72 protein-coding genes, 4 pseudogenes and 2 riboswitches are annotated in these 92745 nt (G+C 39.3%); of the genes and pseudogenes, 41 read left to right on the forward strand and 35 right to left on the reverse strand.

Features of this window, described 5'->3' with window-relative positions:
• Positions 1 to 584: transposase (locus I6F44_RS12200; RefSeq protein ID WP_197173851.1), on the forward strand; the 584-nt coding region annotated here is incomplete at its 5' end.
• A gap of 38 nt (positions 585 to 622) precedes the next feature.
• Here the strand turns inward: I6F44_RS12200 and I6F44_RS12205 are convergent.
• Complete coding sequence (locus I6F44_RS12205; RefSeq protein ID WP_197173852.1) at positions 623 to 1159, reverse strand: hypothetical protein; 537 nt, start codon at positions 1157 to 1159, stop codon at positions 623 to 625.
• 266 nt (positions 1160 to 1425) lie between these two features.
• Between I6F44_RS12205 and I6F44_RS12210 the strand changes: the two genes are divergently transcribed.
• Complete coding sequence (locus I6F44_RS12210) at positions 1426 to 2448, forward strand: GGDEF domain-containing protein (RefSeq protein WP_331459070.1); 1023 nt, start codon at positions 1426 to 1428, stop codon at positions 2446 to 2448.
• Between the two features lie 371 nt (positions 2449 to 2819).
• Here the strand turns inward: I6F44_RS12210 and recN are convergent, their stop codons facing one another.
• The 3 genes from recN to nadK all read right to left on the reverse strand — a co-directional run bounded on the left by recN (position 2820) and on the right by nadK (position 6088).
• The gene (recN, locus tag I6F44_RS12215) at positions 2820 to 4493 is read right to left on the reverse strand and encodes a DNA repair protein RecN (RefSeq protein ID WP_197173853.1); all 1674 of its coding nucleotides are present in this window, start codon (positions 4491 to 4493) and stop codon (positions 2820 to 2822) included.
• Positions 4494 to 4568: 75 nt separating this feature from the next.
• Entirely contained in the window at positions 4569 to 5126 is a 558-nt protein-coding gene (locus I6F44_RS12220; protein WP_165734952.1) for a hypothetical protein, read from the reverse strand.
• Between the two features lie 77 nt (positions 5127 to 5203).
• Complete coding sequence (nadK, locus tag I6F44_RS12225; RefSeq protein ID WP_004335384.1) at positions 5204 to 6088, reverse strand: NAD(+) kinase; 885 nt, start codon at positions 6086 to 6088, stop codon at positions 5204 to 5206.
• A 154-nt stretch (positions 6089 to 6242) separates the two neighbouring features.
• Here nadK and I6F44_RS12230 point away from each other — a divergent pair, with 154 nt between their 5' ends.
• On the forward strand, positions 6243 to 7208 hold the full coding sequence (locus I6F44_RS12230) for an HrcA family transcriptional regulator (protein ID WP_024590838.1): 966 nt from the start codon (positions 6243 to 6245) through the stop codon (positions 7206 to 7208).
• 58 nt (positions 7209 to 7266) lie between these two features.
• A complete protein-coding gene (grpE, locus tag I6F44_RS12235; RefSeq protein WP_007375833.1) occupies positions 7267 to 7878 on the forward strand; it encodes a nucleotide exchange factor GrpE in 612 nt (203 codons plus the stop codon).
• Between the two features lie 33 nt (positions 7879 to 7911).
• Here grpE and I6F44_RS12240 read toward each other — a convergent pair whose 3' ends face one another.
• Positions 7912 to 9114: a Bcr/CflA family efflux MFS transporter gene (locus I6F44_RS12240; RefSeq protein WP_010553412.1), complete on the reverse strand. Its 1203-nt coding sequence runs from the start codon at positions 9112 to 9114 to the stop codon at positions 7912 to 7914.
• 197 nt (positions 9115 to 9311) lie between these two features.
• Here I6F44_RS12240 and I6F44_RS12245 point away from each other — a divergent pair, with 197 nt between their 5' ends.
• Positions 9312 to 10109, forward strand: a complete 798-nt coding sequence (locus I6F44_RS12245) for a M48 family metallopeptidase (RefSeq protein WP_197173854.1) — start codon at positions 9312 to 9314, stop codon at positions 10107 to 10109.
• Between the two features lie 72 nt (positions 10110 to 10181).
• Here the strand turns inward: I6F44_RS12245 and I6F44_RS12250 are convergent, their stop codons facing one another.
• From I6F44_RS12250 to I6F44_RS12260, 3 genes are all read right to left on the reverse strand, one after another.
• Positions 10182 to 11198, reverse strand: a complete 1017-nt coding sequence (locus I6F44_RS12250) for an alpha/beta fold hydrolase (protein ID WP_024592677.1) — start codon at positions 11196 to 11198, stop codon at positions 10182 to 10184.
• A gap of 161 nt (positions 11199 to 11359) precedes the next feature.
• Positions 11360 to 12148: a hypothetical protein gene (locus tag I6F44_RS12255; protein ID WP_010553415.1), complete on the reverse strand. Its 789-nt coding sequence runs from the start codon at positions 12146 to 12148 to the stop codon at positions 11360 to 11362.
• A gap of 133 nt (positions 12149 to 12281) precedes the next feature.
• Positions 12282 to 13595 carry a Na+/H+ antiporter NhaC family protein gene (locus tag I6F44_RS12260; RefSeq protein WP_197173855.1) on the reverse strand — a complete coding sequence of 438 codons (1314 nt, stop codon included), beginning with the start codon at positions 13593 to 13595 and terminating at the stop codon, positions 12282 to 12284.
• A 372-nt stretch (positions 13596 to 13967) separates the two neighbouring features.
• On the opposite strand from I6F44_RS12260, the gene dapB reads away from it, so the two are divergent.
• The 6 genes from dapB (at position 13968) to ribB (ending at position 22478) form a co-directional block, all read left to right on the forward strand.
• Positions 13968 to 14771, forward strand: a complete 804-nt coding sequence (gene dapB / locus I6F44_RS12265; RefSeq protein WP_197173856.1) for a 4-hydroxy-tetrahydrodipicolinate reductase — start codon at positions 13968 to 13970, stop codon at positions 14769 to 14771.
• Between the two features lie 362 nt (positions 14772 to 15133).
• Positions 15134 to 16270, forward strand: coding sequence for a glutamine-hydrolyzing carbamoyl-phosphate synthase small subunit (gene carA / locus I6F44_RS12270; protein ID WP_197173857.1), 1137 nt, complete (start codon positions 15134 to 15136; stop codon positions 16268 to 16270).
• A 16-nt stretch (positions 16271 to 16286) separates the two neighbouring features.
• Complete coding sequence (gene carB / locus I6F44_RS12275; protein WP_121955296.1) at positions 16287 to 19505, forward strand: carbamoyl-phosphate synthase large subunit; 3219 nt, start codon at positions 16287 to 16289, stop codon at positions 19503 to 19505.
• 48 nt (positions 19506 to 19553) lie between these two features.
• Positions 19554 to 20030, forward strand: a complete 477-nt coding sequence (greA, locus tag I6F44_RS12280) for a transcription elongation factor GreA (protein WP_010553419.1) — start codon at positions 19554 to 19556, stop codon at positions 20028 to 20030.
• Between the two features lie 241 nt (positions 20031 to 20271).
• Positions 20272 to 21330, forward strand: a complete 1059-nt coding sequence (locus tag I6F44_RS12285; protein ID WP_197103248.1) for a S66 family peptidase — start codon at positions 20272 to 20274, stop codon at positions 21328 to 21330.
• A gap of 80 nt (positions 21331 to 21410) precedes the next feature.
• Positions 21411 to 21577, forward strand: a riboswitch (FMN riboswitch).
• Positions 21578 to 21824: 247 nt separating this feature from the next.
• Positions 21825 to 22478: a 3,4-dihydroxy-2-butanone-4-phosphate synthase gene (gene ribB / locus I6F44_RS12290; RefSeq protein ID WP_197173889.1), complete on the forward strand. Its 654-nt coding sequence runs from the start codon at positions 21825 to 21827 to the stop codon at positions 22476 to 22478.
• 79 nt (positions 22479 to 22557) lie between these two features.
• Here ribB and I6F44_RS12295 read toward each other — a convergent pair whose 3' ends face one another.
• Together I6F44_RS12295 and I6F44_RS12300 are read right to left on the reverse strand one after the other, a co-directional pair.
• On the reverse strand, positions 22558 to 23214 hold the full coding sequence (locus tag I6F44_RS12295; RefSeq protein ID WP_197173858.1) for a nitroreductase family protein: 657 nt from the start codon (positions 23212 to 23214) through the stop codon (positions 22558 to 22560).
• A 368-nt stretch (positions 23215 to 23582) separates the two neighbouring features.
• Complete coding sequence (locus I6F44_RS12300; protein WP_197173859.1) at positions 23583 to 24608, reverse strand: zinc-binding alcohol dehydrogenase family protein; 1026 nt, start codon at positions 24606 to 24608, stop codon at positions 23583 to 23585.
• Positions 24609 to 24741: 133 nt separating this feature from the next.
• On the opposite strand from I6F44_RS12300, the gene I6F44_RS12305 reads away from it, so the two are divergent.
• The 3 genes from I6F44_RS12305 to rhlP all read left to right on the forward strand — a co-directional run bounded on the left by I6F44_RS12305 (position 24742) and on the right by rhlP (position 27144).
• The gene (locus I6F44_RS12305; protein ID WP_197173860.1) at positions 24742 to 25677 is read left to right on the forward strand and encodes a LysR family transcriptional regulator; all 936 of its coding nucleotides are present in this window, start codon (positions 24742 to 24744) and stop codon (positions 25675 to 25677) included.
• A gap of 13 nt (positions 25678 to 25690) precedes the next feature.
• On the forward strand, positions 25691 to 26035 hold the full coding sequence (locus I6F44_RS12310) for a lactoylglutathione lyase (RefSeq protein ID WP_231612836.1): 345 nt from the start codon (positions 25691 to 25693) through the stop codon (positions 26033 to 26035).
• A gap of 314 nt (positions 26036 to 26349) precedes the next feature.
• The gene (gene rhlP, locus I6F44_RS12315) at positions 26350 to 27144 is read left to right on the forward strand and encodes a rhombotarget lipoprotein (protein WP_197173890.1); all 795 of its coding nucleotides are present in this window, start codon (positions 26350 to 26352) and stop codon (positions 27142 to 27144) included.
• A 69-nt stretch (positions 27145 to 27213) separates the two neighbouring features.
• On the opposite strand, the gene I6F44_RS12320 is transcribed toward rhlP, so the two are convergent.
• The 3 genes from I6F44_RS12320 to I6F44_RS12330 form a co-directional block, all read right to left on the reverse strand.
• Positions 27214 to 28104, reverse strand: coding sequence for a dienelactone hydrolase family protein (locus I6F44_RS12320; protein WP_197150790.1), 891 nt, complete (start codon positions 28102 to 28104; stop codon positions 27214 to 27216).
• Between the two features lie 228 nt (positions 28105 to 28332).
• On the reverse strand, positions 28333 to 31482 hold the full coding sequence (locus I6F44_RS12325) for an efflux RND transporter permease subunit (protein WP_197173861.1): 3150 nt from the start codon (positions 31480 to 31482) through the stop codon (positions 28333 to 28335).
• 2 nt (positions 31483 to 31484) lie between these two features.
• A complete protein-coding gene (locus I6F44_RS12330) occupies positions 31485 to 32663 on the reverse strand; it encodes an efflux RND transporter periplasmic adaptor subunit (RefSeq protein WP_007581894.1) in 1179 nt (392 codons plus the stop codon).
• Between the two features lie 169 nt (positions 32664 to 32832).
• On the opposite strand from I6F44_RS12330, the gene I6F44_RS12335 reads away from it, so the two are divergent.
• Entirely contained in the window at positions 32833 to 33096 is a 264-nt protein-coding gene (locus I6F44_RS12335; RefSeq protein ID WP_024612699.1) for a YkgJ family cysteine cluster protein, read from the forward strand.
• A gap of 352 nt (positions 33097 to 33448) precedes the next feature.
• On the forward strand, positions 33449 to 33772 hold the full coding sequence (locus tag I6F44_RS12340) for a hypothetical protein (RefSeq protein WP_231612837.1): 324 nt from the start codon (positions 33449 to 33451) through the stop codon (positions 33770 to 33772).
• Positions 33773 to 33880: 108 nt separating this feature from the next.
• On the opposite strand, the gene I6F44_RS12345 is transcribed toward I6F44_RS12340, so the two are convergent.
• Positions 33881 to 35746: a TonB-dependent receptor plug domain-containing protein gene (locus I6F44_RS12345; protein WP_197173862.1), complete on the reverse strand. Its 1866-nt coding sequence runs from the start codon at positions 35744 to 35746 to the stop codon at positions 33881 to 33883.
• 187 nt (positions 35747 to 35933) lie between these two features.
• On the opposite strand from I6F44_RS12345, the gene I6F44_RS12350 reads away from it, so the two are divergent.
• Complete coding sequence (locus tag I6F44_RS12350) at positions 35934 to 36422, forward strand: peptide-methionine (S)-S-oxide reductase (RefSeq protein ID WP_024607556.1); 489 nt, start codon at positions 35934 to 35936, stop codon at positions 36420 to 36422.
• 434 nt (positions 36423 to 36856) lie between these two features.
• Here the strand turns inward: I6F44_RS12350 and I6F44_RS12355 are convergent, their stop codons facing one another.
• The 4 genes from I6F44_RS12355 to I6F44_RS12370 all read right to left on the reverse strand — a co-directional run bounded on the left by I6F44_RS12355 (position 36857) and on the right by I6F44_RS12370 (position 42114).
• On the reverse strand, positions 36857 to 37408 hold the full coding sequence (locus I6F44_RS12355) for a DUF4136 domain-containing protein (RefSeq protein WP_024607557.1): 552 nt from the start codon (positions 37406 to 37408) through the stop codon (positions 36857 to 36859).
• 108 nt (positions 37409 to 37516) lie between these two features.
• Positions 37517 to 40294: an ATPase gene (locus I6F44_RS12360; protein ID WP_197173863.1), complete on the reverse strand. Its 2778-nt coding sequence runs from the start codon at positions 40292 to 40294 to the stop codon at positions 37517 to 37519.
• On the reverse strand, positions 40291 to 40839 hold the full coding sequence (locus I6F44_RS12365) for a condensin complex protein MksE (protein ID WP_010553432.1): 549 nt from the start codon (positions 40837 to 40839) through the stop codon (positions 40291 to 40293). The genes I6F44_RS12360 and I6F44_RS12365 overlap by 4 nt, the downstream gene beginning before the upstream one ends.
• 3 nt (positions 40840 to 40842) lie before the next feature.
• Positions 40843 to 42114, reverse strand: a complete 1272-nt coding sequence (locus tag I6F44_RS12370) for a hypothetical protein (protein ID WP_165728259.1) — start codon at positions 42112 to 42114, stop codon at positions 40843 to 40845.
• Positions 42115 to 42336: 222 nt separating this feature from the next.
• Here I6F44_RS12370 and nhaD point away from each other — a divergent pair, with 222 nt between their 5' ends.
• Positions 42337 to 43584 (forward strand): sodium:proton antiporter NhaD, encoded by a 1248-nt coding sequence (gene nhaD / locus I6F44_RS12375; RefSeq protein ID WP_197173864.1) that lies wholly within the window; start codon positions 42337 to 42339, stop codon positions 43582 to 43584.
• 101 nt (positions 43585 to 43685) lie between these two features.
• Positions 43686 to 43858, forward strand: a riboswitch (Lysine riboswitch).
• Positions 43859 to 43933: 75 nt separating this feature from the next.
• Positions 43934 to 45337, forward strand: a complete 1404-nt coding sequence (gene lysC / locus I6F44_RS12380) for a lysine-sensitive aspartokinase 3 (protein WP_169060332.1) — start codon at positions 43934 to 43936, stop codon at positions 45335 to 45337.
• 72 nt (positions 45338 to 45409) lie between these two features.
• Here the strand turns inward: lysC and I6F44_RS12385 are convergent, their stop codons facing one another.
• On the reverse strand, positions 45410 to 46168 hold the full coding sequence (locus I6F44_RS12385) for a 4'-phosphopantetheinyl transferase family protein (protein ID WP_197173865.1): 759 nt from the start codon (positions 46166 to 46168) through the stop codon (positions 45410 to 45412).
• A gap of 141 nt (positions 46169 to 46309) precedes the next feature.
• Here I6F44_RS12385 and I6F44_RS12390 point away from each other — a divergent pair, with 141 nt between their 5' ends.
• Entirely contained in the window at positions 46310 to 47632 is a 1323-nt protein-coding gene (locus tag I6F44_RS12390) for a sodium-dependent transporter (protein WP_170070698.1), read from the forward strand.
• Between the two features lie 94 nt (positions 47633 to 47726).
• On the opposite strand, the gene I6F44_RS12395 is transcribed toward I6F44_RS12390, so the two are convergent.
• Together I6F44_RS12395 and I6F44_RS12400 are read right to left on the reverse strand one after the other, a co-directional pair.
• Positions 47727 to 48707 carry a 2-hydroxyacid dehydrogenase gene (locus I6F44_RS12395; protein ID WP_197173866.1) on the reverse strand — a complete coding sequence of 327 codons (981 nt, stop codon included), beginning with the start codon at positions 48705 to 48707 and terminating at the stop codon, positions 47727 to 47729.
• 110 nt (positions 48708 to 48817) lie between these two features.
• Complete coding sequence (locus I6F44_RS12400) at positions 48818 to 49378, reverse strand: glutathione peroxidase (RefSeq protein WP_007581908.1); 561 nt, start codon at positions 49376 to 49378, stop codon at positions 48818 to 48820.
• Between the two features lie 121 nt (positions 49379 to 49499).
• Here I6F44_RS12400 and I6F44_RS12405 point away from each other — a divergent pair, with 121 nt between their 5' ends.
• Entirely contained in the window at positions 49500 to 50381 is an 882-nt protein-coding gene (locus I6F44_RS12405) for an NAD(P)-dependent oxidoreductase (RefSeq protein ID WP_197173867.1), read from the forward strand.
• Positions 50382 to 51500: 1119 nt separating this feature from the next.
• Here the strand turns inward: I6F44_RS12405 and sbcB are convergent.
• On the reverse strand, positions 51501 to 52946 hold the full coding sequence (sbcB, locus tag I6F44_RS12410; protein WP_197173868.1) for an exodeoxyribonuclease I: 1446 nt from the start codon (positions 52944 to 52946) through the stop codon (positions 51501 to 51503).
• Between the two features lie 60 nt (positions 52947 to 53006).
• Between sbcB and I6F44_RS12415 the strand changes: the two genes are divergently transcribed.
• The 3 genes from I6F44_RS12415 (at position 53007) to I6F44_RS12425 (ending at position 58237) form a co-directional block, all read left to right on the forward strand.
• Entirely contained in the window at positions 53007 to 56120 is a 3114-nt protein-coding gene (locus I6F44_RS12415; RefSeq protein WP_197173869.1) for a COR domain-containing protein, read from the forward strand.
• A 177-nt stretch (positions 56121 to 56297) separates the two neighbouring features.
• Entirely contained in the window at positions 56298 to 56705 is a 408-nt protein-coding gene (locus I6F44_RS12420) for a hypothetical protein (protein ID WP_197173870.1), read from the forward strand.
• Positions 56706 to 56986: 281 nt separating this feature from the next.
• A complete protein-coding gene (locus tag I6F44_RS12425) occupies positions 56987 to 58237 on the forward strand; it encodes a cation:proton antiporter (protein ID WP_024590868.1) in 1251 nt (416 codons plus the stop codon).
• 105 nt (positions 58238 to 58342) lie between these two features.
• Here I6F44_RS12425 and I6F44_RS12430 read toward each other — a convergent pair whose 3' ends face one another.
• Complete coding sequence (locus tag I6F44_RS12430) at positions 58343 to 58891, reverse strand: hypothetical protein (protein ID WP_024600635.1); 549 nt, start codon at positions 58889 to 58891, stop codon at positions 58343 to 58345.
• A gap of 379 nt (positions 58892 to 59270) precedes the next feature.
• Here I6F44_RS12430 and I6F44_RS12435 point away from each other — a divergent pair, with 379 nt between their 5' ends.
• The 7 genes and pseudogenes from I6F44_RS12435 (at position 59271) to I6F44_RS12465 (ending at position 65600) form a co-directional block, all read left to right on the forward strand.
• Positions 59271 to 59675, forward strand: coding sequence for a hypothetical protein (locus I6F44_RS12435; RefSeq protein WP_024600636.1), 405 nt, complete (start codon positions 59271 to 59273; stop codon positions 59673 to 59675).
• 528 nt (positions 59676 to 60203) lie between these two features.
• On the forward strand, positions 60204 to 60614 hold the full coding sequence (locus I6F44_RS12440) for a hypothetical protein (RefSeq protein WP_197173871.1): 411 nt from the start codon (positions 60204 to 60206) through the stop codon (positions 60612 to 60614).
• A gap of 560 nt (positions 60615 to 61174) precedes the next feature.
• Positions 61175 to 62667: pseudogene (locus I6F44_RS12445) on the forward strand (hypothetical protein).
• 236 nt (positions 62668 to 62903) lie between these two features.
• Positions 62904 to 63242: a hypothetical protein gene (locus I6F44_RS12450; RefSeq protein WP_024595217.1), complete on the forward strand. Its 339-nt coding sequence runs from the start codon at positions 62904 to 62906 to the stop codon at positions 63240 to 63242.
• Positions 63235 to 64575: an SPFH domain-containing protein gene (locus tag I6F44_RS12455; protein WP_197173872.1), complete on the forward strand. Its 1341-nt coding sequence runs from the start codon at positions 63235 to 63237 to the stop codon at positions 64573 to 64575. The genes I6F44_RS12450 and I6F44_RS12455 overlap by 8 nt, the downstream gene beginning before the upstream one ends.
• Before the next feature lie 150 nt (positions 64576 to 64725).
• Entirely contained in the window at positions 64726 to 64995 is a 270-nt protein-coding gene (locus tag I6F44_RS12460; RefSeq protein WP_024600642.1) for a YrhK family protein, read from the forward strand.
• Positions 64996 to 65084: 89 nt separating this feature from the next.
• The gene (locus I6F44_RS12465; protein ID WP_197173873.1) at positions 65085 to 65600 is read left to right on the forward strand and encodes a M23 family metallopeptidase; all 516 of its coding nucleotides are present in this window, start codon (positions 65085 to 65087) and stop codon (positions 65598 to 65600) included.
• Here the strand turns inward: I6F44_RS12465 and I6F44_RS12470 are convergent.
• A pseudogene (locus I6F44_RS12470) lies at positions 65597 to 66286 on the reverse strand (MFS transporter); the annotation flags it as partial. The gene I6F44_RS12465 and the pseudogene I6F44_RS12470 overlap by 4 nt on opposite strands.
• Positions 66287 to 66832: 546 nt before the next feature.
• Here I6F44_RS12470 and ltrA point away from each other — a divergent pair.
• On the forward strand, positions 66833 to 68122 hold the full coding sequence (gene ltrA / locus I6F44_RS12475; protein WP_197173874.1) for a group II intron reverse transcriptase/maturase: 1290 nt from the start codon (positions 66833 to 66835) through the stop codon (positions 68120 to 68122).
• A gap of 108 nt (positions 68123 to 68230) precedes the next feature.
• Here ltrA and I6F44_RS12480 read toward each other — a convergent pair.
• Both I6F44_RS12480 and I6F44_RS12485 read right to left on the reverse strand, forming a co-directional pair.
• Positions 68231 to 68716: pseudogene (locus I6F44_RS12480) on the reverse strand (MFS transporter); the annotation flags it as partial.
• A gap of 611 nt (positions 68717 to 69327) precedes the next feature.
• A complete protein-coding gene (locus I6F44_RS12485) occupies positions 69328 to 70275 on the reverse strand; it encodes a sodium-dependent bicarbonate transport family permease (RefSeq protein ID WP_197173875.1) in 948 nt (315 codons plus the stop codon).
• A 146-nt stretch (positions 70276 to 70421) separates the two neighbouring features.
• Here I6F44_RS12485 and I6F44_RS12490 point away from each other — a divergent pair, with 146 nt between their 5' ends.
• A complete protein-coding gene (locus I6F44_RS12490; RefSeq protein WP_197173876.1) occupies positions 70422 to 71366 on the forward strand; it encodes a LysR family transcriptional regulator in 945 nt (314 codons plus the stop codon).
• 12 nt (positions 71367 to 71378) lie between these two features.
• Here I6F44_RS12490 and I6F44_RS12495 read toward each other — a convergent pair whose 3' ends face one another.
• The 3 genes from I6F44_RS12495 to I6F44_RS12505 form a co-directional block, all read right to left on the reverse strand.
• Complete coding sequence (locus I6F44_RS12495; protein WP_197173877.1) at positions 71379 to 72380, reverse strand: LacI family DNA-binding transcriptional regulator; 1002 nt, start codon at positions 72378 to 72380, stop codon at positions 71379 to 71381.
• Between the two features lie 75 nt (positions 72381 to 72455).
• Complete coding sequence (locus I6F44_RS12500) at positions 72456 to 73982, reverse strand: MFS transporter (RefSeq protein ID WP_197173878.1); 1527 nt, start codon at positions 73980 to 73982, stop codon at positions 72456 to 72458.
• A 32-nt stretch (positions 73983 to 74014) separates the two neighbouring features.
• The gene (locus tag I6F44_RS12505) at positions 74015 to 75343 is read right to left on the reverse strand and encodes a GH1 family beta-glucosidase (RefSeq protein WP_197173879.1); all 1329 of its coding nucleotides are present in this window, start codon (positions 75341 to 75343) and stop codon (positions 74015 to 74017) included.
• A gap of 238 nt (positions 75344 to 75581) precedes the next feature.
• Between I6F44_RS12505 and I6F44_RS12510 the strand changes: the two genes are divergently transcribed.
• Positions 75582 to 78158 carry a glycoside hydrolase family 3 protein gene (locus I6F44_RS12510; RefSeq protein WP_197173880.1) on the forward strand — a complete coding sequence of 859 codons (2577 nt, stop codon included), beginning with the start codon at positions 75582 to 75584 and terminating at the stop codon, positions 78156 to 78158.
• 54 nt (positions 78159 to 78212) lie between these two features.
• Here I6F44_RS12510 and I6F44_RS12515 read toward each other — a convergent pair whose 3' ends face one another.
• The 3 genes from I6F44_RS12515 to I6F44_RS12525 all read right to left on the reverse strand — a co-directional run bounded on the left by I6F44_RS12515 (position 78213) and on the right by I6F44_RS12525 (position 84312).
• Positions 78213 to 79700, reverse strand: a complete 1488-nt coding sequence (locus tag I6F44_RS12515) for a tryptophan halogenase family protein (protein WP_197173881.1) — start codon at positions 79698 to 79700, stop codon at positions 78213 to 78215.
• Positions 79693 to 81243 (reverse strand): tryptophan halogenase family protein, encoded by a 1551-nt coding sequence (locus tag I6F44_RS12520; protein WP_197173882.1) that lies wholly within the window; start codon positions 81241 to 81243, stop codon positions 79693 to 79695. The genes I6F44_RS12515 and I6F44_RS12520 overlap by 8 nt, the downstream gene beginning before the upstream one ends.
• A 102-nt stretch (positions 81244 to 81345) precedes the next feature.
• Positions 81346 to 84312, reverse strand: coding sequence for a TonB-dependent receptor (locus I6F44_RS12525; RefSeq protein ID WP_197173883.1), 2967 nt, complete (start codon positions 84310 to 84312; stop codon positions 81346 to 81348).
• 654 nt (positions 84313 to 84966) lie between these two features.
• On the opposite strand from I6F44_RS12525, the gene I6F44_RS12535 reads away from it, so the two are divergent.
• The 7 genes from I6F44_RS12535 (at position 84967) to I6F44_RS12565 (ending at position 89393) form a co-directional block, all read left to right on the forward strand.
• Complete coding sequence (locus I6F44_RS12535) at positions 84967 to 85638, forward strand: hypothetical protein (RefSeq protein ID WP_007583329.1); 672 nt, start codon at positions 84967 to 84969, stop codon at positions 85636 to 85638.
• 3 nt (positions 85639 to 85641) lie between these two features.
• On the forward strand, positions 85642 to 86316 hold the full coding sequence (locus I6F44_RS12540; protein ID WP_010553509.1) for a Crp/Fnr family transcriptional regulator: 675 nt from the start codon (positions 85642 to 85644) through the stop codon (positions 86314 to 86316).
• A gap of 71 nt (positions 86317 to 86387) precedes the next feature.
• Positions 86388 to 86795 (forward strand): hypothetical protein, encoded by a 408-nt coding sequence (locus tag I6F44_RS12545; RefSeq protein ID WP_197173884.1) that lies wholly within the window; start codon positions 86388 to 86390, stop codon positions 86793 to 86795.
• Positions 86796 to 86878: 83 nt separating this feature from the next.
• Positions 86879 to 87382 carry an Mpo1 family 2-hydroxy fatty acid dioxygenase gene (locus I6F44_RS12550; RefSeq protein ID WP_007583335.1) on the forward strand — a complete coding sequence of 168 codons (504 nt, stop codon included), beginning with the start codon at positions 86879 to 86881 and terminating at the stop codon, positions 87380 to 87382.
• A gap of 60 nt (positions 87383 to 87442) precedes the next feature.
• On the forward strand, positions 87443 to 88234 hold the full coding sequence (locus I6F44_RS12555; RefSeq protein ID WP_197173885.1) for an SDR family oxidoreductase: 792 nt from the start codon (positions 87443 to 87445) through the stop codon (positions 88232 to 88234).
• A 61-nt stretch (positions 88235 to 88295) separates the two neighbouring features.
• The gene (locus tag I6F44_RS12560; RefSeq protein ID WP_007375475.1) at positions 88296 to 88889 is read left to right on the forward strand and encodes a DUF2238 domain-containing protein; all 594 of its coding nucleotides are present in this window, start codon (positions 88296 to 88298) and stop codon (positions 88887 to 88889) included.
• 60 nt (positions 88890 to 88949) lie between these two features.
• Complete coding sequence (locus I6F44_RS12565; protein WP_197173886.1) at positions 88950 to 89393, forward strand: GNAT family N-acetyltransferase; 444 nt, start codon at positions 88950 to 88952, stop codon at positions 89391 to 89393.
• Positions 89394 to 89881: 488 nt separating this feature from the next.
• On the opposite strand, the gene I6F44_RS12570 is transcribed toward I6F44_RS12565, so the two are convergent.
• From I6F44_RS12570 to I6F44_RS12580, 3 genes and pseudogenes are all read right to left on the reverse strand, one after another.
• Positions 89882 to 90277 carry a DUF3465 domain-containing protein gene (locus I6F44_RS12570; RefSeq protein ID WP_197173887.1) on the reverse strand — a complete coding sequence of 132 codons (396 nt, stop codon included), beginning with the start codon at positions 90275 to 90277 and terminating at the stop codon, positions 89882 to 89884.
• 153 nt (positions 90278 to 90430) lie between these two features.
• A protein-coding gene (locus tag I6F44_RS12575; RefSeq protein WP_197173888.1) for an IS3 family transposase occupies positions 90431 to 91578 on the reverse strand; the annotation gives its coding sequence in 2 pieces (ribosomal slippage) (positions 90431 to 91341 and positions 91341 to 91578; 1149 coding nt in all).
• Positions 91579 to 91897: 319 nt separating this feature from the next.
• Positions 91898 to 92559, reverse strand: a pseudogene (locus I6F44_RS12580) (hypothetical protein).
• Between the last annotated feature and the right edge of the window lie 186 nt (positions 92560 to 92745).

Below are 92745 nucleotides of genomic sequence, written 5' to 3' on the forward strand. Positions count from 1 at the left end.
ATGATAAATTAGTCCAACTTAGCAGCAACCCAAGAGCAAGAAAGATGTGGCCAACGCTGCCTGACACCTTAATAGCGAGGTTAGTGACTCGAAAAATAAAGGGTAAATCATACAGTGTGATAACATCGATGACAGCTCCGATGCAATATCCGTCAGCCGGTATAGGCGATTTATATAGTCACCGCTGGGAGATAGAGCTTGGTTATCGCGAACAAAAGCAATATATGCTGGGTAATCGATTAACATTAAGAAGTCGCTTACCTGCGCTTGTAAAGCAAGAGCTGTGGGGAGTGTTGCTTACTTATAATATGGTGCGATATCAGATGGTAAAAATGTGCCACACATTAAAAGGTGATTATTTACCATGCCAACTCAGTTTCAATGGTAGTTTAGCTCAAATAATGAGGTTGCTTGTTGGATTACCTTATTCAACACCTGGAGCCATACCACGTCAATTAAAATACTTTTATGCGATGGCAGAAAGCCTCATTCTAGAGCCACGAAGGGGGCGAAGTTTTCCTCGTTCAGTCAACCCAAGACCACAGCGGTACGCTAGAAATAAAAAAGCCGTTCACCTTAAGTGAACGGCATTAAAGCCAAGAGGCTTGCTTTTTTATTTGTTTTATTCGAATGTAATGTCAACGTAATTAGTGACAAACGGGACTATATTAATATTACCTGTTGCATAGCTTTCTTTAGCAACGCCTTCCGTTCTTACCTTCATATAGTAACTACCAGAAGGAACTACCTTGTCATAGTGGGTTGTTCTTGTTTCGAGCCAAATACGATTACTTTGGGCATCTATTAACCAGCCTTGGGGGCTAATCTCGTACATATAAGCTTTACATTTCACTTCACCAACACGAGGATGCAAACATTTATTTATAGCAACTCGAGTTTGCTTTTTTGGATTTTCAGCTGTACTTACTAACATGATCTGACCAAAATCTCTAGATTCTTTTGTTGCTTTATACGCTAAAACTTTTGTTTGCGTCGTTGTATAAGTACTTTGATTTGAGGAACTAATTGACTGGTTGCTAGAGCTAGATACACCATTTACTGCACCGTTAATACCGTCTTTAACTGCGCGAGTTATATCATTACTTTTACAGCCACTCAGTACTATTAGTGCGGGAACAATAAGAGCGAACTTATTCATTTTTTGATCCTTAATGTTATTGTTTTATCCTGTGCTTTATTACTTTTAATAAAGCGTATTAGCATCATGGAATCCTACATTGCAATAACCGTGTTCATCCCTGATAAAGGTAAATAATGACTAAAATATACACTTTTATCAACCCCAAGTAACGAATCTTAATAGTTGATTTAAATATAAAGTAGGTTCATTATTGCACCTGTTTACGGTTTGCTTACTTTATATCTATAAGTTTGCTTTTATACATTAATAAATAAATAGAAATTATGTACGAATATTCAAACAATTTAGAAAGGAAGCTCATTGTTCGGTTCTTTTCTTCAATAGGTTTTATAGCAACGTTTTCGATGGCTAGCTTAGCATTTATTAACAGCAGCTATTTATTAGCATTTACTTTGGTTGTTTCTTCTTTTGTTTACTTATCGGCGTTTAATATAGGTAGAGGTGTAGAGAAGTCTGCAACTGTAATTTTATATAACCTGTATGCACTGATGTTTTATCTGGTACTTACAGGAGGAGCACAAGGTACAGGGCCTATATGGATATTTATAGTGTCTCCTGTTACTTATTCAATTCGAGGGCTTAAACGAGGGACGTTTGATATTGTTTTATTTTTATCTGCGATTGTTCTCGGTTTCTATTGCGCTGATACATTTAATATATATGACTATAATCCTGAGCAGTTTCCAGTCAGAATCATACTCGCTTTTATAATTGTTGCATCGTTGAGTGGTTATTACGAATTTTCAAGAGAAAAATACAGCAGTAAATTAATTGCTTTAAGCCAAAAAAATGAATTTTTAGCAACTATAGATCCACTCACTAATCTGCCAAACCGTCGTTTCACTATGAATAAGCTTATAGCTTTTAAAAATGAGCTTAAAAATAATAATATTCCGTTTGTAATATTATTAGCTGATGTAGATAATTTTAAAAAAATTAATGATCAATTCGGCCATGATTTTGGCGATGAAGCTCTTATCCATTTAGCCAAAACATTTGAAAATAATATTCCGCAAAATGCGATTGCTTCACGTTGGGGCGGTGAGGAGTTTTTAATTGTGATTCCAAATGTAACCGTTGATGAGGGCGAGCTCGTTGCAGAAAAAATCCATAATGCCCTTAAAGCTTCAGCTGTAAGCTTATTTTCAGATAGTGTAAATATAACGCTAAGTATTGGCATCACAGCTGCAAACGCTGAGCGCTCAATTGACCTAGATATTAAGCATGCTGATGAACTACTTTATAAAGCAAAAGAGCAAGGTAAAAACAGAACGTGCTCTTTTTAAATGTTTATTTACTTTAGTCCATTGAAAACGAATCAAGGGATGGCCTTATTTTAGCCTTTCTGCGTTTTAAGCTCATGTAGCATATTACAATACACGCAATCTGCATTGTAATTAAAACCCAATAACTAACACCTAAATCACTTAGTCCATTTATTTTTTCGCTAGTAAAGTAATAGGCCACAACGATTAGTTGAAAAACTAAAAAGCTATTTAAAAACTTAAATAAACGTTGTTTAAAACAAGTATGTTTATATTTACTAAATATAATTAAACAGGTGCTTAGTACTAATAACAACCAACTTAAAATTATACAAAAATCAACTAAAGTACTGTGCATTATTTAATCCTTGAAGACGTTATTTACTAACACATTAGGCGTGAGCCATTATTAGTTCTTTAGCATTTGCTTTAGCTGTTTTGCTTATGTTATCGCCGCCAAGTAAACGGGCTATTTCATTAATACGGCCATCTTTATTTAAAGGCAGCATATGAGTAAACGTTTCGCCTTGTGCTATTTCTTTAGCTACAAAAAATTGCTGATGTGCACTACTGGCAACTTGCGGTAAATGAGTAACACAAATTACTTGAGTTGATTTACCTAATTGGCGTAATAACTTACCTACAGCAGATGCCGTTGGGCCAGAAATACCTACATCAACTTCATCAAAAATAAGCGTTGGGGTTGTTACTTTTTGGGCAATAATTACCTGTATAGCAAGACTTATACGAGAAAGCTCACCACCTGATGCTACTTTAGCTAATGGCTGAAGTGGTTGCCCCGGATTAGTTGATACTAAAAACGAGACATTATCAAAGCCTAGGCTGTTTGGTGTACGATTACTCTCTTGAGTTAAGGCTATTTCAAAAACACCGTTTTCCATTGATAAGTTAGCCATGCTTTCACTTATTAGTGTGTTAAGTGTATTAGCATATTCGCAGCGGCTTTTACTTAATTCATCAGCAGTTTGCTTGTAACTAAGTAACGCGCTTTCTATTTCTGACTCAAGCTGCTCCAGACGATTACTATTATTACTTATTGACTCAAGTTCTTGAGCAATCGATTGATGAAACTCAACTAACTGCTGTGGTTTTATATGATGCTTACGCGCTAAATCGATAGCGCCACTTAGCCTATTTTCTACTTCAACTAAGCGTGCCGGGTCTAAATCTGCTTGCTCAGTGTAATTGCGCACTTCGCGGCTTGCTTCTTCAACTTGTACAGCGGCTTCGCTAAGCATAGCAGCTACGCTTGCTAAACTTTCGTCATATTGAGCCAGTTCGGTAAATTGTTGAGCGCTGTGCTGTAGTAATGAGCAAGCGTTTTGCTCATCACTTTCATATAAGTGTTGTAACTCACGTTGGCACGATTCTAATATTGTTTGGCTATTGCTTAGTTTGTAATGCTCAGCCTCAATTAAATCAAACTCATTTTCTTGTAATGCAAATTCATCAAGCTCAGCAACTTGATACTCTAACAATTGTTTTTGCGCTGCTTGTTGCTGCTGTTGTTGTTCTAAGTGTTTAAATTCTTTTTGTAAGTTAGCAAACTGTTTATAATTTTTATTTACTGAGTTTACTAAGTGGTGATGCCCTGCATAGGCATCTAAAAGCTGTAACTGATGCTCAGCTTTTAATAAATATTGGTGGGCATGTTGTCCATGAATAGATATTAAATATTGACCAAGTTCTTTTAATTGTGATGCGGTAACTGCACTACCATTAATATAGCTTTTACTACGGCCATTTTTACAAACAACACGACGTAATAAGCACTCGTTGTCAGAAGTGCTTAGCATATGTTGCTCTAAAAATGCTTGAGCAAGCGGTAGATCTGTTAAGTCAAATTGTGCACATACTTCTGCTTTATCAGAGCTTGGGCGAACTGCTGATGCTTCAGCGCGCTCACCTAAGCATAGCGATAGGGCATCAATAGCAATAGATTTACCAGCACCTGTCTCACCTGTGATCGCAGTCATACCGCTGCGCCATTCGGTGCTTAAATTACTTACGATTGCAAAATTTTTAACTTCTAAACCAATTAACATACTGTTTATCCATCCAGTCAATTAACTGTTAATTTATACAGTGTTTTGGTTTTTTGCAAATTAATTTTTTATTATTTAAGCAACACTTACATCTTGAGTAAACTGTGTATCGGAAGTTTGGGAAGATGCATCAATTTGATCATCAACAATATCAGTAGGTTGTATACTCTCTTCGGTTTTAAGCAGAGCAATGAGGGGAGGTAATGTATTAATATAAAAACTCTTATTGTACAAAATTCCTTGCTGGGGCAACTCAGATACAAAGTACTGTACATTATCGATCAATGGTTGAATTATATTTGTTTGATTGGTTTTAATTAACTCGTTGGACAACGTATTAATTAGTAGGTCGGCGGTATCTTCAAGCTGTTGCAAGTTCTCGTCTGTATGTGATTGAACAACAAAAAAATTATTTACAATAGCTTGAATACGAGGAACGTATTTTGGGCGAATTATTTTAGCATCAAGTAGATCATTAAGCTTTGCTTTAAGGCGCGTATTTACATGCGAAACACGTTCATTAAATAGCTTTTTTCTAGCTTCTATCGCTTTTTTACGGTTACTCTCAATTTTGAGGTAACTGTATAAAAGTGTAATTAATAGCAGTAAAGCAAAGAATACTACATAAGTCATTGCTACTCGTTCCTAAATTAGTTGATTATTATTTTAAGTCGCCATTTTGCTTTATAGTACTAAATTTGGCAATAAAATTAGTACAAACGACTACCCCAATTCAGTTTTGTACGTAAAACGTTGTAGTAAGAGTAATTTTTTGGATGAATTAAGCGCAATTGTTTATCGGCTTTTTTAATTACTACCTCATCGCCGGGTAATACGGCTAGCACTACGTGGCTGTCGCAGCTTACCTGTAGGCTATCTGTATTTTCTAGGCTTAGCTTTAAACGAACTTCATTATCGGCATCTACCACTAAAGGTCTGCTAGATAAGGTATGAGGAAACATAGGTACTAACGATATAGCATTTAGTTCTGGCGTTAATATTGGACCGCCACCTGAAAGTGAATACGCCGTAGAGCCTGTCGGGGTTGATACTATTAAACCATCGGAGCGCTGAGAAAACACAAAGTCATTATTTATAAAAGCTTCAAATTCAATCATGTGCGCTACTTTATCGGCATGAAGTACCGCTTCGTTAACGGCTGAGTTTGCACTTTTTAATTCGTTGTGGCGATATACTTCTACTTCTAATAAAAAACGTTTTTCTTCAAGATACTCACCACTGAGTACTTGCTCTAAGCTCGCTTCAAACCCTTCGGGGTTTAAATCAGTTAAAAAGCCAAGGTTGCCTCTATTTACACCAATTACAGCAATGTTAAAGCGCGCAAGTACGCGAGCTGCGCCAAGCATGTTACCGTCACCGCCTACAACAATGGCTAAATCGGCTTGTTCACCTAAGTCGACTAACTTAACAAGTTTGTCATGCGGAATATCGTCTAACTGACTCCCTGTGCGTTTTTCTACTATTACCTCAAAGCCAAGCGCAAGTAAAAAGGTATGTAAACGCTGAAGGGTAGCAGCGGCTCCCGGGTGATTAGGTTTGCCAATTAGGCCTATGGTGTTAAAAGGAGAGTCCATAATGTACGCACAAAGAGATTTAATAATAGTAGAGTAACTCAAAACAGAAGTGTTTGAAAATACAGATTATAGCAATATTATAAACCTTCAATTTTATTCGCAGTGAGTTAGCTGCACGACTTGAAAAAGTACTAAACGCCCCGATATCTCTTTCATGCAACAAGATGTAGATACCATGAAACTAAACCCACGAGATCAGCAAATTTTTTCAGCTGTTATGAACATGTACTGTAATGGTGAAGGCTTGCCTGTTCCATCAACAAAAATTGCCAAGCTCAAAGGCATGGCAGTGTGTTCGGCTACGGTTCGTAATGCTATGGCTCGCTTAGAAAAAGTGGGCTTATTGTATTCACCTCATACATCCGCAGGGCGAGTGCCGACAAATGAAGGGTTTGATTATTGGTTTGACGAATTTTTTGTGCTTGCTGATATTGCTAATTATTGGCAACCACAGCAGTCACAACTCGTTGAGCTAGCGCATGGTTTGAGCCAAAAATACCAAGTATGTTGTTGTGTTGGTTTACCTCAAGCCAGTTCACAGCAAGTGTTTAGAGTAGAAGTGCTTGATTTTGATTCTACCGACTGGCTTATTTTATTAATAGATAGGGCAGGGCAGAGCCACAATATTTGTATTGATAAACCTCATGATTCGTCAGACTCTGTTCGTTATCAATTTGCCACGTGGTTGAATACTGTATTTAGCCAACAAACCTTAATGGAAGGTTTGTACCGTATGCAAGCTATGGCAAATACAGCGCCTCGAAATTGTCATGATTCGCTTAATCAATGGACGCGACAACTAAGCCAAAAATTAGGCTCAGATAATAGTATTGTTGTTGGTGAAAATTACCTCTACAAACAAATAGACTGCGAACAAAGTTTAAATATTGGTGTTTCGTTTTTAAATTATGTAGAAGATAAGCTTGCTTTTAAAAATGGTGTATCGGTACTTAATAGCGAAAAATTACCTTTTACTGAGTGCGATGAATTAATTGTAATAAGCGTGCCGTACTTTAAAAATCAAGAATATCAAAGCCGTTTTTGTATCATTTGTCCTAAATCAGCGCAGATTGAAGAAATAATTCAAGAATTTAAATTAATTGAGGCATCTAACTCTTGAATCTTTTTATTCAATCCCCATAATTACCGCAGTTGTAAAGAATTGGAGCACGTATTTTATGTCTGAGCAGACACAAAACCCTGAGCAAGAAGTAGAATTAAACGAAGAAATTTCTAAAATGCAGGCTGATGTAGAAGCAGCAGTAGAAGCCGCTGATCAGCATGCAGAACAAGAACAAAGCCCTGAAGCAGAAATTGCGATGTTATATGCAGAGCTTGAAGCTGCAAAGCAAACAATTGCTGATCAAAAAGACGGTGTTGTTCGTGCCGCAGCAGATGTAGATAATATTCGTCGTCGTGCAGCACAAGATGTAGAAAAAGCGCATAAATTTGCACTAGAAAAATTTGCTAACGAATTACTACCTGTAATTGATAACCTTGAGCGTGCTATTGAATTTTCTGATAAAGAAAATGAGACACTAAAGCCGTTGCTTGAAGGTATCGATATGACGGTTAAGAGCTTTAATGACGCTGTTTCTAAATTTGGTGTTGAAATTGTAAACCCACAAGGTGAGCAGTTTAATCCAGATTTTCATCAAGCAATGTCAATTCAACCAAGTAACGATGTAACACCTAATACAGTACTTGCTGTTATGCAAAAAGGTTACACATTGAATGGTCGTTTATTACGCCCTGCAATGGTTATGGTTTCTAAAGCTGCTGACGCTTAATTAATTTAAGGTTATTAGCTTTGATAAAATGCCTCATATTGAGGCATTTTTTTTGTCTTTTTTATAGTGAATTAGCTGTACGAGCATAGTGAGTAACACAGCACTAAACATTAAACTTGAAAATGGTACTGCGCTTTTTGCATGCATAATGGCGAGTAACGGGCCAACTAATGCACCACTACCAAAACGAAGTGTGCCAATTACGGCCGTTGCTGTACCTGTGTTTCTTTCAAACTTCATCAATATTAGCGAATCAGCATTACTTGCAGTGACACCTAAACTCATCATTAATGGCGCAATAGCAGCCACAATATAATAAAGTGATAAGTGCAATAAGCTAAATGTTAACAGCGCAAGCCCCGATACAAACCCACATACAAGCCCAATATAGAGCATTTTTCGAGAGCCCAGCCTTGGTACAATTCGCGTATTTAAAAAGTTACCAAACATAAGCGCCATTACATTAAACGCAAATAACACACCAAATAACTGTTCTGACACTTCATATAAATCTAAATAAATAAATGGTACTGAGGTTAAAAAGCAAAAAAATCCAAACGATACAAACATAGAACTGAGTATATCCGCACGTGCGTCTTTATTGCTCAGTACAGTTTTATAGCTATCAAAAAATAGAGCGAGGCCTTTTTTCTCATTTTTATGAATAGGTATATCTATTAAATACACTTGTACAAACGCTAATATTAAAAAGCTATATCCAGCAAGAACCAAAAATATGGTTGACCAAACAGAAAATCCTAAAATAAACGAACCAACAGAGGGGGCTACTAACGGTGCTACCATCATGATCATCGACACATACGACATTCCCTTAGCTGTATTTTGCTGATAAATATGACGAATAATACCCGGTACGACTACGGTTGCTGCAGCTCCCGTAAATGCTTGCACTGCTCTAAGAGTCCAAAACGCATGGATTTCGGTTGTAAATGCGAGTGCAAGTGAGCTTGCGCCAAATAGGGTTAAGCCAATACGTGCGAGCTTACGGCGGCCAATTTGATCGGCAATAGGGCCAAAAAATAACATCCCCAATGAATAACCCGCTAAGTAAATACTCAACGATATTTGTACATTTGGCATATTAGTTTGTAAATCGCTTGCAATTACCAGCATGGCGGGCAAATACATATCAATAGCCAAAGGAGTAATCGCCACGATACTGGCTAATAAAGGCAATAAAATACGGGTATTAAAAGACGAGGCTGAGGCGTCCATGTGTAAACTCAACAATCACTAAAAACAAGGGCTATAGTGTAACAGGGCATTGTATTTGGATAAACTTAGTTTGCCTGCTAAGTTTATCGTCTCATCGTATCTTTTTAATATAAAGGTATATAAAGCAAATATTTTAAATTGATACTGTGTTTGCTATTCTACAAGCAATAAAAAATTCATTACTTAAGAGAATTATCATGAAAAAACTAGTACTTGCAGTATTAGCGACAGCCGTTTTAGCCGGTTGTAAAACGTCACCAACAGGACGCACTCAAATAGCGCTTTACTCAGATCAACAAATGAGTGAAATGGGCACTGCTAGTTTTGCAGATATGAAAAAAAGCCAACCAATTAATAAAGATGCAAAAACAAATGCATATGTAAATTGCATTGCTGAAAAAGTAGTGGCTGTATTACCAAAAGAATACGCGTCGCAAAATTGGGAAGTAGTTGTATTTGAAGATGAATCTGCTAATGCTTTTGCACTACCTGGTGGTTACATTGGGGTCCATACGGGCTTATTAAAAATAGCCACCAATCAAGACCAACTAGCAACAGTGCTAGGGCACGAAGTAGGGCACGTAATTGCTGAGCATTCTAATGAACGTGTTTCACAAAGCTCTATTTTAGATACCGGTATGCAACTTGGTAGTGCAGCACTTGAAATGGGTAACATTCAATACCGTAATGAAATTATGCAGGGTCTAGGCTTAGGCGCACAGTATGGTGTTGTTTTGCCATTTAGCCGTTCGCACGAGTCAGAAGCTGATGAAATTGGCTTGGATTTAATGGCTGAAGCAGGCTTTAATCCACAAGAATCAGTAACCCTTTGGCAAAATATGAGTGCAGCAGGTAGTGGTACAACACCTGAGTTTTTATCAACTCACCCAGCGCCAAGCAGTCGTATTAAAGACTTACAAGCACAAATGAGTAAAGCACTTAGTGAGCAAAGTACAGCTAAAGCACAGGGTAAAAACCCACAATGTAAACTGTAATCTAGTTTAATTACTAAATAAAAACCCCTGTGAGTAATTACTTACAGGGGTTTTTGTATTCAGTACTCACCTTTATTTAGTTGTAAGCGCTTTTTGTAATACATTTTTAAAGCGTTCAAAATCTTCAATGTGCGGCAGGTGCCCTAAGTTATCTAGTTCGAATAATTGTGCGTCAGGGATAAGTGTTGCAGCGTGTTTGCCTAATTTATCGTATCGGCCAAGCTCGTAATCAACATCCTCTTTTTTCCAGTTACGGCCAGGACCGGTTCTATCGCGTGTACCAATAATTAATTTAACTGGCACAGTTAAATCTTTAAATTCGGTTATTACAGGTTGAGTGAAAATCATATCGTATGTTTTTGCATTCACCCATGCCATTTGTTCTTTATCTGGGCCTTGTATTTGCCCTGTTATAAAGTCAGTTAAGGCTGAATATGTTGTATTCCACTTACCATCGTAGTAATTTTTTTGCTGATAACGTTTAACGCCTTCCGGTGTTTTTGAAAGCTCGTTTTTATAGAAAAAATTAGTATCTTTGTAATCAACATACTGCAAGTAGTTTTCAAGCCCAATAGGGTTTAATAAAATTAGCTTTTTAGTGGCGTTTGGGTACATTAATGCAAAACGACTCGCTAGCATCCCGCCCATAGAGTGCCCAAGTACAATCGACTCTTTAATATTAAGTGAATCTATTAACGCGTGAGTGTGATGAGCAAGCGTCGCAAACGAATACTGGTAATTAGTTGGCTTAGACGACTTGCCAAAACCAATTTGATCAGGGATTAATACCCCATAACCTAAAGATTGCAGGTATTGCGCAGTGGTAGTCCAGTAGTCGGCGTTAAAATTTTTGCCATGCATAAGTGTAACTGTAGGCATATCGGCTTTAGTTGGCTTTAAGTAAATATAAGCCATTTTTAATGATTGTTTTTGCGACTCAAGTGCAAAATAATTTACCTTAAAATCGTATTCGTAATTGCTTAATAGTGCATCATAAGAAAGGGCGGATGTATCTTGAGAAGGGCCAGCTAAGGCATTGTTTGTTAGTACTAATAAAGTAGAGAAACAAATAACTTTAATCGACGACATTCAGTTACTCCTATTAAAGGCGAGCGCTTGGCTTAAAAAGAAGTACAACAATAACTAAGTATTTAAACCTGTTCAATTAAATGTTTTACGTGGACGAAAAAAAGCGAAGCTAAAATAGTGCTTCGCTTATTATTACTGAGTAAAGAGCTGATTGTTGAAGCTTAAAATGTCCACTCAATATGGATTTGTGGTACCGATTCAGTGACTTCAGTACCTAATTTGTTGTGCCAGTATTGTAATTCCATTCCCAGCAGTAGTGTGTTTTCTTTCATTTGAAGGGCGTGACCCATATCCCACACTAAAATAGGCTGTGCTAGTATCCAAGCTTGTACATCGTTACCAAATTCATCTTCACGCTCTGCGATGTATTCAGCGTGGCCTTTAAAGCTAAACTTTTGTGAGCCAATAGTGAAAGGATATTCAAAAGCTACATCAAGCATCCAACTATTAGTTTCAATAGGTGCGCCGCCTTTTGCTACACCTTCACTATCGTCAATGTAGGCTGTGAACAGCGTTTGAAAAAAGTTAAACCCAGGTACATCCCAGCTTAATTTAACACCTGGTAGATACTTCATTACTTTTGCATCACCAGCAACGTTAATACCGCCCGTTAGGCCAACATCTAATAATGCGCCAGAGCCAATTTGCTTACCAGTGATGGCAGATAAGCTAACCGTTGAGTACCACTCACCATAAAAATCAGCATCTTGGTAACCGTCATCTATATCGTCTTTACTGTAATCAATAAAAAAGAAATTATCGCCGTAGTCATAGCCCGATGCATGTTGAAGCGAGTAAACAGTGGTGTCTGACTCTTGCTTAGAAAATGGATTTTTTTGGCTGCCATTATTTATATGTACTGCTGTACTGCTCCAATTAGCAGCGAAAGCCGACGATGATAAAGCGAGAGAAGTAAGGGTAATAAAAGGGAGTAATTTTTTAAATTTCATAACTGTTTAATAACTATAATTTTAGTGACACGCGGAAGCGGCAATTATAGCAGAAGAGATTGATTTGTTGATCGCTAATTTAACACATGTTGCAGCCTACTTAATAAGCTGCAACATGTAATGACTCAATTTATTACGCTTTATTACGGCGTAAACAAATAATAGTAATCGCCGTAAATGCTAAAATAAAACAGTAATAAGAAGACGTTGATACTTCCCACGGGCTAATTTTAAACGTAGCGCCTAACAGTAGCGCTTGTGCGCCATAAGGAAGTGAGCCTTGCGTTACACAAGCAAATATATCAAGCAAACTTGCAGAGCGTTTACCGCTTATTTCACCGTCATCTGCTAGTTTTTTAGCAATAGGGCCAGCAACAATAATAGATACGGTATTATTGGCAATACAAATGTTACTTGTCATAACCAATGCTGCAATACCTAATTGATCGGCCACTTTACGGTGCCATTTTGCGATGATTTTAGTTATGGCTTGAATTTTTTGAGCAATGAAATCAAGGCCACCGTTAATACGAATAAATTCAGATAAGCCACCTATAAACATTGATAGTAAAAATATTTCCTGCATATCGGTAAAGCCTTTGTAAATGTCTTTTACAAAGCTTGCGCCTTCATAACTTCCTGTAAAGCCCATTAATGCAGCAAAAATAATACCGCTAAACAACACGACAAATACGTTCAAGCCAGCAACTGCTAACACTAAAATAAAGGCATAAGGAAGTACTAACCAAATATCGTAATCTTTGGTCTCAACTACTTGTGCTGCAGGTGTTAAGTAAAACAACAAGCCAATAGTTAGTATTGCAGCAGGGACTGCAATTTTAAGATTCTCTTTAAACTTATCTTTCATCTCACAGCCCTGCGTTCGCGTAGCTGCGATAGTGGTATCGGAAATAATTGATAAGTTATCGCCAAACATAGCGCCAGATACAATCGTACCGGCCATTAACGCAGGGTCGATACCTGTTTTAATTGATACCGCATAAGCAATAGGACCAATCGCACCAATCGTTCCCATTGACGTACCCATTGCAGTAGATACAACCGCTGCAATTAAAAATAAGCCAGGGAGCAATAACGCAGGTGGAATAAGAGATAAGCCTGCATTTACTACCGCATCTACACCACCGGTTGCACTGGCAACAGCAGAAAACGCACCTGCAAGTAAGTAGATTAAACACATGGTAATAATATTGTTGTGTCCGGCACCTTTAATAAAGGTCTCTACACACTCGTTTACTGTGCCTTTATTTAAAATAAACGCAAGCATAATGGCGGGTAATATAGCCACTGGAGCAGGAAGTTGATAAAAAGCGTAGTCAACCCCTTGCGATTGTAAATATAAACCAGAGCCCAAAAATAGTGCTACAAAGGTTAAAAGGGGTAGTAAAGAAAGTATTGCTTTATTTTTGTTAAATGATGGCTGCATCATAATCCTCGAAACCAGTTAATTTACAACAGCCAAAAATTCCTCTTTTAGCTGAATTTAGCAAATCTACCTACTATGTTAATCATTAACAAAATTAGGAGAGTGCAGCGCCCGCAAGCCAAAGACCAAATCGACGCGAAAGAGAAGTTTAAATGTATAGATGGCTAAAGTAAACTGGTATTGTTATTATTATTAAATTAAAAGGTCACCTGACTATTGCATGACTTTTAGATAATATCTACAAAGTAACGCTATTTTCAGCGATTAATATTTGTCCAACTGCATAAAAATGCCCAAGCGCGTATTTGTAATGCACCGGATATATACTCAGATTAGTAAAAAACGGATCCAAATTTAAATTAGGTAAAAACAATGACTACAAATCGAATAGGCGTTTTTGGTGCTAATGGCAGAATGGGCTTAGCTCTATTAGAAGCCGCGACAATTAAAGAACAAACACAACTTACAGGTGCATACGTTCGTAGCAGTTCAGCGTTATTAGGTATTAATGTAAATCAAGTAAATAGCGCAGCCGATAACAGTGTTAGCTTTAGCGAAGAAATCACAATAGATAATGTAGATGTTTTAATCGACTTTACGCTTCCCGCTGGTATGAAAAACCATTTAAAAACCGCTGTAGCACAAAAAATTCCTATGGTTATTGGCACAACGGGCTTAACAAGCGACGATATGGCACTTTTACACGATGCCGCTAAACATATTCCTATTGTATTTGCGCGAAACTACAGTGTAGGAGTCAACGTATTACTGAACCTTGTGCAAACCGCAGCGACCAAATTTGGTGACGATTTAGATATTGAAATATTTGAAGCGCATCATCGTCATAAAATCGATGCGCCATCGGGCACAGCATTAGCCATTGGCGAATCAATTGCACAGGCTAAAGGCTGGGACCACGACGAGGTTGCTATATATGACCGCAGCCAAGTGGAGACAGCTAAATCGCAAAATGAAATTGGTTATTCGGTACTAAGAGGGGGCGATATAGTAGGTGAACACACCGCATACTTCGCCACAATGGGCGAAAGACTCGAATTAACCCATAAAGCAAGTTCAAGAATGACATTCGCTCTAGGTGCTATAAGGGCTGCAAGCTGGTTGAAAAATAAACCTGTAGGACTTTATGATATGCAAGATGTACTAGATCTGAAGTAGTTTAGTTACTTTTTTAACTGTTTGGGTCTAATTTTGCCTACAGTGACTTGTTTGTAACAATTTACTAAATAATATTAGACCTAAAAGCTAACTTAATGTAATATGCAGCCAATTTGCCAAAAATTACTAAATGCGTGTTTCCAATTATACCCAAGTGGCTAGTAAATCCGGGGTTTCAGTGGGAATAAAAATAGTTTTAGGCAAGAAAAAATGATTGAAGGTTGAATGCTTTACATCTGCATCATTTAAGACTGCGTAAAACAATTTAAGCTCACAGAAATCTGGTTTTGACGATCCCTCTGGGTATTGGCGGGGTGTTAAGCAATTGCTTACTCCCGTTTTTTACTGTTAGGAGGTTTAACTTGACTAAATCCGCTCTGTTAGTCCTAGAAGACGGCACAGTGTTTCGCGGTACTGCAATCGGCGCTGACGGCATGTCAGTCGGTGAAGTAGTATTCAATACGTCTATGACTGGTTATCAAGAAATTTTGACTGATCCATCATACGCGGAACAAATCGTAACTTTGACGTACCCACATATCGGTAATACGGGTACCAACAGCGAAGACGAAGAAGCGAATCAAATTTGGGCTAAAGGCCTAGTGATCCGTGATTTGCCACTGCTAGCAAGTAATTTTCGTAACGAGCAATCGTTAGATGATTACTTAAAAGAACGTAATATTTTAGGTATTGCGGACATCGACACCAGAAAGTTAACTCGAATTTTGCGTGATAAAGGCGCACAAAACGGGTGTATTATTGCTGGCGACGAGCTAGACGAGAATAAAGCGCTACAAGCCGCGCAAGCCTTCCCAGGTTTAAAAGGTATGGATTTAGCAAAAGTTGTCTCAACCAAGGAAAATTTTGAGTGGCGCGAATCAAGCTGGACATTAGGCGAAGGATTTAAAACCCTTGATGCTGCTGATGAAAAGTTTCATGTTGTTGCCTACGACTTCGGTGTAAAGCGTAATATTTTACGTATGCTTGTAGACCGTGGTTGTAAACTTACAGTAGTACCAGCGCAAACCTCTGCCGCTGACGTACTGACTTTAAACCCTGATGGTATCTTCCTATCTAATGGCCCTGGCGATCCTGAGCCATGTACTTACGCTATTGATGCAATTAAAACCTTTTTAGAAACCGACACACCAATTTTTGGTATCTGTTTAGGTCATCAGTTATTAGCCCTTGCCTCAGGTGCTAAAACAGAAAAAATGAAATTTGGCCACCACGGCGCTAACCACCCAGTTAAAGACCTAGACCGCGATGTAGTTATGATCACAGCTCAAAACCATGGTTTTGCAGCTCAAGAGTCAAGCCTGCCAAGTACGCTTCGTGCTACGCACAAATCGTTATTTGACGGAACGCTTCAAGGTATTCATCGTACAGATAAACCTGCGTTTAGCTTCCAGGGTCACCCTGAAGCAAGCCCTGGTCCGCACGATGCAGCCCCATTATTTGACCACTTCATCGATTTGATGCAAGCGCGTAAACACTAATTTAACTGGAGTAATAATGCCAAAACGTACCGACATAAAAAGCATTCTTATCTTAGGCGCAGGCCCAATTGTAATTGGTCAAGCTTGTGAATTTGACTACTCTGGTGCTCAAGCGTGTAAAGCACTTAGAGAAGAAGGCTACAGAGTTATATTAGTTAACTCAAACCCTGCAACTATCATGACCGACCCTGATATGGCTGATGCAACATACATCGAACCAATTCACTGGGAAGTGGTAGAAAAAATTATTGAAAAAGAAAAGCCAGATGCAGTACTGCCTACAATGGGTGGTCAAACGGCATTAAACTGTGCGCTTGAACTAGACAAGCACGGTGTATTGGCTAAACATGGTGTTGAACTAATTGGTGCAACGGCTGATGCAATCGACAAAGCAGAAAACCGTGAACGCTTTGACGTAGCAATGAAAAATATTGGTCTTGAATGTCCTCGTGCTGAGATTGCTCACTCTATGGATGAAGCCAAAGACATCATAACGCGCATTGGTTTACCATGTATTATCAGGCCTTCTTTTACTATGGGCGGCACCGGCGGCGGTGTAGCGTATAACTTAGAAGAGTTTGAAGAAATTTGTGAACGTGGCTTAGATTTATCGCCAACGAACGAATTACTAATTGATGAATCACTGATTGGTTGGAAAGAGTACGAAACAGAAGTTGTACGTGATAAAAACGACAACTGTATTATTGTTTGTACCATTGAAAACTTTGACCCTATGGGTGTTCACACTGGCGATTCAATCACCGTTGCACCAGCGCAAACGCTAACCGACAAAGAATACCAAATTATGCGTAACGCCTCTATGGCAGTATTACGTGAAATTGGTGTAGAAACTGGCGGTTCTAACGTGCAGTTTGGTATTAATCCTGAAGATGGCCGTATGGTTATCATTGAGATGAACCCACGTGTATCACGTTCATCTGCATTAGCATCAAAAGCAACGGGTTTCCCAATTGCTAAAATTGCAGCAAAACTAGCAGTAGGTTATACGCTTGACGAGCTTCAAAACGACATTACTGGTGGCAAAACTCCCGCGTCTTTTGAGCCTTCAATCGATTACGTTGTTACAAAAATTCCTCGCTTTAACTTTGAAAAATTTGCCGGTGCAAACGACCGTTTAACTACGCAAATGAAATCAGTTGGCGAAGTAATGGCAATTGGTCGTAACCAACAAGAATCATTACACAAAGCATTACGTGGTCTTGAAGTGGGTGCAACGGGATTTAACCCGATAGTTGCGCTTGATGATCCTAAAGCAAAAGAAAAAATAATTCGTGAACTACGCGAGCCAGGCGCTGAGCGTATTTGGTACATTGCCGATGCAATGCGCCATGGCATGAGTGTTGATGATGTTTACGAACTGACTAAAGTTAACCGCTGGTTCTTAGTACAAATAGAAGACATTTTAAAAGACGAAGCAAAAATAGCGAAAGTAGGCATGGCGGGTTTAAATGCTGACTTCCTACGTAAACTAAAACGCAAAGGCTTTGCAGATCCGCGTATAGCAGAAATTGCAGGTGTATCTGAAGCTGAAATTCGTAAAAAACGTCATTTATTAAACATCGTGCCAGTATACAAACGTGTTGATACGTGTGCAGCAGAATTTAGCTCAGACACTGCTTACATGTACTCAACTTACGATGAAGAGTGTGAAGCTAACCCAACAGATCGTGATAAAATCATGGTTATTGGTGGTGGTCCAAACCGTATCGGTCAAGGTATTGAGTTTGATTACTGTTGTGTACATGCCTCGCTTGCGCTTCGCGAAGACGGTTACGAAACTATTATGGTTAACTGTAACCCAGAAACGGTATCTACCGATTACGATACATCTGACAGGTTATACTTTGAACCAATTACGCTTGAAGACGTACTCGAAATCGTACGTGTTGAAAAGCCAAAAGGCGTTATCGTACAGTACGGTGGTCAAACACCACTTAAGCTAGCGCGTGAGCTTGAAGCCAATGGCGTACCAGTGATTGGTACTTCACCTGATGCGATTGACCGTGCAGAAGACCGCGAACGTTTCCAACAACTTGTTGAGCGTTTAAACTTACTTCAGCCAGAAAATGCAACAGTAACTTCAACCGAAGAAGCCTTACTTAAATCAGTTGAAATTGGCTTCCCGTTAGTAGTACGCCCGTCGTATGTACTAGGTGGTCGTGCAATGGAAATTGTATACGACGAAGATGATTTACGTCGCTACATGACCGAAGCTGTACAAGCATCAAACGAAGCACCTGTATTACTGGACCGTTTCTTAGATAACGCGATTGAAGTTGACGTTGACGCAATTTGTGACGGCGAGCAAGTAATTATCGGCGGTATTATGGAGCACATTGAGCAAGCGGGTGTTCACTCGGGTGACTCAGCCTGTTCATTACCAGCACATTCTTTATCACAAGAAGTGCAAGATGTAATGCGCAAGCAAGTAACCGACATGGCGCTTGAACTTGGTGTTGTTGGCTTGATGAATACACAGTTTGCAGTAAAAGAAGACAAAGTGTACTTAATCGAAGTTAACCCGCGTGCTGCACGTACTGTACCGTTTGTATCAAAAGCAACCGGTGTGGCGCTTGCAAAAGTAGCTGCACGTTGTATGGCTGGTCAGTCTTTAGCAAGCCAAGGTATTACTAAAGAAGTGATCCCTCCTTACTACAGCGTTAAAGAAGTTGTTTTACCATTTGCTAAGTTTCAGGGTGTGGATCCAATCCGTGGTCCTGAGATGCGTTCAACAGGTGAAGTGATGGGTGTTGGTGATACTTTCGCCGAAGCATTCGCAAAAGCACAATTAGGTGCAAGCAACACTTTACCACGCGGTGGTCGCGCGCTATTATCTGTTCGTAATAGCGATAAGCCACGTATTGTTGAATTAGCCAAAATCATGACCGACTTAGGTTTTGAACTTGACGCAACTGGTGGCACGGCACAAGCTCTTGAAGAAGCTGGCATTGAAGTACGACGTGTAAACAAAGTATATGAAGGCCGCCCGCATATTCTTGATTATATCAAGAATAAAGAGTACAGCTATATCGTTAATACCACCGAAGGTCGCCAAGCGATCGAAGATTCGAAGGTGTTACGTCGTGGTGCATTGCAAAATAAAACCAACTATACGACAACCTTGAACGCGGCATTCGCTAACTGTACTGCTAATAAAGCAGATGACCGCAGCAAAGTGACGTCAGTTCAAGAGCTACATCTGCGATTGAACTAAGGAAATGTGCCAAGGCCAACTAGGGCCTTGGTGTTAAGTGAGAAAAGTATGCAATCAATTCCGATGACAGTTCGTGGCGCAGATTTACTGCGTAAAGAGCTTAACGAATTAAAAACAGTTACCCGTCCTAAAATCGTAAGTGATATTGCGGTTGCACGTGAACATGGTGACTTAAAAGAAAACGCTGAATACCACGCTGCGCGTGAGCAACAGGGTTTTTGTGAAGGGCGTATTCAAGAAATTGAAGCTAAACTTTCAAATGTTCAAATTATCGACGTAACTAAAATGCCAAATACCGGTAGAGTTATTTTTGGCACTACGGTAACTATTGTAAATATAGAAACCGATGCTGAAGTAAAATACCGTATTGTGGGCGATGACGAAGCAAATATTAAAAACAACTTAATATCTGTTAACTCACCGATTGCACGTGGCTTAATTGGTAAACAAATGGACGACGCAGTGTCTATTCAAACGCCAAAAGGTATTGTTGAGTTCGAAATCATTGAAGTTGAGTATCTTTAACGCATAACTCACTTTAACGTTTTTAAATAAAAACCGATGTAATTACATCGGTTTTTTTATGTCTGTAATTTAACCTTTAATGGTAGGCGCGTTTGTACAGTATTCATATTCTATAAATATGGTCTATGTTGGTATAGTAGGTACTTATATCAATTTATTAAAAACATGAGCATTTAGCGCATCAAATAACTCGCTGATTTAATGTAATTGGTATTAACGTATTCTCTAAAAAGGAAAATATATGCCTAATATACTTTACCCAGCGCCTTTAAAAGTAGGATCAAAAATAGCAATTTGTTCACTTTCATCAGGCCTTAAAGAAAAGTACCATGCACGGTTAGACATTGTTATTAATGGATTAAAACATCGAGGGTATGATGTTGTTGAAGGAGAGTTTTTACGTCAAAGCAAACCGCATGGACAGCTTAACGCTAAAGCGCACGCTCAGCAGTTAATGGGTTTTTTATTAGATGATGAGATAGATGCAATTATGCCTCCATTTGGTGGCGAGCTTGCAATGGAAATACTGCCCCTACTTGATTTTAATGCAATTAAAGAAGCAAAGCCTAAATGGTTAGTTGGGTTCTCTGATGTAAGCACCATTGCATGCGCACTCACGGCAAAATGCCAATGGGCAACACTACACAGCGCTAATCTTATGCAGTTACATCCTGACGAAAAAAGTCCTTATTGCCTGCAAATATTTGAAACACTAAGTTATGAAGCAGGTAGCAAATTTGAGCAAGCCCCGTCATCGCATTATCAAAAAAATAGACCTGATTACGTACAAAACCCAAATGCATTGTTTGAACACACAGAAGTTACTCAGTGGCAGTGTTTAAATTACTTTGATGCACGCACTATTGAAATGTCGGGTCGCTTATTTGGTGGCTGTTTAGACACAGTTGGCTTATTACTCGACTCTCCATTTTTGGCACTACATGAATTTAAAAAACACAGTGCACCCGAAGGGCTTATTTTATACCTAGAAAACTCAGAGCTGACGCCAACAACCGTTGCACGGTTTTTACTTTCATTAAAATTAGCAGGTATATTTGACGATATAAACGGTATTATTATTGGTCGCAGCGTGATCACTCAAGGTCAAGATGCTTCTTTTGATTACCGCCACGCGCTTGATGTTGCACTAGGTGGGTGTTTATTTCCTGTGATTATTGATGCCGATATTGGTCATGCTCCACCTAACTTAAATTTAGTAAACGGCGCTACTTGTACAATCACCGCTGATATAAATGAAGGTAAAGTAGTCAAAGCCTCATTAAATACCGAGCTTTGTTAGAAGTTTATTCACTTACCTTTGATAAGTAATTAAGTTAAAGGGTATAATAAGCCCGCTTTTATAGCGCTTTAGTTATAAAAGTACATTCTCAGGGCGGGGCGAAATTCCCCACCGGCGGTATGTTTAATGTTATTTATAACTTAAACGAGCCCGCGAGCGCTTTATTTAACTTAGGTTCAGTAAAGGTCAAGCAGATCTGGTGAGATGCCAGAGCCGACGGTTACAGTCCGGATGAAAGAGAATATGGCTTATTATACTAATACCAATTTTATTAAAGACACGATCATTGTATCGCGTTAAGTGAGCTATTTTTCTAGCGTTATAATAGGTCACTAATTTAATGCCGTTGGTATAACAGTGTGTGCTGCTTTTTGCTGCGTGCTTTTTGTTATTTTATTTAAGCTATTTTGGTAGTGATCGTTTTAAATTTAAAGCGATATATTACTGATCCTTTCACAGTCCTGAATCTATTATTTTTTATTTGGAATATAATGATGATTCAGTCTCTACTTACTCAATTCGGCGAAAGCCATATCCGCGTACAAAGCGCAATTGCTGCACTACAGCAAGGGCAAGGCGTACTTGTTGTTGATGATGAAAACCGTGAAAATGAAGGCGACTTTGTATTTTCAGCTGAGCATTTAACGACTTCTCAAATGGCCGAAATGATCCGCGAAGGCAGCGGTATTGTTTGCTTATGCATAGGGGAGGAGCGCATTAAACAGCTCGACTTACCGCAAATGGTAACCCACAACACAAGTCAAAATAACACCGCTTATACAGTCACTATTGAAGCTAAGCATGGCGTTACAACAGGCGTGTCTGCTGCTGATAGAGTAACTACTATAAAAGCAGCGACAGGCGATAACGCTAAACCAAGTGATTTATCGCGCCCTGGGCATGTATTTGGTTTAAAAGCACAAACGGGCGGAGTATTAGTTCGTCGTGGTCATACCGAAGCATCCGTTGATTTAATGCAGCTTGCCGGCTTAAAGCCATTTGGCGTAATTTGCGAACTAACAAATCCAGATGGTTCAATGGCGCGCTTACCTGAGGTGAGTGATTATGCTAATAAACATAATATGACTGTGGTTTCTATTGAGGATTTAGTGCAATACATTCAGGCTGCGCAGCTTCAAGTAAGTTAAACTGCTTTAAAGCAAAAAACCACTTATTTAAATAAGTGGTTTTTTAATATTGTTATCATTTAAGTTTATAACGTATTACTTATAAAACCTGAATAACTTGCTCTTTTGCCAAGCGAGATTTAGGTAATTTAGCATTATAATCTTCTGCGCTATCGTGATAGCCAAGTACTAATGCTACGTCGCACACGTAACCATCGAGTTCTTTTTCAAAAACTTCGCCAATCAACTCGGCATCTACGCCTTCCATTGGAGTAGAGTCAATGCCTAAACGTGCAGCTGCATGCATAGTGTTACCCAGTGCAATGTAAGTTTGTGCTTTAGTCCACTCTTCATTATTGCCTTGCTCATCAGTATTCATATCAACAAACGCGTAAGCACCAAAAGCTTGTTCGCGATTTTCTGCTTTAGTACGACCATTTTTAATATCTGCATCAATGATTTGTGCGTAATCATCGCGGGTATATTTAGGGTTGTGAGCAAATAATATTATATGCGAAGCTGTTTTAATGTGTGGCTGGTTAAACGCAAATTTATTAGCAAATGTACTATGCATACGCTCTTTAGCCTCATCTGATTCAATTACGATGAATTTCCAAGGCTGCGAGTTAATAGATGAAGGAGACAGGCGCATAGCTTCGTAAATAACGGCTAAATTGTCTTGAGATACACGTTTCGTTGCATCATAACGTTTTGCTGTGTAGCGCTTTTCTAAGTCATTAATAATAGGGTGAGTCATTAGTTTTTCCATTGAGTAGGTGTCTTACCAGTATTTACTATGTTGAGTCAGTTTTAGTAAAAACAAACCCTTTTAAAAATTTATTACAAAAATAATATCGTGCTTTTAAATCACTCTACTTACTTAATACAATCGATATATCTACGTAACGTAAGGCTTATCAATATAGCTATGTGCGGATAGTAGAGGATTATTACAATATGATAAACAGGTATATGGTTGAATCATTATCAAATATTATTAGGTAATAGTTTCTTTAATAAATATAAATACAGCAAAAGCCACCCCGAAATATTGGCTGGAGACGCCAATTGCATTGGCGCCTTTAATCAATTCAGGTATAAATAAGGCGTGTAATATTTATAGAATTAAAAACCTTCCAACACTATTTTGCCAATAGAGCGACCTTCTTCAAGTTCTGTGTGTGCAATACGCAGGTTAGCCGCATTTATAGTGCCTAAGTTTTTACCAATCGTGGTTTGAATGTAGCCTTGGTCAATCAAATCGGCAACATGATTTAATAACTTACTTTGCTCAATTAAATCTTTGGCATTAAACATTGAGCGGGCAAACATAAATTCCCAATGTAGAGATAAACTCTTCATTTTTAATTTGCTAACATCTAATGACTCAGGATCGTCAATCATTGCAATTTTACCAAATGGTGCAAGTACCTCTGTATACGCTTCAAAGTAAGTATCAGTACTGTGCAGGCTTGCTACATGTGTTACCGAGCCAATATTTAATGCATCAATTTGAGCGGGTAATGGTTTTGTATGGTCAACGACATAATCTGCACCGAGTTTTTTAACCCATGCTTGTGAGCTTTCACGCGATGCAGTGGCAATAACCGTTGCGCCAGTAATCGCTTTAGCGAGTTGAATAAAAATAGAGCCAACGCCGCCTGCGGCACCTGTTACTAAAATAACCTCGTCTGATTTTGTTGTTGCATCAGCAGCTTGTTTTACAATGTTTAAATGCTCAAATAATAATTCGTACGCTGTTATTGCAGTAAGGGGTAATGCAGCAGCTTCAGCATCGTTTAAGCTCTGCGGTTTAAATCCTACAATGCGCTCATCCACTAATTGAAATTCTGCATTACTACCTGCGCGAGTAATGTCACCTGCGTAATAAACCGCATCACCGAGTTTAAATGCCGTTACAGCATCGCCGATTGCAACAACTTCACCAACTGCATCCCAACCAATAACTTTTACTTCACCCTCAGCAGGGGGCATAGATGCACGCACTTTGTAATCTGCTGGGTTAACTGCAATTGCTTTAACTTTAATTAATAAGTCGCGACCTGTTGCAACTGGCTGTGGTAATTCAACATCAATTAACGATTCAGGATTAGAAACAGGAAGAGATTTTTTATAACCAATGGCTTTCATAATAAATGTCCTAATTTGTTTACGTATAAGGTGCAAGCCATGCTTTGGCTAGCTGATGGATATATAGTAGACCTTGCTTTAATGTAGATAAACCGCATAATCGTTGAATCATTATCAAATATAAATAGATAATATGAACATAGAAGATTTAAAACTTATTTTAAAAGTAGCTGAGTTTAGAAGTATTACGCTAGCAGCTGCTAAGTTAGATATGCGTACAGCCACAGCAAGCGCCGCTATTAAACGCGTGGAGTCAGCGCTTGGTAGCGAGCTGTTTGTTCGTACCACACGTCATTTAAGGTTGTCTGCTGCTGGGGAGCGCTACATACCACAATGTGAGCAGGCTTTAGCAGTGCTTGAGCTCGCAAAACAAAACCTTAAAGGTGAACACGACGAAATAGAAGGCGAATTGCGTGTTGCACTTTCATCTGACTTAGGGCGTAACTTGGTGATCCCATGGATTGATGAACTCATGGACACTTATCCAAAGCTAAGTTTAAGAACCCATATAAGTGATAGTAATATCGACTTTTATCGTGATTCAGTTGATATAGCACTTCGTTATGGCTCGCCTAATGATGCTAGCGTTTATGGTTTTAAAATTTGTAACGTACCGCGCTTATTATGTGCAACTCACGAATACCTCTTACAAAACGGGACTCCCGTGCATCCTGATGATTTAGCGTCGCATCAAGGTTTGTTTTATCAGTTGCAGGATATTATAAATAATACGTGGGAATTCACCGATGGTGAATCAAAATATAAAGTTAAAATGGATGGCAGGCGCGCCTCAAACGATGGCGATTTAGTCAGGCGCTGGTGCGTTGCGGGTAAGGGCTTAGCTGTAAAGTCGGCACTTGATATAGCCGACGATTTACTCAATGACAGGGTGGTTACTGTTATGCCAAATTATCAACATGTTAATGGTGAACTTTGGCTTATTTGCCCAAGTAGGCAGTCAATAACCCCTGCGGTGCGTTTACTACGTGATGTATGCAGAGCAAAATCCCAAGCTATTCTTCAGCAGTTGGTAAATAAAGGAATTATTGATAAAAGCGTACTGAGCTAATTAAGGAAGAGTTATGCAAGTTGATGATATTAGAATTTTTATTCCCTGTAAAAATTATGAGCAATCTCAGCGCTTTTATAAAGCGCTTGGATTTAAGATTGAAGATGCCTCAAATGATTTATGCGTGTGTACTTTTGGCGAATGTACGTTCTTTTTACAGCGTTATTATAATAAAACGTTTGCTGAAAACTTAATGCTGCAACTTTGTGTGTTAAATATAGATGAAGCATACGAACTCATTAGTAATTTAAACGGTTTTGATATCCGCTTTGAGGGTATAAAACGAGGGCGTGTTGAACTTTATGGATTGAAATTTGTTCAATCTAGGGGCGGTTTAATCGCGGCGCAGGGTTTGTAACCTAGTGGGCTAAGTAAAAACCGAGCAACAAAGAGTCAATCGCCCCTAGAAAGAACCCAAAGGGCAGCGTATGTTTGGTCTTTATGCTACGTTATCGCCTATGTATGGGGAACAACCACATATCATAGGCTCTGCCTTGCCTAAATACCAAACACACAGCTGCAAATTCAACCACCAAAGGTCAACACGCCCTAGACCCTTGGGGTAGCGTTATTTACTTATGGGGACCATCGGGTGAGCTTTGGCACGTAACTGAATTAAATTAAAAATAAAAAGGAATAAATGTGAGATTTAATAAATATATAATCATTTTTATGGCGACCTTACTTGCTTCTTGTAGTTCGTTTGTGAGCAACAATACAGGTAAAAATACGCAATCTAGTAGCTTAATGGATTTCTTATATCCTGATCAACAAAGTCGCTCTACCTATAAACCTGAAATACCTGTTTTAAAACTCCCTGTTACTGTTGGAATTGCATTTGTACCGTCTAAAAACTGGCAGCCAGACGGGTTAGAGACCCAAAATCAAGTTGAGTTACTCGAAAAAGTAAAAAAGTCATTTCTACAATATGATTACATTGACCGCATTGAAGTTATACCAAGTACCTATTTAAAAGGAGGTGAAGGCTTTGCAACACTCGAGCAAGTCGGGAGACTTTACGATGTAGATGTAATGGCACTGGTTTCATATGATCAAGTTACGCAATCGTATGAAAATAATGCAGCCTTACTTTATTGGACAATAGTGGGTATGTACGTTATTCCTGGTAATGAAAATACAATTCAAACCTTTGTGGATACAGCTGTTTTTGATATTAAAAGTAGAAAAATGCTATTTAGAGCACCTGGTATAAGTAAGCTTGAAAAAAGAACAACAGCAATAGGTATTGATGAAACGTTATCTGAAAAGTCGGCTGAAGGTTTTAATCTAGCGGTTAGTGATATGAGTACTAATTTAGATGCAGAACTAGCAAGGTTTAAAACACGTGTTAAAGAAGAAAAAATTGCAAAAGTTGAAAATAAAGATGGCTCTAGCAGCGGAGGCTCTTTGAGTATTTATTTACTCGTTTTGGTGTCGTTATTAGTTATGCGTAGAAAAAAAAATTAAAGTTGATAAAAAACCAAGTATTTTTAATAGTGCCACCGGCTTAGAGCTGGTGGCATTATTCTTTATTAGCTAACTTAGCTTTTTATTAAAAAACTCAACGGTACGTTGCCATGCAAGCTCGGCATTGTCTTTATCATAACGACCTGTAGAGTCGTTATGAAATCCATGATTTGCCCCTTTATACATATGCATAGTGTATTCAACATTATTGGCTTTTAAGTCTTGTTCGTACTGTGGCCACGACGCATTTACACGTTTATCTAGCTCGCCCAATTGAATCATTAATGGTGCTTTAATATTTTTACGTAAACTTTCGCTGGCTGGAGTACCGTAAAAAGGCACTCCGGCGCTGATTAAATTGCTATCTACTGCCGCTAAATAATTAACAATGTAGCCGCCAAAACAAAAACCGACAGCGCCTAACTTACCGTTACTGTTAGCATGCGATTTTAAAAAGTGTGCTGCGGCTACAAAATCGTTTTGAATTTTAGCGCGATCCATGGTTTTTTGCATAGCGCGTCCTTCATCATCATTACCAGGGTAGCCACCCAGTGGAAATAGCGCATCGGGTGCAAATGCAATAAAGCCTATCTTCGCTAAGCGTCTTGCTACATCCTTTACGTATGGGTTTAATCCACGGTTTTCGTGTATCACAAGAACAACAGGGAGCTTACCTTCTACATTTTTAGGGGTTGCTAAGTAACCTTTGCCTTTACCGTGCCCGTCTGGCGAATCAAATTCTTCGTATGTTGCTTTAATATCATCGTCATTAAACGATACTTGTTCAGCAAGTGCATAGTTAGGTAATAATGCTGATGTAAGTACAGCCATCGAAAAGCCAAGTGCAGCAAGGCCACCGAGTTTTTTCATAAAAGTACGTCGGTCCATTAAACCGTGGGCGTATTCGTCATACCAATCAAAGGCTTCTTGAGGAATGTGATCAGAGGGAGATGTATTCATGGCTGTTCCTTAACTTTATTATGTCTATTTATTATTTAAATACCATAACGTATTAGGGATAAAAAACGAGCAATATTTCTATCAATTATTAGGACTGTTAATTAATCCTGCGTGTTAAAAAATAAGTAATAGAAGTAATGTTAGCAAATAGGTGAATATCATTTTTAAGCTAAAAATAAAAAGCTCGGCATAATATGCCGAGCTTTTTTGGTTGGGATGTTACTTAATTTAGCTGTGAGTAGGCGCTGGTTGGGCATCTACTAGCGGCGGCTTGCCACGCATTTTACGTACTAATCGTTTAGCATCTTCTAGTGCAACATACTGGCACGGTATAAGTATTAGTGTAATTACTGTGGCAAATAACACACCAAAAGCAAGTGATACAGCCATCGGGATAACAATTTTAGCTTGTAAACTCGTTTCAAAAATAATTGGCATTACACCAATAAAGGTAGTGATTGAGGTGAGTAATATCGCTCTAAAGCGACGAGCACCGGCTTGTACTACTGCATCTTTAATTGCGACACCTTCGGCGCGGGCTTTGTTTACAAAATCAACCATAACGAGGGAATCATTTACGACCACACCCGCTACAGCAATAATGCCAAACATCGATAAGCTACTCATGGTCATGCCTAAAATCATATGCCCAAACATCGCGCCAACTACACCAAACGGAATAACCGACATTATAATAAGTGGCTGCGAGTAAGAGCGAAGCGGAATCGCTAACAAGGCAAATATAATCATCATTGATATACCAAAGTCACGAAGCTGCTCTGAAGCACTATCCATCTCTTCTTGAATGCGCCCAGCTACATCACTTGTAACGCCAGGGTAGCTTTTAAGTAATGTTGGTAAGTATTCATCACGAATTTCTTCTGCAATCGCAAATGGTTCGGCTTGGTCGGTATTTACCGCAGCCCATACGTTTACAGTACGTTTAGAGTTTTCGCGGCGAATACGGTTTACACCGTCAACCAACTTAACTTCGGCTATTTCACTTAGCGGTACTTCAGCGCCTGTAGGCGTAATAATACGCACACTTGCTATGTCACTTATTGAGTTACGTTCGTCTTCTGGATAGCGAATCATGACTTTAATTTCTTCGCCTTCACGCAATATTCGCTGCGCTTCTAAGCCGTAGTAACTAAAGCTAACTTGCGATGCGACATCAGCAAGCGTTAAACCCATGCTGTAAGCGAGTGGTTTTAAATCAAGTTGCACTTCGTCGGTAGCGCTTTGCATTGAATCGTTTACGTCGCCAACGCCTTCCATTGTTTGTAATTTGGCTTTTAATTTACCAGCCACTTCTTTTAGTTCGTCAGCATTTTTGCCTTCAAGTTTAAAGCTAACGTCGCCATCATCTCGACCGCCATTCATTATACTGTCTTGAATGGTCATGGTTTTAATGCCTGGTAGGGCGGGCATTTGCTCACGCCATAATGCACTTAGGGCAAAGGTGTCGATAGGGCGTAAATCAGGCTCTACCAAAATGGCCATAATATTTGCTTCAGTTCGTCCGCGCAGGCTTACCGATAAATCGCGGATCATCGGTTTACCGTATTGCTCTTGTAGTTGCTGATCGACCTTTAACAACACGCTTTCTATTTTACGTGCAGTTTCAAGCGTTGCTTGCTCAGATGAAGCAAGGTTCATCTCTATATCAATACGCGGAAAGTCGTGCGGTATTTTAGGGTTTGGTACAAACTTAACTAAACCACCTGCAAACATACCTGCGCTTACAATAAGCAAACACATAAAGCCAACAATTACGGTATAGCGGTAGTGAATACAGCGGCTAACAAAAGGAAGGTAGTAGTTATTCACAAAGCCTTTTAAACCACTATCAATCACCATACGTAAGCGATGTAATAGGTTTTTAGGATTTGGTTTACGCGGGTTCATTGCTGCAATATGCGCAGGTAAAATAAGTTTTGATTCAATGAGTGAAAAAATCAAACATAAAATAATCACGCCACCAATTGCCTTAGAAAAAGCAGCACCAGGGCCGGTTGCGAGTGTTTGTGGTAAAAATGCCGCAATAGTTGTTAGTACACCAAAGGTTGCTGGCATCGCAACACGTTTTACGCCGCGTACTACGTTATCAAGTGTATGGCCGTATTTTTCTATTTCGGCACTGGCTGACTCGCCCACAACAATGGCGTCATCAACAACAATTCCGAGCACAAGTATAAAGGCAAAAAGAGAGGCTAGGTTAATTGTTACGTCTAAAAAGCCAATGGGCATAAACAAAAAGGCACCTAGAAAAGACACCGGTAAGCCCATCATTACCCAAAATGCCAAGCGTAACGGTAAAAATAGTGCCAGCACTATCATTACTAACAAGCCACCCCAAATCATGTTATCGACCATCATATCGAGTCGACCTTCAAGGTAGTAAGTTAAATCAACAATAGGAGATAGCTTAACACCTGCAGGTAAAAGTGGCTCTTTAGCCGCCATGTAGCTTTTAAGGACTTTTGCTACATCGGTAATATCTTGATCTTTTGATGCGTTAACTTCAAACGAGAGTGAATTTTTACCATTGTATTTTGAATACTGCAGACCTTCTTCAAAGCCATCATTAATAGTTGCAACATCGCCTAAATAAATTTGTGCGCCATCAGCAAGGGTAATAAGGGGGAGTTTTTCAAACTCAAAACCACGGTAGGCTTGTTTTTCAACACGCATCGAAATATAACCGTTTTCAGAGCGTATTTGCCCCGCCGACATATTGGCCGAAAAGTTTTGCACAGCGCCTGCAATATCTCTAAATGTTAAGCCGTACTCGCGCAGTTTATCAGGGCTGACTTCTATACCAATTTCGTATTCTAAGCCGCCGTTAAAATTAACAAGATTCACGTGAGGCAGTGCTTGTAACTCGTCTTTTATATCGTTGCCAAGCTCTTTTAACTGGTAGTTACTCATGTCGCCATAAAGCGCGAGTATCATTACTTCTTGCTCAAACTTATCGCGGCGAACAACAGGGCGCTCCATTCCCGCAGGAAAGGTGTTTATTGAATCAACTTGTACTTTAATTTCATCAAGTACTTCTTGTGGATTGTATTGTTCTTCTATTTCAATCCACGCTTGTGAAAAACCACGGTTAGAGTAAGTAATTAGGCGTTTAATGCCTTCAATACCTTCGAGGTTTTCCTCAACTTTTATGGTTATTCCTTCTTCAACTTCTTGCGGGGCTGCACCTGGGTAAACCGCTTGTACGCTTATCCAGTTACTTTCAAACTGTGGGAACATTTGTTTGCGAATGGTCATCGCCATTAAAATACCGCCCACTAATATAAATATCATTAGTAGGTTGGCAGCAACGGGATTTCGGGCAAACCATGCTATTAACCCTGTTTCACGAGTGTTCATGATTATTCCTCTTTCAGCGCAAGTTGAGTTACATCAGTTTTATCAGGCGCAATATCTTCAACTTTTACTGCCATACCTTCAGTTGGATACTCAAGCGCTGAGGTAACAATTTGCTCGCCATTTTTTAGCCCTTGGCTGGCTATAATCATGCCGTTTTGTTCGCGTATAATATTGAGAGTTTTAAACGATAATGTTAAATCGTCATTTAAAATTACAATTTTATTATCTTTAACTAAATGATGCGCAACAATAATTGCGTTATCAAGCGGGCGACCTTCAATGGTAGCGTTAATGTATGAACCAAAACGAAGAGGGCGTGTTTTATCGCCATAAGGTGTTGCAAGTTGTGCAACCAAGTAGCTCATACGGCTTGTTTGATCAACCACACCTTCGGTGCGAATTACTTTGGCTTGCCACATTGTTTGCTTACCCGCGTATTCTGCGTTAAATGTAACATTTGAGCCTACGCCGCCATTTTTTAAATATTGTAGTTCTTGGTCGGCAACGGGTAAACGTACCTCTGCAACTGAGGTTGCACTCAATGCACCAAAACTATTACCTGGGTTTACTACTGAACCCAAGCTAATTGTGCGTTCATTAATAATGGCATCGTATGGGGCTTTAATATAAGTACGTTCAAGATTGCGGCTAGCACGTTTAACACTTGCTTGAGCAGAGCGGTAACGCGCTAGTTTTTCGGCCAGTTGTGGTTTACGTAAATAAAGTTCTGAGGCAATAGCTTCGCTTGAGTCCGATTTAATACGCTCCCATTCAGCTTTTGCTACATGTGCTTGTGCGCGTTCTATTTCAAGTGCTGAGCTTGCTTGTGCTAAACCTGCTTGCGCTTCAATAAAGTCTGCCTCGTAATCATTTGCATCAATTCGTGCTAAAATATCGCCTTGCTTTACAAACGCGCCTTCAACAAATTGATCTGATACCGAAATAACTTGCCCACTAACTTGTGCTATCAGCTCGGTACGGTCCTTTGGTTTAACAATGCCGTACGATTTAACATCGAGCGTTATAGAATCTAAAAGTATGCTTTGTGTTGCAACTAAAGGGCGTAAATCTTGCTCTGGCTTTTCTTCGGGTGGTTTTTTCATTGCCATAAAGGCGAAAGCTAAAGCAATACCGCCTGCTAAAACAGCAATTGGGAGTATTATTTGTTTTGTAGTAGCCACAAGGCATTCCTTCATAATTGGTGGTGACAGAGCAATAATACGCAATAAAGTGTTTACAAGGCGTTTTAAGATGTAACAAAGCATTACATATGTACATTACAACTGAACATGCGGCTAATTACGTTCCTAAAAAGGAATTAAAGTAAGTGTGTTTTATTCAGAGGATATTATGAAAACCGAATCGATGAGTTGCAGGCTAGGCTGCGGCGCATGTTGTATCGCGCCAAGTATTAGTTCGCCTATACCAGGTATGCCAAATGGTAAAAAGGCCGGAGAGCGCTGTATTCAGCTGGACGAACGTAATTTATGTAAGTTATTTGGTGATTCAAGCCGACCTAAAGTATGTAGTGATTTTAGCGCCACATTTGATGTGTGCGGGTCAACAAATGCACAAGCTTTAGCGCTTATTACAGAGCTTGAAGAGCTAACTTAATCCTCGTTTTTAATACACATCTATTTACAATATATTATTAATAAAAATCTTCACAAGGTTATTAAAAGCAGTCGTTAATTTATTTAATGGCGAAATATTAGACATATTTAACTTTGTTGCTAATATAGGAAATTGTAAGATACTTTTTATAAATCTAATTTATAGGTGATTTCGTTCAATCTTAATTTTTAAAAGGAAAGAAAAATGAAAAATTTACTTACAGCATTTACATTAGGTGTGACTTTATTAGGTTGTTCAAACTTACCCTATTAAAACCGATATTAAAGAAGACCACTTTAGACTCGAAAACTTTAAAAGAGAGCAGGGAGTAGATCTAGAATATGTCTACTTGATGTGCTTTAACAAAAAACCTACACAATGGGCTGAACCAAAGCAGTATATCAGTGGTGAGCATGATTTATGGGTAAAGGCGAGTGTTTCAAACCCTGATGTTTTAAATAGTCAAAAAGAAGCTTTTGTTAATTTTAACGTTAATTTAGATTCTGATAAAAGCTACATGCTAAATAGAAAAAGGGAAGGGGATAAAATATCAATCTGGATACAAGAAGTTGAAACCGGTACGGTTGTTTCGCAGGTTCTTACAGATGAGCTTAGTCGCCCTTTACAAATTGATAATGAGCTAAGAAAAAGACAATGTCGTTCTGGTTCAATATAAGCTGAGTAATCAAAGCTCTTAATATTTAGTATGCCGTTTATTTTTTGCTAAATATTTATTCAAAGACCTGTTTTAAATAAACAGGTCTTTGAATGTGATAGCTCAATTCTACCAACTATACGTTGCGCTTAACGTATATTGCTCACCTCGCCCTGGTGTACCAGGTATCTCTTCAAACGATTCACCCCATAGGTTATCTGCTGCTAAAGTAATAAATAAGTTTTTTAGCATTGGCGGCGTAATTTTTAACGTTAAATGAGTAAATAAAGCATCGTCGTCACTACCGCGCAGCGCATTTTCGTGCTGTTTGCGCCACTCGTTATCTATTCTAAACTGCAATATATCAGTAGGATTCCACACTGCGCCGAGTGTTAGGCGGTGATCAGGGAAGTTTAATGCGTAAAAACTAGCGTCAATATCTGCCGCACCGTAATTTTCTGATTTATGAAGGTAGGTGTAACTCGCTACAATTTCGGTGGTTTCAAAGTGTTTAGTTGCTAAGAACTCAATGCCCGTCGTATTTATATCTACAGGGTTTGCAAAGCGCGCAGAGCTTGAATCAAAATTAAACGTCCAATCGGTTAAGTTGTCATCTTTGCGATAAAAAATAGCCGAATTAAGTTGCCAAGTTTGCTCATCAACTAATAAACCTAGCTCTAGGCTTTTAGTCGTTTCGCGCTCAAGATTGTAATTACTTCTAAATAACCCGCCTGAATCACTTCCGCCAATGGCGGTATAGCCTGCTACTTGGCTTGCCTCTGCGTACGATAAATAAAACGTGCGCTCAAAACCTTTGCTGTTTTGTGTATTAAGCGTTATATCACCAATAAGTGACAGTTCAGAGTCGTCTCTATTTGTATCGTCAAACGCAGCGCCTAAACGAAATGTAAGTTGTTTATTATCCTCAAGCGCCATTTTGTATTCAGGCAATACGCTTAATTTATAATACTTACGAGAGGTAAAGTTGTTTTCAAGCGTGGTAGATTCAATTGAGTCGTCAATAAACTGTGCTGAATAATTTACAGCAAATACATCGCTTTGAGCATGATGCCCCGATAGCGCTAACGACTTCACTTCACTTTTGTGAAACGCTTCAAAAGAGCTTGGATTTTCGCGAGAATAAATGTAATGATCGTCGTGTGTGCGGTAATAAGCCGACACTTCAAAGTTACTACCCTGCGCATAATTTTGCTTATGGTTTAGCATTAATAAGCGCGTTTCTAACTCTTCAGTTTCGTTAACGCCAAATGGAGTGTACAAATTTGGCCAGCCAAAAAACTTATCTTGTGAGCCAAAAAACAAATCGGTTTGAGAATCAGCGCCAGCTAATTGAACGCGACCCGATGCACGCGTAAAGTCGTGATCGCCGTTATCAATAGTGCCATCGCTTTGTGAGTGAGAAATCTCACCTTCAAAGCCAAGCTTCCAATCCTTTGCACCTTCTAGGGGCATACTTACACCCGCATGTAAGCTTTGTAAGTTAAAATCATTTTTGCCAGTACCTACCGATACACTGCCGCCCGTGCTAATTGGTTTCCAGCCAAACGATACAGTGCCTACAGAGCTATTAGCACCATTAAGCGCGTTGTCTGCGCCTGTTAAAATATAAGGGCCGGTTAGCATTTGCGGTGCAATAGGAATTTCAGCAAAATAATGGCCAGACTGTGGGTCAAGTAAAGTAGCACTACCAACTCTAAAGCCGGTATTTTCAAAAATACCGCCACGTATAGTTACATCGGCTTGCGCTTCAGCAATATTACGTGATTGCAAATCAACACGTGGGTCATACTCTAAATTAGATACTGGAGAGTCAAATGTACCTACAGGTAATGTGTTTGCAGTGGGCGATGCCTCAACCGTTATTTTTTCGATTGCCGGTGATGCTTCAGTTTTATCAGTTACAGCTTCGCCGTAGGCAAAACTGCTCGCGCTGCATAGCAGTGCAGGGAGTATAAAGTGCGGTGACCATTTCATGTTGTGTGTCTCATTTTTTATATGCAATTACGGTAACAATTAAATTCAGAACACACTTTTAAGGCGTGATAAAATAATTCAATTAAACAACTGCGATTTTGGCGCGATTGTACATTAATTCATTAAAAACTGCATTTGATAATCATTTGCAAAGTTAATGCATTTAACAAATTTGGTCACATTTATTATGAATATAAAACAGCAAGATACTATTTACTTTGCAGGTGGCTGCCTGTGGGGCGTGCAAGAGTTTTTAAAGCACTTACCTGGTGTAATAAGTACTGAAGCAGGGCGGGCTAATGGAAAAAATGATAATACACAAGGCGAATACGACGGTTATGCTGAGTGTGTAAAAGTAATATTTAGTACAAAAGAGGTTAGCTTAAACGAGCTGTTTGGCTTCTTTTTTGAGATTATTGATCCGTATAGCGTTAACAAACAAGGGGATGACGTAGGCCCTAAATATCGCACTGCCATTTATAGCAAAAGCCAAGATCATTTAAAGGTCGCTAGCAATTATATAAGCCAGCGAAGTGATGCTGATAAAATTGTGGTAGGGGTCGAGCTGCTAACTAACTACGTGCCAAGCGATCCTGAGCATCAAGACCGCTTAACTAATCACCCTGATGATTACTGTCATATACCGCTTGAGTTACTGCATAAGTATAAATCGTAACTTTAACGCGGTGTTTTTGTAGACGTGCAGCTTGCTGACGTGACGAGCGCAGCTCGTAATTTAAGATGGAATATAGCGCTATAAAGTAATTAGAAGCTATCGCTTCTCGCGCAAGCAAGCTTAGCGCCTACAGGTAAAGTTTAATCCGGTGTTTTTTGTAGACGTGCAGCTTGCTGACGTGACGAGCGTAGCTCGTAATTTAAGGTTGAATATAGCCCTATAAAAGTAAGTAATTAGAAGCTATCGCTTCTCGCGCAAGCAAGCTTAGCGCCTACAGGTAAAGTTTGACGCGGTGTTTTTTGTAGACGTGCAGCTTGCTGACGTGACGAGCGCAGCTCGTAATAACTTTATTTTAAAAGTTCCAAAAATACACACCCACAAAAAAGCTCACGTACTGTGAGCTCTTTTAAAACTTACTTATAGCTAATTTTAACTTACTGCTGCTTTTGCGGCGGGAAGTTACTTAAAATTTCGCTCACTGTTTTATTAATTGATGTTTCACGTTGTTCTGGCGATTGATTTTTCTTTAATCGACCTTCTTTTGCGCCGCGCCATACTAGCTGGTTAGATTCACGGTCTACAATATCAATAATCAGTGTACCCACTTCGTATTCACGCGCAGTTGTATCGCGTTGAAAACCAGTACCCCAATAACCCCAATGCGGGCGGTAGTTTATATTGAAGTTATCTACTTCAAGCTCTTTATCTACCGATGCATGATAGTTAACAAGTACATCAGCTTGCGCTGCATCAACTAAGCTCATACCTAGTGTTTGGCTCAATTCTGCATTAACGGCAGTGCGAACACGCTTTTCCATTAGGCCATTAATTTGATAGTTATTTGTGTCTTTAGTTAGGCTGGCGTTTTCTACCCAAGCAAATGTTTTAAAATTACTAAAGTTAGCTGATTTATCGTAATCCCAATCTGGGGTTTGTGTACAGGCTGTAAGAAGTGCTAGCGCTGCAACAATAAGTATATTTTTCATTACGTTTGCTCCAATAAAATGCATTAATTTAAAATAACACACATAGTTTAAATGTGTATTATTTAAACGTCCTATATTTTAGTTTAGTTGGTTTGCCTTAACGGCCAATTAATTGTGTTCAACTTCAATCCAATCTTTTTCATCTACCCAGTTTTGTGCACCGTCTTTTACCGAGCGAATAGGCACAATGTAGTCACAACTTATTTGTGGTTTAACTGAGGCAAATATAGGCACAAAACCAAAGCTTAGTGCGGTTTCTATAATTGCTTTTTGATTTTGTGGGTCAATGTCGGCCGCTTCATCTATGTAAATAGGTATACGGTATAGGTTTTGTTCCTGGTCACTCAATAAGTAACGAATAAACAACATGCCACACAATAACTTAATCGTAATACGTGTGCCGTTTGAACCCGCCGAATCTATTTTTTCAAAGTGCTCTGTTTCACCTGCGCGGTTAACTACTTCAAATCGAATATCAAATAAATCGGTAAGCGTTAAACCCGCTTTATCTGAGGCGAGTTTAATTAAGTGATCTTTCGCTTCGTTTACCGCACTTTCGCTGTACGGTTCTTGGCTCAGTAAATCAAGTGTGTCACCTTGCTCAAACTGATGCGACGTGCTGATAATGGTATCTATACTATCAACCAGCATTTTACGCGGTATGACGTTAATTTTAAACGCTTGCAGGTTTGAAATACGGTGCTGGCTTATGCCTTTATTAAAGCTATTCATTTCGCGGCGAAGGCGGTCTAAGTCTTCTCGCAAGCCTTTAATAGTTGCGGCCACTTCGGTAAGCGCAACGCGTGCTTGGCGTTCAACAGCGTCGCGTTCGTTATCAATATTATGAAAGGCGCTTATTAGCTTTTGGTATTTAGTGTATTCGTCATTTTCGTTGTCGAATTTAGTAATACCCGCGTTATATACATGCAAATAAGTGTTGCGTACGTTTATGTCAAAATTACGCAGCTCTTGGCAGTCTTTATTAAAGTGATGAACAAGATCGCTTAAGTTATCAAAGTCGACCGCAATATCAATCATGTACGGGGTCACTTTGCCGCTGTACAAATCAAGCGTGTGGTCAATTCGCTCGCTTTTAACTTGGCGTAAGCGCTCAGTTTGGCGATTAATTTGCTCTTGTTTTGATTTAATTAACGAGCGACGATCGGCAATTGAGCCACTATTTTTTTGAATATCTTGCAGGTAGTCGTCAACTTGTTCGCGCTCAGCTAATAACTGCTCTTTTAGCATGGCTTGCGCTTCAACCGACTGTTGCATTATATCAAACTGCTCTAAGCGTTTTAGGGCGCTCTCTGCGCTCATAAGCTCATCGTATAGCGCGTCTTTTTCTTTTTGCTTGTCGGCAACGTTTGCTGCAACATCGCGTTGTTGCTTAAACTCTTTAAGTGAATGCTCAAGTGCATTTAGCTGAGCGGTTAATTGCTCCTTGTTTTCGCCGCTTTGCATTTGCACAGGCGAGAGCTTTTTGAGATTAATGCTCGCACCTGGTAGCGTTAATACACCGCCTTTAACGTTTTCACTTAATAGCGATAAAAACTCCCCAAACGCGTCTTCGTCATCAATGGTTATATCGCCATTAGTGGTGGTCGCAAACGAGAGAATATCTGGGTTTAAAATGCGCGATATTTCTTCTACTTCTTTTAACGAGAGGTCTTCGCGCATACGGGTAAACAAATTAAACTCAAGGTTTTTAAGTTGCAGCTTTAAGCTCTTAATTTGTTTTTGTGTTTCGCTAATGCGGTAGTCAAGCGTGTGCAGGCTTTGCCCTTGTGCGCTGGTTATAGAGTGCGAAAGCGACTCGTAATCTTGCTTTAACTGAGTCAGGCTGGTTTTAAGAGTGGCTTTATTTACCAGTTCAAATTCGCTTTTAAGCGCATCGTAATCTAAAAACCACTGCTCAATTTGTGTTTGTCTGCGCTCTATGTCGCGCGATTGCTGTACGTATAGGCTTTGCTTTTGCTCAAACTCGTGTTTTTCGTGCTCAATATCTTCAAGCGCAATGCCCAACTCATTAAGTTGCGATTCTTGATAGGTATCAAAATCAATCAGTGCTTGGTCAATTTTAGGTGCGTATGCGGCTAATTTACCTTTAAGCACGGTTTGGTTTTCAAGCATTGATTCAAGCGCGGCTATTGGCTCTTGCATTGACTCAAGGGCTTTTAATTCGCGTTTTGAGCGATTTACTTTATCAAACGAGCGGCGCCATACTTCATAAAAGTCGACCTTAGAGTTTGACATATGGCGTTCAAACACGCGTAGCATAAAGCGTTTTACGTCGCTTGCGCCTAATTTGTGTAAGTTAAGAATACGTCTAAATATTTCTTTATAAATAGAAGAGTCTTGCACATTGTTAAGCGGGATCATTTTTAAGTTAATGTCGCCGTCAAAAGGCGTTGCACCGCCAGTCAGTAGCGCGTTTAGCTCTTGTGCTTTAAGCTCAATAGGGTTGTAGTTAAGCGATTTTAAATGGTTGAACAGCTTGGTAAATTTAATAATAGTTTTACCTTGCGTGTACTGCTCTAAATCAAGCTTTCCTTGATAACAAAAGTACTGATGCGCGTAACCGGCAATTTTACCAAGTCCCGCAACGCCTATTACTACCGAGCCATGAGGCAAGTTAGCTTCGAGCAAAATGTACGACTGATCGGATGAAAAATAAAACTTACGGGTTTCATCTAAATCGTGTCCGTCCCATTCTGTTAAGCGCAAATCGTTAATAAGCGGAAACTGCAGGGCGTTAATAACTGAGCTTTTACCTGTGTTATTGGGCGCGCAAATAGAGCTGCTTTTATCAAGCGGAATCACACATTTTGCATAGCCTGCAGTGTTAAGTAGGGCGAGTTTACTTAGTCCATATAGATTTTTCATTCCTCGTCCTCTGTAATGTAGGTTTCTTCGTTTACTTCCATGAGTGCATCTATGTAGCGGTGAATTGGCGCTTGTAGCATAAAGCCGCCTTCTACTTCACGGGCTAAACCTAAGCGCACCATGCGCAGGTAAACGTCTTTGCGCAAATCAGATCCCGAAAATATCTCAAGCTGATCAAACAAATGTTTGTTAATTTGCACCAGCGTTTGCATAAGCTCTAAATCGTTTACGTCGTCAAACAATGCGCGCATTGGGTCTTTACCCGTATTGGCGTAGTGCTCAATTAAAATGTAAATAGTGAGCGCGATAGCGCGAGATATTTTGCCCATATTGGGTGTGCTTTCGTCGCTACCAAAATAATAAAAGCCACGGCTGTCGCGTTTTAAATCGTTACCTAAAGCGGTAAATAGGGCGGTGTAGTCTTCTATGTGTTGGTCAAGCTCTTGCCACATTACGTTGTCTTGCTCGCAAATGTGATAACCCGCTACTAATTTTTTATTAATGGCTTGTAGGTGGGTTAGCTCGTCTAAGTTTATGTGTGTCATGGTTTATTTACCTGCCTTTGAATCTGGCTGAGGCTCTGAATTAAATGGATATAAAGAAAAGTGCTGACCGGCAATTTTTACGCGGGCTTTTTCATCGCTTTGAATTATTTTAATATCGCTGTCGCTGACTAATTTTTGATACAAAAATAGCATTTCGTCGGCATCGAGATTTGGGTAGCTTTCGTCTAAAAATTGCAGCAAGGGCTGCGGCTTTTTGCGTTTTTTATTAAAGCGCTTAGCAAAGCTGGTTTTAACATCGTTGTAGTCAGGAATATTAGGCGTAACAAATGCAGGCACGTCTTGCTGGTCAGGCAATTGGTATTCTTCGTGTTCAAATTCAACCAAGCTTGCCATGTAAGCCACAATATGACGTTGCTGACCAAGCGAATATCGCTGCGCGTCGCTCACAAAATGTGGCTGTACAGCACTTAGCATGTTGTCTACGCCATTTTTGCGCACAAGCCCAAGTACTTTGGCTGCTTGGCGAGTAATTAAGTTATTACGGCGTAACTCTTCGCGTAGCGGCATAAGCATGTCGGCACTTTTACGTAAGCTTTCTCGACCCACTAAATGCATTTCGAGTATACGGGTACGTAATTGCTCAAGCATGCGTTTGTCGTTGTACGCTTTACCTGAGCGCTCAATGTGCAGTATTTGCTTACTTATTTGCTCTTCAATGAGGGTAAAACATGCATGAAATTCACCGCGAATATCAACCATTTCAAGCATTGGCTCTATGTATTCGTCAAACGCTTCTATTACCGCTTTATAACGCTTTTGCAGCGATTGCACCGCATTATTAGATTTAGCTTGTTCAACAATATTTAAAATAGCGTTTTCGTTGTGTGCGTATAGCTTCATTATTTTACGCACCCGATCATCCATAATGCGGCTGTAGCGGCGTAAATCGTCAAAGTCTTCTATTTCGCCAGCGTTATCTAGGCGATTACCTAAACGTGCAAGGTCGTCGACTAATACGCTAATTTCTTGCGCTAAACCTAAATGCTCTTCTTGCAGTAAAAACGTAGCAAAGTCGGCAATGGCACGATTTATTTCAAGCTGAGAGGATTTAGCCAGTGGAATTAAAATATCTTGGTTTAACAAACGATTTGTTTCTTTATAAATGCGTTCGTTTGACCACGTGGGCTGCTTTTGCTTAATCGCATTTTGTACGTCTTTTAGGCTAAAGTCAGCCATTTTAAAACGTTTAAATAATAGCTCTAATACACCCCAATGTTCGGTTATGGTGTTTAGCAGCTTTTTAGCTGGGATCATAAGAGGTTACAACATCCTAGTATTTTATTATTGAGTTCTTTTAGAAGACTCATTATTACGTATTTTTAATTAACCTTGTCTGTATATAGTATTCGTTTTTAAGACCATTTAATAATAGTTTTTGCATAGAGGCAGTGCTAAAATTCGCGCCGAAAATAGGCACATGAAATGGAATGTTATTTGTGTGTTCTTTAAAACTATATCAAAGGTTGTTTAACTACCATGGTTTCCTCGATTATTCTAACCCTGATAGCGATTGCATTTTTACTGATCGTTATAGAAGATATAATCCATGTCAATAAAGCTAAAACCACGCTGTTTTTTGGTACGCTTTGCTGGATTCTTCTTTTTATATACCCTCTACACGGGCAAAGGCCCGATACGATTCAACACCTTTTAAATGAAAATATTTTAGAAATTGCCTCGTTATGGTTATTTTTAATGGCTGCAATGACCTTTGTAGCGTATTTAAATTCAAAGGGGTTTATAGAAAACATTGTTCACCGCGTTATGCCAAAAAGTATTAGCGAAAAAAAGCTCATGTTTTTAGTGGGTGGTTTTGCATTTTTGTTTTCGTCGATTTCAGACAACGTAACAGCTACGCTTATATCGCTTGCGGTTGTTATGTCGTTAAAACTTGAACCTAAAAAGCTCATTAAATACGCCACGCTTATTGTGTTTGGGGTTAACTCAGGTGGGGTATCGCTAATAACAGGTGACGTAACCACACTAATGATATTTTTAGATGGCAAAGTAACCATTGCTCATTTATTACTACTTATAGCGCCAGCACTTGCAAGCGTTATGCTGCTAGCCGCGTTACTATCTATCGGTATGAAAGGGCGTGTTGAGTTTGCTGGTGCAGGTAAAACCCGCATTGAAAAAACCGACATTACCATCGCTGTTATATTTTTATCTACCGTAGTGAGCACACTTATGCTGAGTGTAGTTTACAGCGTACCGCCTTTATTAACCTTCTTGTTTGGCTTATCAGTGATGTTTTTAGTAGCGCAATTTTTAATGCGCAAAAAAGACATAAACAAAGACATAATCGATTTTGTTCGCGATATAGAATACGACACATTATTGTTTTTTGTAGGTGTACTTTTACTTGTAGGCGCACTTAAAGAAATTGGTATGCTAAGTAAATTTACCGACCTATACACGGTAATGGCACCTGAGTACGCAAACTACTTAATGGGCATATTATCAGCAGGGGTCGATAACGTACCGCTTACTGCTGCTTTATTAAAAGCCGATATAGTAATGAGCCAACAACACTGGTTGTCGTTTACTTATGCAACGGGCGTGGGCGGTTCAATGCTTATCATTGGGTCGGCTGCGGGTATTATTGCCATGAGCAAAGTTAAAGCGCTTACCTTTATGAGCTACTTGCGTTTATCGCTGCATTTATTAATTTGCTACACCGTAGGTTATGCAGGCTCTTATTACATGGGCAGTTTTATTTAACTCATAAATTATTAAATGCTTGACAGCTAGACGTCTAAACGATAACTTTCAAAGCCCCGCTACTTAGTGGGGTTTTGTTTTATTAGCCACTGGTTAATAAAGCATTCAGAAGAGGTGCGATACTTAGGTACTTAATGTTAGGCGACGAAAGCCAATGATCATTAAGGAGGGAAGTACTCGCCGAGGAAAATAATGATACGTCGTCATTGTTTTTCGGTTTATGGGGCTGAATCCTCAAAACTGTCACCAATATAGGTGGAGAGCTTCTGGCAGTGGACTTATCTTTAAGCATTCCTTTGCCAAGTTCTTCTTGTTTTATTGCGGTTTGGATACCGCGAAAGGAGACTAAATGACTACCCAATCAGCGCCACAAACAGTACTTCAAACAGAGTTAAGCGCAAAATCAGATTACATCGTTGCCAAATTTGGCGGAACCAGTGTTGCCAACTTTGAAGCGATGAGTCGCTGTAGCGAAATTATTGTTGCAGATAAAAGCGTACGTATTGTTGCCGTGAGCGCTAGTGCCGGCGTAACTAACCACTTAGTTGCACTGTGCAAACCAAGTATTACCTCAAGTGAGCGCCAAGAACACATAAACGGTGTGCTTGCTATTCAACAAACTATTTTAGATGAGTTATCGCTAGATGCCGATTTAGCGGTTGGCTTTAACGAAACCCTAAAAGCATTTCAAACATTGGCTCAAGAGTCACTAACAACCGATCAGCAACACGACGAGCTACTTAGCTTTGGTGAGCGTTTGTCGTCGTATTTGTTTGCACAAGTGCTGCGTTTACAAGGTTTAAACGCCGATCGCTTTGATGTGCGCAAGGTGCTTAAAACCGACAGCCAATTTGGTAAAGCAACGCCAAATGTTGCAGCCACAGCGCAAGCCGCTAAAGAACATTTAATCCCGTTATTAGACGCTCAAGTAATTGTGACTCAGGGCTTTATTGGCAGTGACGAATACGGTCAAACAACAACGCTTGGACGTGGTGGTTCTGACTATAGCGCTGCATTATTAGCTGAAGCAATCAACGCTAAAAGCGTGCATATTTGGACCGACGTAGTGGGTATTTTTAGCACCGACCCGCGTTTATGCGCAAAAGCGACACCCATTGCTCGTTTAAGTTTTGACGAAGCCGCTGAAATGGCGACCTTTGGCGCAAAAGTATTGCACCCAGCAACTATTTTACCAGCGAGCCGTAGCCACATTAATGTATTTGTAGGCTCTAGCCGCGAGCCAGAGCGTGGCGGTACATGGATTGAGCGCGAAAAATCGCAGCAACCAGGTATACGCGCAGTAACGCAACGTAAAAACCAAATATTGCTTACGCTTAAAAGCCCAGAAATGCTCCTAGCAAGCGGCTTTTTAGCACGCGTATTTACACTATTAAGCGAATATAATATATCGGTAGATTTGGTAACTACATCAGAAATCAGCGTAGCTATAACCCTTGATAACGCGCAGAACGCATCGCGCCCAGAGCTCGATCAAGAATGCCTAGATAAGCTTGCAGAGTTTTGCCATGTTTCGGTAGAAAACAACCTAACACTGGTGGCACTTATTGGCTCTGAGATTCAATTACGCCAACACGAAATGAACTTAATGAGTGTACTAAAAGACTTTAACATTCGATTAATTTGTCACGGTGCTAGTAAGCACAACCTGTGCTTTTTAGTAGAGCAAACTGAGTCAGATAACGTAGTACAGTCTATTCATAGCCGTTTATTAGAAAATGATTTTGCTGCGTAAGTAATCGTTATTCAGGAAAATCACCTAGTAAAGTTACCTAGTAAAATCACCTAGTAAAGTTACTTAACAAAATTACTTAACAAAGTCGGTTAATAAAAAGCATCGCCAGTCGATGCTTTTTTTATGCACCACACTCACATCAAAACAAACATTGCTGTTACTACTATCAACTACAGTAACGTTATTACTGCTAGCACTCAGCTTTGCACTATGTAATTCGTCAAACACATTAGGGCTAAGTAATTTTGCAATAGGGCGGCTGGTGGCTTTAGCAAGTGACTCTTTTAATGTCCAAATTCTAAAAAACGTATCTGCTTGGGCTTGGGTATTAGTGGGCTCGGTAATAAGTGTAATTTCATCATTATGGTAAAAATGCTTAGCGAGCTTTTCAAACGGGCGCTTTAGGCTTACTTTTTCAATATCAAAACCAAACTCACTTTTATCAAGATTTAGCGCTACCCCAACTAAACCATGCGAGTGCGAAATACAGGTATTAATAACATCATCACTTACATGTATTTGCAGCTTTGAGCTTGCCTCGTCAAATTCGGTACTCATTTTATTAAGCGCCACGTGCGCATGTTGCGGCTGCGCTACTTTAATAAGGTGTTTTAACAATAACCGCGTCGCTAAATACTCTTGCTTAGCTGGCGGGCTTTTACGGCGGTTTATAATAGTTAATTCAAATGGGCTTAAGCAATCGGGCAAATTAAAGTCACTAAGCTCAAGTGTTTTAGCATTAAATAATAAAATACTGTTACTCGCTAAAGACAAGTTTGCCAATTGAGTTGAAGTAATACTCAAGGCGTTTTTAAAATAGTGTCCAGTCATAAAAGCCCTAAAGCAAAAGAAGTCGCTGATATTGTGAGCGGTTAACGCCACTAATAAAGGCTGGGTACAATTTTATTACTCAGCTGGCATGAAATATGGTTTAATTCACAATAATCAAAATAATAACAGATTTGTAGATGTATGGCACAAGTGCGTGATGGGTTTCAAAGCCGACTTGGTTTTGTTTTAGCCGCTGCTGGCGCAGCAGTGGGTTTAGGTAATATTTGGGGTTTTCCTACGCAAGCGGCCAACCATGGCGGCGGCGCTTTTTTACTGGTTTATTTTATTGTTATATTTTTACTTGCGCTCCCTGCGCTGTATACCGAACTTTATTTAGGTCACAAAGCACAAGCTAACCCGGTAAAAGCATTGGGCGATGCATGGCAAAGCACTAACCGCAAAGTAGGCGCAACAGCAGGTTATATTGGTCTTGCGGGCGCGGTTGTTATGCTAAGTTTTTACTCAATAGTAGCAGGGTGGATGCTCTCCTACGCTATTGAACCCATAACGACCTTTTTAGGTTTCACAGGCGCAAGCGAATTTTTACATAGCGACTCAGTGCTGCGTAATTTTGTATTTACGCCGCTTATGCTTATTTTAACCGCCAGTATTATTTTAAAAGGGGTTAAATCAGGAATCGAAACCTGGTCGCGCCGTTTAATGCCACTGCTACTCGTATTGCTTGTTGGTTTAATTGCCTACATTGCAACACTCGATGGCGCAAGTGAAGGCTTTGCCGCGTATTTAATTCCTGATTTTAGCCAAATACTCGACCCTAATTTGATTATTGCCGCAATGGGGCAAGCGTTCTTTTCGCTCTCGTTAGGTGTGGGTTGTATGATGATTTACGGATCGTATTTACAGCCAGATGCTAATTTACCAAAGCTCACAGCCGGTGTTGCCTTACTCGATACCAGCGTTGCTTTTTTAGCGGGGTTACTTATTATTCCTGCTATTTATGTGGCGCAGCATAACGGTGTAGAGGTATTTAGTGGCGGTAAACTGATTGGCGAAGGGCAACTTATTTTTGCTATTTTACCTGCGCTATTTAGCACCATGGGCGAAATTGGTTTATTAGTGGGTTTACTGTTTTTTGTATTAATGTCTATCGCATCGGTTACGTCAACTATATCGACAACTGAGATTCCGGTGGCGTTTTTAGTCGAAAACCACAACGTTAGCCGCACCAAAGCAACGTGGGCGGTAAGCGCCGTTGTACTTGTGTGTGCAAGCGCGATTATACTAAATTTTGATTGGTTATTTGGCTTAGTTATTATGCTATTTACTCAATACCAATTGCCGCTTATGGGCTTGTTTTACTTTATTACAGTAGGGTGGATGTGGCAGCGTGGTAATAAATTACACCAAGCAACAACCGGCGTACATTACTGGTTTGCTCAGTATATTCGTTTTGTTTGCCCAATATTAATGACCTTGGTATTTGCAAATGTTGCGTTTGGTTAAGCTCTATTTAAAGTGAATTTTTAAACAAAAAAAGCGAATAGGGCTCACCTTATTCGCTTTTTTTGTGCCTGTTATCTAGGTATAGCTTAGGTCTTTATAAAACCTCATTAGTTAGAGGCCTACCTTCACTTACTTCAAGCGCGTTAAATACGGTTGTGTTTGCTATTTCGGTAAGTGCTTCTTGCGTAAAAAAGCCCTGATGACCCGTCACTAAAACATTTTTAAAACTCACTAAGCGCGAGAATATATCGTCTTGATTTATTTCGTCGCTGTGGTTTTTAAAAAATAGCTCCGACTCTTGCTCGTAAACGTCAAGTCCCAGGTAACCTAGCTTTTTAGTTTTAAGCGCGCTAATACACGCGCTACTATCAAGTAATGCACCGCGTGAAGTATTAATTAACATAACGCCGGTTTTCATTTTACTAAATGCCTCATCATTTATTAAATGATGAGTTTGCTCGTTCAGTGGGCAATGTAAAGAGATCACATCGCTTTGGCTAAGTAAGGTGTCTATATCGGTAATTGTATAATTGCCAGGTTGCGCGTATGGGTCGCACACTAATACTTTAGCGCCAAAGCCATTTAAAATGCTGCACAGCGCAAGGCCAATTTTACCGCAACCTACAATACCCACGGTTTTGTTGTGCAAGTTAAAACCTAGTAATCCGTTTAAATCAAAGTTGTCTTCGCGTACACGGTTATACGCTTTATGCGTTTTGCGGCTAAGCGTTAGCATAAGTGCAATACAATGCTCGGCTACGGCCTCAGGGCTGTAAGCAGGAACACGTAATACTTTAATTTTATGTGCTTTTGCTGCAGGTAAATCAACATTATTAAATCCTGCACAACGTAGCAAAATAGTATTTATGCCTTGGCTTGCCAATTGTTCAATAACAGTGGCGTTTACAGTGTCGTTAACAAATACGCATATGGCATCAAACCCGTTTGCTAAAATAGCCGTTTGTTCGCTCAGGGCTTGTTCAAAATACGTTATTTTTATATCGCGGTGACCGCGTGTACTTTGTTCAAAAAAAGGCAGTTCGTACTTTTGAGTACTAAAAAAAGCAATGTTCATGGTAATAGCCTCGACGCTTAAGGAGTATTATTTATTACTAATACAATAAACTACTTTATAAACCTGTGCTTTAGTAACACGCATTTTATTGATTTAAATTAAGCCCTAATTTATGCCTTAGCCGACGTAAACAAAGGTATTTTTGACGATACTTTTTTACCACCTCTAGCAGCGCTTAACTTTGCGGCTTGCAGTAGGTTGCTTTCTATTACTTGTTTAAGTGTTTCAGGCTTAGTACGTGGTGCATAGCGTGCAACAAGTTGCCCTTGCGAGTTAATTAAAAACTTAGTGAAATTCCACTTAATTGCACGATTTTGCGAAATACCCCGCGTATGCGACTTTAAATAATTAAACAACGGATGTGTTTCTGGCCCGTTTACCATTACCTTACCAAACACCTCAAACGAGACATTAAATTGCTCTTGGTAAAAGTCTTTAATGGCTAAATTATCAAGCGGCTCATTTTGGCCAAACTGGTTACAGGGAAACGCAAGTACAGTAAAACCATTGCTTTTGTATTGCTGATAGAGCTTTTCGAGCGCGTTTAATTGCACCGAAAAATTACACTTACTCGCTGTATTAACAATAAGAACGGTTTTGCCCTGTAACTGGCTAAGAGAAAAATTTTCGCTGTTAAAAAGTGGTGCATTAAATTGATAAATACTGTCCATAGGTTACCTACTTACCTTTCCCGCTAAGGAAATTTTATAAAGACTTTCATTCGCTTTTTTATCGACCGGTTGACATAATTGAGGTCTAGTTTCTAAGTTATCAGTTTAATAGGTCATTTTTATGTCAATGAAAGTCGCATTTATAGGTTTAGGCGTAATGGGTTACCCAATGGCGGGGCATTTAGCAAAAGCAGGATACAGCGTATGCGTTTATAACCGCACTCAAGCTAAAGCACAAGCGTGGACTGCAGAACATTCAGGAAGCTTTGCACCAACCCCGCGCGAAGCTGCCAATAATGCCGACATCGTATTTATGTGTGTTGGTAATGATGACGATTTACGCTCAGTAGTGTATGGCGACGATGGCGTGTTAGCGGGCATGTTACCGCACACTATTTTGGTAGATCACACCACAACCTCTGCCGAAGTAGCCCGCGAAGTGGCTGCAAAAGCGGCTCTGCAAAATATCGACTTTATAGATGCGCCTGTATCGGGCGGACAAGCTGGCGCCGAAAACGGCGTATTAACAGTTATGGCGGGTGGTAGCGAAGCCGTATTTGCTAAAGTGCAGCCAGTTATGGCGGCATTTAGTCGTTTTAGCCAATTACTAGGCGGCGTTGGCTCGGGACAACTTTGTAAAATGGTTAATCAAATTTGTATTGCTGGCGCAGTGCAAGGTTTAGCTGAAGGCTTACATTTTGCCAAGCAAGCTGGGCTTGATGGTGAAAAAGTAATAGAAACAATATCTAAAGGTGCTGCCGGTTCGTGGCAAATGGAAAACCGTTATAAAACAATGTGGGCGGGTGAATACGAGTTTGGTTTTGCCGTAGATTGGATGCGTAAAGATTTAGGCATTGCACTCGATGAAGCTAAAAACAACGGCGCTACTTTACCAATGACCGCAACAGTCGATCAATACTACGCCGACGTACAAGCTCTCGGCGGCGGCAGATACGACACCTCAAGCTTACTAGCACGCATTGAAGCACTGCATAAAAAATAACGTTTACGTTGAGTATGTCGATGTAGACTGCAAGCTTGCTTGCGTGACGAGCAAAGCCCGTAAAGTGATTTATTCACAAAGAGGTTATGAGTCGCTGCGCTTTTAGAGGCAGTGATAGATAAAAAAGATTATTGTTGGTTTTATGTTTGCTCATTTACTCCTTATTCGCTTCTCTTTGTGAATGGAGTTTTATTTAAGCAATTAAAAGCCGCGCTTTTCACGTGAGCAAGCTCTACGTTTACCCCAAAATATAGATTTATGGTTGTTTTTATAGACGTGAAGCTGCTTGCGTGACGGGCAAAGCCCGTAAAGTAATTTATTCACAAAGAGGTTATGAGGCGCTGCGCTTTTAGAGGCCGTAATAAGTCTAAAACGGTTGTTGCTTTTATGTTTACTTATTTATTTCTCATTCGCTTCTCTTTGTGAATAGAGTTTTATTTAAGTAATTAAAAGCTGTGCTTTTCACGTGAGCAAGCTCTACGTCAAAGTGTAGATATCAGTTTTACTTTGTAGACGCGAAGCTTGCTTGCGTGACGGGAAAAGCCCGTAAGATTTATTCACAATGAGGTTATGAGGCGCTGCGCTTTTAGAGGCAGTGATAGATCAAAAGATTATTGTTTTTATGTCTTCTCATTTACTCCTCATTCGCTTCTCTTTGTGAATAGAGTTTTATTTAAGCAATTAAAAGCTGCGCTTTTCACGTGAGCAAGCTCGACGTCTACCGCCAAAGTGTCGATATGAGTTTTACTTTGTAGACGCGAAGCTTGCTTGCGTGACGGGCAAAGCCCGTAAAAGTGACTTACTCACAAAGAGGTTTAGAGGCGCTGCGCTTTTAGAGGCAGTGATAGATCTAAAAAATTATTGTTTTTATGTTTACTTATTTACTCCTCATTCGCTTCTCTTTGTGAATAGAGTTTTATTTAAGTAATTAAAAGCTGTGCTTTTCACGTGAGCAAGCTCTACGTTTACCGCCGGAGTATAAATTTACGCCTGTTTTGTAGACGCTAAGCTTGCTTGCGTGATGGGCGAAGCCCATAAAAATTCAAACAAAAAACGCGGCGCTTAAATTACTATAGCGTCGCGCTTTTATATGCGTTGTATAAGTACGTCTAAACCAAATTACATGCTTTGAGCGTAGTTATATAGCGCCTTTAAAATTGTAAGATTTTTTTCGCTGTCGTCATGCTCATGCGCTAAGTTTTCAAGGGTGATCATAAAATCTTGCGCGTTAATCGATGGTTGATCTTCCCCGTGCATTAACTTGTTTTGGCAATACTGGCGCCATTGGTCAAGCTCTTGCTGGTTTAGCGTTTCAGGCCAGTTACGGGCGCGGTATCTAAACAACAAGGTATTAAACTTTTTATCTTCAAAGTCTAACTTCAACCCAGCCAATTCATCTGGTTTTGCATCACGAATAATCGCAAATTTAGCTTTATCAGCATGGCTTGTAAACCCATCGTAAAGTAAGTAGTCAACGTTAGTGGTTGCGCTGTAATCGCCTTGCTCGTTAAACACTTCGGTTACTTTATCGCGAAGGTCGGTATTGGCTTTTAAAATAGCTAAATTAGCTAAGCACTGCTCGCGGTCAATCCCAAGGCGGGCGGCGTTTTCAGGCAATAATGTTTTAGCTGGGGCTAAAATAGGGCACTTGTTTAAATGCACTAGTTTTAAGCCAACAGGTAAATCGTCCTCGGCTAAATCTACACGTTTGGTGTATAAACGTTTGCGTAACTCTTCTACGTTTAAATCAATGAGTACTTGCGGGTTTTGGGTTAAATCAAAACAAATAACCGCGTTTTTATTAACCGGATGAAAGCTCATTGGTGCAACCCAGCTTGTACAGCCTTGTGTTGCAGGTATGCGCGACGTGGTATGCACCAGCGGCGTCATGTTAAAAACATCAACCAATTCTGCAAGGGCTTTTTTGCCACGCAAACCAAAAAAGAAGTTATACAGCTTTGGTTGCTTTTCTTTTATTAGCTTAGCCAGTGCAATAGTGGCGGTTACATCGCTTAGCGCATCGTGCGCCGCGGCGTGTTCAATACCATTGGCTACGGTTAAATGCTCTAGCTTAAAGCTTGGGCTGCCATCTTCTTTTAACGGCCATTCAATCCCTTCAGGGCGTAGCGCATAACAAGCACGTACTAAATCAATAATATCCCATCGGCTATTGTTATTTTTGTATTCGCGCTCGTATGGGTCGTAAAAATTACGGTAAAAGCTATAACGGCTTACTTCGTCATCAAACCGAATACTGTTGTAACCGGCAACACAGGTGTTTGGTACGCTAAATTCGGCATGAATTTTTGCTATAAACTCAGCCTCAACCAAGCCTTTTTTCATCGCCACTTGTGGCGTAATACCCGTAATTAAACACGCCTCAGGGTGAGGTAAGTAATCCGCTTGCGGCTTACAATATTCAATAAGCGGCTCGCCAATAATATTTAAATCAAGATCGGTACGAACACCGGCAAATTGGCTCGGCTTATCCTTTTGAGGGCTCGCCCCCCACGTCTCATAGTCGTGCCAATAGATTGTTGCTTGATTTTGCTCTTGATATGCCATGCTGATAACCCTGAGTAGTTAACTTAAAAACGCCTAAATGCGCGCCAAGTTACTAAAATAATGAATTATTTAGATTATGGCATATGGGCGAGGGAGTTTATAGGTTTGGCTGAGAAATGTGTTGGCTTATGGGTACGTCGTAAGCAAAAGATTAACCTATTAGTTTCTTTTTTCATGTTCTGGTATATTCAAAATACGAAAACTAAGGACAGCAAAAATATGACCGATGAATTAAATACTAAAGATAATTTACCAAAAATTAAAAAAGATTTTTTACCTTTGGTGCAAAGTTTATTTCAATTAAGCGATTCTACAAAAGCCTATGATTATGAGTACACAAATTTTCCCATTGACGATAAGGACGGTGCTTTTTCAGTTAATAATAAAGGTGAGCTTACTGGTTTAATATTAAAGTCTAATGAAGAATCCAATTTAGACTGGGATTTAATATTGAAGTGTAAATATTTAAAGGTTTTACATTTAGAAGGTTTTAATCTTAAGGATGTTCCAGACGAAGTTTTTTCAATTACAGGGTTAACAATTTTAAGGCTCATTAATCTACAGCTAAAAGAAATTTCAGAAAATATTTGTAATTTAGGTTTATTAGAACATTTAGATATTTCAAATAATCAAATATGTGAATTACCGAAGAATATATCAAATCTAATAAATTTAAAAAGCCTAACGTTAGAAAAAAATAAGTTTTCTATTTTTCCTAAAATAATTTTCAACTTGATAAATTTGGAGCATTTAGATTTAAATACTAATTGTATTGAAGTAATCCCCCCTGATATAGCTGTACTGAAAAAAATTACTGTACTGGATATAAGCTTTAATCGTTTATCAGCATTACCCACTGAAATTCTCGAACTAAAAAGCTTAGCTATTTTAGTGGCTAACAATAACAGTATAAATGCTATACCTGAGGTAATCGGATATTCTGAGGGGTTAGAGTTTTTAAAACTTTCAAGTAATAGAATTAAAAAGTTACCAGATAGTTTATTAAAATTAGAAAGTCTGTTTATGTTTGATATTGAAGATAATTTGTTACCTATACCAGATCTTTCTTTTCACGAGCTTAACCCTAAAGAGAAGATACAAACATTACTAGCAATTCAAAACAGTAAATCCTCCCCATTGAAACAGGCAAAGGTCTTAGTTGTTGGTGATGAGAGAGTTGGCAAAACATCAATTATAAATAGGCTGCTTGGTAATCAACATAATGAGAACCAGACTTCTACACAGGGAATTGATATATCGAGTTTAGATTTTAATGAATACAAAGCTCATATTTGGGATTTTGCAGGGCAAGAGCTTACTCATCAAACTCATCAGTTTTTTTTGACCGAACGCAGCCTATACCTTTACGTTATAGATGCTCAAAAAGAAGATAACCAAGCCAGAGATTTACATTGGTTTAATACAATTAAGAGTTATAGTGAAAATTCTCCTATAATTGTAGTAGTAAATCATTGCGACCAAAATTTGAACTATCAGTTTGATCTGCAAAGGTATCAAAATACTTTTCAGGTGGTTAATGTAATTTATACAAGTGCGTGCAATTTAAATTCTCTATCTGAGGATGTTAAGTTCAAAATAGGTGATTCAATAGATAAGTTAAATCAGTCTATTTCAAGACAGCTACCAAAACTACCTGGTATTGAGAGGCAGATACCTGAAAGTTGGCACATTGTAAAAAGTGCCATGGAGACATTTAAAGAAACACATAATGTTATTGAAAAAAACATTTATGAGAATGAGTGTCAAAAAGCAGGTGTACTGGGTTCTCCTTTGCAAACTGCATTACTTAAAATTTTAAACAGTATAGGAACTGTTATTGCTTACCCAAATGACTTTAGGTTAAAACTTACGCAGATATTGAAGCCTGAATGGGTGACAAACGCAGTTTATAAAATAGTCAGAAGCCCCGCCAAAAATCCCGGGCTATATACCGAGGAAGCCATAAGTGAAATTTTAAAAGAAGGTTATTCACATCCCCAGCAGCAATGGCTTATTGATTTATTAATTAAGTTCGAATTAGGCTTTCGTTTATCATCAAGCTCTGACTTGTTAATACCAATGAGACTTCCTTCTGTAATGCCTGAATTTGACAAAACGCGTTATAAACAAGGATTAAATATAAGGTTTAATTATCATAGGGTTGGTTTATTAAAATCAAATGTATTACCTCAACTTATAGTCCGAATGCATTCATATGTTGACGAGAACACAACTAAGTATTGGAGGCATGGACTATTTTTGGCCCACGGTGAATGCCAAGGTGTAATTATTTCGGATGAACCCAATCAATGTATCGATGTTTATTTATCAACAAGAGATGAAGATGCGAGAGCATTATTGCAATGGCTGCGATCAAATTTAAAAAAGATAGAACATTCACAAGTACAAGCAAATGAGAATAATGCACTCCCTTACAAAGAAGAGATAACGATCTATGGTAATAACTTTATAACGCCTATAGGTTATGTGGCTTACGAAAAAGTTGAACGTGCTCATAAAAAAGGAAAAAAGACTATTGAAGTTGAAGTCAATTATCCTGAAACTGGGGAGGTTGATGATATTGATGTTGAAGTAGATCAACTTCTTGGGTTATATAAAACACCTGAGCTTTCTTACAGTATCCAGAGCTTAAGTCATGTCATTATAAACGTTCTTCTTAGACTTACTGACTTTAGCTCTAAAATAATGAATGAAAAAGAAGACGATATAAATGATAGGTTGAGAGAATCTCTTACTTCGAGTGGCTATTCTATAAAAGATCAGTCAAGGGGTGGTTTCAGTGGTAGTGGAGTGGGTGTGGGTGAACGTGATTTAGTCATGATGAATCAATTTGGTCAACAAGCTACACTTATAGAAGCCATGTGCTTGAACAGTGTAGTAAAAAAGACAATTAAAACTCACTATGACAAGCTTATAAATAACTATAATACACAAGGTAACCCATTCGACTTTTTAATCACCTATGCAAAAGTTAATAATTTCGATAGTTTTTGGGACAAATATCAGAAAAATTTTGATGCCTTTAGAGATCTAACTCGTATGTACACAGATAAATCAGTACTTAAAGTGGGGCACAATTATGTTGAGATAGATGGAAGTACGGAAGGTAGAATAATCGTCCATATTGTAATCAACTTTTGTGTTAAACCATAGATATTTGAATTGTGTTGCGTAAAGCGAGCATCAGCTTTATGCAATGCATTAGACTAAAGTCTATAGATTAGATTTATTCACTTATTAGGTTTGTTTTAATCGTTTGTCGTTTTTGTGTTAATTCTCTAAAGTTCAGTTGTCGGCAACAAGCACGGCTTAACCAACAGGACTACGACCATGAAACTTACTCTTATCAAAACTATCGCTCTTAGCTCACTACTTACATGTTCAGCTGCTGCAATGGCTGAGCAAAGTGATTACAAATTAATGGTTATTGAAACTGCAACAGCGCCACAGCCACTTGAGCAATCATTTAATAGCTGCGCACTGAATGTTAAGTCAAAAAATTACGCTGAAGCTGAAGCAATTTGTACTAAAGCAATCGCGCTTTTAAAAGACGCAGATGGCCCTAAATTTAAAGTACGCCAACTTACATCGTTTGCATTAAGCAACCGTGGTGTTGCACGTTTAAAAGCGAATAACGACACTGCAGGCCTTGCTGATTTATACGAAGCAAATGAAATGTCTACAAGTACAATGGTATCGCACAACTTAACTCGCGCTAAAGAAGAGCTTTCTTTATAAACACTTTATAAAGTGCTTACCAAAAGCATGTTATAAAATAGCGAGAGTAAAAAAGCCCATGTTAGGTTAATTCCTAACATGGGCTTTTTTGTTTTATTTAACGCGTGAGTTAATACTTTAAATACGTTAATAGAGTAGGGTGTGTATTTATAATTAATATTTTGGGTATGCTTGTTTAGGCTACACGAATATAATATGAGATAACCGTATAAAAAATAATAACCTTTCTGCTTTGCTTATTATGAGCAAGGCATCATTAAATAAATATTGAGATTTAAACCATGGCACCAGGAACCAGCCTAAGCGTACTTGAAATAAGTGCGATATTTTTATCAATTACCGCGTTACTCACCTATGTAAACCATCGCTTTATTGGGTTGCCAACAACCATTGGCGTAATGGTTATTTCGATGCTTTTATCTATCGGCGCTATATTTTTGGGCTTTTTAGGGTTTGATGATCTTATAGATTACGAAGTGAGCTTGCTCGATCAGTTAGATTTTACTGAAGTTTTGCTTGATGGCATGCTCTCTATGCTGCTTTTTGCAGGGGCGCTGCACGTAAATGTTAGCGATTTAAGACGCTATAAATTACCAATAGGTATTTTGGCCTGCGTTGGTACGTTGCTATCTACGGTTATTATTGCAGGCGCGCTTTATTTAGTACTTCCTTTGCTTGGTTTTGATTTAGCGTTTATTTGGTGTTTACTGTTTGGCGCATTAATTTCGCCAACCGATCCGATTGCGGTAATGGGTATTTTACAATCTGCGGGTGCGCCTAAAAGTATTGAAACCGTGATTGCGGGTGAATCGTTGTTTAACGATGGTATAGGCGTGGTTATTTTTGTGCTTTTATTGGGTGTTTTATCAAGTGGTGATATTCCTACAACTTATTATGTAGCGCACACGCTGGCGGTTGAAGCCGGTGGCGGTATTGTTTTTGGTTTGGTATTAGGTGGTATTTTATATTACTTACTCAAAAGTATTGATAGTTACCAAGAAGAAGTACTACTTACTTTAGCGGGCGTTATTGGTGGCTATGCACTTGCTAGCCATTGGCATTTGTCGGGCCCACTTGCAATGGTAATGATGGGGTTAATGGTGGGCAATCATGGTCGTAGTATGGCTATGAGCGACAAAACACGCCATTACGTTGATTTGTTTTGGGAGCTAATTGACGAAATTTTAAATGCCATTTTATTTGTACTCATAGGGCTTGAAGTAGTTATGATTGCATTTTCGAGTAATTTGTTTATTGCTGGTGGCTTAACTATTTTAATAGCATTACTCGCACGTTTAATCGTTGTGGGTATAACAACCACTACATTTAATAAGCAATTAGAGTTGCCATCTGGCGCATGGAAAGTTTTAACCTGGGGTGGCTTGCGTGGTGGTATTTCGGTTGCTCTGGTATTGCAATTACCTGATGGGAACGAGCGCGATATTTTGTTGGCTCTGACTTATGCGGTTGTGGTGTTTTCTATTTTAATTCAGGGTTTGAGTATTGGTAAAGTAGCCAAAACTATCCGTTAAATATAAATCGGTTAGACTAAACCTGTTAAATGTAATTTTTAAAAAAGCGTGTGAAATAGCTGTATTTCACACGCTTTTTATTTTTCTTATAAAACAAAAGGGCAATTAAAAGGTAAAGCTGAGTTGCACACCGCTGTAAATATGTTCTTGTGCTTCCCAGTAGTCGCCATCTATTTGGCGTGCTCGAGTAAATACTTCTATTTTAAATGGCTTAAAATGATAACCCGCTCCTATACCTGCGTAGCCGTCTATGTCGTTGTTCGATTTTTCTATTTGGTAGGTGTTATCGCCTCTATCGTTTTTAAAGGCGAGTTCGAACAGATCTAAGCCAAGCTCGGCGTATATAAAAAAGTCATTAAAATAACCAAGCTTCATTCCGTTGTCCCAAGTTATAAACTCTTCTTGCTCGCCTTGTTTATTATCGATTACTGCCGCGCCAATTGCGCTTGTAAAAACAACACCAAAGTTACTGTAATTTTGCTTAACCATCATTTCTACACCCGCAGATGTAATGCTGCTATCGCCATTAAATTCTGACTTTATAAACATACCGGTGTTAGGCATGTTGTTACCGAGCAAAAGCCTTGCGTTAGCATTTTGGCTAAATGATAAAAGCGTGCTTAATAAAACAAAAAGAGGAAGTGTGTGTTTCAAAAAAGTTAATCCGTTAATGATGAAAAGTTACCAGAGCTGCAATTATAAATACATAACTTAGTATTGCATGTAATTAAATGTATAAATTTGTTTGATTGTTACTCAGCTATGCCAAAGTAAGGTGTTTAAAATAAAACCAACTAAAAAAAGGCATAAATAATTATATACATTTTAAAACGTAAAGTAGCGATTTTAGGCACGTAAGATGATGCGTAAGTTATTTAAATATATAGAAAAAGTTTAAACGTATTAGACTAAGGTCTATAGGTTAATTTTTCTCACTTATTAGGTTTGTTTTAATCGTTTGTCGGGGTTGTGTTAATTCTCTAAAGTTCAGTTGTCGGCAACAAGCACGGCTTAACTAATCAGGAATATAACCATGAAAACACTTATCAAAACTATCGCTCTTAGCTCACTATTAACATGTTCAGCTGCTGCAGTAGCTGATGCAAGTGATTACAAATTAATGGTTATTGAAACTGCAACAGCGCCACAGCCACTTGAGCAATCATTTAATAGCTGCGCACTGAATGTTAAGTCAAAAAATTATGCGCAAGCGGAAGAAATTTGTACTAAAGCAATCGCACTTTTAAAAGACGCAGATGGCCCTAAATTTAAAGTACGCCAACTTACGTCATTCGCATTAAGCAACCGTGGTGTTGCACGTTTAAAAGCGCATAACGACACTGCTGCACTTGCTGATTTATACGAAGCATCAAAATTGTCTAACAGCACGATGGTATCGCACAACTTAACTCGCGCTAAAGAAGAATTATCGTTATAAAAAACCTTTATAACGTGTTTTATAAAGCGCTTACTAAAGCATGATATAAAATAGCGAGAGTAAAAAAGCCGATGTTGGGTTAAACCTCAACATCGGCTTTTTCGTGCTTATTAACTTTGTATTGTGTTATACCAACCCGCAATAATACTTAATCATTTTGCGGGGCTAAACGTGTCGCTACCTGCGTTAAAAAATTCTCATTTAGAACAACAAAATAGCGAATTTTTTGCCTAGCTATCAACACGTTTTTTCATCCTCAAAATAGATCACTTAATTAAGCGAATTGGTATTATTAAAAAATAATAAAACTGTATTCTGTTATTTATTATTTATTATTTATTATTTAGTGATTTTTATGGTTTTTAACTTATTGTAATTTCTGGGTATTTTTGTTTGTGTTAGACTAAAGTCTATAGGTTAGATTTATTCACTTATTAGGTTTGTTTTTATCGTTTGTGGTAATTGAGCTAACACTCTAAAGTTAAGTTGTCGGCAACAAGTACGACTTAACTAATTAGGAATATAATCATGAAATTTACACTTTTAAAAACCATCGCTCTTGGCTCATTATTAACTTGCTCAGCTGCTGCAATGGCTAAACAAGGTGACTATAAATTAATGGTTATTGAAGACTCAGTAACAGCAGCCCCAGCATTTGAAAAATCATTTAATAGCTGTGCTTTAAATGTTGAATCAAGAAACTACGAAGAAGCAGAAGCTATTTGTACACAAGCAATTGCATTACTTAAGCAAAGCCATGGTCCGCGTTTAAAAGTACGTGAACTTACATCGTTTGCATTAAGTAACCGTGGTGTAGCGCGTATTAAGGCTCAAAAAGATACAGCTGGTATTTCTGATTTATATGAAGCGGTTCAAATTTCTAAAAACTCACTTGTAACGCATAACTTAACGCGTGCTAAAGAAGAATTATCTCTTTAATATTAAATTTATAGCTTGAATTAGCTGTAAAATTCGCGAGTATCAAAACCCCGCGTTAGGTAAAGCTTAACGTGGGGTTTTTGTATTTGGATTAAAACACATTTGTTTACAAAAAAACTCTACTACTCACCCCCTTTAAACTCGGCATACATAGCTTATATTAGTGATTAAAAGTAAATAAAAGCGAATGATACATTTATTTTATTAACAAATGTAATGGCTAAATCTAACTTTCCATGTAAGGATATAGGTACAGGGCATGTTAACTTGTTGCCATCCTCCATAAAAATTCAATAAATTTCTGTTGTTTAAATTTATACCAACCTGCATAAATCTTTGAGCGTTTTAACAAATTAAATTGCACTATAACGTCGTTGAAATTTTATTTAGAACAACTAGATACAAAAATTTTTGCCTCGTTCTAGCGTAATTTTCTTAACGTTAACTAGATCCTATATATAAGCAGATTGGCATTACTTATTTTGTATTAAAGTAACTTAATTAATTTATAACAATACGATTTTTATAATAATTAAAGTGCAAAAAAAGGAAGTCTTTGTATGTTTTTTAAAAAAAGTCAGTTAGCTATTTCATTAGCGTTTACGCTAGGCCTTGTTGGATGTGGCGGCGGTGGCGATGATAAAGTGGTCGTTGTAGAGCCAGTTGTAGCTAAGCCTGACCCTATAAAAGTAGACCCCGTAGAAGTTAACACTATCTCTCTTACTGGAAAGGTTATTGATGGCTATGTATCTGGTGCAATAGTATGGCTAGATATTGATGGCGATGGTACTTTTGATGAGCAAACAGAACCTTCTGTAGTCTCTGAAGAATCGGGTAATTATAGTTTTAATTTTACAGAAGAGCAGGCGCTGTGTGTGCCGTATTCAACTATGTATGTTAATGTACCGGTTGGCGCAATTGACGAGGATTTAGGAGAGGTAACGCAAGCGTATCAAATGTCATTTCCACCCTCAATTGAGATTTTGACTGATGAAGATATTCGAAATATATCACCTTTAACAACTGTTATTTGGGAGCAGTTGAGCCTTCAATTACAAAAAGTTGGTAGCAATAATTTAAGCTGTGATGCACTCAAAGAAAATACTGAGTTACTTGCAAGTCTTCAGAGCGAAATAACAAATGTTATGCAAAACTTGGTAGCGCATTACAATTTGTCGACTGAACAAATGTACTCAGATTTTATTGTCAATAGTGACAGTGATGCTTACGACAGAGCACAGGCGATTGTTAAAGGACTAAAAGCGGCCTATAAATTTAAACAAGAGCTAGATGCTCAGTATCCTGATGCAGAAGAAGTAAGAGCAGTGATTTACCAGGAAACAGCAAAAGATGCAGAGTATGGATTTGAAAATGCATGGTACCGCGATAAAGTTATTTTTGCAGGCGCTGAACTTATTTATGAGCAAGTAAAGCTTCAAAATACAGACGAACTCGACAAAATTGACGTTATTTTGTCTAGATTGGATTCAACAGATACACCTTGGGGCGAAGAATCGTTAAATGGAAAATTAACAGTTAGAGACGATGTTTACATTAACGCCGATCGTACTTACCGATGCTCTAGCATTGAGAACGTTAGTTTTGAGCAAAGCAATGTGCTTTATGGCGTTGATAATACAAGCCCATCGGTTAACTTCCCAACAGCAGATGAATGCGTTAGTGCTAATTTAGATACACCGTTCGAGCGAGGTTTTAGCATTAGCTATACTGAGTCGGGATCGTTTTACCAAACTGACTTTGCCTTTAGAGAGGAAAATGCTGACTTTCAAACATTATCTAATTGGGTAAATGTTAAAGACAAAGCTGCTGATTTAGAAACTCAAGATTTAGTGACTGTACTCGCTGCTATGCCTTATAAGTTTGATGACGAAACATCTATTGATGCTAGCTTTTGGCGTAAATACAAAACCACAGACAACGTACGTATTATTAAAACAATTGAAGGGCAATGGTTAGAGATACCCGCCGAGAAGATGGAACAATGCTGCATGAATGCAGTGAAAATGGTGTTGATTGGGTGCAATGCGAATAATGTAAAAAGCACTTTAATTAATATTAGCTTAGTGCCAGTCAGTTAATAACTGACTGGCATTTTTTTGTTTGAAAAAGCTTACTTTTATGTGCGGTTATAACTGTATACCTGATGAACTTTATTTTTAATCTGTTTTTTACTCGGGTTTACTGTAAAATTACTGGGTTAACATTTGTTAAGTAATGCTTACAATTGTTATTGCTCATTAAGTATTTAAACTAATTTAAGTAGAGCTTATGATTTTTTATATTATAGGGTTAAGTTTACTTGTTATTATTTTATGCGTTGCACTTTATGTAATTTACAGCAACGTACATAAAAGTCGGGTAAGAAAATCCAAGGAATACAACGTACTGTTTGATAAAGACACGATAGTTGATGAACTAATCACTCAACTAACAGAAAAAAATCAAACACAAGAAAACCAAGATAAAACAGCTAAAGGTAAAGAAGAAATCCTTGCAACATTTGTTGAGTTACATCGCTCTGGTAGCTTTTGCGCACATTTGAGTGAACAGGAAATTATTTACTTTGTTAAAAAGAAATTAAACATGGAGAGTAATAAAAATGGATAGCGAAAAAGCAGTCCCAGCAGTAAAAAGTGACTCATTTATGAGTCGATTTGGTCGTCGTAATGTAATTATAGTGTCATCAATTGTTGTTGTATTGGTAGTGATAGCAACCCTTACATCGCAAGTTGTTTCGTGGAATGAAGCAGATGAACGTTTAGTGCATCAATCGGCTTTTACAGGTAACTTAACCGTAATAAATCAAGCAGGCCCTTACTTAAAAGCGTTTGGTAGTACATCCGCTTATAAAAAAGTAATTTCGATTAACTTTACGGGCGATGCCGGTGCAACAGCAAGCGCAATTGTGCCGTTAATTCCGATTCGATTTTTAGATACGACAACAGGTGGCGCACGAGGTGTTTCTCGTTTTAGATTACCAGGCAATGTACCTGCAGCAGAGTCGGGTGCTCTACGTGGTTTACTTAAAATACACGAAGAGTTTGGTTCACAAGAAACATTAATATCTAATTTATTAATGCGTGCAACCACTGAAAATGTAAAAGCGTCGGCGCGTATGATGTCGGTAGAGCAACATTACTCTGGTGGTAATGGTCAATTAAGCCAAGATTTTGCTGATCAATTAACCAACGGTATTTTTGTTACTGAACAAATTATTAGTACGGGTGAGCGCGATAAATCTGACGATTTAGGTAATTTAAGTAAACAGCAACGTGTCACTATTAATATTAAAATGGATGATGAGGGTAATACATTGCGTAACGCACCTATTTTAGGCGCTTACGGTATTACAGTAGTAGATGCCAGCATTATTGATATTGACTACGAAAGCAAAGTAAATGCTCGCCTTGAAGCCCAAAAGCAAGCAGCTGCTGATGAAGCACTAGCGCGTCAAAATCTTAAAAAAGCTGAGCAACAAGCACGTACTGAAGTGGCTTTAGGTGAACAAGCAATTGCTAAGCAACGTGCTGAATCTGAAAAGCTAAAAATAAAAGAGCAAATTGATGCTGAGCGAATTAAGGCAAATGCCATTATTTCTGCGCAGCAACGAGTGGCTGTAAAAGCGGAGCTTGCAAAAGAGCAAGAAGAGATTTTAAAGCAACAACGTTTAGAAGCATTAGGTATGGACGTTTTAGCTGAGGCTCGTTTAAGAGCTAAGTCTGCTGCACTTGATCCAAAGTATGTATTTGATGAAACGCTAAAAGCAGAAGTTAAAATTCAAACTGCTTTATTTACAAGCTTAGGTAATAGCCGTTTAGTGCCTGAAATTGTAATAGGCGCAGGCCAAGGCGAGCAAAGTAATGGCTCTGAATTTATGCGCTTATTAGCCGCTGATGCAGCATTAAGTCTTAAAAAACGTTTAGAAAAAGATAAAAAATAAACAATAGTTAAGTATTGTACAAACAATAAAAACGTTGGCTAATTCGCATTGGCCAACGTTTTTTATTGCGTAAATTTTGTTATTGTATGGTGCGGCTTAGCTTGTAAAACAAGCTTTTTAAATTATGAAATAAAAGAGTGAGCAGTACTTATGGACTCCAGCAGTAATCAGTTTATTTTAGATTTAGGGCAAGAGCATATTACCATCCAGCGGCGTTATGAAGCGCTGGGTGCATTTAACGATTTTTTAATTGCCGTGTGGTTTTTAATTGGTAGTTTTTTCTTTTTAAATGACTCACTAATAGAAAGTGGCACATGGTTGTTTATAGCGGGCAGTGCTCAATTACTTATAAAGCCTGTTTTGAAGTTGATCAGCTTAGTACATGTTAGTCGGGTATTTCATTCAAATAAAACTCCATAAATAAAACCATAAATACGACTCATGATGAGTTCAGTTACTATGGCTAATAATTTACCAGTATAAGTTATTTAAATATCAAGGATAGAGCAGTGAAAGTACTTAAGTGGATTGCAATTGGAATAGCTACTTTATTAATTATAGGCTTACTAATTCCCGAAAAAATAATGATTCCGGTACAAGGTGCTACACCTAAAGATTGGAACCATAATACATTTTGGTATGAGCCTTGGGGCAGATCGGGTGTGCACAAAGGAATTGATATTTTTGGCATAAAGAACACTCCTGTAGTTGCCTCAACAAACGGGATTGTTATATTTGCAGGTGAATTAACTCGTGGTGGTAAAGTGGTTGCGGTGCTTGGGCCTAAATGGCGTATACATTATTTTGCACATTTAAATGACTACTCGGTAAGTGCAGGTGATGTTGTAAGCATAAACAGTCAAATTGGGTTACTAGGCGATACCGGAAATGCCGCAGGGAAGCAGCCTCATGTACATTATTCTATTTTATCGTTAGTGCCCATGCCATGGCTTTATACAACACAAAGCGAAGGCTGGAAAAAGATGTTTTTTTTGAGTCCACACGACAAATTAAAAACTACTTAGCCTGCAACTGGGGTTTTACCTGCGCGAATATTTTTAATGCTTTTAATAAACATATAAATACAGGTAGTGATTAAACAGCCTGCTAAATAAAACACAATACCGTTTGATGCATCAGATAAATTGGCAGCAAGCATAGGGCCAAATACCGAACCAATACTGTAACTTAAAAGCATAACCTCAGTTGCTGAGACTATTTTTGCTATTGGCAATGAGTCGCACGCAAGTGTTATAGCAATCGGGTAAAGTGCAAAGCTGCACGCGCCTAGTATTAAGTAGCTCACTATTAATCCTGCTAAAGTGTTTGCTTGTAATATACCCACAGCACCGGCTGCGCCTACTAAACAAAACATACCCATCAGTAAGCTTTTTTCAAGCCGAGTAGATAAGTAACTCACAAGCGGCTGCACGACCATGCCGCCTAAAATAATAACCGCCATAAGTGTACCAGTGTACTGAGCTTGATCAGTCTGTGCTGCAATATAAACAGGCATTAAGCCGTAAATAGGGCCCAGTAATAAGCCTGATGCTAAGCATCCGAGCATAGCTGGGTGGCTTAGTGATTTTATTTCTTTTAGTGGTAGTTTTTCAAGATGTTGTTTTTCTGGCTGACCTTTAGTTATTAATAGAGGCGCTAAAATAGCTAAAAATAATAACGAGGCTACAAATAAATAAGGCGTTGGTGCGTCAAGCGAAGCTTGATGCATCTTGCAGGGTGCAAGTCCCTGTCAGGTAAGGTTTAACCAACCACCTGTATCGAGTGTTGCGCCTTTGGCGGAGTGTGGGATTAGCAAATGCTTTTCAGCAGTGAGGACTGCATCACACGAACAATATTGGTGAAGCGTACACAGAGAATTATGTAGGCCATAGGGGCTATCGTGGCCCTGAAGTGCTGGTATCGCTCCGATAAATATTAGATCTGACTGACGAGGTTTGCAACGCTACCGAAGTCCATGCAAAACAGCCGCATTGGTTAGGCTGTAGAGAGTCAGCGGAGTTTTCAAGCCGTGGCATGTATAAATAGATGTATTGAGAACTTGAGAGATCCAAAGGCGTTCCACACGGATAGTGGTAGAGAAGCTTAACGAAAAGCAAAGCCAACGATGACCCTTTGGAAGTCAGATCAGCCCATAGTAGTCTGCGCAGGGGAAAGCCTTGTACATGGCGAAGGAGCTGACAGTTATTTTCGGTATTAAGCCGGCACATAGTCCGGACAAAGTAGGGCTGGAACCACTATGACAACAACACTTAATACCATCGCATTTAAAGCACATACCCACCCCAAACACAGGTTTCAGAATTTATATGGACTGTTAAATACTGATAGCCTGCATCAAAGTTGGGGTCAACTCAATAAATTAGCTAAACCCGGTATTGATGGCATTACTATGCCTATATACAAGGCAAAGCTAATCGAAAATATTGACCGTTTAGGTCAGCAACTTAAGCAGAAACGCTACCGAGTTAATGATATTAAACGCATTTTCATCCCTAAATCGAATGGTAAACAACGGCCCTTGGGTCTGCCAACGGTTGATGACAAGCTTGTGCAACAAAGTGTTAGCCAGATCCTGCAAAGTATTTGGGAGCAAGACTTTATGCGCAATAGTTATGGTTATCGACCGAATAAAAGTGCGCATCAAGCGGTGCATAGTTTGACACTTAATCTGCAGTTTCAAGGTTATGGTTATATAGTTGAGGCTGATATTAAAGGCTTCTTCGATAACCTTGATCATGAATGGTTGATGGACATGCTCAAACAACGCATCGATGATAAGGCAATACTTAACTTAATAAATCAGTGGTTAAAAGCACGGATAAAATCCCCTGATGGTGTCTTTACCAAACCATCGAGTGGCAGCCCACAAGGCGGTATTATCAGCCCTGTGCTTGCTAATATTTATCTACATTATGCGCTAGACCTGTGGTTTGAAAAGAAAGTAAAGCCGAAGATGCGCGGCAGAGCGATGATGATACGTTATGCAGATGATTTTGTTTGCGCGTTTCAATATGCGAATGACGCAGAGCGCTTTTATAAGGTATTACCGAAGCGATTAAAGAAGTTCAACTTAGACGTTGCACAAGACAAAACATCGTTAATGCGCTTCAGCCGATTTCACGTTGGTCGAAAACGTCATTTTGTCTTTCTAGGGTTTGAGTTTTACTGGGGCACAGATTCATCGGGTAAACCAAGATTGCGGCGGCGCACTGGCGCGAAGAAGCAAAAGGCAACGCTGGGTGAATATTACCAATGGATCAAAGCGAAACACTCATTTAAGTTGAGAGATTGGCTGCCACAATTAAAACGAAAACTGATAGGGTTTAGAAACTATTTCGGGCTTCCCGACAATAGCCGAAGTTTAGCGTGTTTATATGATTATGCTTTGCATACCTTATATAAATGGTTAAACAGGCGAAGTGGTCGACGAAGTTATAACTGGAGTAATTTCAAGAAGATGTTAGAGTATTTTAATATTGAGAGTATCAAAGTCAGCAAGCGAAATATTCTTGTCGATTGGTATTAGGGTCATGTTTTACACGAGTGAATAGTTAACTGAAGAGCCGGATGCGGTAGTTCCGCTCGTCCGGATCTGTGTGGGGTCGGCCTAGTAATAGGTCGCTCTACCACGATAACCTTCGGAGCCAAGCGGCTCTATAGCAAGTTGACCAACCGCGCTGCCCCCATAAAGTGAGGTCATGTATAAGCCCAAACGTTTTGCACGCGACTTTGCGGTATTGGTCATTAATAACCAAGACTCAACAACGACAAACACACCGGCAACAGCAAAACCTGCTACAAATCGTGCAATTAACCAGTTAACGGTATTTGGCAGTGCAAGTTGTGCAAGCACGCTTGCTATTAATAGGCTTAAAAATAATATAAATGCGAAGCGATGACCAATTTTTACCACAATGCGCTCTATTGTGGTTGCGCCAATAAGTAAGCCAAAGTAAAAAATGCTCGCAAGCCAAGGCGCTAGATTTTCATCAAGTTTAAATGCGGGTAACGACAGCGGAATAAGACTCATTAAAAAGCCTGATGCGATAGCAAAAAATGACAGCCCTATAACAGGCGCTAAAGGGTTATTAGAGGTGCTTGTGGCGGCTGATTCGGCCATTTGTGTTTATCGACTCATCAAGGTAAATAACCACTGTTTTAAAGTTTGAGAGGTTACTTTAATAATAAAATTTGCGCGAATTTAGAGCCAAATTAAAAATAAGTAAAGTGATATTTTATTAAACAATATAAATAAACTTTAAAACGATCATTTTGGTAAATTATCGGATCTATTATGCTTTTTATTGTAGTGTTTTTATGTAGATATTGTTTTATATTTGTGAGTATTTATTAGGGCGTGTTGATCTTTGTGGATTGAAATTTGTCAATCTAGGGGCGATTTAATCGCGGCGCGAGGTTTGTAACCTAGCGGGCTCGATAACTGCTCCTGCGTTATTCTACTGGCTTACATCCATGTAAGAATAAGTAAAAACCGAGCAACAAAGAGTTAATCGTCCCTAGAAAGAACCAAAAGGGCAGCGCATGTTTGGCATTTATGCTGCGTTATCGCCTATTTATGGGGAATAACCACACTACATAGGCTCTGCCTTGCTTAAATACCAAACAGTCTGCTGCAAAATTAATCACGAAAGGTCAGCACGCCCTAGTGTTAAACCCTATGTAAAATAGGGTTCAACAGTTTTTAAAGTGATAAAATTAACATTTATTTGTTTATTGCATTGCTAGTGCAAGGTGGTGATATAAACCAATACCAACAATCACATTAAACGGGAAAGTTACACCGAGAGAGGTCAGCATAGCAAGACCAATATCGGCTTTAGGAATTGCCGCTTTTATTGCAGCGGGTGCGGCTATGTAAGAGGCGCTGGCCACTAAACTTCCCAATATAACTACCGAGCCTAATTCTAAATTTAAAAGTGTGCCTACTGCTGTGCCAATCGTACCTAAAAATAGCGGGGTGACAATAGCAAATACCGCGAGCTTCCAATGTTCCCAGGGGATAGGGCGCAAAGTTTGCGCGGCTACTAAACCCATTTCTAGTAAAAATAATGCCAGAACAACCTTAAAGCTACTTGTTAAAAGGCTAGTTACTTGGCTGCCTTGAACCGTGCCGTACATCATACCTATGACGACACCACCGATAAGCAAAATGACGCTTTTGTTCGTAAGAGTTTCGTGCCAAAGCGCTTTTAAGGATGGTTCACTTTTTTGGCTGTTTTGTTTATCAAGTTTTCGGTAAAGCAATAAACCAACAATGATTGCAGGGAGTTCTAACATCACTAAATACAGGGTTACTTCTGCACCAACTACCAATTTAGCCGATTCGGCATAGGCAAGCGCTACAGCAAATGTCCCCGCACTTACTGAGCCATAATGCGCGGCAATGCTGGCACTATTAGCAACAGAGAGTTTAATCACGTATTTTAAAATAGGGTAAAGCATCAACGGTATAAGTGCGCCAAGTAGCATTACCGATCCCATTTCGGGCAGTAGTTGCCAGCTTAAGTTGCCATGGAGCACCATACCGCCTTTTAAGCCGATGGTTAACATGAGCAATAAGCTTAATGTGTCGTAGGTGGCTTTTGGAATGGCCAAGTCCGAGCGTAAAATACCCGCCACTAATCCTAAAATAAAAAACATAACAACAATATCTGGCACTGGCTTTCCTTACTAGGTGGTAAATTAAGTGGCGCTATTGTAGATAAAACTTTGTATAGTAAATAATAAAATAAACAAGAGTTAGTTATAGATAAATATCTATAGCTGATTTATTAAGTGCTGTTTGTTAGGTTTATGAGGTAGGTATGGATTTACGACATATATCGTTTAGGTTGCTCGAAGTATTTATGAGCGTAGTTAAAACGGGTTCAATAAGCGAAACTGCAAGGCGTTTACACCTAACACAGCCAACGGTATCGCTACAAATAAAGCGATTACAAGAAGCGGTAGGTGAGCCGTTATTACTTATGCAACAGCAAAAGCTACACGTAACCGATGCCGGGCTTGAGCTATTTAAAACCTGCCAGCAGGTATTTGGTCATTTTGACGATTACCAAGATTATTTAACCGAACTTAATGTTGGATCGCGCGGCCGTTGTAAAATTGCGATGGTTAATACAGCGCAATATATTTTACCGAAATTGCTTGGCCCCTATAGTAATTTACATCCCCACGTTGAACTTCCGCTTGAGATTGGCAACAGGGCAGAGGTGCTTGATAGGTTTGAGCGAGGAGAGGACGATATTTATGTATTTAGCCACCCGCCGTCGCTTGAACACGCACAAGCTGCGCGCTTTTTGCATAACCCACTAGAATTTATAGTGCCGTTAAACCACCCGCTAGCTCACGTAAAAGCCGTTAAATTAACTGATTTAATGCAGTATCGCTTTTTACTCCGAGAAAATGGCTCAGCGACCCGTATGTTATTTGAAAGCGAGTTACAAAGCCGAGGATTAGTGCTGAGCGATAGCGTACAAATGGCGAGTAATGAAGCAATACGCGTTGCAGTTGCATCGGGGATGGGCATTGCGGTTTTATCACGCCATGTACTTGCAACAGACGATACAAGTTTTAAAATTTTAAACGTAACCGATACCCATTTAGCTAGTCATTGGTATTTTGTAATGCGAACAGATAGGCACATATCGCATGCTGCACGTAACTTTTTAAAGTTTGCGCAGCAGCACGTAGAGCAATATTTAGATACGCAGTGGGTGCGTAATGAGTTACATAATTTACACTTAGATTAATCTTAAATTTTATTAATTAATATCGGGTGTTGAGTCTCTTAAAATAAGCTTTGGCTGAAACACGTGCTTTACTGTTATGCCGCTTTTTTTATAAATGTCTTTAAGTACTAAGTTAGCCGCAGCTCGGCCCATTTCGGGAACTGGGTTATCTATTGTAGTAAGCGTTGGGTAAAGGTAATTGGTAAAAATTACGTTATCGAACCCAATAATGGCTAAATCTTTTGGTAGGTTAAAACCGTGTTCGCGGGCGTATTTCATAGCACCCGATGCCATTTCGTCATTGGCGCATACAAGAGCGGTTATTTGCGCTTTATTTTGAATAAAATGCCTTAAACCATCGCTGCCACCAGTTTCTTTAAAGTCACCTACATAATATAAGTTTTCGTCAAAGGTGATGTTGTATTCTGCTAGTGCTTGTTTGTGACCTTTTAAACGGTTTGACGCATCTTCTTTAAACTGTGGTCCTGCTATGTACGCAATGTTTTTATGACCTTTGTTGATCATGGCTTTAGTGGCTAAGTAGCCGCCCATTACGTTGTCGAGGCTAATGCAGTTTCCTTCAATTTCTTTAACGTAGCGGCTCATTAAGTAAATAGGGGTTTTGCCTTTACTTAACTCAATTAGATACTCGTTTGATACCGCTTCTACGTGGGCAATAATAGCGTCGCAATTACGGCCTATTAAAAATTCAAAGCCGCTTTTTTCTTTTTTCTCGTCACTGTGCCCTGGGGTAATAATAACGTGTTTACCCGCAATACGAAGGTGCTCTTCAATGGCTGACATCATTTGACCAAAAAACGGACCATCCAACTCAGAAACTAAAATACCGACGCTGTTTGTAGTGCTAGAGGCTAAAGAGCGTGCAATAGAACTTGGCTGATAGCCTAGCTCTTTCATTGCTTCTAATACCTTTTTTTTAGTTTTTTTGCTTACGTAGTCGTTGTCGTTAAGTACCCTTGAAACAGTTGATAAAGACACACCTGCCATTTCTGATACTTGATAAATTGTCGCCATTGATGTCCTAGCTTATATGTGTTTTTACTCGCGCTTTATAAAAATATAAAGCGCGAAGAGTCATTAAAAGTTAATTTACACATTACTGCGTCTAATTGCTAAGTCTTCTGTTATTTTTTGCGTCATTGCTGAGGTAAGCGGATAAATAAGCATCAATGCGGCACCTAAAAATGCAAATGCGGCAGGTATCCAGCTCATAAGTAACTGCATGCCAGGTAGAGCTTGGGTAATTGTTAGCTCATCCATACCGTTATAGCCGTAGCCTGCAAGTACCACTAATACTAATGCACCTGCAAAACCACCACCGGTTTTTTGCACAAATGTACCCGCAGAATAAATAAGCCCTGTTGCGCGGCGTTTATTTTTCCACTCTGAGTAATCGGCTGAATCGCCAAGCATACTAAAGAACAATGTTGGCATCATGGCGGCAAAAAATTCAGCAGCACAACCAAAGGTAAATACTGCTACCAGGTTATCGCTAGGCACCCAGTAAAATGCAGTAGTGAGTAACCCGCTTAGCATTAATGATGCAATAAAGAGGTTTCGTTTACCCATTATTTCGGCCAGTTTACCTGTGGTAAGTGCGCCTAATATAGATACAACCAACAAGGCAATAAAGTATTGCCCAGCCATGAGTTCATTAGCTACGTGGTACTTAAAGTAGTACGCAATTACACCGTATTTTATGCCATTAAACATCATGGTTAAAAAACCAATACCGAGTAATACCAGCCAGGGTTTGTTGGTCAGAAGATCAACCATGTCACGCTGTGATCCCGTTAAGCTTTGCTTATCTTTATTGAGTAATTTTTTAATAACGAATGTCATTGCAGCCATAACAAGGGCAAAAAATACGCCGCTGTATAAATCGCGGTAATAAAAAAACAAGGTAGTAGCAAGCAAAGGTAGGATTATAAATGGCAAGCTTTTGGTTAAATCAAATAACTCTGATTTTAAATTCCCTTCATTTGAGGCGTGCGGTGTTACACGCTCTTTAGTGGTCGCAAACGTTATAATCATTAAAATAATAAGTAAGCTGGCAAATAAGTACATAGTAAGCTGATAGCCTTTAGCGTTGTCGCCGCCACCAAAAAATGCCACTAGCTCAGGTAAAAAACCCATAACCAATAAACCACCAGTAAACGCACCTGCAAACCTAAAACCAGAGAGCTTTGTGCGCTCTGTATCGTCTGGTGTCATAACGCCCATAAGTGCCGAATAGGGCACGTTACTTACGGTGTAGGCAAGCGTTAAACCTATGTAGGTTACGTAGGCATAAATAAGTTTGTTGGTGGTGCTAAAGTCGGGTGTAGTAAAACACAACACCATAAACAAGCCCAAAAATGGTGCCGAGTAGAGTATCCATGGGCGAAATTTACCAAAGCGCGACTGCGTTCTGTCGGCAATCATACCCATAATAATATCGGTTACGCCATCAGATAGCCTTACCACTAAAAACAACATGGCAGCGGCAGCCGCCGATATGCCAAATGTATCGGTGTAAAACACCGCTAAATAAGCAAGCGCGCCGCGCCACACTAAGTTAGCGCCGGCATCGCCCATGGCGTAACCGACTTTTTCGTATAAAGGGAGTTTGTTCACAGTGTGTGTTCTTATTGTTATAAGCCGATAATTTATCGGCTTGTTATGAGTTTAGTGTACGCTTTACCGCTGGCTTTAACAGTTCGTTTTTGTGTGTTGTAGTCTACGTGTACTATACCAAAACGTTTTAAATATCCTTCAGCCCATTCAAAGTTATCCATTAGGCTCCAAGCAAAGTAGCCATCTACTTTTACGCCTTGCTCAGCTGCATTATGTAGGGCATTTAAATGCTCGTGGTAATATTCAATACGGTCGTTATCGTTCACTGCGCCGTCTTTAAATTCGTCAGCCATGGCTGCACCGTTTTCGGTAATGTAAATAGGTGGTAGGGTGTATTTTTCGTTTAACGATACAAGTAACTCTGTCAGTGCTTTAGGATAAATTTCCCAGCCTATATCGGTCATTGGCGCTTTATGTGGCAGCTCATGGTAAAAGTCGGTTTCGCTTGCTTGATAATGCATGCGGGTATAAAAGTTAACCCCTAGGTAATCTAGTGGTTGAGCAATTATTTCCATGTCGCCATCCAAAATGTCAGGGCGGTGGGCTTTAGGTAACTGATTAATAATATCAGGGTACTTACCTTGCATTACAGGCTGCATGTACCATTGGTTTATGTAGTCATCAGCAAATGCAGTCGCTTTTAAATCTTCTTCGCATTGGGTAACTGAGTAACAAGGCGTAAAGTTAAGTACAATACCGTTTAGTGTATTTGGGCTGTTTTTAGCAAGTACTTGCATAGCTAAACCGTGACCCAGTAATAAGTGGTGCGCGGCTTTACGACCAAATTCGCGACCTACAATGCCGGGTGCATGTACGCCTATTTCGTAACCTAGGTAAGAGCTGCAAAAAGGCTCGTTTAAGGTGGCGTAAGAGTGCACACGTTCCCCAAAAGCTTTGGTAATTAAATCTGTGTAATGCGCAAATTCGTAAGCGGTGTTACGGTTTAGCCAGCCACCTTCGTCTTCAATGTGTTGTGGTAAATCCCAGTGGTACAGCGTTACAAAAGCTTTAATGTTACGGCGTTTTAATTCATCTAAAATGTCTGTATAAAACTTAACGCCGGTCGGGTTTAAGTGACCGCTTTTAGTCATTACGCGCGGCCACGAAATAGAAAGTCTGTAAGCGTCTACACCTAATGATTCAATCAAGTTTATATCGTCTTTCCAGCGAGTGTAGTGCTCGCAGGCTACGTCGCCATTTGAATTATCGACTATTTTGCCTTCTTTACTGCAAAAGGTATCCCAAATACATGGCAAGCGATCAGCTGCGCCACCTTCAATTTGAAATGAGGCCGTAGCTACACCATAGGTAAAATTTTTGGCTAAAAGTGGTGAGCCACTAGGTAAAGATAATTGTTTCATTAAGAGAAAACCTCTGCTTCTTTGTAGTAAATTTTGCTTTTATTTATAGTTTATAAATTGCATTGATGGAAGCGCTTCCATATTTAATTTGATTAATCACTAAGGATGGTATTTAATAACTTTAAGGAAGCGCTTCCATATTTAGGTTAGTGGCTATTGTTAAGCAGGTCAATAGTTAAATTTAAATAACAAATAGGCGTTTCACAAAAACATACTGACACAACACAGGGCTATAAAAATGAAAAAAAGCTTAAACACTAAGAGGTTACGCATGCTCCCTATCTTAATAGGAGGATTATGCGTTTTAAGTGCGTGTAATAAACAAGAGGTTACCGCTAATAATAGCCAAGGCGCCGTAGCCAAAAAGGCTGAGCATGAGCAAGTTGATTTATCACTTTGGCCAACGCTTAAAAGTAAGGTAGTGAAAACGCCTGAAATTGAAAATACGATTGCACAGTATTTAAAAACAATGACGCTTGAACAAAAAGTAGCGCAGATGATCCAACCTGAAATTCGCGATATAACTACTGCAGACATGCGCAAATATGGTTTTGGTTCGTATTTAAATGGCGGTGGCTCGTTCCCGAATGCTAATAAACATGCAACGCCTGCAGATTGGATAACACTTGCTGAGAGCATGTATCAGGCATCAGTTGATGACTCAATTGATGGCAGTAAAATTCCAACCATGTGGGGCACTGATGCGGTACATGGCCATAATAATGTGATTGGGGCGACGTTATTCCCTCACAATATTGGTTTAGGTGCTGCTAATAACCCCGCATTAATTGAGCGAATTGCAGCAGCTACTGCAATAGAGGTAATGGCAACAGGCATAGATTGGGTGTTTGCACCGACTGTTGCGGTTGTGCGCGACGACCGATGGGGCAGAACGTACGAAGGCTACTCAGAAGACCCTGCAATTGTACGTGAATATTCAGCCGCAATTGTAAACGGATTGCAAGGCAGAGCCGATGAAGACTTTTTAAGTGACAAACGCGTAATTAGTACCGTTAAGCACTTTTTAGGCGATGGCGGCACGGTAGATGGTGACGATCAAGGCGATAACATTGATAGCGAAGAGGTGTTATATAATATTCATGCGCAAGGTTATATAGGTGGCTTAACCGCAGGTAGTCAGTCGGTTATGGCATCGTTTAATAGCTGGAATGGTAAAAAAAATCACGGCAACAAATACTTGCTTACTGATGTGTTAAAAACAAAAATGGGTTTTGATGGCTTTGTTGTAGGAGATTGGAACGGACACGGACAAGTTGCAGGCTGTACAAATGAAAGTTGCCCGCAGGCTGTTAATGCGGGGCTTGATATTTTTATGGTGCCAACGGGTGCTTGGAAACCACTTTATGAAAATACAATTAAACAAGTAAAAGCGGGCACAATAACAATGGCGCGAATAAATGACGCCGTAGCACGTATTTTACGCGTTAAATTACGTGCGGGTTTATTTGATAAACCAAGCCCCGAAAATCGAAAATATTCAGGTAAATTAGAACTAATAGGTGCGCCTGCACATCGCGATATTGCCCGCCAAGCCGTACAAGAGTCGTTAGTACTGCTTAAAAACAACAACCATTTATTACCGCTTAATCCATCAAGCAACATACTTATAGCAGGCGATGCGGCCGATAACATAGGCAAGCAATCGGGTGGTTGGAGTATTACGTGGCAGGGAACTAATAATCAAAATGCAGATTTTCCTGGGGCAACGTCTATTTATGCGGGGCTAAAAACGCAAATAGAGGCTGCTGGCGGTAACGCTATTTTAAGCCCAACGGTTGAGTTTAATACCAAACCCGATGTAGCCATTGTTGTATTTGGTGAAGAACCATACGCAGAGGGACATGGCGATAAAGACAACCTTGAGTTTGAACGTAACAATAAACGCTCTCTTAAAATATTAAAAACATTAAAGCAGCAAGGTATTGCGGTGGTATCGGTGTTTATATCGGGCAGACCAATGTGGGTTAACAGCGAGCTAAACGCGTCAGATGCATTTGTAGCAGCATGGCTTCCTGGCACTGAAGGACAAGGTATTGCAGATGTTTTACTAGCGGATGCAAGTGGGCAGGTACAATACGACTTTAAAGGTAAGTTGTCTTTCTCGTGGCCTAAATCGCCACTACAAACCGCAGTAAATAAGGGTGATGCTGATTACTCACCACTATTACCCTACGGCTTTGGCTTAACGTATAAAGATGAAAGTACGCTTGGCAATAATCTAAATGAAGACTCAGGTGTTGATATTAGTAACCTTGCGCCGCTATCTATATTTAATGGCAGCTTTAAAACACCGTGGCGTTTGTTTTTAAATTCAAACAGCGAGCAGCACCAAGTAGCAAGTAACAGTGTAAAGCTCGGCGGCATTACTTATCGCACTGAAGACAAAGCGATTCAAGAAGATGCGATGCAATTTAATTTTGATGGCACTGCAGCCAGCTATATCGAAATTAATAGTAACTTTACCGAAGACAAAGTGGCCTACATTGAAGCAAATTCGGCCCTTAGCTTTAGCTATAAAGTAAATCAAATACCTAGCTCACAGACATACCTTGCAATGAAGTGCGAACAAGGTTGTGGCGGCGAGCTTGATATTACCAATGAGCTTGAAAATGCTGATTTAAATACATGGCAAACCATGAGTATAGATTTAACGTGTTTTGCTAAAAAGGGCGTTGATTTTGCTAGAGTAACCAGCCCTTTTATTATTAAAACGGCAGGAGAGCTTAGCGTTTCAGTTGCAGATATTAGCTTTGAACCACAAAGCGCTAAAAGCGCCGTGGTTAAGTGTGAATAATAAAACGTAAAAGTTGTTGTGTGTACCCAAAGCTCTTAGTAATAAGGGCTTTTTTTATGCTGGGCAATACTGTTTTAAAAATTCATGGTGTGGTGGTAATTGGCCAACGCGCTGTTCTATTTGTTGCTTAATACCGTGTAAAAAACGGGTGAGCTCTTCATTACTCATCATGCTGGCTATTAAATGATGTTGATTAGGCTCAATACCTTGGCCAAGCATAACTTGCACCCACGAATCGACTCTAAAAATGTCGCCATCGTCTAAAAATACACGGCCAGTTTGCTTAAACAAATCAATTTTATGCTGAAGTGTTTTTGGCACTTCCATGGCGCTACAGTGTTGCCAAAACTCACTGTCATCGCGATTAGTTACTTTGTAGTGCAGCACAATAAAGTCGCGAATATTTTCAATTTCGCTTTTAAGCTGTTTGTTGTATTCGTCAATTGCGTGATTGGTAATGCCATTAAACGGAAATAAACGCATAAAGCGAATAATACCCGACATAATTAAGTGAATGCTGGTGGACTCAAGTGGCTCTACAAAACCGCTAGCAAGGCCAAGCGCTAGGCAGTTTTTGTTCCACCCTTTTAAGCGACGCCCTGTTTTAAATTTAATAATACGGGGCTCTGTAAGCGGCTCACCTTCAATATTATTTAATAATAGCGCTTTGGCTTGTTCGTCATCCATATATTGGCTGCAATAAACTAATCCGTTGCCTACACGGTTTTGCAGCGGTATACGCCATTGCCAGCCGTTTTTATGGGCAATAGAGCGGGTAAGTGGCAATACGGTCTCGCTGGTTGATTTTGTTTGCACCGCAATGGCGCTGTTACACGGTAGTAAATGCGACCAGTCTTCGTAGCCAGTATGTAATGCTTGCTCTATTAATAAGCCTCTAAAGCCGGTGCAATCAATAAAAAAGTCGCCGTTAATGTGCTCGCCATTATTTAAAGTAAGTGATTCTATATGGCCCGTTTTAGTGTTTTTTACTACTTTTTGTATTTTACCTTCAATGCGTTTTACACCTAATGGTTCTGAAAATTCACGTAAAAACTGCGCGTAACGCGTAGCATCCATATGGTAGGCATAGTTAATGGGATTTTGCTGATTAAACGCAAATTTACCGGCTTTAGCCGCTTGCAGCTCGTAGCAGTAATCGCCAAATGGGTTGTTTATTCCAAGTGCTTTACCTTGCAGCCAAAAGTGATGAAATTCACCCGCCCAACATTCTTTGCCCGTTGCGCCAAATGAGTGAATATAATGCGTGTTTTCATCGCCCCAGTTTTCAAAGCTAATACCTAATTTAAAACTAGCTTGAGTGGCTTTCATAAATGCTTGCTCGTTTATACCCAGCAATTTATGAAATGTACGAATAGGCGGAATTGTTGCCTCGCCAACGCCCACAGTGCCAATATCGTCAGATTCAACAAGGGTTATGTTTATATTGTTGCCAACTAATTTAGCAAGTGCAGCTGCGGCCATCCAACCTGCAGTGCCGCCTCCAGCAATTACTACGTTTTTAACAGCGTTTGTTTTAGTCATTATGTGGCTGCCCATTATTTGATAAAAGGTGATTTAAAAGCGCGCGATTACTTGGCAGTCCATTTAAACACTGCGCTATTTTTTCGCGATTTTGCTGATAATAGTAATCCCCAGCACGTGGATCGTTAAATGTATTTTGTGCAGATACTGTTTGTGTATTAAAGCCCATGCCATATAAAACGTATTGATAACTGCTTGATGAAAACACTTCTTCGTTTTCAATAAAATCAAAGCGGCTAGGGGGCTGAAATTGCCAAAGTTTAAGTAAGTTTTGCAGGCGCTCGGGTGCGGTATCTAAATTACTAATATCTTGCCAATAAGGAGTGTCGTCGCGCTCGCTTAGCACATAATGAAGTTTTAAAAACTCAATAACGCGCTGCCAACGAGTGCTAAAACGATCATTAAAACGCGTTTCAAGCTGGCTCATGTGTGTGCGGTTTTGCGGTAGTTGCTCGCTTATCATACTAATTGAAAGTTCAACCATGGCAAGTGCTGACGCTTCAAGTGGCTCTAAAAAGCCAGCAGACATACCCACAGCAACACAGTTTTTAATCCAAAATTGTTGCCTGTAACCAGGGCTGAATTTTAATACGCGGTAGGTAAGTTGCTCAGCTTGTTGCTCACTGGTACTTTTAGCTATGTAGCTTTTTAGAGTATTTGTTGCGCTTTTATCGCTTTGATATTTACTACTAAATACATAACCTGTACCACGGCGCGTTGGCAGGGCTATATCCCAAATCCAACCGTTACTTTGCGCTGTAGATAGCGTAGCAGAGGCAACTGGCTGATCGGCGTGTGCATTAGGTATTTGCGCCGCAACAGCGCTGTTATTAAATAAAATATGATCTTGCGCTATAAACTCACTATTAAAATGCTCACCAATTAAACGAGCGCAAGAGCCTGAGCAATCTATAAATAAATCACCTATTATATCGCCATTATTATTTGTTTTTAATGCGGCAATGTAGCCATGATCGTCGTTCATAACGTGGCTTACATCGTCAGTAATATGAGTAACATTTAGGTTTTGAATACAGTGATTTTTCAAAAATTCAGCAAATTTACCTGCATCCAAATGATAGCCATAGTTGGTGACCGCTGCATATTCGGGTGTTTGTAATTGCTTTGGTGCAAGTGCTGCTTGGCATACAAAGCTTTGCATATTAACAACGTCGGCAAATTTTTGATTAGGTGCAATACGTTGCCAGCTGGCGTGTAAATTAGTGTGCTCGTAGCCTTGTGGATTCATAAAAGGGTGGTAGTAGTTTTCTCCCTCGCTGAGGTTTCGCCAATTTATAAATTTAGAACCTTGCTTAAATGACGCGTCGCATTGGGTTATAAAATCACTTTCTTTAATGCCAATGCGCTGTAGGGTGTTGCGCATTGACGGCCACGTGCCTTCGCCCACACCCAATATAGGCACATTTGCCGACTCCACTAACGTTACATTAAGGTGCGGGTGTTCGGCGGCTAATAAGCCTGCGCTTAGCCAGCCGGCAGTACCACCACCTAAAACGACTATTTTTGTTATTGGTTTGGTCATGAGTTAACACTCTAAAGTTGATAACAATTAAACTAGCATTAATACTGTTTTAAATACAAAAAAGCCGCTAGTAAAAACTAACGGCTTTACTTTGTATTACCTTTAGAAGTTGTAACGCATACCAATATTGTAACGTGCACCTAGCTGTTGTAGGTTCCACAATTGAACTGACGTACGGCCATGTTCGCGGCTGTTTTGTTCAGTAATATTAAGGCCTTCAACAAAAAACGATAGTTGCTCGCTGTAGTTGTACGCAACATTAAAGTCGATTTGATAATATTCTTCAGTAAAGCCTGGCTCATTTACGTATCGAGCTGCGCTATTTAAAAACTTATCACGCCAGTTGTAAGCAATACGTGCTTGAAAATCGTCGTTTTCGTACATTGCAATAAAGTTAGCTGTATCGCTTAAACCCACTAGTGCAAATTGTGTAGTAGTAGGGTCAGCGTTTACATCAAAGTCTATGTCGCCATTAACAGTGGTGTAGTTTGCTTGCACCCCAAAACCGCTTTCACCAAAAAAGTGCTGAAAGGCAATTTCGAAACCATCAATTGTGGCATTTTTATTGTTGGTAGGTACTTGCGCTGTAAATTCTAGTAATGGGTCATCGCTGTTAGCAATTACATCGTAGGCGGCTTCAAACTCTTCGTAGGTCATAGAGTCAAAATCAACGTTGTTTTCTGTTGCGGCAACCATTTGAAATAAGTTTGAATCGGTTACTGCAAGTCCGCGAGATTCTAGCTCAGCAATGGCAGCTTGAGCGCGAGGGCCCGCTGTTGCATCACGTAATCCGTAGTAGTTTTGTGTCATGGGTGTTAAACCAATAAAGTTTTCGATGTCTTTAGTGTAATAACCTACCGACACATAACTTGTTTCTGCAAAGTACCACTCAGCCGATACATCAATATTATCTGATTCAAGCGGCACTAAACCAGGGTTACCTGTTGACGCTGTAGCTGGTGAAGAGCCCGCTAAAAGAGTAGGGGCACCTGGTACACCAACAGTCGCTGCTGAACTTAAGTTGTCGTAAGTTGGGCGAGCAATTGTTGTGCTATAAGAAAAACGCGCTTTTACGTTTTCAATTACTTCTATGTCAAAGTCAAAGCTTGGTAAAAAGTGATCGTAGCTAGATTTAAGCGTGAAATCTTCTTTATCTGAGCCAAAACGAACGTTAAAGTCGTTATTACCTTCCCATGCTACTGCGTTAGGTAAGTCGATATTAGCCGTAGAGGTAATGTCGGTAGACTCTTGGCGTGCGCCAATAACAATGTTGTATGGCATATCGCCAATGTAGCCGTTGTAAGTAAATTGCACAAACGCTGCGGTTATGTCTTCTTCAATGGTGCGGTTAGTTGCAAATGCGCCATCGGCTGCAAAGTTAAAGCCGTACTCTTCACCTGCCCAGTAACCAATTTGCGATGCGCTGCCGGTATAACCTTGGTTGAACGAGCCCGATGTATCGTAGTCGTCAAACTCAGCTAAAAAGTTTGTTGGGTTTAGGTAGCCATCAGGTAGTTCGCCTGGGTTTTCGATACCCCAGTTACCCATTGTATTACGTGTAAGTGATTGCAGTGAATGGCTTTCCATAGAGCGAGACTCTATACCAAAGTCAATTGCACTGTTTTCAATTTCGTATTTACCATGGATTCTAAATTCTGTGATTTCAGATTCTTGGCGAGCAAAGTTAGAATCTAAAATAGACGTACCCACATCAGAGGCATCTAACGTGTTATTACAATTTAGGTTGTCTCGGCGGCAATCATCAAAATCGATACTCATTGATGGAAGCTCACGGCTAAAATCAACTTCTTGTGCGTTAACTACGTTTGCGCCCAAGCCTGCGTTTACCCAGCTGCCGTAAGGTGCATCTGGTTTGCTAGTGGCTTTTGAATTGTGCGCATCAAACATAAAGCTCAATTCTGAATTGAAATAGTATTCAACGTTTAAACCAATAGAGTCGTTTTGGTTAACTTGGTTTAGCTCTTGAAACGCTAAACCTAAATCGCGTGTTTGCTGATCGCGACGTTCTTCTCGGTAGTAAATAGGGGTTTTTACCGTGTTATCGTCAAATGTTAACGCGCTTTTGTAGTTATCCATCCATATTGATTGCTCAGCACGGGCTTCGAATAAATCTTGCTTAGAGTACGTGTAATCAAGCGTGGCTGTTAAATCGTCAATTGGGCTGTACTGCAGCGTTAATTGCGCGTTTGTACGAGTACGTTCTCTGTCGGCAATGGTGTAGCGCAAATCTGATGGCATTGAATAAAGCTGACCAACAGCGGGTGCATTAGTTAAAACAATATCGTCTGCTGCTTGTGGGATTGTGCCGTCAAAAGCAGATGTATTCCATTGATTTACAAACGCACCTGTTGATGAGCTATCGCGCTGTTGCATGCTTGCAGTTAACGAGGCACCAAATTTAGCTTCACTGTCGGTCCAGCTAATTAAGCCCGAAAGCTCTGGTGTTATGTCATCACCAACGCGGTTTGTTGAGTCGTGTAATGCTTTTACGCCAATGCTTGAAACAAAGCCTGGATTGTCGAGTGGGCGAGCCGTATTAATATTAATTGTTGCGCCAATACCACCTGATGCAATACTTGCTTTACCTGTTTTGTATACTTCAACTGATTTAACGCTATCAGACGCTAAGTTTGCAAAGTCAAAAGCACGAGAGCTGGGTGTACCACCGCCTGCAGGCAAAGATGCCGCCGGCATTGTACGACCGTTTAGGGTTACCATGTTGTAGTCGGGACCAAAACCACGAACCGTTACTTTAGAGCCTTCACCATTTGAACGATCAATCGACACACCCGTAATACGCTGTAGCGACTCGGCTAAGTTGGTATCGGGGAATTTACCAATATCTTCAGCTGATATAGCATCTACAACACCTGCGGCGTCGCGTTTTAAACGAGTCGACTCTTTAATACTGCTTTTAAAACCAGTAACTTGGATTACTTCAACGTCTGTATTTGCTTCTTGTGCATATACAGGCAAAGAGATTGATGCACCTAAAATCAGAGATAGGCTGGTCGCTATCTTTGTTTTTCTTACAATATGGTTGGACATTCGGTTTCCCTCGCGCTTTTATCATTATTATTAACAGCTTGTATGGGGCTGTTATTGTGTAGTTATAAACATTGTCAAATGTGTGGAAGCGCTTCCATAAAAGTTTATTTAACTGAGCTTTGTGGAAGCGCTTCCAGAAATGCTAGTTTAAATTTTAAATAGGGTCAACTATTGTTTTAATAAAATGAGACTAAATTGTTTTTAAAATGTATGCTTTTTAGATTTAAATTTATTTAAATTATAAATTACAGGTGGTTATAAAAAACCGTTTTAAATAGTTGTGTAACAACATTTTATTATAAGAAAACCGATTATTGATTCATTTAGTTATTAAAACACTTTATGGTGTTTCAACATCAGCTTTTACTACAGGCTAAAATTAGTAGGTAGAGCGTTGGTGACTAAACCTAGGCACCTTTGCTGAAAATTTACACATTATTAAATGTGAAATTTCTAGGCACCTAAAACAGAGGGTATCTCATTTTATGAATCGGTCATTAAAAAATCAGCAATTGTTTAAAAAATCGTTAATTAAATCACTAAAAAGTAACGTAGTTTTTGCAGAAGATGGTTTAAAAATAAACTTATAAAGTATTGCGCATAAGAGTGTTGCGGGTCGCTAGTTTTATCGCTATTTTAAAGGCTCTCTCATAGATGGATTTTATTATGCGCATTAAATTTTTAGCGAGCTTTTATTCTTTCTTCTTGTTTGCACTGTTTGGTTGTGACGATCAAAGCATGGCAATGCAAGATAGCCCTCAGCTAAATAGTAATGCAAGTAACTTACCCTCTGATCTCAAAGTAAACACACCTCCAGCAGCTCAAACAAACGAACCCGCTTTAGTGGTCGGTATGCTAGCAACACATTGTAAAAGTAATGAAGCAGCCTACATTAACGCAAAAATGCATAAAGTTGTGCGTAACCCAGATGAAAGTACAGCCTACAAGTTAGAACCTACCGATAAAGTGCTTTCTATTTGTGTTGCAAAAGATGACTCATCGCTTAGTTATCGATTTGGTAGAGTTAATGACATAGGGCTTGAAAAAGAAGCAACACCGGATGCTCCATTTGGTAGTTACTACAGGCAAGTAGGGCGTATTGGCGAGAGTATTTTATTTTTTAGTAACGGCGAATATCATTATTATATTATTAACTCAGGCGGTATGGGCAGCGGTGTAACCGTTAATGTTTATAAAAACGATACATTAATAACTGAGCTGTTTTCGGGTAATGATCCTTACGATGATTTTGTTATAGCAACCGATTTAAATTTCCCTAAAAAATTGGTTATCGAAAAACAGCCATTTAATAAGCAAATGCAGTAAATAATGACTCCACAGCAGCAAAACGTAATAGAGCAAGGGCATTGGTTTAAAAACCGTAGCGCTTATTTAAAAAGCTTTTTATTAACGCAGGGCAAAACGCTCTCGCTAAAAGCTCAGCAATCATTATTTTTGCGAGGTGATAAGCACGATGGAATTTATGCCGTGCTTAGCGGCGTGGTGCGTATTAGTGGCGTAAGTAACGAAGGCAAAGAAGCCGTATTGAGCTTTATTGATTCATCACTGTGGTTTGGCGAAGTTACCTTGTTTGATGGTGGCCTGCGTACTCATGATGTATATGCACAAACTGATGTTGTGCTTTTTTACGTGCCCCAACGCGAGCTTGAACAGCTATTAAACGAACAGCCACAATATTGGCAAGAGTTTGGTTTATTGCTGGCACAAAAGTTACGCCTAATGTTTACCTCAATGGAAGATCACGCATTACTAAGTGCTGAGCAAAAAGTATGCAATCGACTTTTAATGCTCAGCGAGCATACAGAGCACTTAACACCGCTTGTTTTATCTCAGCAGCAACTTGCTGATATGACCTACCTAACGCGCCAAACTATTAATCAAATACTGCAACAGCTTGTTAGCCTACAAGCCATTAGTTTGGGGTATCAACGCATAACTGTTTTAGATAAACAAAAGTTACAGGCGCGTGCTACACAAGCTTAAATAGAGACTGTTTTATTTAGTTGGAACCAAAATTGCTACAGATAATGTAACGCAACAATGGATTTGAGCTAATGACTACAATAACCTTTAAAAATCAATATAGTAATTATAACTCTCCTACAGTAAATAAAGCGGCAGGTTCAAGCGAAGTTGCGGCAACTAATACCCTCCCTAATGAAAAAACAAGTGATGCTAAAGGCATTACCTCAGCCCCTAAAGAACCAACGTTTTTAGAAAGTGCTCAAGAAGCGTTGGTTTATCAGCGCTTAGGTGTAAACAAAAACAAAATAGACGAGCTAAAAGCGACAATAGAAGAGCTCATTAAAGAACAGCAAAGTGAGGGCGCAGACCCTAGCGCAATTGCTGATAAAATAGAGGAACTTCAAAAAATGCTTGAGCAAGAGTATCAAAAAGGGCGCGAGCGAACGGATATGAAAGGTGAGCATGAGCTGGGTAAAATAATTTCTGCATTTGTTTAATTTACAAAATGTCGGATACCTGACATTGTTGCTGTGCTTACTTTTGCTAAAGTAAGTTTTATATATAAAATAAAGGCAAAACAATGAAAACACTTCAACAGCAACTTGGTAAATATGGTTTATATCATCGTTCTAAACGTAATGTACTAACGCACTTTATTGGTATTCCGCTCATTGTATTTGCAGCGTTGTGTTTACTAGCGCGTATTCAAATACCCCTTGGTAGCTTTGTAATTGATGGCGCACAACTTTTTGTATTAGCGTCGGTTGTTTATTATTTTATGCTGAGCTTTTCGCTTGGCTTTATTATGGCCGTGATATTCACTTTACTCCTTGTTGGTGCTCAGCCTATTGCGGCAATGGCGTTTTGGTCTTGGTTGAGTATTGGCGTAGGTGTGTTTGTATTTGGCTGGGTATTACAGTTTATTGGGCACTATTACGAAGGTAAAAAACCAGCGTTTGTAGATGACCTAATTGGCTTAATTATTGGCCCTTTATACGTAACTGTTGAACTACTATTTTTAATGGGTTTTTACAAAACATTAGAAGATGAAGTAAACGCAATAGCAGGTCCTACAAAGGCGTAAAATACTTTACTAAGTACCTTTATAAAACCTAATAAATAACAATAAAAGGGCAGATAACGCATGCAATATAATAATAAAACCGTGTGGATCACCGGCGCATCATCAGGTATTGGTAAAGAGCTTGCTATACAATTTGCCGAGCTTGGAGCGCGCGTTATTTTATCGGCGCGCAATATAGATAAACTAAACGATTTAAAAGCAACGCTTAAAGGCGAAGGGCACTTAGTTGTGCCGCTGGACTTAGCTCAGCCAGAGCATGTACTGAGTACAGTAACAGCAAAAATGAACGATCTTCCTGCAATTGATATTTTAATTAATAACGGCGGCGTATCGCAGCGCAGTTTATTTTTAGAAAACGACTTTAACGTGTACCGCCAATTAATGGAGGTTAATTACTTTGGCTTAATTGCACTTACTAAAGCTGTATTGCCTGCTATGGTGGCAAGGCGCAGTGGCTCAATTGTGTCTATTAGTAGTGTGGCGGGTAAAGTTGGTTCAAAATTTAGAACAGGTTATTCGGGTTCTAAATATGCGGTGGTTGGTTTTATGGATTGCCTACGTGCAGAAGTAGCACAACATAATATTCATTGTTTAACAATTTGCCCAGGCTCTATTAAAACAGCAATTGCGCATAACTCACTAAACGAGCAAGGCATAGCGCAAAATAAACCAGAAGAGTCGATAGAAAATGGCATGGATGTAAGCGTAGCAGCTTCAAAAATGATTCGTGCCATTAGTAATAAAAAAGACGAAGTGATTATTGGCAAAGGTTTAAGTGGTTGGGCGCCTACAATTAAGCGCTTTTTTCCTACTTTGTTTAATCGCATTACTGCAAAAACAAACTATAGGTAGCGTCGTTTATTTCAAAGGCGTAAAATGCCGTAAATTTGATCAATTTAGAAAAGGATTCTAAATGAAGTATTTATGGCTGAGCCTGTTTTTTATTGTATTAATTTGGTCTGGTATTAACCCAAAAGATCAATTTACATGGCTGCTTGAAGTTATCCCCGCAATTATTGGTTTAGTGCTGCTAGCAAGTACCTATAGCCACTTTAAACTTACCCCTATTTTATATACATTTATTTTAGCGCATTGCATTGTGCTGATGATTGGCGGGCATTACACCTACGCCGAAGTCCCTTTTTTCGACAACCTATTTGGTAGTGAGCGTAATAACTACGATAAAGTAGGGCACTTTTTTCAAGGGTTTGTACCTGCACTACTAGCACGCGAAATTTTACTGCGCAAAAAAGTAGTAAATGGTCGAGGCTGGTTAATCACCTTTGTTATTTCGGTATGTTTAGCATTTAGCGCGTTTTACGAATTAATAGAGTGGTGGGTTGCAGTATTAAGCGGCGAAAACGCAGAAGCATTTTTAGGCACGCAAGGTTACGTGTGGGATACCCAATCAGATATGGGACTGGCGTTATTTGGGGCTATTTGCTCGCTATTAGTACTTTCAAGAGTACACGACAAACAGCTAAAAAACGTTAAAGATTATTTATAGGCTATAGGAACGTTCTATAGAAATGTCTATAAAAACATTGGTAAAAAAGACTACTAACTTATGACAGTAAACACTAGTGATTACTCAATTAGCACAGACAAAAGTAAACTTAACTTTAACGTTATTTATAACTTTATTGCTAATAGCTATTGGGCCAAAGGCATTCCTAAAAGCGTGATGCAATCAGCTATTGATAACTCAATGTGCTTTGGTGTTTACAGCGCTCATAATGAGCAAGTTGGATTTGCCCGAGTAGTGACCGATAAAGCAACCTTTGCTTATTTAGCAGATGTATTTATTGCCCCGCACTTGCAAGGTAATGGGCTGAGTAAGTTACTTATTAAAACGATAGTAGAGCACCCTGAGCTGCAAGGGCTCAGGCGCTTTTTATTAGCTACTTCTGATGCGCATGGCCTTTATGCGCAATACGGGTTTAAACCGATAGATAACCCCGCACTACTAATGCAAATAAATCCTGAGAATGTGTATGGTAATATTAAGTAGAGAATACATTCTAAAGTGGGGATTATTATTGATGATTCATTATATAGCTAATTAGTAAGCTATTTTTTAAGTTATCAACTTTCTGACAGCAGGTATTAATACTCCTTTAAATACGATATTTTTTCTTCATTGATAGAGAAAAAGAAAGTACAAATAGAGCCAACCACCAAGCAGCAAATACCCACAATCCAGGCTTAAGCTCACACCATTCTGTAATGTTAATAACACCATATATGAACAGACTTAGAGAGATGAATGGTAAAATAAATAGGGAGTAAAACAGATATATAATAAAGTTTGATAGAAGTTTTTGATACAGTTTATGCTCATTATCAGAGCGAAACTCGATCATTAAAAAATACATTGTGAAGATATAAGCAAGGTAATTACTTGTAATAAACACCAGCCTAAAGCCGCTAGAATCGCTATCCATTGCATTGTCATTTTTCGTTTTCCTTGCGCTTTTACTTGAAGAGACCGTTATGAAGCTATTGGTACGTTTTACCTTTGTGCTTTAACCAACCATCAACGTGATGTCCATTTGGATCTTTATGAGTCCAGTGTACTACGCCCCCTTTTTTATTCCACTCATACTCACCGTAAAATTGAACAGTATCACCCTTTGAAATCAAATTAATTCTTGGGGCAAGGTCAATATTATGTGCAATTAAAATAGTAATACCTGTACTTAATTTAAGAATAAATTTTTGATGACGTGAGCCTTGATTATCATCGTTTAATATACGAACAACAATTCCCGAATCTTGTACTTGAACGTTACTTTGGTGATTTTTGTATGCTTCATTCAAAGATGTAGCATTTACAAAATTTGACCACTGTAGAAAAGTAAACCCGACTAAAATATATATTAATAACTTACGCATACATTAAATCTTCCTTAGTTCTATAACGCCACAAAAACGGCTGTAATCTGTGAAGTACGGATAATAGTATGATGGTTTTTAGTTGAGGTGTAATCAATTCTTAACTGACATTCTTTTTACTTTCACTTGGCAGTATGGACTTCCCAGCTTTCACTAGACAGTTTTTAATTCAGAATAATACGCTTCTTCAAACTTAGCAGGTGAAACACCGCCTGTATGTGAGTGGCGCTTTTTTGGATTGTAAAACATTTCTATAAAATTGAATATCTCACCTTTCGCATCTTCGCGTGTCGAGTATATCTTACGCTTAACTATTCGCTTTTTAATTGTCGCAAAAAAGCTTTCAGCAACCGCATTATCATGACAGTTCCCAGCGCGGCTCATCGAAGGCACAAGATTATGTTCTTTCATAAATGCGAGATAGTCTGCGCTACCGTATTGACTACCTTGATCACTATGCACCATTACCTCAGCCTTCGGTTGACGTTGATATACAGCCATCAACAATGCGTTTATAACAAGGTGCTTATCCATATTTTTATCCATCGACCAACCCACAATACGCCTAGAGAATAAATCCATTACTGTTGCCACATATAAAAAACCTTCATAAGTTCTTATGTAAGTTATGTCGCTCACCCATGATTGATTCGGCGCAGGTGGGTTAAATTGACGCGCTAATAAGTTATCTGCAATCCGCGATGTCTTACCGCCTTTAATATGGCGACGCTTATACCCAATTTGCGCTTTAAGCTTATGTTGTCGCATGATCTTAGCGACACGATTTACGCTGCATTGCTCACCGGCTTCACGCAAGTCTGCATGTATCCAAGGGCTACCATACGTGCCGCCACTGGCTACATAAAACTCTTTAATGAGCTTCAACAAGCGATTATCTTCAAGCGCTCTATTGCTTAAGGGCTTTTTTAACCACGCATAAAAACCACTGCGATGCAGTTTAAAAAGGCGGCACATCGTTGTGATAGAAAATTCATCTTGGTGATCACGAATGAAGCCGTACTTTACTCGGGGTTGCTGGCAAAGTACCTTGCGGCCTTTTTTAAAATATCCCGTTCCTCCGTGACACGTTTCAATTGTGCCTCTAATTTAGCGATCTTCAATTTTTCATCGGATGATTGAACGGATTTAGGTTTATCTGATAACTGACTCCGCCAGTGATATAACGTTTTGGTGCAAATATCTAATCGCTCAGCGACTTCTGCAACTGAATATCCACGCTCAGTAATTTGTTTAACAGCCGCTTCTTTAAACTCTTGGGTATACCGTTTGCCTTTGCTCATAAAACACCTCTTATTAGAAGTTACAATGTAACTTATTGGGTGTCTAGCAAACTATGGGAAGTCCAGTAATCAAAAAATACTAAATCTGTATAGATTATTAGTATAGATTATTAAACCAGACAGCCACTCCAAATAAATAAAGTCAATCTAGGCTAGATTCACTTTTTAGGTTAAGAATTTATCTTTTACTACTCGGTTACTTACCTTTCATCCATAAAATAACTCATTATCACGCTTAAACCTAAATTAAGCGCATGAAAATAACTGCATAATGCAGTTGTGATTTATTACTGAATAGTTTTACTGAGTAGTTTAAATTTTATGCCAGTAGTTTTTCGCAGTTACTGATATTCGCTCGCCGCTTTCGCTTTAAGTTTTCACAATAACTTGCTTGTGAGGCTGGCCTGCCTACTGCGCCATGAAATACGCGCGTAAATTGGGTTGTAAGCTTTAACCAGTTTTCGGGGGAAATATGAACTCTTTCGAGTAAGGGTAAGTGTGTACTTTCAATATAACCACGTTTACCCTCTCGTATACAGCGCCCTGTTAATTCAACAAGTTCAAGGTACGATTTAAGCTCAAACGGGAGTCCTTTTGGCATTATCTGACGTGGCATGCCTGCAAAGCGCAGTAGTTGTTTTGGTTGTTTGCCTTCTTTTGCATATGTTAGTCGCTGTTTAACGCTGGTGTGGTCTGATTCCTCAGGCGTGTTAGCCATTTTAGCTCTAATTGGGTTTAAATCGACATACGCCATACAGCACTAAGTGCGTATGATTACCCATAACGGTATAAGCACATATATCAATACAAAATACCTTATAACTCAAGCAGCTTAACTTCAACCCAGCCTCTGGGGTGCTCGTAAGATTGACCTGTAAAGTGGTCTTCACCACATAAAAATGCACGGCGCACGCAACGCGAAATACAGTGATAATATTTTGTATCAACCAAACTTACTTGACGCTTTATTGCAATTGCCATGTGACACCCTGCTTGTTTTTTGCACTAAATAAAGGGTGACCTCTAACTTCGAAAAGTGCAAAATTTAGGATGGGTGATGAGATGGACGCTCCCCAAAACGGCGTCAATGCGCCAAACTGGTAATTGAACTCACTCAGTTAAAAGGGAACGTCCGTCATGAAAATTAGCACATTATCAATTGATTTG

The organism is Pseudoalteromonas sp. NZS11_1 (assembly GCF_015864275.1).
GTDB classification, from domain to species: Bacteria; Pseudomonadota; Gammaproteobacteria; order Enterobacterales; family Alteromonadaceae; genus Pseudoalteromonas; species Pseudoalteromonas arctica.

Excerpts from the sequence above, each read along its gene's own strand:
- rhlP (WP_197173890.1), top strand. The coding sequence starts at position 26,350 with ATGGCGACCTTACTTGCTTCTTGTAGTTCGTTTGTGAGCAACAATACA.
- I6F44_RS12300 (WP_197173859.1), bottom strand. The coding sequence starts at position 24,608 with ATGAAAGCCATTGGTTATAAAAAATCTCTTCCTGTTTCTAATCCTGAA.
- nadK (WP_004335384.1), bottom strand. The coding sequence starts at position 6,088 with ATGGACTCTCCTTTTAACACCATAGGCCTAATTGGCAAACCTAATCAC.
- I6F44_RS12245 (WP_197173854.1), top strand. The coding sequence starts at position 9,312 with ATGAAAAAACTAGTACTTGCAGTATTAGCGACAGCCGTTTTAGCCGGT.
- I6F44_RS12285 (WP_197103248.1), top strand. The coding sequence starts at position 20,272 with ATGCCTAATATACTTTACCCAGCGCCTTTAAAAGTAGGATCAAAAATA.
- lysC (WP_169060332.1), top strand. The coding sequence starts at position 43,934 with ATGACTACCCAATCAGCGCCACAAACAGTACTTCAAACAGAGTTAAGC.
- I6F44_RS12260 (WP_197173855.1), bottom strand. The coding sequence starts at position 13,595 with ATGCAGCCATCATTTAACAAAAATAAAGCAATACTTTCTTTACTACCC.
- I6F44_RS12230 (WP_024590838.1), top strand. The coding sequence starts at position 6,243 with ATGCAACAAGATGTAGATACCATGAAACTAAACCCACGAGATCAGCAA.
- I6F44_RS12540 (WP_010553509.1), top strand. The coding sequence starts at position 85,642 with ATGACTCCACAGCAGCAAAACGTAATAGAGCAAGGGCATTGGTTTAAA.
- I6F44_RS12505 (WP_197173879.1), bottom strand. The coding sequence starts at position 75,343 with ATGAAACAATTATCTTTACCTAGTGGCTCACCACTTTTAGCCAAAAAT.
- I6F44_RS12520 (WP_197173882.1), bottom strand. The coding sequence starts at position 81,243 with ATGACCAAACCAATAACAAAAATAGTCGTTTTAGGTGGTGGTACTGCC.
- I6F44_RS12420 (WP_197173870.1), top strand. The coding sequence starts at position 56,298 with ATGAAACTTACTCTTATCAAAACTATCGCTCTTAGCTCACTACTTACA.
- I6F44_RS12340 (WP_231612837.1), top strand. The coding sequence starts at position 33,449 with ATGTGCTTTAACAAAAAACCTACACAATGGGCTGAACCAAAGCAGTAT.
- dapB (WP_197173856.1), top strand. The coding sequence starts at position 13,968 with ATGACTACAAATCGAATAGGCGTTTTTGGTGCTAATGGCAGAATGGGC.
- I6F44_RS12210 (WP_331459070.1), top strand. The coding sequence starts at position 1,426 with ATGTACGAATATTCAAACAATTTAGAAAGGAAGCTCATTGTTCGGTTC.
- I6F44_RS12370 (WP_165728259.1), bottom strand. The coding sequence starts at position 42,114 with ATGATCCCAGCTAAAAAGCTGCTAAACACCATAACCGAACATTGGGGT.
- I6F44_RS12495 (WP_197173877.1), bottom strand. The coding sequence starts at position 72,380 with ATGGCGACAATTTATCAAGTATCAGAAATGGCAGGTGTGTCTTTATCA.
- I6F44_RS12440 (WP_197173871.1), top strand. The coding sequence starts at position 60,204 with ATGAAATTTACACTTTTAAAAACCATCGCTCTTGGCTCATTATTAACT.
- I6F44_RS12535 (WP_007583329.1), top strand. The coding sequence starts at position 84,967 with ATGGATTTTATTATGCGCATTAAATTTTTAGCGAGCTTTTATTCTTTC.
- I6F44_RS12460 (WP_024600642.1), top strand. The coding sequence starts at position 64,726 with ATGGACTCCAGCAGTAATCAGTTTATTTTAGATTTAGGGCAAGAGCAT.
- I6F44_RS12405 (WP_197173867.1), top strand. The coding sequence starts at position 49,500 with ATGTCAATGAAAGTCGCATTTATAGGTTTAGGCGTAATGGGTTACCCA.
- carB (WP_121955296.1), top strand. The coding sequence starts at position 16,287 with ATGCCAAAACGTACCGACATAAAAAGCATTCTTATCTTAGGCGCAGGC.
- I6F44_RS12365 (WP_010553432.1), bottom strand. The coding sequence starts at position 40,839 with ATGACACACATAAACTTAGACGAGCTAACCCACCTACAAGCCATTAAT.
- I6F44_RS12345 (WP_197173862.1), bottom strand. The coding sequence starts at position 35,746 with ATGAAATGGTCACCGCACTTTATACTCCCTGCACTGCTATGCAGCGCG.
- I6F44_RS12385 (WP_197173865.1), bottom strand. The coding sequence starts at position 46,168 with ATGACTGGACACTATTTTAAAAACGCCTTGAGTATTACTTCAACTCAA.
- I6F44_RS12320 (WP_197150790.1), bottom strand. The coding sequence starts at position 28,104 with ATGAATACATCTCCCTCTGATCACATTCCTCAAGAAGCCTTTGATTGG.
- ribB (WP_197173889.1), top strand. The coding sequence starts at position 21,825 with ATGATTCAGTCTCTACTTACTCAATTCGGCGAAAGCCATATCCGCGTA.
- I6F44_RS12415 (WP_197173869.1), top strand. The coding sequence starts at position 53,007 with ATGAATTATTTAGATTATGGCATATGGGCGAGGGAGTTTATAGGTTTG.
- I6F44_RS12325 (WP_197173861.1), bottom strand. The coding sequence starts at position 31,482 with ATGAACACTCGTGAAACAGGGTTAATAGCATGGTTTGCCCGAAATCCC.
- I6F44_RS12305 (WP_197173860.1), top strand. The coding sequence starts at position 24,742 with ATGAACATAGAAGATTTAAAACTTATTTTAAAAGTAGCTGAGTTTAGA.
- I6F44_RS12560 (WP_007375475.1), top strand. The coding sequence starts at position 88,296 with ATGAAGTATTTATGGCTGAGCCTGTTTTTTATTGTATTAATTTGGTCT.
- greA (WP_010553419.1), top strand. The coding sequence starts at position 19,554 with ATGCAATCAATTCCGATGACAGTTCGTGGCGCAGATTTACTGCGTAAA.
- I6F44_RS12490 (WP_197173876.1), top strand. The coding sequence starts at position 70,422 with ATGGATTTACGACATATATCGTTTAGGTTGCTCGAAGTATTTATGAGC.
- I6F44_RS12255 (WP_010553415.1), bottom strand. The coding sequence starts at position 12,148 with ATGAAATTTAAAAAATTACTCCCTTTTATTACCCTTACTTCTCTCGCT.
- I6F44_RS12390 (WP_170070698.1), top strand. The coding sequence starts at position 46,310 with ATGGCACAAGTGCGTGATGGGTTTCAAAGCCGACTTGGTTTTGTTTTA.
- I6F44_RS12525 (WP_197173883.1), bottom strand. The coding sequence starts at position 84,312 with ATGTCCAACCATATTGTAAGAAAAACAAAGATAGCGACCAGCCTATCT.
- I6F44_RS12360 (WP_197173863.1), bottom strand. The coding sequence starts at position 40,294 with ATGAAAAATCTATATGGACTAAGTAAACTCGCCCTACTTAACACTGCA.
- I6F44_RS12425 (WP_024590868.1), top strand. The coding sequence starts at position 56,987 with ATGGCACCAGGAACCAGCCTAAGCGTACTTGAAATAAGTGCGATATTT.
- I6F44_RS12400 (WP_007581908.1), bottom strand. The coding sequence starts at position 49,378 with ATGGACAGTATTTATCAATTTAATGCACCACTTTTTAACAGCGAAAAT.
- I6F44_RS12335 (WP_024612699.1), top strand. The coding sequence starts at position 32,833 with ATGAAAACCGAATCGATGAGTTGCAGGCTAGGCTGCGGCGCATGTTGT.
- I6F44_RS12450 (WP_024595217.1), top strand. The coding sequence starts at position 62,904 with ATGATTTTTTATATTATAGGGTTAAGTTTACTTGTTATTATTTTATGC.
- I6F44_RS12545 (WP_197173884.1), top strand. The coding sequence starts at position 86,388 with ATGACTACAATAACCTTTAAAAATCAATATAGTAATTATAACTCTCCT.
- I6F44_RS12395 (WP_197173866.1), bottom strand. The coding sequence starts at position 48,707 with ATGAACATTGCTTTTTTTAGTACTCAAAAGTACGAACTGCCTTTTTTT.
- sbcB (WP_197173868.1), bottom strand. The coding sequence starts at position 52,946 with ATGGCATATCAAGAGCAAAATCAAGCAACAATCTATTGGCACGACTAT.
- recN (WP_197173853.1), bottom strand. The coding sequence starts at position 4,493 with ATGTTAATTGGTTTAGAAGTTAAAAATTTTGCAATCGTAAGTAATTTA.
- I6F44_RS12240 (WP_010553412.1), bottom strand. The coding sequence starts at position 9,114 with ATGGACGCCTCAGCCTCGTCTTTTAATACCCGTATTTTATTGCCTTTA.
- I6F44_RS12565 (WP_197173886.1), top strand. The coding sequence starts at position 88,950 with ATGACAGTAAACACTAGTGATTACTCAATTAGCACAGACAAAAGTAAA.
- grpE (WP_007375833.1), top strand. The coding sequence starts at position 7,267 with ATGTCTGAGCAGACACAAAACCCTGAGCAAGAAGTAGAATTAAACGAA.
- I6F44_RS12515 (WP_197173881.1), bottom strand. The coding sequence starts at position 79,700 with ATGACTAAAACAAACGCTGTTAAAAACGTAGTAATTGCTGGAGGCGGC.
- I6F44_RS12310 (WP_231612836.1), top strand. The coding sequence starts at position 25,691 with ATGCAAGTTGATGATATTAGAATTTTTATTCCCTGTAAAAATTATGAG.
- I6F44_RS12355 (WP_024607557.1), bottom strand. The coding sequence starts at position 37,408 with ATGAAAAATATACTTATTGTTGCAGCGCTAGCACTTCTTACAGCCTGT.
- I6F44_RS12510 (WP_197173880.1), top strand. The coding sequence starts at position 75,582 with ATGAAAAAAAGCTTAAACACTAAGAGGTTACGCATGCTCCCTATCTTA.
- I6F44_RS12555 (WP_197173885.1), top strand. The coding sequence starts at position 87,443 with ATGCAATATAATAATAAAACCGTGTGGATCACCGGCGCATCATCAGGT.
- I6F44_RS12550 (WP_007583335.1), top strand. The coding sequence starts at position 86,879 with ATGAAAACACTTCAACAGCAACTTGGTAAATATGGTTTATATCATCGT.
- I6F44_RS12205 (WP_197173852.1), bottom strand. The coding sequence starts at position 1,159 with ATGAATAAGTTCGCTCTTATTGTTCCCGCACTAATAGTACTGAGTGGC.
- I6F44_RS12350 (WP_024607556.1), top strand. The coding sequence starts at position 35,934 with ATGAATATAAAACAGCAAGATACTATTTACTTTGCAGGTGGCTGCCTG.
- I6F44_RS12435 (WP_024600636.1), top strand. The coding sequence starts at position 59,271 with ATGAAAACACTTATCAAAACTATCGCTCTTAGCTCACTATTAACATGT.
- I6F44_RS12295 (WP_197173858.1), bottom strand. The coding sequence starts at position 23,214 with ATGACTCACCCTATTATTAATGACTTAGAAAAGCGCTACACAGCAAAA.
- nhaD (WP_197173864.1), top strand. The coding sequence starts at position 42,337 with ATGGTTTCCTCGATTATTCTAACCCTGATAGCGATTGCATTTTTACTG.
- I6F44_RS12455 (WP_197173872.1), top strand. The coding sequence starts at position 63,235 with ATGGATAGCGAAAAAGCAGTCCCAGCAGTAAAAAGTGACTCATTTATG.
- ltrA (WP_197173874.1), top strand. The coding sequence starts at position 66,833 with ATGACAACAACACTTAATACCATCGCATTTAAAGCACATACCCACCCC.
- I6F44_RS12250 (WP_024592677.1), bottom strand. The coding sequence starts at position 11,198 with ATGTCGTCGATTAAAGTTATTTGTTTCTCTACTTTATTAGTACTAACA.
- I6F44_RS12570 (WP_197173887.1), bottom strand. The coding sequence starts at position 90,277 with ATGCGTAAGTTATTAATATATATTTTAGTCGGGTTTACTTTTCTACAG.
- I6F44_RS12220 (WP_165734952.1), bottom strand. The coding sequence starts at position 5,126 with ATGACTTATGTAGTATTCTTTGCTTTACTGCTATTAATTACACTTTTA.